106 protein-coding genes (1 of these 106 running past the window's edge) are annotated in these 115343 nt (G+C 44.2%); 58 read left to right on the top strand and 48 right to left on the bottom strand.

The genetic code is table 11. From position 1 onward, the window contains the following. Positions 1-51: 51 nt before the first annotated feature. The 3 genes from dnaA to ABIE26_RS25405 all read right to left on the bottom strand — a co-directional run bounded on the left by dnaA (position 52) and on the right by ABIE26_RS25405 (position 3757). Positions 52-1482 (bottom strand): chromosomal replication initiator protein DnaA, encoded by a 1431-nt coding sequence (dnaA, locus tag ABIE26_RS25415; RefSeq protein WP_310146723.1) that lies wholly within the window; start codon positions 1480-1482, stop codon positions 52-54. Between the two features lie 194 nt (positions 1483-1676). After that, the gene (locus tag ABIE26_RS25410; RefSeq protein ID WP_310146721.1) at positions 1677-3224 is read right to left on the bottom strand and encodes an acyl-CoA mutase large subunit family protein; all 1548 of its coding nucleotides are present in this window, start codon (positions 3222-3224) and stop codon (positions 1677-1679) included. 2 nt (positions 3225-3226) lie between these two features. After that, positions 3227-3757, bottom strand: a complete 531-nt coding sequence (locus ABIE26_RS25405) for a hypothetical protein (RefSeq protein WP_310146720.1) — start codon at positions 3755-3757, stop codon at positions 3227-3229. Between the two features lie 129 nt (positions 3758-3886). Between ABIE26_RS25405 and ABIE26_RS25400 the strand changes: the two genes are divergently transcribed. Together ABIE26_RS25400 and ABIE26_RS25395 are read left to right on the top strand one after the other, a co-directional pair. Further along, positions 3887-4240 carry a HesB/IscA family protein gene (locus tag ABIE26_RS25400; protein WP_310146718.1) on the top strand — a complete coding sequence of 118 codons (354 nt, stop codon included), beginning with the start codon at positions 3887-3889 and terminating at the stop codon, positions 4238-4240. A gap of 99 nt (positions 4241-4339) precedes the next feature. Further along, positions 4340-5572 (top strand): ABC transporter permease, encoded by a 1233-nt coding sequence (locus ABIE26_RS25395; RefSeq protein ID WP_310146715.1) that lies wholly within the window; start codon positions 4340-4342, stop codon positions 5570-5572. Between the two features lie 28 nt (positions 5573-5600). Here ABIE26_RS25395 and rfbB read toward each other — a convergent pair whose 3' ends face one another. From rfbB to ABIE26_RS25370, 5 genes are read right to left on the bottom strand one after another with little or no spacing between them, the layout of a single operon-like run. Next, positions 5601-6653 carry a dTDP-glucose 4,6-dehydratase gene (gene rfbB, locus ABIE26_RS25390; RefSeq protein WP_310146713.1) on the bottom strand — a complete coding sequence of 351 codons (1053 nt, stop codon included), beginning with the start codon at positions 6651-6653 and terminating at the stop codon, positions 5601-5603. A gap of 24 nt (positions 6654-6677) precedes the next feature. After that, entirely contained in the window at positions 6678-7244 is a 567-nt protein-coding gene (locus ABIE26_RS25385; RefSeq protein WP_310146712.1) for a hypothetical protein, read from the bottom strand. Next, positions 7245-8267 (bottom strand): UDP-glucose 4-epimerase GalE, encoded by a 1023-nt coding sequence (gene galE / locus ABIE26_RS25380; RefSeq protein ID WP_310146710.1) that lies wholly within the window; start codon positions 8265-8267, stop codon positions 7245-7247. It lies immediately after the preceding gene. 8 nt (positions 8268-8275) lie between these two features. Continuing rightward, positions 8276-9265, bottom strand: coding sequence for a UDP-glucuronic acid decarboxylase family protein (locus ABIE26_RS25375; protein ID WP_310146708.1), 990 nt, complete (start codon positions 9263-9265; stop codon positions 8276-8278). Beyond that, complete coding sequence (locus ABIE26_RS25370) at positions 9265-10578, bottom strand: UDP-glucose dehydrogenase family protein (RefSeq protein ID WP_310146706.1); 1314 nt, start codon at positions 10576-10578, stop codon at positions 9265-9267. The genes ABIE26_RS25375 and ABIE26_RS25370 overlap by 1 nt, the downstream gene beginning before the upstream one ends. A gap of 145 nt (positions 10579-10723) precedes the next feature. On the opposite strand from ABIE26_RS25370, the gene ABIE26_RS25365 reads away from it, so the two are divergent. After that, positions 10724-11956, top strand: a complete 1233-nt coding sequence (locus ABIE26_RS25365) for a 3-deoxy-D-manno-octulosonic acid transferase (RefSeq protein WP_310146704.1) — start codon at positions 10724-10726, stop codon at positions 11954-11956. Here ABIE26_RS25365 and hemH read toward each other — a convergent pair. The 12 genes from hemH to kbl all read right to left on the bottom strand — a co-directional run bounded on the left by hemH (position 11946) and on the right by kbl (position 21671). Beyond that, positions 11946-12959, bottom strand: coding sequence for a ferrochelatase (gene hemH, locus ABIE26_RS25360; RefSeq protein ID WP_310146703.1), 1014 nt, complete (start codon positions 12957-12959; stop codon positions 11946-11948). The genes ABIE26_RS25365 and hemH overlap by 11 nt on opposite strands. 73 nt (positions 12960-13032) lie before the next feature. Next, complete coding sequence (locus ABIE26_RS25355) at positions 13033-13881, bottom strand: 4-hydroxy-3-methylbut-2-enyl diphosphate reductase (protein ID WP_310146702.1); 849 nt, start codon at positions 13879-13881, stop codon at positions 13033-13035. 51 nt (positions 13882-13932) lie between these two features. Next, positions 13933-14895: a glycosyltransferase family 2 protein gene (locus ABIE26_RS25350; protein ID WP_310146701.1), complete on the bottom strand. Its 963-nt coding sequence runs from the start codon at positions 14893-14895 to the stop codon at positions 13933-13935. Then, on the bottom strand, positions 14892-15512 hold the full coding sequence (locus tag ABIE26_RS25345) for a 1-acyl-sn-glycerol-3-phosphate acyltransferase (protein WP_310146699.1): 621 nt from the start codon (positions 15510-15512) through the stop codon (positions 14892-14894). The genes ABIE26_RS25350 and ABIE26_RS25345 overlap by 4 nt, the downstream gene beginning before the upstream one ends. A 39-nt stretch (positions 15513-15551) precedes the next feature. Then, the gene (locus ABIE26_RS25340) at positions 15552-16061 is read right to left on the bottom strand and encodes a phosphoribosyltransferase family protein (protein WP_310146698.1); all 510 of its coding nucleotides are present in this window, start codon (positions 16059-16061) and stop codon (positions 15552-15554) included. A 175-nt stretch (positions 16062-16236) separates the two neighbouring features. Continuing rightward, positions 16237-16641, bottom strand: coding sequence for a hypothetical protein (locus ABIE26_RS25335; RefSeq protein ID WP_310146696.1), 405 nt, complete (start codon positions 16639-16641; stop codon positions 16237-16239). A gap of 14 nt (positions 16642-16655) precedes the next feature. After that, the gene (gene rlmD, locus ABIE26_RS25330) at positions 16656-18107 is read right to left on the bottom strand and encodes a 23S rRNA (uracil(1939)-C(5))-methyltransferase RlmD (protein WP_310146694.1); all 1452 of its coding nucleotides are present in this window, start codon (positions 18105-18107) and stop codon (positions 16656-16658) included. Between the two features lie 91 nt (positions 18108-18198). Beyond that, positions 18199-18330 (bottom strand): phenylalanyl-tRNA synthetase subunit alpha, encoded by a 132-nt coding sequence (locus tag ABIE26_RS25325; RefSeq protein ID WP_354376262.1) that lies wholly within the window; start codon positions 18328-18330, stop codon positions 18199-18201. Between the two features lie 94 nt (positions 18331-18424). Then, complete coding sequence (locus ABIE26_RS25320) at positions 18425-19000, bottom strand: TetR/AcrR family transcriptional regulator (protein WP_310146690.1); 576 nt, start codon at positions 18998-19000, stop codon at positions 18425-18427. Then, complete coding sequence (locus tag ABIE26_RS25315) at positions 19000-19416, bottom strand: hypothetical protein (protein ID WP_310146688.1); 417 nt, start codon at positions 19414-19416, stop codon at positions 19000-19002. The genes ABIE26_RS25320 and ABIE26_RS25315 overlap by 1 nt, the downstream gene beginning before the upstream one ends. Next, positions 19416-20462, bottom strand: coding sequence for a phenylalanine--tRNA ligase subunit alpha (pheS, locus tag ABIE26_RS25310; RefSeq protein WP_310146687.1), 1047 nt, complete (start codon positions 20460-20462; stop codon positions 19416-19418). The genes ABIE26_RS25315 and pheS overlap by 1 nt, the downstream gene beginning before the upstream one ends. Before the next feature lie 21 nt (positions 20463-20483). Beyond that, positions 20484-21671, bottom strand: a complete 1188-nt coding sequence (gene kbl / locus ABIE26_RS25305) for a glycine C-acetyltransferase (RefSeq protein WP_310146685.1) — start codon at positions 21669-21671, stop codon at positions 20484-20486. Between the two features lie 138 nt (positions 21672-21809). On the opposite strand from kbl, the gene ABIE26_RS25300 reads away from it, so the two are divergent. Next, positions 21810-24260 (top strand): DUF5686 and carboxypeptidase regulatory-like domain-containing protein, encoded by a 2451-nt coding sequence (locus tag ABIE26_RS25300; protein ID WP_310146683.1) that lies wholly within the window; start codon positions 21810-21812, stop codon positions 24258-24260. Positions 24261-24321: 61 nt separating this feature from the next. On the opposite strand, the gene ABIE26_RS25295 is transcribed toward ABIE26_RS25300, so the two are convergent. Further along, positions 24322-25494 (bottom strand): aminopeptidase C, encoded by a 1173-nt coding sequence (locus ABIE26_RS25295; RefSeq protein ID WP_310146680.1) that lies wholly within the window; start codon positions 25492-25494, stop codon positions 24322-24324. 198 nt (positions 25495-25692) lie between these two features. Beyond that, positions 25693-26193 (bottom strand): hypothetical protein, encoded by a 501-nt coding sequence (locus ABIE26_RS25290; protein ID WP_310146678.1) that lies wholly within the window; start codon positions 26191-26193, stop codon positions 25693-25695. Positions 26194-26407: 214 nt separating this feature from the next. On the opposite strand from ABIE26_RS25290, the gene trhO reads away from it, so the two are divergent. The 9 genes from trhO to bglX all read left to right on the top strand — a co-directional run bounded on the left by trhO (position 26408) and on the right by bglX (position 43158). Continuing rightward, the gene (trhO, locus tag ABIE26_RS25285) at positions 26408-27346 is read left to right on the top strand and encodes an oxygen-dependent tRNA uridine(34) hydroxylase TrhO (protein WP_310146676.1); all 939 of its coding nucleotides are present in this window, start codon (positions 26408-26410) and stop codon (positions 27344-27346) included. A 15-nt stretch (positions 27347-27361) separates the two neighbouring features. After that, positions 27362-30262: a ligand-binding sensor domain-containing protein gene (locus tag ABIE26_RS25280; RefSeq protein WP_310146674.1), complete on the top strand. Its 2901-nt coding sequence runs from the start codon at positions 27362-27364 to the stop codon at positions 30260-30262. A gap of 261 nt (positions 30263-30523) precedes the next feature. After that, positions 30524-33568 (top strand): SusC/RagA family TonB-linked outer membrane protein, encoded by a 3045-nt coding sequence (locus ABIE26_RS25275; RefSeq protein WP_310146672.1) that lies wholly within the window; start codon positions 30524-30526, stop codon positions 33566-33568. Positions 33569-33578: 10 nt separating this feature from the next. Next, positions 33579-35120 (top strand): RagB/SusD family nutrient uptake outer membrane protein, encoded by a 1542-nt coding sequence (locus tag ABIE26_RS25270; RefSeq protein WP_310146670.1) that lies wholly within the window; start codon positions 33579-33581, stop codon positions 35118-35120. Between the two features lie 21 nt (positions 35121-35141). Next, positions 35142-35996: a LamG domain-containing protein gene (locus tag ABIE26_RS25265; protein ID WP_310146669.1), complete on the top strand. Its 855-nt coding sequence runs from the start codon at positions 35142-35144 to the stop codon at positions 35994-35996. Positions 35997-36059: 63 nt separating this feature from the next. Next, a complete protein-coding gene (locus tag ABIE26_RS25260) occupies positions 36060-37709 on the top strand; it encodes a glucoamylase family protein (protein WP_310146668.1) in 1650 nt (549 codons plus the stop codon). Positions 37710-37748: 39 nt separating this feature from the next. Beyond that, positions 37749-39110, top strand: coding sequence for a glucoamylase family protein (locus ABIE26_RS25255; protein WP_310146666.1), 1362 nt, complete (start codon positions 37749-37751; stop codon positions 39108-39110). A gap of 20 nt (positions 39111-39130) precedes the next feature. Further along, positions 39131-40837 carry a family 43 glycosylhydrolase gene (locus ABIE26_RS25250; protein ID WP_310146664.1) on the top strand — a complete coding sequence of 569 codons (1707 nt, stop codon included), beginning with the start codon at positions 39131-39133 and terminating at the stop codon, positions 40835-40837. A gap of 23 nt (positions 40838-40860) precedes the next feature. After that, the gene (bglX, locus tag ABIE26_RS25245; RefSeq protein WP_354376261.1) at positions 40861-43158 is read left to right on the top strand and encodes a beta-glucosidase BglX; all 2298 of its coding nucleotides are present in this window, start codon (positions 40861-40863) and stop codon (positions 43156-43158) included. An 86-nt stretch (positions 43159-43244) separates the two neighbouring features. Here bglX and ABIE26_RS25240 read toward each other — a convergent pair whose 3' ends face one another. The 8 genes from ABIE26_RS25240 to ABIE26_RS25205 all read right to left on the bottom strand — a co-directional run bounded on the left by ABIE26_RS25240 (position 43245) and on the right by ABIE26_RS25205 (position 53376). After that, entirely contained in the window at positions 43245-44471 is a 1227-nt protein-coding gene (locus tag ABIE26_RS25240; RefSeq protein WP_310146660.1) for a thioredoxin family protein, read from the bottom strand. Between the two features lie 14 nt (positions 44472-44485). Beyond that, entirely contained in the window at positions 44486-45886 is a 1401-nt protein-coding gene (locus tag ABIE26_RS25235) for a RagB/SusD family nutrient uptake outer membrane protein (RefSeq protein WP_310146659.1), read from the bottom strand. A gap of 21 nt (positions 45887-45907) precedes the next feature. Continuing rightward, positions 45908-49240 carry a TonB-dependent receptor gene (locus tag ABIE26_RS25230; protein WP_310146656.1) on the bottom strand — a complete coding sequence of 1111 codons (3333 nt, stop codon included), beginning with the start codon at positions 49238-49240 and terminating at the stop codon, positions 45908-45910. Positions 49241-49451: 211 nt separating this feature from the next. Then, entirely contained in the window at positions 49452-50549 is a 1098-nt protein-coding gene (locus ABIE26_RS25225) for a FecR family protein (RefSeq protein ID WP_310146654.1), read from the bottom strand. Positions 50550-50601: 52 nt separating this feature from the next. Continuing rightward, positions 50602-51171, bottom strand: a complete 570-nt coding sequence (locus ABIE26_RS25220) for an RNA polymerase sigma factor (RefSeq protein ID WP_310146652.1) — start codon at positions 51169-51171, stop codon at positions 50602-50604. A gap of 117 nt (positions 51172-51288) precedes the next feature. Beyond that, a complete protein-coding gene (locus ABIE26_RS25215) occupies positions 51289-51687 on the bottom strand; it encodes a VOC family protein (protein WP_310146651.1) in 399 nt (132 codons plus the stop codon). Positions 51688-51742: 55 nt separating this feature from the next. Further along, positions 51743-52384 (bottom strand): DUF6266 family protein, encoded by a 642-nt coding sequence (locus ABIE26_RS25210; RefSeq protein ID WP_310146649.1) that lies wholly within the window; start codon positions 52382-52384, stop codon positions 51743-51745. A 626-nt stretch (positions 52385-53010) separates the two neighbouring features. Continuing rightward, positions 53011-53376, bottom strand: a complete 366-nt coding sequence (locus ABIE26_RS25205) for a hypothetical protein (RefSeq protein WP_310146647.1) — start codon at positions 53374-53376, stop codon at positions 53011-53013. Between the two features lie 136 nt (positions 53377-53512). On the opposite strand from ABIE26_RS25205, the gene ABIE26_RS25200 reads away from it, so the two are divergent. From ABIE26_RS25200 to ABIE26_RS25155, 10 genes are all read left to right on the top strand, one after another. Continuing rightward, a complete protein-coding gene (locus ABIE26_RS25200; protein ID WP_310146645.1) occupies positions 53513-53980 on the top strand; it encodes a JAB domain-containing protein in 468 nt (155 codons plus the stop codon). Positions 53981-54119: 139 nt separating this feature from the next. Continuing rightward, complete coding sequence (locus ABIE26_RS25195; protein ID WP_310146643.1) at positions 54120-54311, top strand: cold-shock protein; 192 nt, start codon at positions 54120-54122, stop codon at positions 54309-54311. 93 nt (positions 54312-54404) lie between these two features. Then, the gene (locus ABIE26_RS25190) at positions 54405-54683 is read left to right on the top strand and encodes a hypothetical protein (protein WP_310146642.1); all 279 of its coding nucleotides are present in this window, start codon (positions 54405-54407) and stop codon (positions 54681-54683) included. 15 nt (positions 54684-54698) lie between these two features. Next, the gene (locus tag ABIE26_RS25185; RefSeq protein ID WP_310146641.1) at positions 54699-55370 is read left to right on the top strand and encodes a DUF6766 family protein; all 672 of its coding nucleotides are present in this window, start codon (positions 54699-54701) and stop codon (positions 55368-55370) included. Between the two features lie 31 nt (positions 55371-55401). Continuing rightward, the gene (locus ABIE26_RS25180; RefSeq protein WP_310146640.1) at positions 55402-55902 is read left to right on the top strand and encodes a CinA family protein; all 501 of its coding nucleotides are present in this window, start codon (positions 55402-55404) and stop codon (positions 55900-55902) included. 175 nt (positions 55903-56077) lie between these two features. After that, entirely contained in the window at positions 56078-56320 is a 243-nt protein-coding gene (locus tag ABIE26_RS25175) for a hypothetical protein (RefSeq protein WP_310146638.1), read from the top strand. A 114-nt stretch (positions 56321-56434) separates the two neighbouring features. Continuing rightward, a complete protein-coding gene (locus ABIE26_RS25170; protein WP_310146637.1) occupies positions 56435-56653 on the top strand; it encodes a hypothetical protein in 219 nt (72 codons plus the stop codon). 39 nt (positions 56654-56692) lie between these two features. Then, positions 56693-56875 carry a hypothetical protein gene (locus ABIE26_RS25165; RefSeq protein ID WP_310146635.1) on the top strand — a complete coding sequence of 61 codons (183 nt, stop codon included), beginning with the start codon at positions 56693-56695 and terminating at the stop codon, positions 56873-56875. Positions 56876-56921: 46 nt separating this feature from the next. Beyond that, entirely contained in the window at positions 56922-57473 is a 552-nt protein-coding gene (locus ABIE26_RS25160) for a PD-(D/E)XK nuclease family transposase (RefSeq protein ID WP_310146743.1), read from the top strand. 72 nt (positions 57474-57545) lie between these two features. Then, complete coding sequence (locus tag ABIE26_RS25155) at positions 57546-57668, top strand: hypothetical protein (RefSeq protein WP_310146633.1); 123 nt, start codon at positions 57546-57548, stop codon at positions 57666-57668. 10 nt (positions 57669-57678) lie between these two features. Here the strand turns inward: ABIE26_RS25155 and ABIE26_RS25150 are convergent, their stop codons facing one another. Then, positions 57679-57852: a DUF2158 domain-containing protein gene (locus tag ABIE26_RS25150; RefSeq protein WP_310146631.1), complete on the bottom strand. Its 174-nt coding sequence runs from the start codon at positions 57850-57852 to the stop codon at positions 57679-57681. A gap of 26 nt (positions 57853-57878) precedes the next feature. Continuing rightward, positions 57879-61358 (bottom strand): hypothetical protein, encoded by a 3480-nt coding sequence (locus ABIE26_RS25145; protein ID WP_310146629.1) that lies wholly within the window; start codon positions 61356-61358, stop codon positions 57879-57881. Between the two features lie 283 nt (positions 61359-61641). On the opposite strand from ABIE26_RS25145, the gene ABIE26_RS25140 reads away from it, so the two are divergent. Further along, complete coding sequence (locus tag ABIE26_RS25140; RefSeq protein ID WP_310146627.1) at positions 61642-61815, top strand: hypothetical protein; 174 nt, start codon at positions 61642-61644, stop codon at positions 61813-61815. Positions 61816-62214: 399 nt separating this feature from the next. After that, positions 62215-63000, top strand: a complete 786-nt coding sequence (locus ABIE26_RS25135) for a prolyl oligopeptidase family serine peptidase (protein WP_310146623.1) — start codon at positions 62215-62217, stop codon at positions 62998-63000. A gap of 12 nt (positions 63001-63012) precedes the next feature. Here the strand turns inward: ABIE26_RS25135 and ABIE26_RS25130 are convergent, their stop codons facing one another. Next, positions 63013-63741, bottom strand: a complete 729-nt coding sequence (locus ABIE26_RS25130) for a YebC/PmpR family DNA-binding transcriptional regulator (RefSeq protein ID WP_310146621.1) — start codon at positions 63739-63741, stop codon at positions 63013-63015. Positions 63742-63829: 88 nt separating this feature from the next. Beyond that, positions 63830-64774, bottom strand: coding sequence for an NAD-dependent epimerase/dehydratase family protein (locus tag ABIE26_RS25125; protein WP_310146619.1), 945 nt, complete (start codon positions 64772-64774; stop codon positions 63830-63832). 234 nt (positions 64775-65008) lie between these two features. On the opposite strand from ABIE26_RS25125, the gene ABIE26_RS25120 reads away from it, so the two are divergent. From ABIE26_RS25120 to ABIE26_RS25050, 15 genes are all read left to right on the top strand, one after another. After that, on the top strand, positions 65009-65698 hold the full coding sequence (locus ABIE26_RS25120; protein ID WP_310146618.1) for a gluconate 2-dehydrogenase subunit 3 family protein: 690 nt from the start codon (positions 65009-65011) through the stop codon (positions 65696-65698). Positions 65699-65718: 20 nt separating this feature from the next. Beyond that, the gene (locus tag ABIE26_RS25115; RefSeq protein ID WP_310146617.1) at positions 65719-67422 is read left to right on the top strand and encodes a GMC family oxidoreductase; all 1704 of its coding nucleotides are present in this window, start codon (positions 65719-65721) and stop codon (positions 67420-67422) included. Beyond that, positions 67422-68582 (top strand): Gfo/Idh/MocA family protein, encoded by a 1161-nt coding sequence (locus ABIE26_RS25110; protein WP_310146615.1) that lies wholly within the window; start codon positions 67422-67424, stop codon positions 68580-68582. Before ABIE26_RS25115 ends, ABIE26_RS25110 begins: the two co-directional genes overlap by 1 nt. 13 nt (positions 68583-68595) lie before the next feature. Beyond that, positions 68596-69651, top strand: a complete 1056-nt coding sequence (locus ABIE26_RS25105) for a sugar phosphate isomerase/epimerase family protein (RefSeq protein WP_310146613.1) — start codon at positions 68596-68598, stop codon at positions 69649-69651. A 10-nt stretch (positions 69652-69661) separates the two neighbouring features. After that, positions 69662-70063 carry a c-type cytochrome gene (locus ABIE26_RS25100; protein WP_310146611.1) on the top strand — a complete coding sequence of 134 codons (402 nt, stop codon included), beginning with the start codon at positions 69662-69664 and terminating at the stop codon, positions 70061-70063. Positions 70064-70078: 15 nt separating this feature from the next. Beyond that, positions 70079-71536 carry a Gfo/Idh/MocA family protein gene (locus tag ABIE26_RS25095; RefSeq protein ID WP_310146610.1) on the top strand — a complete coding sequence of 486 codons (1458 nt, stop codon included), beginning with the start codon at positions 70079-70081 and terminating at the stop codon, positions 71534-71536. Positions 71537-71569: 33 nt separating this feature from the next. Beyond that, a complete protein-coding gene (locus ABIE26_RS25090) occupies positions 71570-72265 on the top strand; it encodes a 3-keto-disaccharide hydrolase (protein WP_310146609.1) in 696 nt (231 codons plus the stop codon). A 33-nt stretch (positions 72266-72298) separates the two neighbouring features. Beyond that, positions 72299-73513, top strand: coding sequence for a nucleoside permease (locus ABIE26_RS25085; RefSeq protein ID WP_310146608.1), 1215 nt, complete (start codon positions 72299-72301; stop codon positions 73511-73513). Positions 73514-73524: 11 nt separating this feature from the next. Further along, on the top strand, positions 73525-74406 hold the full coding sequence (locus ABIE26_RS25080; RefSeq protein ID WP_310146607.1) for a hydroxypyruvate isomerase family protein: 882 nt from the start codon (positions 73525-73527) through the stop codon (positions 74404-74406). Between the two features lie 10 nt (positions 74407-74416). Continuing rightward, complete coding sequence (locus tag ABIE26_RS25075) at positions 74417-75298, top strand: sugar phosphate isomerase/epimerase family protein (RefSeq protein WP_310146606.1); 882 nt, start codon at positions 74417-74419, stop codon at positions 75296-75298. Between the two features lie 156 nt (positions 75299-75454). Continuing rightward, entirely contained in the window at positions 75455-76447 is a 993-nt protein-coding gene (locus tag ABIE26_RS25070; protein ID WP_310146604.1) for an aspartate-semialdehyde dehydrogenase, read from the top strand. 4 nt (positions 76448-76451) lie between these two features. After that, positions 76452-77858, top strand: coding sequence for a D-alanyl-D-alanine carboxypeptidase/D-alanyl-D-alanine endopeptidase (gene dacB / locus ABIE26_RS25065; protein WP_310146601.1), 1407 nt, complete (start codon positions 76452-76454; stop codon positions 77856-77858). 5 nt (positions 77859-77863) lie between these two features. Next, a complete protein-coding gene (locus ABIE26_RS25060) occupies positions 77864-79843 on the top strand; it encodes a beta-N-acetylhexosaminidase (RefSeq protein WP_310146599.1) in 1980 nt (659 codons plus the stop codon). A gap of 2 nt (positions 79844-79845) precedes the next feature. Further along, on the top strand, positions 79846-80655 hold the full coding sequence (gene truA, locus ABIE26_RS25055; RefSeq protein WP_310146597.1) for a tRNA pseudouridine(38-40) synthase TruA: 810 nt from the start codon (positions 79846-79848) through the stop codon (positions 80653-80655). 79 nt (positions 80656-80734) lie between these two features. Then, positions 80735-81190, top strand: a complete 456-nt coding sequence (locus ABIE26_RS25050) for a DoxX family protein (protein WP_310146595.1) — start codon at positions 80735-80737, stop codon at positions 81188-81190. Positions 81191-81192: 2 nt separating this feature from the next. Here ABIE26_RS25050 and ABIE26_RS25045 read toward each other — a convergent pair whose 3' ends face one another. Genes ABIE26_RS25045 through ABIE26_RS25030 form a run of 4 tightly spaced genes read right to left on the bottom strand, consistent with a single transcriptional unit; the run spans position 81193 to position 84451 of the window. After that, on the bottom strand, positions 81193-81696 hold the full coding sequence (locus ABIE26_RS25045; RefSeq protein ID WP_310146593.1) for a shikimate kinase: 504 nt from the start codon (positions 81694-81696) through the stop codon (positions 81193-81195). 3 nt (positions 81697-81699) lie between these two features. Beyond that, complete coding sequence (locus ABIE26_RS25040; protein ID WP_310146591.1) at positions 81700-82755, bottom strand: ABC transporter permease; 1056 nt, start codon at positions 82753-82755, stop codon at positions 81700-81702. Between the two features lie 2 nt (positions 82756-82757). Beyond that, positions 82758-83909 (bottom strand): BT_3928 family protein, encoded by a 1152-nt coding sequence (locus tag ABIE26_RS25035; RefSeq protein ID WP_310146590.1) that lies wholly within the window; start codon positions 83907-83909, stop codon positions 82758-82760. Beyond that, positions 83909-84451 (bottom strand): DUF1599 domain-containing protein, encoded by a 543-nt coding sequence (locus tag ABIE26_RS25030; protein ID WP_310146588.1) that lies wholly within the window; start codon positions 84449-84451, stop codon positions 83909-83911. The genes ABIE26_RS25035 and ABIE26_RS25030 overlap by 1 nt, the downstream gene beginning before the upstream one ends. 72 nt (positions 84452-84523) lie before the next feature. Between ABIE26_RS25030 and folP the strand changes: the two genes are divergently transcribed. Both folP and cdaA read left to right on the top strand, forming a co-directional pair. Then, positions 84524-85387 carry a dihydropteroate synthase gene (gene folP / locus ABIE26_RS25025; protein ID WP_310146587.1) on the top strand — a complete coding sequence of 288 codons (864 nt, stop codon included), beginning with the start codon at positions 84524-84526 and terminating at the stop codon, positions 85385-85387. Positions 85388-85397: 10 nt separating this feature from the next. Further along, positions 85398-86189, top strand: coding sequence for a diadenylate cyclase CdaA (cdaA, locus tag ABIE26_RS25020; protein ID WP_084239714.1), 792 nt, complete (start codon positions 85398-85400; stop codon positions 86187-86189). A 55-nt stretch (positions 86190-86244) separates the two neighbouring features. On the opposite strand, the gene ABIE26_RS25015 is transcribed toward cdaA, so the two are convergent. Beyond that, entirely contained in the window at positions 86245-86655 is a 411-nt protein-coding gene (locus ABIE26_RS25015) for a BrxA/BrxB family bacilliredoxin (protein ID WP_310146585.1), read from the bottom strand. A 215-nt stretch (positions 86656-86870) separates the two neighbouring features. Here ABIE26_RS25015 and ahcY point away from each other — a divergent pair, with 215 nt between their 5' ends. Then, positions 86871-88187, top strand: coding sequence for an adenosylhomocysteinase (ahcY, locus tag ABIE26_RS25010; protein ID WP_310146583.1), 1317 nt, complete (start codon positions 86871-86873; stop codon positions 88185-88187). A 65-nt stretch (positions 88188-88252) separates the two neighbouring features. On the opposite strand, the gene ABIE26_RS25005 is transcribed toward ahcY, so the two are convergent. Beyond that, complete coding sequence (locus ABIE26_RS25005) at positions 88253-90271, bottom strand: hypothetical protein (RefSeq protein ID WP_310146581.1); 2019 nt, start codon at positions 90269-90271, stop codon at positions 88253-88255. A 44-nt stretch (positions 90272-90315) separates the two neighbouring features. Further along, positions 90316-91881 carry a mechanosensitive ion channel family protein gene (locus ABIE26_RS25000; RefSeq protein WP_310146579.1) on the bottom strand — a complete coding sequence of 522 codons (1566 nt, stop codon included), beginning with the start codon at positions 91879-91881 and terminating at the stop codon, positions 90316-90318. Positions 91882-91910: 29 nt separating this feature from the next. Between ABIE26_RS25000 and ABIE26_RS24995 the strand changes: the two genes are divergently transcribed. The 5 genes from ABIE26_RS24995 to ABIE26_RS24975 all read left to right on the top strand — a co-directional run bounded on the left by ABIE26_RS24995 (position 91911) and on the right by ABIE26_RS24975 (position 97416). Beyond that, complete coding sequence (locus ABIE26_RS24995; protein ID WP_310146578.1) at positions 91911-92630, top strand: pyridoxine 5'-phosphate synthase; 720 nt, start codon at positions 91911-91913, stop codon at positions 92628-92630. Positions 92631-92640: 10 nt separating this feature from the next. Continuing rightward, positions 92641-93213: a hypothetical protein gene (locus ABIE26_RS24990; protein ID WP_310146576.1), complete on the top strand. Its 573-nt coding sequence runs from the start codon at positions 92641-92643 to the stop codon at positions 93211-93213. A gap of 91 nt (positions 93214-93304) precedes the next feature. Next, positions 93305-96187 (top strand): aminomethyl-transferring glycine dehydrogenase, encoded by a 2883-nt coding sequence (gene gcvP / locus ABIE26_RS24985; protein ID WP_310146575.1) that lies wholly within the window; start codon positions 93305-93307, stop codon positions 96185-96187. An 89-nt stretch (positions 96188-96276) separates the two neighbouring features. Beyond that, positions 96277-96870: a YceI family protein gene (locus ABIE26_RS24980; RefSeq protein ID WP_310146573.1), complete on the top strand. Its 594-nt coding sequence runs from the start codon at positions 96277-96279 to the stop codon at positions 96868-96870. Between the two features lie 147 nt (positions 96871-97017). After that, positions 97018-97416, top strand: coding sequence for a response regulator (locus ABIE26_RS24975; protein WP_310146571.1), 399 nt, complete (start codon positions 97018-97020; stop codon positions 97414-97416). Positions 97417-97419: 3 nt separating this feature from the next. On the opposite strand, the gene ABIE26_RS24970 is transcribed toward ABIE26_RS24975, so the two are convergent. After that, positions 97420-98184 carry an MBL fold metallo-hydrolase gene (locus ABIE26_RS24970; RefSeq protein ID WP_310146569.1) on the bottom strand — a complete coding sequence of 255 codons (765 nt, stop codon included), beginning with the start codon at positions 98182-98184 and terminating at the stop codon, positions 97420-97422. Between the two features lie 133 nt (positions 98185-98317). Here ABIE26_RS24970 and recJ point away from each other — a divergent pair, with 133 nt between their 5' ends. The 4 genes from recJ (at position 98318) to ABIE26_RS24950 (ending at position 102848) form a co-directional block, all read left to right on the top strand. Beyond that, positions 98318-100036, top strand: coding sequence for a single-stranded-DNA-specific exonuclease RecJ (gene recJ / locus ABIE26_RS24965; RefSeq protein WP_310146567.1), 1719 nt, complete (start codon positions 98318-98320; stop codon positions 100034-100036). Further along, positions 100020-100754, top strand: coding sequence for an LPS export ABC transporter ATP-binding protein (lptB, locus tag ABIE26_RS24960; protein ID WP_310146565.1), 735 nt, complete (start codon positions 100020-100022; stop codon positions 100752-100754). The genes recJ and lptB overlap by 17 nt, the downstream gene beginning before the upstream one ends. A gap of 21 nt (positions 100755-100775) precedes the next feature. Next, the gene (locus ABIE26_RS24955) at positions 100776-102284 is read left to right on the top strand and encodes a GH3 auxin-responsive promoter family protein (RefSeq protein WP_310146563.1); all 1509 of its coding nucleotides are present in this window, start codon (positions 100776-100778) and stop codon (positions 102282-102284) included. A gap of 135 nt (positions 102285-102419) precedes the next feature. Next, positions 102420-102848: a CBS domain-containing protein gene (locus ABIE26_RS24950; RefSeq protein ID WP_084239429.1), complete on the top strand. Its 429-nt coding sequence runs from the start codon at positions 102420-102422 to the stop codon at positions 102846-102848. Positions 102849-102928: 80 nt separating this feature from the next. On the opposite strand, the gene ABIE26_RS24945 is transcribed toward ABIE26_RS24950, so the two are convergent. The 4 genes from ABIE26_RS24945 to ABIE26_RS24930 form a co-directional block, all read right to left on the bottom strand. Next, positions 102929-104971: a M13 family metallopeptidase gene (locus ABIE26_RS24945; protein WP_310146561.1), complete on the bottom strand. Its 2043-nt coding sequence runs from the start codon at positions 104969-104971 to the stop codon at positions 102929-102931. Positions 104972-105092: 121 nt separating this feature from the next. Beyond that, positions 105093-105554, bottom strand: coding sequence for a GyrI-like domain-containing protein (locus ABIE26_RS24940; RefSeq protein ID WP_310146559.1), 462 nt, complete (start codon positions 105552-105554; stop codon positions 105093-105095). Between the two features lie 45 nt (positions 105555-105599). Next, positions 105600-106313, bottom strand: coding sequence for a helix-turn-helix transcriptional regulator (locus tag ABIE26_RS24935; protein WP_310146557.1), 714 nt, complete (start codon positions 106311-106313; stop codon positions 105600-105602). Between the two features lie 35 nt (positions 106314-106348). Next, the gene (locus ABIE26_RS24930; RefSeq protein WP_310146555.1) at positions 106349-106534 is read right to left on the bottom strand and encodes a hypothetical protein; all 186 of its coding nucleotides are present in this window, start codon (positions 106532-106534) and stop codon (positions 106349-106351) included. A 200-nt stretch (positions 106535-106734) separates the two neighbouring features. Between ABIE26_RS24930 and ABIE26_RS24925 the strand changes: the two genes are divergently transcribed. The 6 genes from ABIE26_RS24925 (at position 106735) to ABIE26_RS24900 (ending at position 113971) form a co-directional block, all read left to right on the top strand. After that, the gene (locus tag ABIE26_RS24925; protein ID WP_310146554.1) at positions 106735-107847 is read left to right on the top strand and encodes a metallophosphoesterase family protein; all 1113 of its coding nucleotides are present in this window, start codon (positions 106735-106737) and stop codon (positions 107845-107847) included. Positions 107848-107919: 72 nt separating this feature from the next. Beyond that, a complete protein-coding gene (locus tag ABIE26_RS24920; RefSeq protein WP_310146552.1) occupies positions 107920-108528 on the top strand; it encodes an RNA polymerase sigma factor in 609 nt (202 codons plus the stop codon). 71 nt (positions 108529-108599) lie between these two features. Further along, the gene (locus ABIE26_RS24915) at positions 108600-109565 is read left to right on the top strand and encodes a FecR family protein (protein ID WP_310146550.1); all 966 of its coding nucleotides are present in this window, start codon (positions 108600-108602) and stop codon (positions 109563-109565) included. A gap of 43 nt (positions 109566-109608) precedes the next feature. Next, positions 109609-112254, top strand: a complete 2646-nt coding sequence (locus tag ABIE26_RS24910) for a TonB-dependent receptor (protein ID WP_310146548.1) — start codon at positions 109609-109611, stop codon at positions 112252-112254. Positions 112255-112258: 4 nt separating this feature from the next. Continuing rightward, positions 112259-113059, top strand: a complete 801-nt coding sequence (locus tag ABIE26_RS24905; RefSeq protein WP_310146546.1) for a DUF4249 family protein — start codon at positions 112259-112261, stop codon at positions 113057-113059. Positions 113060-113071: 12 nt separating this feature from the next. Further along, the gene (locus ABIE26_RS24900; protein WP_310146544.1) at positions 113072-113971 is read left to right on the top strand and encodes a sterol desaturase family protein; all 900 of its coding nucleotides are present in this window, start codon (positions 113072-113074) and stop codon (positions 113969-113971) included. On the opposite strand, the gene ABIE26_RS24895 is transcribed toward ABIE26_RS24900, so the two are convergent. Together ABIE26_RS24895 and ABIE26_RS24890 are read right to left on the bottom strand one after the other, a co-directional pair. Then, complete coding sequence (locus ABIE26_RS24895) at positions 113968-114876, bottom strand: pirin family protein (RefSeq protein ID WP_310146542.1); 909 nt, start codon at positions 114874-114876, stop codon at positions 113968-113970. The two genes, ABIE26_RS24900 and ABIE26_RS24895, sit on opposite strands and share 4 nt — an antisense overlap. Before the next feature lie 43 nt (positions 114877-114919). Continuing rightward, positions 114920-115343: the 3' end of a hypothetical protein gene (locus ABIE26_RS24890; protein WP_354376260.1), read on the bottom strand. It continues 872 nt past the right edge of the window; 424 of the gene's 1296 nt are visible here — the last part of the coding sequence; the start codon falls outside the window, past its right edge; the stop codon is at positions 114920-114922.

The raw sequence follows: 115343 nt of genomic DNA, 5'->3' as shown, positions 1-115343 counted from the left end.
TAAAAAGCCCTGTAAGTTTTGCTTACAGGGCTTTTTAGTAAACGAACCCACTTAGCTCATTTTCAATTTCTTTTGGATATCGTGCACATAACCTTTGAATTTTTTATCTGTATCTATCAGATCTTCTACCGTCTGGCAGGCATAGATTACTGTAGAGTGGTCCCTTCCACCAAAAAAAGCACCTATTGTTTTTAATGACGACTTGGTATGGCTTTTTGACAGATACATGGAAATCTGCCTTGCCTGAACGATCTCGCGCTTTCGGGTTTGTGACTTTACCATATCAACCGGCACTTCGAAATACTCGCATACCAGTTTCTGAATGTACTCCATTGAGATCTCCTTAGAAGTATTCTTAATGAAGTTCTTTAACATCTGCTTGGCCAGAGCCAGGTCGATGTCTTTTTTGTTTAATGTAGACTGCGCCAGTAAGGATACCATTGCGCCTTCAAGTTCCCGAACGTTATTGTCTATATTATGTGCAACATACTCTATTACTTCGGTTGGCAGTTCTATCCCATCTGCATACATTTTTTTTCTAAGGATGGCGATCCTGGTTTCCAGATCCGGCACCTGCAGATCTGCTGAAAGCCCCCATTTAAAACGACTCAGCAAGCGTTCTTCCAAACCGGCCAGGTCTTTTGGCGCTTTATCAGACGATAAAATTACCTGCTTGCCCGATTGGTGCAGATGGTTAAAAATATGGAAAAATATGTCCTGTGTTTTTTCCTTACCTGCAAAATTGTGTACATCATCCATAATGATCACATCCATTGCCTGGTAAAAATTAACAAAGTCGTTAATGGTATTGTTCTTAAGTGAATCTACAAATTGCTGGCAAAATTTTTCACAGGAGACATAGATCACCAGTTTATCCGGCATGTTTCTCTTGATCTCGTTACCTATAGCCTGAGCCAGGTGTGTTTTTCCCAGTCCTACTCCTCCATAGATCATCAGGGGGTTAAAAGATGTGCCACCTGGTTTGGCAGCAACAGCATAACCTGCAGAGCGGGCCAAACGGTTACAATCTCCCTCTATATAGTTCTCAAAAGTATAATTCGCATTTAGCTGAGGATCTACATTCAGCTTTTTTAAACCCGGAATAATGAAAGGATTTTTAATGTCCTTATTTATAGAAACCGGAATCGGCATCGACTGCTTTTTGGCATCGGCACCGTTACCGTTACTTGGCATATTGGTAGTATAAGGAGAACCCGAGTTAGACGACTTGTCTACCACAATGTTATACTCCAACCGACCTTCATCTCCAAGCTGCTTTTTTACCGTTTTTCTGAGCAATCCAACATAATGTTCTTCCAACCACTCGTAGAAGAATAAACTTGGCACCTGTATAGTTAAAACATTGCCTTCCAACTTCAATGCGGATATAGGTTCGAACCAGGTTTTAAAACTTTGGGTCGGAATATTATCTTTTATGATTTGGAGACAGTTTTTCCATACTTCGATGCAAGTTTTTTCCATAGTCCTTCTATAATTTGTTGGTTTACAGTAACGATTTGAGCACATTAAATGAACCCGTTCGAGAGATCGAATATTCAAAAAATTATCAACAAAAAAAACTTAATTTTCATTTATTTGGTAAGTACTTAAACAGCAATACCATACCCTGGTTAACCTCAATTTTTTATGTTGATAACTATTTATTAACATAATTTTTAATATTCTCCAAAAACATTGCGCATCACATCTGCGATCTCTCCAAGTGTAGCATAGGCCTCTACCGCACAAAGAATAAACGGCATCAGATTGTCAGTATTTCTGGCAGCCCTTTCAAGCTCCTGTAAAGCATTTTTAACCGCGTCATTATCCCGTTCGGCCTTAAGCCTATCCAGCTTCTCCGTTTGTATCGTTCGGATAGATTCATCAATCGTAAATACATCGTTGATCCCCTCCTTTTCCTGAACAAACTTATTGACTCCTACAATCACCCTGCTTGCGTCTTCGACTTCCACCTGGTACTGGTAAGCAGCATCAGCAATTTCATTTTGGATGTAACCATTTTCAATTGCATTTACTGAACCGCCCATTGCATCAATTTTGTCGATATACCGTTGCGCGGCTGTCTCAATTTCATCTGTAAGACTTTCTACAAAATAAGAACCTGCTAAAGGATCAACTGTGTCGGTTACCCCACTTTCAAAAGCAATAACCTGCTGTGTGCGCAGGGCGATCTTTGCCGCAGCTTCCGTAGGTAAGGAAAGTGCTTCGTCATAACCATTGGTATGCAGCGATTGTGTACCCCCCAAAACCGCTGCCATAGCCTGGTTCGTCACCCTGATCACATTGTTCAAAGGCTGCTGGGCAGTTAAAGTCGATCCTCCTGTTTGTGTATGGAACCGCAGCATCTGTGCCTTCTCATCCGTAGCACCCAGGCTTTTGGTAATGTTGGCCCACATTCTTCTGGCAGCCCTGAATTTGGCAATCTCTTCAAAGAAATTGTTATGGCAATTAAAGAAAAACGACAAGCGTTTTGCAAAAACATTAATGTCAAGCCCCTTTTCAAGCGCAGCATTCAGATAAGCCTTTCCATTAGCAAGGGTAAAGGCCAGTTCCTGAACAGCTGTCGATCCGGCTTCACGAATATGATATCCCGAAATAGAGATGGTATTCCATTTGGGCACTTCCTTACTGCAGTATTCAAAAATATCTGTAATGATCCGCATCGACGGTTTAGGCGGATAAATATAAGTGCCGCGGGCGGCATATTCTTTCAGGATATCGTTTTGTACGGTACCGGAGATTTGTTTAATATCAGCCCCCTGCTTTTTGGCAAGTGCGATATACATGGCCAGCAAAATTGAGGCAGTGGCATTGATGGTCATCGAAGTGGTGATCTTCTGAAGTTCAATGCCATCAAACAATATCTCAATGTCTTTTAAGGAGTCTATCGCAACACCAACCTTCCCCACCTCTCCTTCAGACATCTCATGATCCGAATCGTAACCAATTTGCGTAGGCAGGTCAAAAGCAACAGAGAGCCCCATCGTTCCCTGTTTCAAAAGGTAATGATAGCGCTTATTGGATTCTTCGGCAGTCGAGAAACCCGCATATTGACGCATGGTCCATAGCCGCCCCCTGTACATATCCTTTTGTATTCCCCGGGTATATGGAAATGCTCCAGGCAGTTCCATCTCTGTCCTGGCTTCAGTATATACTTCTCTTATAGTTATACCCGATGTGGTGGTAAATTTTTTATCGCTCATATTTAAAACAGCTGATGTATGTCTTTTTTAAGAAGATCCAATGTCAGATCGTACGGATTATTTCCAAGCTCCGCCATGTGCTGGAGTACTTTTTTGCTCAGGTCTACTCCCATCGCATCAGCAGGTAAGCTTTTAACACCATTGTTCACCATGGCAAGAGTATCATCTTTCAGTTGCTTAACTACATTCCAGGTAGCAGCGCTGATGTACAACTGTTGACTAACATTGTGCTGAAACTCCGACCGGATTTCATTCAGCACCATAGCCTGAAGTTCAGGAAGCGATATCCCCTGATGGTGAAGCCGGATAAACAGGTTTGCCGGATTTATTCTTTCAATAAACACGATCAAACGTTCATGCGCCTGCAGGCGTAGTGACAGCAGTTGTTGGTTTTCCTCCTTTTTCTGAGTTGCAAACCTTAGCCTTAAATAATTACGGATATCGCCTTTAATTAAATAATAACCTGCAGAAACCGTAGCAACACCTCCTATTATCAATACACCCGCATCGGTTAAAAATTTTTCTATATCCATCCTGCTTTGTTTAAATACCGTAATAATTAATCTGAGTACCGACAAAAATGTACATTTTGATTTATATTTGCTCTATTAAACGTTTTTTTTAACGCCGCAAAAGAGGGCATAAAATTAATTTTGGATACGATGAGTAATACTGTAGATACAGCGTTTGCACCGGTAACCTTTACAGAAGGTGCTGTAAAGGAACTGAATAAATTGAAAAACCAGCAGGAAATTACAGAAGATTTCGGCTTGCGTGTAGGTGTTGAGGGTGGAGGGTGCTCGGGAATGAATTATGTGCTTGGTTTTGACCAGAAAAAAGATGGGGATCAGGAATTTATCATTGACGGGATAAAGGTTTTTATGCATAAAGCACACCAAATGTATCTGTTGGGTATGCAGGTAGACTGGCAGGATGGATTGAATTCGAGAGGTTTTACCTTCAGTAACCCAAATGCAGCCAGCACATGTGGTTGCGGCACCAGTTTTTCAGTGTAGTCCTGCAATTATTTGCATGCTATTGTAACATTATAGGAAGTCCTGTTGTCTTAACAACAGGACTTTTATTTTAGCATCCCAATTTATCTATTCTTCTGCATGACCTATACCGAAAACGTAAAACTAGCGATACAATCCATCACCGGAAACCGATTGCGTACTATGCTTACCGCATTAATTATTGCAATAGGCCTTTCTGCACTTGTGGGGATTTTAACGACACTGGATGCAGTTAAAAAAAGTATGACGGAAGCATTTTCCAGTATGGGCGCAAATTCTTTCACCATCAGGAACCGGGGTACCGGAATCAGGATCGGCGGATCCGGACAACGGCAGAAACCTTTCAAGTCTATCCGCTATGAAGATGCATTGACCTTTAAAGAGCGCTTAAATACACCAGCCAAAGTTGCAGTAAGCGTTTTTGCCAGCAGGGCAATCACTGTTAAATTTGGCACTCAAAAAACCAATCCGAACATTACCATGCAGGGTGTAGATGAGAATGGATTGAGTTCGCAGGGACTCGAACTGGCCCAGGGACGCAATTTTAGTTTATCAGAATCCCTGTCTGCAAACAATGTCTGTATCATTGGCAGCGAAGTTGCCGAAAAGCTCTTTAAAAAACAGTCTCCTCTTGATCAGATCATTAATGCCGGCAACACCCGGTTAAAAGTTATTGGCGTATTGGTATCCAAAGGACAGAGTATGGGCTTTAGCGGCGACCGCGCTGTATATATACCGCTCAAAAAAGCTAAACTGGTTAACTCCAATTCAAACCCATCCTATACCATTACAGTTATTGTTCCAGGCAATGACATTATAGATAACGTGATTGGCGAGGCTACAGCCCTGTTCAGGAACATTAGAAAAATAAGGGTTACCGATCCGAACAATTTTGAAATTACCAAGAGTGATGCCATGGCACAAACCTTGTTTGAAAACCTGCGCTATATTGTTTGGGGCGGTATAGCTATCGGTGTCATTACACTGATCGGTGCTTCTATCGGTCTAATGAATATTATGCTGGTATCTGTAACAGAGAGAACACGCGAAATAGGCATCAGAAAAGCAATCGGGGCAAACCCTGCGATAATACGCAAACAATTTCTGATTGAAGCAGTAATGATTTGCCTAATGGGTGGTGCCTTCGGAATATTCCTGGGTATCGCTATAGGAAATGTCATATCACTGGCCATGGGCGGTTCATTTATCGTACCCTGGGGCTGGATATTCGGTGGCTTTGCACTCTGTGTTCTGGTAGGAATTGTCTCAGGTTACTATCCGGCAAAAAAAGCTTCCAAGCTAGATCCGGTAGAAGCATTAAGATACGAATAAAAAAGGGCCTTAAAGGCCCCTTTTTTATTTATCTTCCGTGGTACTGTGTTTCATAATAAGCCTGATAATTTCCTGATGTAACATCAGAAAGCCACTTTTCATTCTCCAGGTACCAGTCTACTGTTTTCTCCAATCCTTCCTCAAATTGTAAACTTGGAACCCAGTTTAGTTTCTCCTGCAGTTTAGTAGAGTCTATGGCATAGCGCAGGTCGTGCCCCGCCCTGTCGGTCACAAAGGTGATCAATTTAGCAGAGGTTCCCGATTCGCGGGCCAGTTTCTTATCCATAATTTTACACAACAGCTCAATCAGGTCTATGTTTTTCCATTCATTATGGCCTCCGATGTTATAGGTCTCTCCGGTTTTTGCCTGATGAAATATCACATCGATTGCCCTGGCATGATCTACCACCCAAAGCCAGTCGCGTACGTTCTCGCCCTTACCATACACCGGTACTGGCCGGTTATTTTTGATGTTGTTGATCGCCAGTGGGATCAGCTTTTCCGGAAAATGATGCGATCCGTAATTATTAGAGCAATTCGAGATCACCACATCCAGTCCATAAGTATCGTGGTATGCCCTTACAAAATGATCGGAAGAAGCCTTGGATGCCGAATACGGACTATGCGGATCATAGGCGGTAGTTTCGGTAAACATGCCGGTTTCGCCCAGTGCACCATAAACCTCATCAGTAGACACATGGTAAAAACGCCTGCTGTCATAATTACCCTTCCAGTATTCCCTCGCTGCATTCAGCAGGTTTACCGTACCAATCACATTGGTCATCACAAAGGCCGTCGGGTCTGCAATAGAGCGGTCTACATGAGATTCCGCAGCCAGGTGGATTACCGCATCAAAAGCTTCACGCTGAAACAGCTCATTGATCTCGGCAGCATCAGTAATATCAGCCTTAATAAAACGGTAATTTGGTTTATTTTCTATGTCCGTTAAATTGGCCAGGTTACCTGCATAAGTTAATTTGTCCAGGTTTATTATCTCATACTGAGGGTAGCTGTTCACAAACCGACGTACAACATGGGAGCCAATAAAGCCTGCCCCACCTGTTATTAATATTTTCTTCATTGGTATCAATCGTTTCTATTCATTTTATAATTCATCAGGCAAGCCAAGCTCTTTGGCTATAGCTGCTGTTTTATTGCTATAAATCTTATTTAACAGTTCATTTACAGAGGCCTTTAAGTCAAATTGCAGATCTTCATGCACCTTGCGGTATTTATTCAGCAAAGAAACAGTTGCTTTCACAAAGTAAACGTTTAGTTTCTCGCTGAACTTATAAAGTGCAGAAAAAATACTTTCATCAAATTCAACAGGAATCTGGTTTAGCAAATGGAGCCTGAGTTCCAGTTCACTGGCAATGTCTTTTGTTACTTTAAAATGGTGGTTTATGCTGCCATTTAGCTTCCGCATCCGGAGTAAAGTTTCCTTGGAATTCGGTTTTTTACTGTTCAGTAGCTCCCCTATACCCTCGTCTATAATTGCCGTTAGCTTTTCCTGGCGCAATACCAGATCCTGCTGGTCCTCCAGCAATTTAAAGTGCAGGTGTTCGGTTAAGACTTTATCTTTGGCTATTAGCCTGAGCAACAGCTTATCCTTTTCCTTTACAGGAAGGGATTTGATTTCCAGTTTCAGGGCTGCATGCTCGCTCAGCAACATTTAAAAAGGATTTTCCTGTAAATATTTTTCCCACTTCCAGGCAGATGACATCATTTCCGGCAGATTCAGTTCAGCTTTCCATTCCAGGTCCCTCGACGATTTGCTTACATCTCCCCAAACCTTTTCTATATCGCCCTCTCTTCTTGCACCAATGGTGTAATTCAGTTTCACACCTGTTGATTGCTCAAAAGCCTTAATGATCTCTAACACAGAAGAGCCCTTGCCTGTACCGAGGTTAAACACTTCATAGTTGGATGTAGCTTTGCCGCTTTCCAGGCGCCTGATTGCAGCCACGTGGGCTTTGGCCAGATCTACTACATGGATGTAATCCCTGATGGCACTGCCGTCGGGTGTGTTGTAATCATCTCCATACACGGTAATCGGCCCGCGTTTACCTATAGCCGATTGTGTAATGAAAGGAACCAGGTTTTGCGGAACACCAATAGGCAATTCACCAATCAATGCCGTATGGTGCGCACCAACCGGGTTAAAATAACGCAACGAAGTCACCTTTAAGCCAGGTGTTACTGCGCAGGTCTCCTGCAAAATCTCTTCTGCAATCTGTTTGGTATTGCCATAAGGCGATTCTGCTTTTTTTGTTGGTGCATCCTCAGTTACAGGCAAAACATCCGGCTGTCCATATACGGTGCAGGAAGATGAGAATACCAGGTTAACTTTGCTGTCAAATGCAAGGATCAGATTGATCAGCGAGTAAAAGTTGTTCCGGTAATATTTTAAAGGCTGCTGAACGGATTCCCCTACTGCCTTAAAGGCAGCAAAATGAATCACTCCGCTAATGTCGCTGTTTTTCGCAACAAAATCTTTCACCTTGGCATCGTCGCAAAGGTCTAACTGCACAAACTCAGGCTTGTTGCCGGTTATTGTTTCTATCTGCTGTAATATTTTAGGATTGGAATTGGAAAAATCATCAACGATGATCACTTCATAGCCTGCATTATACAACTCAACTACAGTATGAGAACCAATAAACCCGGTTCCGCCGGTTACTAATATTTTTGACATGCTTTTATTTAACGGTTATATCCAGTAAAATCTTTATGTTCCTTATTTGTCAATGCCTCCTGTGGCAGCGACTTAAAATACTCATAGGTAATTTTTAAACCCTCGGCCCGGCTTACTTTAGGTTCCCAGCCCAATATAGACCTGGCCTTGGTAATATCCGGTCTGCGTTGTTTAGGATCATCAACAGGCAAATCTTTCAGCACCAGTTTCTGGTTGGTGCCGGTTAATTTTATAATCTCTTCACCAAACTGCTTAATGGTAATCTCGTCAGGGTTCCCTATGTTAACCGGCAGCGCATAATCGCTCAGCAGCAAACGATAAATCCCTTCTATCAGGTCATCCACATAGCAGAATGACCGGGTCTGAGAGCCATCTCCAAATACGGTTAGATCTTCTCCGCGCAAAGCCTGGCCAATAAAAGCAGGCAACACCCGACCATCATTAAGGCGCATCCTTGGTCCGTAGGTATTAAATATCCTTACAATACGTGTTTCCAGGCCATGAAAAGTATGGTAGGCCATGGTCATTGCCTCCTGAAAACGTTTGGCTTCATCGTAGACACCTCTCGGTCCAACCGGATTCACATTGCCCCAGTATTCTTCAGGCTGCGGATTTACACTTGGGTCGCCATAAACTTCCGATGTAGAAGCAATCAGCATTCTCGCATTTTTATTTTTTGCCAGTCCAAGCAGGTTATGCGTACCCAACGACCCAACTTTCAGGGTCTGTATTGGGATTTTTAAATAATCGATAGGACTTGCGGGCGAGGCAAAGTGAAGGATATAATCCAGTTCTCCAGCAACATATACATATTTAGAAACGTCGTGATGGGCAAATTCAAAATTTTCCAATCCAAACAGGTGCTGAATATTCTGCAGGTCGCCGGTAATCAGGTTATCCATTCCAATTACATGGTAATCTTCTTTGATAAATCTATCGCACAAATGTGAACCTAAAAAACCTGCTGCACCGGTAATTAAAACTCTTTTCCTCTTCATTAGTTATTTATAAGCTTACGGCCAACACTATTGTAATAATATCCCAGATCGATCATTTTTTGCAGATCGTATAAATTACGGCCATCAAAAATCACTTTATTGCTCAGGCTCTCTTCCATCTTTTCAAAATCAGGGTTCCTGAAAACAGACCATTCTGTAGCAATCAGCAGCGCATCCGCACCAATCAATGCTTCGTACTGGTTCTGTGCATATTTTATTTTATCGCCGATAAGGCCTTTTACATTGGCCATACCTTCAGGGTCAAAAGCAGTAACCGTGGCTCCGTGTTTTATCAGTTCATCGATAATGTACAATGCCGGTGCCTCACGGATGTCATCTGTTTCTGGTTTAAAGGCCAGTCCCCATAAAGCAAAATGTTTACCTTTTAAATCACCCTTATAATATTTAAGCAATTTATCAACAATAATGGTCTTCTGCTTTTCATTCACCTGCATCACAGACCGCAGGATCTGGAAGTCATAATTGTGCTCATCAGCAGATTTGGCCAGGGCCTGAACATCTTTAGGAAAACAGCTGCCACCGTATCCTATTCCAGGGAACAGGAAACGTTTGCCGATCCTGGCATCCGAGCCAATGCCTTTACGCACCGCGTCCACATCTGCATCCACTATCTCGCAAAGATTGGCCACTTCATTCATAAAAGTGATTTTGGTAGCCAGGAAAGAGTTGGCTGCATATTTTGTCAGCTCAGATGAACGTTCGTCCATAAACAGGATCGGGTTCCCCTGTCTTACATAAGGTCCGTACAATTCATTCATCAGCTTTTGTGCTTTATCACTCCTTGTACCGATAACCACCCTATCAGGCTTCATGAAATCCTCTACAGCAACGCCTTCACGCAAGAACTCAGGGTTAGAAACCACATCAATTTCCACATCGGTGTTGGCAGCAAAAACTGCCTGCACCTTATCGGCCGTACCTACAGGAACGGTAGATTTGTTTACAATAACCTTGTAACTGGTTACCAGTTTGGAGATATCTTTTGCTGCACCAAGAATGTAGGAAAGGTCGGCAGCACCATCCCCTCCCGGCGGCGTAGGCAGCGCCATAAAGATGATCTGTGCATCTTTAACTGCATGGGCAAGGTCGGTTGTAAAAGTAAGTCGTCCCTGGGCAATGTTCCGGTGGAAAAGCACATCCAGTCCCGGTTCATAGATCGGCACCACACCCGCCTGCATCTGCTGCACTTTTGCTTCGTTGATATCTACACAGATTACATTGTTCCCTGTTTCCGACAAACAGGTACCTGTAACTAGACCTACATACCCGGTTCCAATAACGGCTATTTTCATATATTATATTTTTGTTTTTAGGTGAGGAGTGATCATGTGGCAGAAACCTTATTTTTGCGCCTGCGACAGCACGATAAACTCATATATTATCCTGTTTTAGTTATATTAAAGTATCTTCGGCTAAGATAATAAATAAACATACAAAATGCTTTGGCTTTATAACATCGGTATTCAACTTTATGCACTATTAATCAGGATCTTTTCTACTTTTAATACCAAAGCATCGCTTTTTATCAAAGGAAGGCGAAATATTTTTGCCCGGATAGCGCAAAAAATCAATACCAGTCAAAAACACATCTGGTTTCATTTTGCCTCTCTTGGCGAGTTTGAGCAGGGCCGGCCTGTCCTGGAAAAAATAAAGGAGCAGTACCCTGAAAAGAAGATTGTCGTTACTTTTTTCTCACCTTCAGGTTATGAGATCAGAAAAAACTACGCCTTGGCCGATGGCATCTTTTATCTTCCCCTGGATACGCCTTCCAATGCAAAAAAATTAATTGCAGCCATTAACCCCGAACTGGCCATTTTTACCAAATACGAATACTGGTACCACTACTTCAGAGAATTAAATAAAAACGGTATCCCACTGCTGATCATTTCCGGCATCTTCAGGCCAGGTCAAATCTTTTTCAAACCCTACGGCAGTTTTCATCGGAAGATGCTGGCCTGTGTAAGCCATTTCTTCGTTCAAAATGAAGAAAGCATTGCCTTACTCAAAACCATAAATATTCAGAACGTCACCCAAAGCGGCGACACCAGGTTTGATCGTGTGGCAGAGAATGCACACACAACAAAAAAACTAAATCTTGTTCAATCTTTCTGCCGAACAAAACCTGTCTTTATTGCTGGAAGTACCTGGCCTCAGGATGAGCAGCAGCTCGCAAACCTCTGTAAAGCGCATCCCGATTGGAAATTTATCATCGCGCCCCACGAAATCGGCACAAGCCACGTTAGCGAGATAGAAAAGTTATTTCCTGATGCGGTAAAATATTCTGCACTGCAAACAACAGCTGATCCAACTGCCCTGAATCACCAGGTGCTTATTATCGACAATATAGGAATGTTGTCCGCACTTTATGCCTATGGTAAAGTTGCTTATATCGGCGGTGGGTTTGGAGCAGGCATCCACAATACACTCGAAGCTGCAGCATTTGGCCTTCCGGTCATTTTCGGCCCCCGATATGATAAGTTCCAGGAAGCAAAAGACCTGATCGAACTCGGGGCAGCAAAAAGCATCAGCAATGGGTCTGAACTGTCTGCAGCTTTCGATGAACTCAGCAAGAATGAAGAGGCCGGCCTTACTGCTAAAGATTATGTAAATACAAAAACCGGTGCAACCGGTCAAATTGTAGGATATCTATCCCGTTACTTTAAGCCTTAGCCATATTTACCAGGGCTTCAATAAACTTAGAGTCATCATTCAGGCTTTCTACCAGCTGAACGTGCTCCCCGCCAAGCGCCTTAAATTCTTCGTGATACTCTACAGTAATCTCATAAATGGTTTCCAGGCAATCGGCAACAAAAGCCGGACTAAAAACCAGCAGGCGTTTCTTCCCTTCCGCAGCCAGTTTCTTTAAAACATCTGTGGTATATGGCTGAACCCATGGTTCCTTGCCTAAACGGGATTGAAAACAAACGGTATAATTTTCCCTGGCAATATTCAACTTGGCTGCTATCAACCTTGCGGTATCGTGCCCCTGTGCCGAATAGCAGAATTTATTGGTATCATTCAGTGTATCGCAGCAGCCCTTCTTTTTCAGACAGTAACTACCCGTATGGTCACATTTCAGCAATTGTCGTTCAGGCAATCCGTGAAAGCTGAACAGAATATGATCAAAGGTTTCCGGCTGATATTTCCTTGCATTCTCTGCAAAGGTTTCGATCATCAGCTCATTGTCGTGAAAAGAGTTTACAAAGGTCACAGGAGGAATAGTTGCCCATTTACTAACGATCTCCATTACCAACTGAATTACAGAACCCGTACTGGCCGACGCGTACTGCGGAAACAAGGGGATCACCCTGATGCTTTCCACCAAAGCCGTTTTCATTTTATCCAATGCCGATAAAATGGAGGGGTTCTGGTAGCGCATGGCCAGTTCAACATGATAGCCATCTCCTAACTGCTCCTGAACCATGGCCGCCTGGATCTTGCTGAAATACAACAAGGGCGAGCCGTTTTCATCCCAGATCTCTTTGTATAATTTAGAAGTTTTCGGACTGCGAAAAGGAACAATAATTCCTTTAACCAGTAAGGTCCTATTAACGATATTTACATCAATTACCCGCTCATCCATCAAAAACTGATCAAGATACTTTCGTACATCACCAACTTCCGGACTGTCCGGAGTTCCTAAATTCACTAGCAGTACACCCTTTTTTCCCATAATTATACGGCAAAATTAACTAATACATCCATTAATAGGTTCTCTCATTGATCAGAAAAGGAATAATTACTTTTTAATGATGAAGCAGATAGGCCTTAACTTCCTCCATCAGCCACATAGGCGTAGATGTTGCCCCGCAAATCCCAACTTTATCGTTCGGTGCAAACCAGCTCATGTCAATTTCCTCGACGTTGGAAATGAAATAGGACTGGTCATTGAATTTTTTGCAGACATCATACAGCACTTTGCCATTTGATGATTTTTTCCCCGAAACAAACAGGATCTTATCGTAATTGGCCACAAACTTCTCCAGATCGCTGTAACGGTTAGACACCTGCCTGCAAATGGTATCGTTTGCCTTTACCTCATATCCCCTGCTGATCAGTTCATCCTTGATGCTGTAAAACTTATCTGTACTTTTTGTAGTCTGGCTGTACAAGGTAAAACTGGAAGGCAATTCTACATCGTCAAGCTCCGCAATATCCTGAAAAACTATGGCTTTCCCATCAGTTTGCCCTTGCAAACCAATCACCTCAGCATGACCATGTTTTCCAAATATCAGGATCTGCTCGTCTTCATCATGAGAATTCTTGATCCTGTTTTGCAATTTCAGCACAACCGGACAGGAAGCATCGATCAGGGTCAGCTCGTTTTCGAGCGCCAGCTGATAAGTGGCCGGGGCTTCGCCATGCGCACGGATGAGTACTTTCTCTCCATGCAGTTTTTTGAGCTGTTCATGGTCTATAATACGCAGTCCTTTATCGGTCAAACGCTTAACCTCTTCATCATTGTGTACGATATCCCCCAGGCAATACAGGTGATCCTCATGGTCCAGTATATCTTCTGCCATATCTATCGCATAAACAACCCCAAAGCAAAAGCCTGAGGCCTTATCTATAGTTACAGCTAAATCGTATTTCATTGACATCCTTTTTGAGCTGCAGCAAAATTACGTAAAAACTGTTTGATATTCCTATTTCTTCCTTTTAATTGACCCCAACATGCGCATCCAGATTCCTTTTAACAACAACACAAACAGCAAAAGCATTTGCAGCGGATGCAGCAACACATTAAAAACTGGTTTCTGGGCTGTTAAGAAAGCAATCATAATCCTCGACAAAAAGATCAGTCCAACCGGCAGCGCCGCAAGTGTGGGATCAAAATTGACCAGCACAAACACCGGCCCTGCAATCACCAATGCCAGGTAAATCAGTGTCACAAAACCACTGTTACCAAAGTTTGCCAGCAAATGCGTAGCCAGCCCTCCTGTATCATTTACACCCGGATTACTGTAAACAAACTTATTCCCAAGTAATACTTCTGCTTTCTGCTGTTGCTGTTTCACCAGCTTTATGATATCTGTGCCACTCCGGGCGGCTTTGCCTAGCTGCCTGTGCCAGCGATGTGCTTTATAAACTACGGCATCAAAAAATAAACAGTCCGTGTTCCCGGCCGCAAAGGAAGGCAAATTACTCAATCTGATCAGCCTTAACGGCAGGAGGTTCAACAGTATAAAATAATTCAGGGGGTAAACGCAGTGTTCCAGAAAACCGGAGGGTTTTAGGGTCGGAAGCAATCCAAGCACTGCCAGGTTAAAGACCTTTGTTCTGTAGATCAAGCTATTGATTAAACCATGATGGACAGTCGTAGCTGCATTCAGAAACAACAGGTAGCGACCGTCGGCCTGGGCAGCCAGTTCATCTTCACTTTCATTGTCCTGAACCAGTACTTCAACAGCGGCATAATCCTGCTGTTCAATGGAGTCCAGCAACTGTTTTGTATCAGTACCCAACGGGCCGGTTAAAACAATAATGGAAACCTTGTCGGTAAAGTGTTTTCCGTAATAGCCCAACTTTGGGTTAGACAGAAAATTAAATAAAGTAACGGAAAACCTCAGCACCAGAAAAATCAGTACCGCGTAGATAAATACCATCATAACGCAACCTTATTTTGGGTTTTTATGGCTTCGGTATAATGTTTATTGTACTCGCTTTTGAGCAACTGCAGACTCATGTATTCTTCTGCTTCCCAGCTGTTCAGGCAGGTATGCACCGTAGGTTTTCTGCTAGAAAAGTCGACCAGATTGGCTGCAAAAATAATCTGAAATTTCTTCTTTGAGGCATTTACAACCTGCATCACCCCCTTCTCAAAAGCGATATTGTTATGGTAAACAGAATACAGTTTACCCTGCGGGAACACCAGTACCAGGCTATCCGGATCATTCAGCAGTTCTCCCGCATACAACAGGGTTTCTACCACATCCTTGCCTTTGCCCTCGGCGGCAAAAGCACCGACGTATTTCAGGAACCAATGCTTTTTATAATCTTCTTCGGTTACCAGCACATGAAACTCCTTTTTAAAGAGCAGCCTGTTCAACTGAAACATTAAAAAACCGTCCCACCAGCTGAAATGGTTAGCCAGCAGCAATACAGCTTCATCTTTGTTGATTTTAAAGTTGTTGAAAGTATAAGCAGAGAAGTCCCTTTTTATGATATACCTGATATACCAGGAAAAGAAGCCAAAAACAAAACTGTTTTTATGGGACTTGTGCATCCCTCTAAAATGAGAAAATTTTGCTTTAAATGCAAACCATTAGCTCAAATAAACCCGGTCTTCCTCACCCTCCACATCCATCACTACATCAACATGCTCTTTCAGCACTGTGGCCAGTTCCAAACCAACATAGTCGGTAGCAATCGGGAATATCTTGTGGCTTCTGTCTACCAGCACCACTGTCCTGATCTTTTTGTGTGGCGTATTCAGGAAAACGCCCAGGCCATAGGCAAGTGTTTTACCACTGTTCAGCACATCATCTACCAAAATGATGACCTTATTTTTCCAGTGCGTCTCGTCCAGATCTGTATTGGCCACCAGTTTACTGTTTTGCCTGTCCAGTTCAATCTTGAGCATCGTGATCTTGAGGTCAGAGATTTTCAACAATACTTTTTTCAAGCGCAAAGCCAGTTTATATCCCCTGTCCCATATCCCTGCCAGTACCACTTCCTTTTCAGAAAGGTTATCTTCCAGTATCTGGTAAGCAATCCTGTTAATTTTTTGCTGTATCTGCTTTTTATCAAGAATAAGTAATTGAGATCCTGCCATTTTTACACCTTGTTTTATACTGCAAAAAGAACGATTTTAAGGTTCATATTCAAATAATAAAAAATATTTTCCAAATGTTGAAACCTTTCGGACTTCGCGGCGTCTAATCAATAGTTTTTTAGTAATCCTTATCCAAGTTTGCCCGGATAGGGATTTCTTTTTTAGCAACAGCCGGTTACTGTTTGGTCTTATAAGGGTAATAAATAAAGTTGGCCCCTTCCGGTACAATTACAAATACGCACATAAAATCCTCTGGCCGTTTGTAACTCTTTAAAAACAGGGCTTTTTTTTCCGGATTGATAATGCCTTTTTCTATAAACTCTTCCAGTGTGGAAGCCTGAATGGTCCATTCCGTATTCAACTCACTACGGTCTAAAATCATTTCACCTATACTTACTGTGTGTTGGTGTGCCACAAAGATCGGATTGGCAGAAATGCCTTCCACCATAATTTCAACGGCCACCTCTTTTATCGATTCGGCGTAGAGTCCCAGATCTTTTTCCAGACTGATGAGCGGGCTCTTTCTTTGTGCGGCCTTATCTTCTTCCGGCTGTTGTGGCATCAATTCTTCAATATCCATCTCAGTACTTATAATTAATTCACTTTATTAAACTTTAGCAATACCACGTTTTCTACATGTTGGGTATGCGGAAACATGTCTACCGGTTTGATCCTTACCACTTCATATTTTTCTTTCAGCAGGGCCAGATCACGCGCCTGTGTAGCAGCATTACAACTTACATAAACAATCTTCTGTGCTTCCATTTCCAGCAGACGCTCCACTACATCGGCATGCATTCCTGCTCTTGGCGGGTCAGTGATCACCACATCCGGCTTACCATGTGCGGCTATAAATTCCCGTGTCAGGATGTCCTTCATATCTCCCGCATAAAAAATGGTGTTGTTGATGCCGTTCAGTTCAGAATTGAATTTAGCATCTTCAATGGCTGTAGGCACATACTCGATGCCTACTACCTGTTTTACACTTCCTGCCACAAAGTTCGCAATGGTGCCTGCACCGGTATACAGGTCGTAAACCAGCTCCTCGCCGGTAAAGCCAGCAAATTCGCGGGTAATTTTATACAGTTCATGCGCCTGATCAGAATTGGTCTGGTAGAAAGATTTCGCGCCGATCTTAAACTTCAGCCCATCCATCTCCTCAAAAATATGGTCGCGACCAGCATAGGTAATTACCTCCTGATCAAAAATGGTATCGTTCTTTTTCTGGTTAACGATGTACAACAACGAGCTGATCTGCGGAAAGTTTAACTTCAGGTATTCCATCAGGCCATCGATCTGTTCCTGCTCAGCATAGGCAAAAACCACTACCACCATCACTTCACCGGTCGACGAAGTACGGATAATCAGGTTACGCAGGTTTCCTTCGTGGTTACGCAAATCATAGAATGAAAGACCTTCCCTTAGTGCATATTCCCTAACCTGGTTTCTGATGCTGTTGGATGGTTCGGCCTGCAAATAACAATGTTGTACGTCCAGGATCTTATCAAAACGCAAAGGTACGTGAAATCCCAGGGCATTCATTTCCAGATCAGGATTGGGACTTTCAGATGCCAGCCCATCAGGCCGTTCAGCCATATCGCTCTTATCCAGCCATCGTTTATTAGAGAAAGTATATTCCAGTTTGTTCCTGTAATATTTATTTTCGGCAGAACCCAGGATAGGCTCCATTCCGGTAGTATCTATTTTTGCCAGACGCTGTAAAGCGGCTTCTACGTTTTTATGTTTAAACTTCAGTTGGGCATCGTATTGCATATGCTGCCACTTACAGCCCCCACAGGTGCCAAAATGCTGACAAAAAGGATCGGTCCTTAACTCAGATTTTTTTTGCAGGTTTTCTATGACCGCTTCGGCAAAGTTCTTCTTTTTTCGCACTATCCTGACATCCGCCACATCGCCCGGCACTGCCTTTTCCACAAAAACTACCAGTTCATCGGCCTTACCCACACCTTTACCTTCTTCGGCAATATCAATAATGCTTAAATCAGGAATGATCGTTACCACTCCGGCTTTTCTATTTCTACTCATTATGGCGCAAAAGTAAGTTTTTTTTCAGACATAAGAATCTCCGTCAGGCCAACAAAGGCCTTTCCGCGAAAAGAAAATGGGACGTCAATTGTTAGTTGCCAAAGATCCTGAACAGAAAACCCAAAAAACCTTCAGCAAGATCAAATTTCACATCGAACTTCTCATCTACCAATACAGAAATCTCTAAAACCTCTTTACTCATGGCATTACATCTTGCTAACAAAGCAAATATAAGAGGTTTTATACCAAATACCCAATTGGTATACGTTAAGATATTGTAAAGAAATCTGATACCGGCCGCGTACAGGCCATGCCGATTACAATGCCGCTTTTACCAGAAAGGGCAGCAGTTCCTTCTGGAAGCTGACGAAGTTTTTGCGGACATCCGAGTCACTTACAGAAGTAAAGGCAAAAGAGAATACGATGTTTTTACTGGCCTTCAACAAAAAGGCAAGGCCTTCCCTGCGGGAGGGATGGTTTTTAAAATGATCCAGTTCCAGGTAGGCAGAAAGCAGTAAGGATTCCAGCTGGTCAGACAGGTGTTTTAAAAACTCCTGGGAGTTGGCATTTTCCCTTACAAAGTCCCAGCCAATAAACTCATTGCAAACCGTATAGGTAAGCCTGCAGGTTTTCATTACCAGAGCTTTAAGGTGTTCTTCTTCGTTAGCGAACTGGGCTTTATTCTTCAGGATCTCATGCAGGTTCAGATCCAGGTAATCCATTAAAATGGCATCCAGAATCTGCTCTTTGCTCTCAAAATACTTGTATATGGTAGCCTTGGCAATACGTGCTCTCCTGGCGATCTCATTTACACTTGTTTTATGATAACCGTACTTCCTGAACAACTCCTTGGCCGCCTTAACTATGCTTTCTTTTATTTTTTCTGGTTCCATCAATTGGTTACGCGTAATGTGTTTCCTCCCGATACGGAAGTATTGTACTTTTTGAGCGATAATTCTGCCGGAGCTTTAGCCGGACTGCCATCTTCCAGCAGGTACTTTGCACCTGAACATTTGTCTGTAACTGTAAAACTCGGATCGTCCAGTTCAACCGCACACCTTTTTTCAGGGTTCACCGTACTGCAGCGATCGTAAGCTACATAACCACCACTCGTGGTACGGTAAATCACTATTCCGGCCACACCATAGTTATCAAATGCTACAGCACCACCCGGACTGCTTAGTCTGATCATTCTCGGGTCGGTAAGCTGAACACTAAAATTGACCGGCACATTGGGGATTACCAGGTTTTCCTTACCGCAGCCTGCCAACAGCAAAACCAACAATATGCCCGGTACTACCCCTTTCATCAGATCAATGAAGTTTTATATTGTTTCAGGAACCTCACATCGTTCTCAGAGAACAAACGCAGGTCCTTTATTTCGAATTTCAAATTGGCAATACGCTCTATCCCCATTCCAAAGGCGAAACCACTATATTTTTTACTGTCGATACTACAGTTTTCCAAAACATTAGGATCTACCATCCCGCAGCCTAATATTTCTACCCATCCACTGTATTTACACATCTGGCAGCCTGCTCCCTTACAAATGGTGCAGGAAATATCCATTTCTGCCGATGGTTCGGTAAAAGGGAAATAAGACGGGCGGAACCTTACTTTTGTACCTTCGCCATAAAGCTCCTGAACAAAATAGAATAAGGTCTGTTTCAGATCAGCAAAAGACACATTTTCATCTACGTACAAGCCTTCTACCTGGTGAAAAAAGCAATGCGCTCTTGCCGATATCGCTTCATTCCGATATACACGCCCTGGCATAATGGCCCTGAACGGCGGTTTCCCGGCCTCCATCATCCGTACCTGAACGGAAGAGGTATGCGTACGTAAAGCAATATCACCACTTTCATCTTGCGCAGTTGCCTTTTTGATGAAAAAGGTATCCTGCATATCACGCGCCGGATGTTCCTCCGGAAAGTTCAATGCAGAGAAGTTATGCCAGTCGTCTTCAATCTCAGGTCCTTCCGCAACCACAAAGCCCAGCTTATTGAAGATCTCGATGATCTCCCTTCTTACCAGGGCCAAAGGATGGCGCGAACCAACTTCAAAACCCTCGCCCGGCAGGGTAAGGTCCATATCCGAACCTTTTGCGGTATCAGCAACTGTAGTCTGCTCCTTCAATTCCTGGTATTTACCCTCTGCAAGTTGCTTAAATTCATTTAAAACTTTCCCCAGTGTTCTTTTCTCGTCTGGCGAAACAGCTTTAAACTCATCAAATATATCCTTAATGATCCCTTTCGTTCCAAGGAATTTTATACGGAACTGCTCTAACTCATCGGCATTGCTTGTCGAAAACGCATTGATTTCTGCGGAATACTGTGTTATCTTATCTTGTAACATGGGGTCAAATATACGGCTAATTTATATTACTCCCAATGCCTTCCCTACCTTGGTAAACGCTGCGATTGCTTTATCTAAATGATGCTGGTCGTGGGCGGCCGACAACTGCACGCGGATCCTTGCTTTACCCTGCCCTACAACCGGGTAATAAAATCCGATCACGTAGATTCCTTCTTCCAGCATTTTGGCGGCAAACTCCTGTGCCAGTTTGGCATCATACAGCATAACGGGCACTATCGGATGCACACCTGGTTTAATGTCAAACCCTGCCTCTGTCATTTTTTCACGGAAGTAGCGGGTGTTGTTTTCCAGCTTGTCCCTTAAATTGGTCGTTTGGCTCAGCAGGTCCAGCACCGCTACAGAAGCACCTGCAATAGCCGGGGCCAGTGTATTCGAGAACAGGTAAGGGCGCGAACGCTGGCGCAGCATATCAATAATTTCTTTCTTACCCGAAGTAAAGCCCCCCGAAGCGCCGCCTAAAGCCTTACCCAAGGTACCGGTAATGATGTCAATCCTATCCATTACATTAAAATGTTCATGCGTTCCCCGTCCGGTTTTGCCAATAAACCCGGTACAGTGCGACTCGTCGATCATCACCAGGGCTTCATATTTATCCGCCAGGTCACAGATCTTATCCAAAGGCGCAACAACACCATCCATAGAAAAAGCCCCGTCGGTTACAATAATACGGTGTCTGGAATCCTTTGCAGCAATCAGCTGCTGCTCCAGGTCATCCATATCTGCATTTTTATACCTGAAACGTTTTGCTTTACACAAACGGACACCATCTATAATGGATGCATGATTCAGTTCATCAGAAATGATGGCATCCTGATCGTTAAACAAAGGCTCAAAAACACCCCCATTGGCATCAAAAGCAGCGGCATATAAGATGGTATCTTCTGTACCTAAAAATCTGGAGATCTTTTCTTCCAGCTCTTTATGGATATCCTGTGTGCCGCAAATAAAGCGGACCGACGACATACCATAACCATATTTGTCAATCGCCTTTTTGGCTGCTTCAGTTACACGGGGATCAGACGAAAGGCCCAGGTAATTGTTCGCACAGAAATTAATCACTTCCTGTCCTGTATTTACTTTTATATCTGCACCCTGTGGGGTTACAATAATGCGCTCACGCTTGTAAAGGCCATCTTTTTCTATCTGGTCTAGTTCTTGTTGAAGAACAGGTTGTAATGTTTTATACATAATGCTATTGTTTAATGAGGTCAAAGTTATGCAATTCCGGCTTTTGGGTGGTAACCAAATTAGCTTAGCCTGGCAAACTTTAACAGAATAACTATATTTACCTGTAACTAATCACATCATTTAAGGTCTATCCACTGCATGAAGAAACCATTTTTAGCGCTAATACTGCTTGTAACTACTTTTACTACAGCACTGGCACAGCAATTTAAACTCAGTGGATCGATAAAAGACACAGATGGCCAGCCTGTATCCTTTGCCTCTGTCTATATTAAGAACACCACAAAAGGTACTTCCGCAAACATCGACGGTTTTTACCGGCTCACTATTGAGACCGGGTCTTTCACCATTGTTTACAAAGCCATTGGCTACAAGGCCGTAGAAAGGAACATCAGCATTGCTGAAGATGCTTCAGAAAATATAATACTTAGCCCCGAAGCCTATACCCTTTCGGGTGTTACCATCAATGCAAATGCAGAAGATCCAGCCTATGCCATCATCCGGCAAACCATTAAGCAAAGAAAGACACACTTAACCGAGGTCAACGCCTATACCACCAATGTCTATATCAAAGGTGTACAGAAGCTTGTCGGGGCACCAAAAAAAATATTTGGCCGTGACATTCAGAAAATGCTCGATCTGGATACCAATCGCAAGGGGATCATCTATCTGTCGGAATCTACCTCTACATTTGCATTTCAGCGGCCAGACAAAATCCATGAAGAAATGATCTCTTCCAAAACCTCTGGCCGCAACAACGCGTTCAGCTTTAACAAGGCCTCCGATCTGATCATTAATTTTTATGAGAACATCCTCCTCGAAGACAAACTAAGTACACGTGGGTTTGTATCGCCTATTTCAGACAATGCCTTTTTATACTACCGTTATAAATTACTGGGCGTAAGTTCAGAAAACGGGATTACCGTCAATAAGATCCAGGTCATCCCACGCAGGGAGCATGATCCGGTATTCAGAGGGGTGATCTATATTGCCGACGACAGCTGGCACCTGGTGAATGCCGAAGTCTACCTCACCAAAAATACGGGCATTAACCTGCTCGATACATTAGGCATCAAACAGCAGTTCCTCAAGGTCGAAAACACGTATATGCCCTCCAATATTAATTTCCAGTTTAACGGAAATGTGCTCGGCTTTAAGTTTGAAGGTTATTATGTTGGGGTATACAGCAACTACAACATCCAGCCCAATTTCCCAAAAAACTACTTTAACGGAGAAATCTTAAAGATCAGCAAAGCGGTAAACAAAAAAGATTCCCTGTTCTGGCTCAACAACAGGCCTATCCCGCTAACAAAGGAAGAAGGCCGCGATTACATCAGAAAAGACAGTATTGCTGCTTTAAAGACTTCTAAACGTTACCTGGACTCAATGGAACGGGAGAACAACAAATTCGGAATTGTAAAACTGGCTGCAACAGGCTATACCATCAACAACCGTTATGCAGGTAAGCATTATACCTTCGACCCGTTGTACCGCTCCATTCTTTACAATACCGTGGAAGGCTTTGCCCTTAAATATGGTGTAACCTATAAAAAAGACCTGGAAGACCGGCGTTATTACAGCATCCGGCCAGAAGCTAGGTATGGTTTTTCCAATAAAACCTTAACGGGAAGCTTAACCGCCAACTACTATTACAATCCGGTAAAACGTGGCAACATCAGTATCAGTGGCGGTTCGGGCATCTATGACCTCAACAATTTCGGCTCCATGAGCCTGCTGGGCAACTCTATCAACTCCCTGTTTTTTGAGACCAATTTTTCCAAGTTCTACAAAAAGGAATTTATCAATGTCGGCACAAGCCGGGAGCTGAGCAATGGGCTGCTGGCCAACCTGTCTGTAGATTATTCGCGCAATACCCACCTGGTGAACACCACTCATTTTAAGATCAAAGACCTGAAAGGCGAGCAGTTCAGTTCCAACAACCCCTTTACACCAGAAATGGAAACACCACTGTTTCCTACTTACAAAGCCTTAACAGTTACGGCTTCCTTAAATTACACTATAGGACAAAGCTACATTACAAGGCCCGACGGAAAATTTTATCAGCCTTCCAAGTACCCGACCATTGATCTTTCCTACCGCAAGGGCATTAAGGAAGTACTCAATAGCGATGTGGATTACGACCTGGTAGCACTGGAAATCTCTCAGAACAGAATGAGCTCCGGCCTGTGGGGCTATTCGTCTTTTGTGCTGGGAGCCGGAAAATTCCTGAACCACAACCAGGTCTTTTATCCGGATGCAAGACATTTCAGGGGCAACAACTCTTTGTTTTCGGTTCCCAGCCTGCGTAAATTCCTGTTCCTGGATTTCTACCTGTTCAGTACCGACCGCGAATACCTGGAAGGGCATTTTGAACATAACTTTTCGGGGCTGCTCACCAATAAAGTCCCTTTACTGCGCAAGCTAAAACTGGAAGAAGTTGTTGGTGTAAGCTACCTGAGCCAGCCCGTAAAAAGAAATTATACCGAGTTCTATTTTGGCTTGCAACGCCTCATATTCAGGGTAGCCTATGGCTATGCCTACGATGGCAACAAAAGGGTACAGCATGGCTTCCGGATGTCGTACGGATTCTAAAAAGAACAATAAAAAAGGGGAATGAAAAATCATTCCCCTTTTTTATTGCAGCAAGGCCCGCTTATTTAATGCTCATTTTCTTGCGCAGATCAGATGGGATTCCGTTTTTATGCAATAAGAATGCAGTAGTTTTATACTTCACGAAATTCTTCGTTACGTACAAATAACCCTTGTAATCGTTGCTGGCGCCCCAAGAGTTTTTAACGATATAGTATTCTTTGCCGTTCTGGTCTTTTGCAATACCAGTGATCTGCATACCATGGTCATCTGTAGTTTCGTAATCGTCAAAAGCAGCCTGACGCATAGTTACAGTAATTTCCTTTTCAGCTTTAGGGCCATTGAACATGGCTTTCTTTTCGTCGGCCGACATGCTGTCGAAATCCTTTTCAGGAACATAAGCCACCCCATTTTTCCAGCTGAAACCTTTTTCACTCACATCAGTAGCCCAGGCAACAGTAAAACCTTTTTTAACGGCATTGTCGATGATCGTGATGATATCGTCCATCTGTACATTGTATACCTGATCATACGACCAGTTATCAGGAACCATTAAAACAGCCTTTTCATAGTAAGGGCTGGTATTGAATGAAGAAAGCTCCACGTAATCAGCAGGATTGATACCTACTACTTCTTTAGCGAAAGTCTTAGGTGTATATTCCTTACCCTCATAAGTAAATTTTTCAGGTACAGCACCCATGCAGGAATCAATAGTAGCGATATATTTTGCTTTCCAGCTCGGATCGAACTTACCAGCTACGGCTTTTTTCAAAATGGCCTCGGTAAGTTTGTTCATCCTATCAGACGAACCCGGACTACCATAGTCGTTCCCGCTATAAGCCTCCTGAGGTAAAGCGCCATATTTGGCAAACATGTTAATTACATCATGGCACGCACCGCCATCGCCTAGCGTCAAAGCACCGTGCATGCGCACATAATTGATCCCCTTTTCGATATAGGCATTACGGGCGGTAAACAGATCGGCCAGGTCTACAGGTTTTTTACCCATACGGATCATTTCAGACTCCAGAAAAGAATTCGTGCTATAGCTCCAGCAGGTACCTGACGATTTCTGGTTTTTAACAGAAGTTGCCTCTGTGCTGATTACCGGTGTAAAAGTAAAGCTTCCTGCACTGTTTGCACTCTGGTTGTTTTTTAGGGAATTAACCAGGTTGTCCTGTGCAAAGCCAATTGTAGAACCCAACAAAAGCGTGGCGGTTAACCACAATGGTTTCATTGAAATTTTAGTCATTTTATGTTTAAAATTAGTTAGTATACTTATATTCAATTGTAAGTAAGGGAGGCAAACTTAATAATTATCCAACACAAATTATTGCCCGGAAAACCAGCCATGCAGAAATTCCCCCCTGAAGGGTTAAAAAAAACGGGATTTTAGGCTTCAGCCATTGTATTTGTTACAAAAGATGCAGGATCATTATTTGCGTTGCTGTTTTTCTATCTCTTTATTCAGCTTTTCGAGCTCTTTTTTCGCTTCCCTGCTTTCAAAATAAAAGTAGATGGCAAAGCCTAAAAATATTTTGCCCAGTATAAAGATAATGAACAATATCCAGCGCCACATTTTATGGATACGCATATGACTGGATGAACTCTGAACTTCAATAAACTGTCCACCTTTAGGAGGCTCAGGCGGTTCTTCACCGATTCTTTTGGAATGTATCTTTAGCGGAACAGGCCCTTCGCTGATTTTAATCAGTTGCTTTAGTTCAGCCTCAATTCTTATCCATACTGCAGGAGGCGGTGTAATAGACATGTATTGCGCCAGATTTTCGAGATCAACCTCCAATCTGTACAAAGCATCATCTATTTCCGGGTGTTTCGATTTTAGCAGCAATAATTCCTCCACTTCAGCTGCCGTTGCCGTACCAGAAATATAGGCTTCCAGCACGCCTTTTTTTAAATACTCATTTACGTCCACGAGAATCGCGTTAAATGAGGGTTTTTCATCAGTTTATAATTTTGTTCTGTAGTCATGAGTCGTATTGAACTATTAAATATAAATTAATTACTTATTGCTAAAATAATAAAAGTTTACAAGACCACCAATATACATTTACCAGTTTATCAAAAACACAATATTTTTATACCTTTGCAAAAGCATTAAACGCCGTTTGCATCGGTATCAATGAATTATGACAAAATTTCAGACATTACTTTACTATTGCTATAGCCCCATAGCAGAGGCAGCACAGTTTGCCGACGATCACCTTAAATTCTGTAAATCACTGGGCCTGGTAGGCCGGATCATCGTAGCCGATGAGGGTTTAAACGGAACCGTATCCGGAACTGCAGCAGCCTGTGAAGCCTATATGGCAGCTATCAAAGCTGATGAGCGCTTTGCAAAAACAGATTTCAAGATCGACGATGTTGCTGAACCTTCATTCATCAAAATGCATTGCCGCTACAAAGCGGAAATTGTGCATTCCGGACTCAGGGACCCAAACATCATCGACCCTAACAAAGAAACCGGAAAACACCTCGAGCCTGCCGAATTTCAGAAAATGATCGATCAGGAAGACGTAGTCATCCTTGACGTCCGCTCCAACTATGAGCATAACCTGGGCAAATTTAAAAATGCTGTAACGCTCGACATTGAGAATTTCCGGGACTTCCCGGAGAAGATCAACGAGCTGGCCCAGTATAAAGACAAAAAAGTACTGACCTACTGCACCGGCGGCATCAAATGCGAAAAAGCTTCGGCCCTGCTGCTGCACCACGGTTTCAGCGATGTGTACCAGCTCCATGGCGGTATCATTAAATATGGCAAGGAAGCAGGCGGACAGGATTTTGAAGGCAAGTGCTATGTATTTGACAACCGTATCGCTGTAGATGTAAATACCGTAAACCCTACTGTAGTTTCCAAATGCTTCAATTGTGGTAAAACAACACCTAAGATGATCAACTGCGCCAATCCGGAATGCAACGAGCACATTACCCAGTGCGACGACTGCGGAAATGAGTTGCAAGGTTGTTGTTCTGTAGCCTGTACTACCAATCCGCGCAAGCGTAAGTATGATGGAACAGGATATTATGTAAAAGTACCGCAACCCATAAACGTAACTGCGAAATAGCTATCTTAGCTACTAATGAAACACAGACACCTCCAATACTGTCTATTTTATCTCGCTTTATTATTGCCGTTATTTTCGGCAGCAGATAATATAAAGAGTATTGGGGTTCCTTATGTTCAAAATTACCCCAAATCGGTTTATCTTTCGGGCAACCAGAACTGGTCTATAGCAAAAGATAAGTCCGGCGTACTGTATTTTGGGAATGCCCAGGGACTGCTCAGTTTTGATGGCAGGTACTGGCAGCAGTATAAAATGCCCAACAGGCAGATCGTGCGCTCTGTGGCTACAGCTGCAAATGGCATCATATACACCGGGGGCTTTGGCGAATTCGGCTACTGGTCTAATAAAAACAGGCTTTTGTCCTATACCTCCCTCACCAGCCTTATCCCTGCTCCGCATGGCATCAAAGATGAGATCTGGAAAATATACACCAGCGGAAAAAAGGTCATATTCCAGTCTTTCTCCGCCATATACATCTACGAAAACAAAAAGATCAGTGTGGTTACGGCGCAGCAGTCGCTGCTGTTCCTGCACCAGGTTGGTCAGCATTTTTATGTAGAGGTCATCGGCCAGGGACTTTTTGAACTTAGCGGCAATAAACTTGTGCCATTGAAAAATGCAGGCCTCATAGTTCCCAGAGGGATACTGTCTGTACTTCCCTATAAGAATGGCCGCCTTTTGATCGGCACCAGCAAAGATGGTCTGTTTGTTTACAATGGCGAAAGCTTCAGCCCGCTGAACACCCCCGCCAATGTCTTCCTGAAAACCTACCAGCTCAACAACGGTACCCGTATCCAGGACAGGTATTACGCCTATGGCACCATCCTCAACGGACTGATCATCATGGACGAAGATGGTAATATCGTGCAACGCATCAACAAATCAAGTGGCCTGCAGAACAATACCGTGCTGAGCCTGTACGCAGACCAGGACCAGAACTTATGGGCCGGGCTCGATAATGGGATCGACCGCATCGAACTCAATTCGCCGCTTTATTTCTATTTCGACAAAACCGGCCAGTTCGGTACTGTTTATTCCAGCCTGATCTATAAAAACAACATTTACCTGGGCACCAATCAGGGCCTGTTTTACAGTGCATGGGCATCAGGGACAGGAAACCTATTCAATTCATTCGATTTTAAACTCATCCCCAACTCGCAGGGGCAAGTATGGGACCTTACCCTGATAGATGATCAGCTATTTTGTGGCCATAACGACGGCACCTTTAAAGTATCCGGTAACCAGCTTCAAAGCATCTCCTCCATAAAGGGGGGCTGGACCATCAAAAAGTTGAATTCCAATCCCGATTTTCTCATCCAGGGTACTTATAATGGACTTGTGCTGTTCAAAAAAGACGCTTCCGGAAACTGGAAATTCTCGCACAGAATAGAGAACTTTGGCGAGCCTTCGCGCTATGTAGAACAGGATGCCAGGGGCGATGTATGGGTAAGTCATGCTTATCGTGGACTGTACAAACTTACACTAAGCCCCGATCTGAGGAGGGTAACCACCATCAAAACCTATACTGAAAAGAACGGCCTCCCAAGCGATTATGGCGTTAACATCTTTACGCTCGAAAACAAGCTGGTCTTTTCATCCGACAAAGGCTTCCTGATCTATGATGAGATCAGCAACCGCTTCAGCCCTTATACCACCTTGAACAAGGAACTGGGCAGCTTTGCTGGTTCCAATAAGATCATCGATGCCGGTGCAAAAAAATACTGGTTCATCAATCATGGTAAAATGGGGCTTGTCCACCTGCTCGAACCCGGCAAGGTAAGCGTAGACTCCAGCACCTTTAGCATATTGGACGGACGCATGGTGCAGTACTACGAGAACATCAGTAAAATCAGCAGCAACATCTACCTGTTGAGTGTAGATGATGGCTTCGTGATCTATAATGCCACCGAACCTTCCGCACAAAAAAGGAATGTTGAGCTGCCTGCGGTACTCATCAGAAAACTGGAAGACATTACCGACACCTACAGCACCATTACCGAATTTGGTAGCGATGGCACTGAAATCGAAATCCCTTTTAACCGTAACAGCATCCGGATTTCTTTCGCCCTGCCTTATTACCGGCAGGCCAAAATCAGGTTTCAGTACTACCTTGAAGGGTATTCCAAACAATGGTCTGACTGGAGTGCAGCTTCCCAGAAAGATTTTACCAACCTGGCCCCCGGCAGTTATGTGTTTAAGGTAAGGGCCAGGATCAATGAGGGCACCGTAAGCAAAGTCACTATATTTGAGTTTACTGTATTACCACCATTTTATGCCAGCAACTGGGCTCTGGCTTTTTATCTGATCCTGTTTGGTTCCCTGCTTGTTGCCTTTAAGCACCTTTATGAACGCAAGCTGAAGAAAGACCAGCAAATCATTTCCCATCAACTGCAGGCTGAAAAGGAAGCTTTTCTTAAAAAGGAAGCCGAGGCTACAGAAAAGCAGATCATTAAACTGCAGACAGAGAAACTCCATGCCGAACTTGCGGGCAAGAACAGGGAGCTGGCCAATTCGGCCATGAGCCTGGTGTATAAAAATGAACTCTTGCAAAAGCTGAGTCAAGAGATCCTGAAGCTAAAAGACAGCAATGGCAAACCGCTTGCGGAAGATCAGCTCCGGAAAATCCAGAAAGTAATTGATGAAGGGATGAACGATGAGCGCGACTGGAACCTTTTTGAAAGCAGCTTCAATGAAGCCCATGAGAGTTTCTTTAAGAAACTTAAGGCAAACCACCCTGATCTCGTGCCGAATGACCTGAAACTTTGTGCCTATCTAAGGATGAACATGAGCAGCAAAGAAATGGCATCTTTATTGAACATTTCTTTAAGAGGTGTAGAAATACGACGCTACAGGCTACGCAAAAAGCTTGATGTACCCCACGACAAGAACCTGGTAGAATTCCTGATGGAACTTTAACACTACATCATTACCTCTCATAGCCCAATGATCGGCCGTTTTTTTTTGCGTTTATTTTGGCTGCAAAAGACAGTATTGCTGTAGTCTGATTTTTTGATGAGGGAGTCTGAAAACGCTGTTTTCAGACCATATACAAATCTGGAAAGCACATTTGAGATAGTACACACCACACTCATGATGTATTAATGTAGAGGCGTTTTTTTTGTTTTAAACATAATTCTGATGGACATTTATATATCAATTATTAAATAACCAAATAGTATGAAAAGAATCTCTACAAAACTTGTTGTTTTAACTTTTCTCTGTTTTCTTTTTACAAACGTAGCACAGGCACAGGACATCACTGTAAAAGGTGTGGTATCCGATGAAACGGATAAGCTGCCGCTCCCAGGAGTGAGTGTACTTGTGAAAGGAACAAGAACGGGAACTACAACAGATGCTTCTGGAAGATATGCCATAAGCGCTCCGGCAAACGCGACCCTTGTATTCAGCTACCTCGGGTATCTTTCACGTGAAATATCCGTAAACAATCAGGCTGACCTTAACATTTCACTTGCATCGTCTTCACAGGAACTAGAGCAGGTTGTAGTGGTCGGTTATGGCACTCAAAAGAAAAAGGACCTTACGGGTTCCGTAGCTCAGGTTAAAGGAGAAGAACTGACCCGGCAGCCGGTTCAAACAGCAACCCAGGCCCTCCAGGGTAAAATTGCCGGCGTACAGATCATCAGTTCGGGCGAACCCAACACGAGCCCTACCGTTAGGTTAAGAGGTACCGGAACGATGCTTGGGGGTGCAAACCCTCTGTATGTAGTCGATGGCGTATTTACAGAAGATATTAAGAACATTAATAATGCTGACATTCTGAGTGTAGACGTATTAAAGGATGCATCTGCATCGGCCATTTATGGTATGCGGGCAGCAAATGGTGTAATACTCATCACCACAAAAAAAGGTAAGGCTGGAGAAAACGTCTTTACTTACGATGGCAATATCGGTTTCAGGGAAGCCAACAATCTGGTAGACATGGCCGGCTCGAATCAGTATACAGGATATCTTAATGAAGCAAACAAGTATTATGGTAGCGGGAGTGACCTCATCACACCTTCCATGCTTACCGGCGCCAATACCGACTGGTATGACGCCATTCTTCAAAAGGGCTTAATAACTACGCAAAATCTTTCCCTTTCAGGTGGCAGTGACAAGGTCACTTACTTCCTGAGCGCGGGCTTGCTTTCAGATGAGGGTATTCAAAAAGGCAATAAATACGATAGGTTTACTTTAAGGGTGAACAATGAATATACACTCACTAAAAAATTGAAATTTAGTAATATGCTCTCCTATACCAATGGCAAGGCAAAAGGTGCACAGCTGGATGCTTTTGGCAATGCTTATCGGGCAGCCCCTATTATAGCATCAAAAGTAGGTGACCTATATGGGAACACATCGCTTTTTGGCAACGTATCCAACCCCCTGCTGAGCCTTGATAAAGTAAACAATACAGCCAGACAGAACCGCATCCAGGGTAACTTTGCACTAGATTACAAACCAATTGAAGGTTTAACACTACGCTCAGCCATGGGACTAGACCTGGATTATCTGAAATCGACAGATTATGGTTACAGATACCTGCCGGATGGTTCTACCTTCCTGGTACCCGGAGGTAACCAGAGTAGGGCAAACAGCACGTTAAAACTCACTAAAAATGATACCTTCAGATGGATATGGGACAATACTGCTACCTATACCAAAACTATCGAGAAACATAATTTTACGCTCCTTGCGGGTGTCACTGCAGAAGGTTACAAGTTTAACGAATTTGTAGGGAATGCAAGAGACATCCCCGCCAATCAGGATCAATGGTACCTTGATGCAGGATCAGCGGGAACACAGTCGGTAGCAAATACCGGTGATAAGTACAACAGGTATTCCTATCTTACCCGCCTCAATTATGGTTATGACAGCCGATATCTGTTAACCGCAAGCTTCAGGGCTGATGCGACCTCAAAATTTGGCAAAATGAGCCAATGGGAGTATTTTCCTTCATTGGGGCTCGCCTGGAACATCTCTAATGAGTCCTTCATGACCGATCAAAAAGTCTTCAGTAATCTGAAGATCCGGGGAAGCTATGGCCAGATGGGGAATGACAATATCAAATCTTCCCTTTATATTCCCATCGCCATTATAAACAGGCCCTATCCGATCGACGGTGCACCAATTCAGGGAATCAGGTTTGAGGATACTGTAGACAACCTGCTCCGCTGGGAAATAACCACCGGATATGATGCCGGACTGGATTTTGGCTTTTTAAACAACAGGTTGTCCGGTACTATAGATTATTACCATAAAAAAACAGACAATGCGTTGATTTACGTTGGTATTCCTGCTATCCTCGGAGATCCTGATGGCAAAGCGCTAACCAATGCCTCTACTATTTCCAATAAAGGTTTGGAGCTATCTCTGGGCTGGGCAGATGAGCTAAATGAAAGTTTTAAATATGGCATCAGTGGTAACATTGCCTACAATAAAAATACCATAGAAAAACTTAACGGCGGACAGCCTCTTTTTGGAGACAATATCGCCAATTATCAAATCACCAAATCAGACAACGGTCAGGCCATAGGCAGTTATTTTCTGCTGGAAAAAATAGGGATTTTCCAGAACCAGGCTCAGATTGATGCGTCTGCGCAAAAAGATGCAAGGGCTGGCGACATCATTTACAGGGACATCAGCGGACCAAATGGCACACCAGACGGCAAAATAGACAATAATGACAGGGCTTATTTTGGCTCTTACCAGCCTAAATTCACTTATGGCCTTAATGGTAATCTCAGCTATAAAAATTTCGACCTTAACTTTGGCTTCTTTGGCACCCAGGGAGGTAAAATTTATAATGCAAAAAAGGCAGCCCGTGGTGTAAGTCAGCTAACAGACAATGTTGAAGCCTCCGTGGTAAAAAACAGGTGGACGCCAAATAACCCTAACAACAACGTGCCAAGAGCAACAATAGGCGCATTGCCAGCCTCTACCTATTTTGTAGAAAAAGGGGATTATCTGCGTTTAAATAACTTAACTGTTGGCTATACCTTACCCAAAGCCCTGCTTAAGAAGGCACACATCAGTAACGTACGTTTCTTCCTTACGGCCCAAAATCTGTTCACCATAACCTCTTATAGCGGTTTTACACCAGAGTTGCAGCCTTCAATACCTGGCGCAAAAGAAGAGAATGCAAATCTGAACCAGGGTGTAGATTTAAACAGCTACCCTTCAACCCGGACTTTTGCATTTGGTGTTAATGTTGGATTTTAATCATAGAAAGATGAAAAAGATATTTTATATAATTACACTGGCAGTCCTTGTACCTTCATTGTTCATTTCTTCTTGTAAACGCAGCTTTTTAGATGTGCCGGCACAAGGTAAAACAACAGAAGAACAGGCGCTCATTGATCCCGAAGCAGCAAACAAACTGGTTATTGGTGCTTACAACAACCTTTACCTGCCAGGAACAGTTGGCTTAAAACTGGCAGTAGCGGCCGATGTAACTTCAGACGATTCAGACAAAGGCTCTGTGGCAACAGACCCCGGGTTTGATGGCATTTTCATGGATAATTTTACTTATAACCCGAATACAGGAATCTTCAATGACCTTTGGGTAGACAACTACAAAGCTATTGTTTCGGCAAATAAGGCCCTTGGTGTACTGGAAAAAAGTACAATTGACGCAGCCATCAGAGATCGCTTAAGCGGGGAAGCCAGATTTTTAAGGGCTTTGTTCTATTTTAATCTGGTCAGGGAATTTGGCGGGGTAATTAAATTGATCACTGTACCTACTTTGGCAGAGGCAAATAACGATGAATACCAAACACGTGCCTCTAAAGAAGAAATTTACAAGGTCATTACCGATGACCTGCTATATGCAGTCGCCAATCTACCAGTCAAAGGAGAAGCCGGCTCGGCAGTAGGCAGGGCTACCAAAGGGGCCGCGCAGGCTTTGTTATCAAAAGTATACCTGTATCAGCAAAACTACCAAGGAGCCTACGACATGTCAATGGCTGTAATGAATTCTCAAAAATATGACTTGGCGCCTGTTTATGCTGATATCTTCAGAGAAAAAGGCGCCAACAACATAGAGTCTGTATTCGAGGTGCAAACAGGGCCTTTTGCCAATCAAACCTCGGGTGGTTTGGCATGCGATGCGGTAAGTAAAAACTACAGTAACTTTCAGGGTCCTCGCGGCACTTTTACCGTACAAACCATTGCTGGTCAGACCTACAATGCCGGCGACCTTGGCTTTGGCTTAAATACCCCTTCTGCTGATCTGGCAGCTGCTTATGAAGCGAACGATGTAAGAAAAGCGGGTACAATTATCTTTACAAGCGACGTTACTACAACAACGCTTTGGGATGGCTTCGTATTGCCAAAACGTCCTGATGTGGTCAATGAGCGTTACAACTATAAAGGCTATCACAGCCCGTTTCTTGAAACTAAAAGCTGCCTGGGAATTAACGATAAAGACAGTAAGCCTAAAAACATCCGTATTATCAGGTTTGCAGAGGTATTGCTCATCAACGCAGAAGCTGCCGCAAAAATTGGTCAGGACGCAATCACTCCTTTAAGAAAAGTACGTGCGAGGGCCGGACTTCTTACCACATCTGCAAGCATTGCCGACATATGGAAAGAAAGAAGGCTTGAGCTCGCGATGGAAGCCGACAGGTTCTTTGACCTGGTCCGGACAGGACAGGCATCCACCGTTTTAAACGCACTTGGCAAACCTTTTGTAGCCGGTAAACATGAAGTATTTCCGATTCCGCAGCAACAAATCAACTTCAGCAACGGCCGGATAAAACAGAACAATTATTAATCACCTTTAGAAAATCAGAAGATGAAATTTAAAAATTTAAATATAGGCTTTGCGGGTTTGATAATTGGAAGTACACTATTATTATCCTGCGTAAAAAACGACAATAACGACGATTTCCCTGAAGGCGGCGTACCGCCAACTGCTGGAGGCTTTACCGCTTCCAGCCAAATTTCACCGTCAAACCTGGTGGCCTATTGGAATTTTAATGCCGACAGCATCCTGGATTCTGTTTCTAAAACTACAGGAACCAATGCCGGGATGACATTTACAACAGGGCTTAAAGGAAAAGCCCTTACCGGTAATCCCGATGCCACAAAAAAAGCTTATGCGACGGCCATTGCCAGTCCCGCCGTTAAAGCAATGACACAGTATACCGTAAGTATGTGGGTAAATACTCCTCAAAACACGGGTGCGACTGGCATATTTGGATTGGGAGATACCCAGGGATTCTGGGGCAATATTAATGTGTTTTTTGAAAACGGAGGAACTACAACACTGGCCCGCTTTAAAACCATTTATGGCGACAACGGTGTAACACGAGACAACAACATTCAGGATGTGCAAAATGGCTTCAACAACTGGGTGCAATATGTGATCACCTATGACGGAGCCGGAAACTTCAAATCCTATGTAAATGGATCACTGGCCAGAACTACTACCGTAGCTGGTATGACCGGAATACGTTTCATCAACGTTGGCCCAATCGTTTTCGGCACACTCCATTTCATGACCGTTCCAAGCAGCACAACCGGATCTCCGGGCGAAGGCTGGGCGGGCTACCTCGCAGGCAAAATGGATGAAGTCAGAATTTACAATAAAGCGTTGACTTCAATAGAAGTATCTGCCTTATCCATTCTTGAAAGACAGGGCAGATAGCTTTATATCCCAGTTGCTAAAAAACTGCCGGAGAATCTCCGGCAGTTTTTTAAACCTTACCAGATGAAAAAAAAACACCTCTGTTTCGCCGCATTAATCCTGCTTTTCCTTTCCTGTAAAAAAGGGAAAGAAAATCCCCTTGGCCCTACATCTTTTAAAGAAACAGCTATTAGCGTTAATGGTCTGAATACGCCGCCTTTTAATAATATTTCGGTCAATCCCATTATCAAAATCACCTTCTCAACGGCTCTAAACGGGACTAACTTCGCTTCCAACATTATTTTTAAAGATTTAACCAATTCCGCCAATGTTGCGTTTACAGCTAGCCTGGAAAACAACAATACCATCGTAATCAATCCTGCAACAAATTTAACAGGTATAAAGGCTTATAACATTACCATACCAACTACCCTAAAATCAACCTCTGGTGGCAGCCTCCAGACCGAAATCAGTTTCAGCTTCAATACCGGGATTGATGATATTGACAAATTTCCAAGAATAACTGACGAGGAATTGCTCACCAAAGTACAGGAGCAAACATTTAGATATTTTTACGACTTCGGTCATCCTCAAAGCGGGATGGCGAGAGAAAGAAATACTTCAGGCGATATAGTAACCAGTGGTGGCACTGGTTTCGGCGTCATGGCCATTGTAACTGGTGTACACAGAAACTTTATCACCAGGGCTCAGGGTCTGGCCAGAATTCAAAAGATAGTCAGCTTCTTAAAAACGGCCGATCGCTTTCATGGTGCTTATCCGCACTGGATAAACGGAAGCACCGGCACCGTAATTCCTTTCAGCCAGAAAGACAATGGTGGAGATCTGGTCGAAACTTCGTTACTGATGCAGGGATTGCTAACAGCAAGGCAATATTTTAACGGAGCAGACAATGCTGAAAATTCGTTAAGAACAGACATTAATGCCATCTATAACACCGTCGAATGGGATTGGTACAGGAAAAACAACAGCAACACCCTATACTGGCATTGGAGTCCCAATTACAATTGGGAAATGAACATGACCATCACAGGCTGGAATGAAGCACTCATCACCTATGTAATGGCGGCCTCATCGCCCACGCACAGCATTCCAAAATCAGTATATGAAAATGGCTGGGCACAAAATGGGACAATTAGAAACGGCAGCAGCTATTATGGCATCTCCTTGCCTCTCGGTCCTAATCAGGGTGGTCCACTCTTCTTTTCTCATTACTCCTTTCTGGGCATCAATCCCTTCAACCTTAGCGATGCTTATGCCAATTACGAAGTGCAAAACAAAGCGCACGCACTTGTCAATTATAATTACTGCAAAACAAATCCAAAAGGGTATTACGGATACAGTGAAAACTGCTGGGGCTTAACCGCCAGCGACATCAGCAATGGCTATACCGCCAGTTCGCCAACAAATGACGTCGGTGTGATTGCACCCACCGCAGCCCTGTCTTCCATGCCTTATACCCCTGTTGAATCTATGAAAGCCCTCAGGTTTTTTTATTATAAGCTTGGCGACAAGCTGTTCCGGGAATATGGTTTTGTGGATGCCTTTTCTTTACATCAGCAATGGTTTGCCAGCTCAACCCTGGCCATAGATCAAGGACCTATTATCATCATGATTGAAAACCATCGCAGTAAACTATTGTGGAACCTGTTCATGAGCTGTCCCGAAGTAAAAACCGGAATGCAAAAGCTCGGATTTTCCGGCCCTAACATCTAAAATTACACAACACCTTTTACACACAAATGATCTTTTAATATGCGTACTGAAGCTAACCTGTTCCGATCCCTCTTTTCACTTTTTATCCTGTTTTTTGTAATACCTGCCTGCCATGCGCAATCTTCAAAAACCAACGTACTCATCAGGCCCGAAATGGGAATTAAAAAAAACCTTACTGATAACCAGTTGCTCGACCTGGTACAAAAGCAAACCTTCCGTTATTTCTGGGACTTCGGCCACCCCGTTAGCGGTATGGCACGTGAGCGCAGTAATAAATCATTTGATTATGGTCAGGAAGTGGTAACTACCGGTGGCACAGGCTTTGGCGTAATGGCCATTATCGTCGCCGCAGAACGAAAATTTATAACCAGGGAACAGGCTGCAGCGCGCACAAAAAAAATTGTAGATTTTTTATGGAAAGCGGATATGTATCATGGCGCCTTTCCACACTGGCTCAATGGAGAAACAGGAAAAACAATCCGCTTCAGCTTAAAGGATGACGGCGCCGATATTGTTGAAACCTCACTTCTATTCCAGGGCCTGTTAGCGGCAAGCCAGTATTACACAGCCGACAATGTTGTGGAGCGCGATATCAGAAACAAAATACTATGGATGTGGGAGGGCATAGAATGGGACTGGTTTACGCAAAATCAAAACGTACTATACTGGCATTGGAGCCCAAATAACGGCTGGGCAATGAACCACCAGATCAAGGGATGGAACGAATGTCTGATCACTTATGTGCTTGCCGCTGCTGCTCCCAAACATACCATCACCAGTCGTACATATCACGAGGGCTGGGCAAACAGCAATACCTTTTTTAATGGACGAAAGTTCAACAACATTACACTTCCGCTTGGTTTTAACTACGGAGGCCCGCTGTTCTTTTCTCAATACTCTTTCCTGGGCCTAAATCCACGCGGCTTAAAAGACAATTATGCAGATTACTGGGAGCAGAATAAAAACCATGTACTTATCAACAGGGCTTACTGTATTGAAAACCCTAAAAAATACAAAGGTTATAGCGCCGATAGCTGGGGCTTAACGGCCAGCGACAGCTGGGGAGGATACGCGGCTCATTCACCAACGGAAGATTTAGGGGTGATCAGTCCAACTGCAGCGTTGTCTTCTTTTCCCTATACCCCGGAATATTCCATGCAGGCCCTAAAACATTACTACTACAAAATGGGCAACAAATTATGGAGTGAATATGGCTTCATTGATGCCTTTAGTGAAGAAAAAGACTGGTATGCCAAATCTCACCTGGCAATAGATCAGGGCCCCATCATTGTAATGATTGAAAACTATCGGAGTGGTCTGCTATGGAACTTGTTCATGCAAAATAAAGACATTCAGAAGGGGCTCAAAAAACTAGGTTTTACCAGCCCTGAAATTAAATAGATAGGTATAAACTACAGGAAATGAAAGCAATTTACAGCCTCTTTATTTTGCTGCTCTGCCAATCATCAATGAAGGGGCAGCAGCAAACCTGGTGCAATCCCATCAACATCGATTATACTTATGCAACCCGGTTCGATTCGCTTTCCTACCGTTCGGGGGCCGATCCTGCGGTAGTGTCTTTTCGAAATGAATATTACATGTTTGTTACCCGTTCATTGGGCTATTGGCATTCTGCTGATTTATTAAACTGGAATTTTATCAGACCAGAAAAATGGTATTTCCAGGGCTCCAATGCTCCCGCAGCATTTAACTATAAAGACTCCATATTATATGTAGCAGGAGACCCTTCCGGATCGATGAGTATTTTGTATACCGATAACCCTAAAAAAGGAGACTGGAAAGCTACCCCTTCTATCTTGAACGACTTACAGGATCCTGCATTATTTATTGATGATGATGACCAGGCCTATATGTTCTGGGGTTCGTCCAATGTCTATCCTATACGCGTCAAAACCCTTAACCTCAGAAATCGTTTCCTGCCTTCAAAAAAAACCTATGAACTTTTTAAACTGGATGGCGATAAACATGGCTGGGAGCGATTTGGAGAAAATCATTCCGATACCCTGTTAAAAGGCTATATCGAAGGTCCATGGATGACCAAACACAACAATAAGTATTATCTGCAATATGCGGCTCCGGGAACAGAATTTAATGTGTACGGTGATGGTGCCTACATAGCCGACCATCCATTAGGCCCTTACAAATACATGCCGAATAACCCCTTCAGTTATAAACCCGGCGGGTACATGAACGGTGCGGGCCATGGCGCTACATTAAAAGGTCCTGGCAATAGCTACTGGCATTTTGCTACTATGGCATTAGACATCAACATTGGCTGGGAGCGAAGGCTGGCAATGTTTCCAACGTATTTTGATGCCGATGGACTAATGTACAGCAACACCAGGTTCGGCGATTATCCACACTATGCACCAAATCATAAGCAGCGCAAAGGAGAATTTACAAACTGGATGCTCTTGTCTTACAAAAAACCAGTAACAGCATCAGGTTTCGTGCAAAATTTTGAACCTGCAAAAGCACTTGATGAAATTGCAAAAACTTACTGGCTGGCCCCGGAAAACAACGATCAGCAATGGTTACAGGTTGATTTACAAAGTCAATGTACCGTTTACGCATTTCAAGTGCACTATGTAGACCATAAGTCAAGTCATTTTGGGAAACCCGCCGGGCTATTCCACCGTTATGTGATGGAGTATTCGTCAGACAAAGCGCATTGGGAAATCCTTACAGATAAAAGTAAAAACTACACAGATGTGCCCAACGATTATGTTGAACTGGAAAGACCGGTAAAAGCAAGGTACATCAGATTTAAAAATATCCATGCCCCTACCAATAATTTAGCAATAGGCGGGTTACGGATTTTTGGAAAAGGATCTGGCAGCCAGCCAGCTGTGGTCAAAAATTTTTCTGCCAAAAGAAATTCAGATCAACGTAACATCCAGCTTAACTGGACTAAAAACCCGTTGGCTCAAGGCTACAACGTACTTTGGGGAATTGCTCCCGATAAATTATACAGCAGCTGGTTGGTTTACGACAACAATCAGCTCGAGATCAAAAGTTTGGGGACCGGACAAGTGTATTATTTTTCAATTGAAGCTTTTAACGAGAATGGCGTATCAAAGAAAAGTGAAATAATGAAAATTGAATAGTGGATTAAGATAAAAAGTGTGACATGAAAACAAGAATATATGCATCGATAACAATCGTATTGCTCAGTCTGAACACCCAGGCGCAATTAAAAAAAGTGCCTGCTGCTGATCAAAAAATGAACAGCTTCATCACCAACCTGATGTCGAAAATGACACTCGATGAAAAAATAGGTCAGCTTAACCTCCTTACCGGCGGTGAAGCTACTACGGGTTCGGTAGTAAGCACAGGTGTAGAGGCCAAGATCAAAAACGGACAGGTGGGCGGTATTTTCAGCTTAACCACGCCGGCACGCATCCGCAAGGCACAGGAAATTGCTGTAAACCATACCCGGCTTAAAATCCCGATCATCTTTGGGCAGGATGTAATCCATGGCTATAAAACCACTTTCCCTATCCCTCTGGCCTTATCCAGTACCTGGGATATGGAGCTGATCCGGAAAACTGCCCGTATTGCCGCCATCGAAGCTACGGCCGATGGACTGAACTGGACTTTCTCCCCTATGGTCGACATTTCCCGTGATCCACGCTGGGGCAGAATCTCCGAAGGTTCTGGTGAAGACACCTACCTGGGCAGCCAGATTGCCAAAGCCATGGTTAAAGGTTACCAGGGAGATGACCTCAGTAAGTATAACACCATGATGGCCTGTGTAAAACACTTCGCCCTGTACGGAGCGGCAGAATCGGGCAGAGATTACAATACGACCGACATGAGCCTTGATCGCATGTATAACGAGTACCTGCCGCCCTACAAAGCTGCCCTTGATGCAGGTGCCGGGAGCATCATGACTTCCTTTAACGACATCAATGGCCTGCCTGCCACTGCAAACAAATGGCTCATGACCGACCTGTTGCGCAAGGAATGGGGTTTCAAAGGTTTCGTGGTTACCGATTATACCGCCGTAAACGAACTGATAGACCATGGGTTGGGCGATCTGCAAAAGGTTTCTGCCCTCTCTTTAAATGCAGGCGTAGATATGGACATGGTAGGCGAAGGTTTTTTAACCACCTTAAAAAAATCGGTACAGCAAGGCAAGGTAAAGCTGCAAAGGATCAACGAAGCCTGCCGCCTGGTACTGGAAGCCAAGTATAAACTCGGTCTGTTTGATGACCCTTTCCGCTATTGCGATGAAGAACGTGCCAAAACGGAAATCCTGAAGCCCGAGCACTTGCAATTTGCCCGTCAGGTAGCCGCAGAATCTTTTGTGCTGCTGAAAAACGAAAACCATACCCTACCGTTGAAAAAAACAGGTACCATCGCCCTGATCGGCCCGCTGGCCAATACCGGAGCCAATATGCCTGGCACCTGGAGCGTAAACAGCGACCTGGCCAATACCAAATCCCTGCTGGAAGGCATGAAAGCAGCCTCAGGGAATGAGGTTAAAATCCTGCACAGCCTGGGGTCTAACCTGCTGAGCGATGCCGCTTACCAGGAACGTGCCACCATGTTTGGCCGTACCATCCCACGAGACAACCGCCCAGAACAGGAAGTGATTGATGAGGCCCTGAACCTGGCCAAACAGGCCGACGTGGTAGTTGCCGCCTTGGGAGAAAGCTCTGAAATGAGCGGCGAAGCCTCCAGCCGCACCAACCTGGAAATCCCTGAAGTACAAAAACGCCTGCTGCAGGCCCTGCTCAAAACAGGGAAACCCATAGTATTGGTACTGTTTACCGGCAGGCCCCTGGCCCTGAAATGGGAAGACGAGCATGTCCCGGCCATCCTGAACGTCTGGTTTGGCGGCACCGAAACCGCAAATGCCATTCCCGATGTGTTGTTTGGCAAGGTTAACCCTTCGGGTAAACTAAGCGCTACCTTCCCTCAAAATGTTGGTCAGGTGCCCTTATACTACGCCCATAAAAATACCGGAAGGCCACTGGCCGAAGGTAAATGGTTCAGTAAGTTCCGCTCCAACTACCTCGATGTAAGCAACGATCCCCTATATCCTTTTGGCTATGGTCTAAGCTATACCACTTTTACCTACAGCAACTTAAAACTGAGTAAAAACAGCTTTAAGCCAGGCGAAAGTATAATGGCCAGCGTAGAAGTTAAAAACACGGGTACTGTTGCAGGTAAAGAGGTGGTACAATTGTACATCCGCGACCTGGAAGGCAGTTCTACCCGACCTGTTAAGGAGCTTAAAGGTTTCCAGAAGATCAGTTTAAACGCTGGTGAAAGCAAAACAATAAGCTTTAAAATCACAGAAGAAGATTTAAAATTCTACAATACAGCCTTAAAGTTTGTAGCAGAACCCGGCGAATTTAATGTATTTATCGGAGGCAACTCCAGGGATGTGCTGACAGAAAAGTTTACACTGGTAAAATAACCTTGGTCTGCCCATTCAACTGCAGAAAGGCCCGGCAAACGCCAGGCCTTTTTTATAGTATAAATACAATCTTAGCTTCCTCAAAATTAGATGTTCTTATACTTTTCTTTTAGATCTTTCACCATCTGGATTTGTTTGTCAATATCAGCAGTAGAACTGTTTTCCTTTATCGCATTGGCTTTCATCAGCTGGGCAACTTCCATTGCTTTATCAAAGTTAAAATTGCGCCACAGAATGTAAAAATAGGTATTCAGGTAGCGTGGATTATTGTTTCGCTGCAGCAGCTCCTCCATCCATTTTATCCCGGCGGCCCCGCTGTTCTTTCTTCCGGTCCAGTTTCCCAGCATGCTTGTCAGAGATAGGGTATACGAATCGTTTTTCTTCCCATACTTCCTCAGGAATTCTGTGCCTCTTTGCATGTATATATTGATATCGTCCTTTCCGTTGGCGTCTTGTGAATCAAAAACCGCATAAAACTCAGCGTATTCATCGTAAAAAGGATATTTTTCCGCCTTAAACAACTTCATTTTACTATTGAACGCGGTCATGTCCTTATTACTGAAACCGCTGGCTTGCAAACCTTTAAAATACCAGAGATAGGCGTTCGCAATGGTACTGTCGATTTTTGATTTTCCAATCGTTTTATAAAAATCTCCGGTATGCTGCTCCATGTATTCGAATGATGGGGCGAAAGGGCCGGTCTTAACAATCCCCATTAGTTCAAAGGTATTTTTTGCTGCTTTCTGCGCCGGGTTCAATGTACCGAAGTACTTTTCAAAATCGGCATTCGCTTTTTCGCTGCGGTAAGACCGGATCAGGGTTTTAAAGTACCTGGCCGCAAATGCATGGCCCCTGTTGCCCCCATCCCACTCTTTAACCATTGCCAGCTGGTTCTTATTCGGATCTGTAGCTGTTTTTGCCAGTTCAATCAGCGCCTTTACACTCAGGCCGCCTGCAGTAGAATGGACTGTATTCCCATCTTTATCCAGGAAGGCCAATGTAGGATAGGCATTTATTTTATATTTTTTGCCCAATTCCACACCTTCCCCCTTATCATCACATTGTACTTTCAGATTAATAAATTCCTTATTAAAATAATCACCTGCCTCTTTCTGAGGAAAAACCTCGGCAGACATCATTTTACATGGGCCACACCAGGAGGTATAGAAATCTACAAAGATCATTTTGTTTTCCTTCTTTGCCAGGTCCAGGGCTTTGTTAAAATCATGTTCAAAATTGATTCCCTGGGCGCTTACCTGCAAAATGCCTGCTGACAGGCAAATTGCGGTCAGTAATGTTTTTAATGTGCTCATTTTCATTTTTTTTTTTATTTATAAGCTTCATTTTGTTCCAATTTAGGGTTTGCCCTCATTTCAGGTCCCGGAACAGGGTACAAACCTTCGGCATTTACTTTGTTTGTTCTTTTCAGGTCTAACCAGCGATGGCCAAATTCTGCAAAAAACTCTACCCTGCGCTCCTGTGCTATGGCGGTTAAAACAGCAGTCTGGTCGTTGGCCAATGTTGGCAGTAAGCCTGCCCGGCCACGCAGCACATTCAGGTCCTGCTTTGCTGCTGTCAGTTTAGCTGCCCCCTGCATTGCCCGGGCCTCGCTTCTGATCAGAAACTGTTCTGCAAGTCTGAACACCACATAATATTCTGTTAAAGCACCCGTACCGGCCTTATACTTTGCCGGGAAAGCCCAGGTCGGGTTGTTAAGCGGGTCACTGAAGCCTACCCATTCCGTTTTCCGGTTATCGCCCAACTCAAAAGCACTCAGCATTTGCGGGGTAAGTTCGTAGTTTGGCCGTGTAGTGCCAAGCACCAAAAACTGAGCCCCTTCTGTCGTATTGGAGTTTGCACGCACGGGCTGCAATTGCCAGATGGCTTCGGCGCTGCTTTTTTTGAATACCGTATTCAGCGCAGGTAAACCGCTACCATATACCCCCGATTGAATGATGCCATCCGCTTCCTGCTCTGCATCTTGCCATTTCCCGGTATAAAGGTAAGTCCGGGCCAGCAGTGCCGAGGCGGTATAAAGGTTTGGCCGCAGTCTTTCCGCAGTCGGATAAGCTGCTTTTAACATGCCTTTGGCATCCTTCAGGTCTGTGATGATCTGCTCCCATACCTTTTCGGCAGGTGTGCGGGGCAATAGCATGTTCTCCCGGTAATTGGTATTCAAAACCAGGGGTACATCGCCAAACAGGTTTACCAAATAGAAATAACAGAATGCGCGCATAAACCGGGCCTCTCCACCGAGTTGGGTTTTCACCTCTTCGGTCATACCCGTAGCTGTTTTCAATCCTTCCAGTACTGCATTTAACCGGTAAATATACTTGTAGCCATCCCTCCAGAAAGCATACACATAGGTATTTTCAGGGGTCAGCTTACGATCCGAAAACTCCTGAAAGGTAGGGGCAGTGGTATTGTTTTGTGTCCAGGTCAGTTCATTGGCAGACATGCCCGCCAATGAGCTCATAGAAAAACAAACAAAAGAGCCTGAATTGCCAAACTGGTCGTTCATCATAGCGATATAAACAGATACCATGGCAGAGGTCGCAGAATTATCACTGGTAAACACCTTGTCGTCCGTAAGCTGATGCGGTGGGTCTTCCACCTCAACAAATTTCTCACAGGAACTGAGCAGCATTATGGTAGCCAGGCATACAGCAAGCAACCTGCTGCCGGCCTTTGAAAATAAACAATTGATATTCGATAATATACTTTTCATAATTACAGCTTTTTGATCTGATTAAAAAACTACCTGCAGGCCAACAGAGAGCATCCTGATAGGTGGCATGGCCGAGAGCGACATGGTTTCAGGGTCGCTGATCTTGTACGGCGTAAACGTAAGCAGGTTTTGCCCCTGAAAATAAAGCCTTACATCCTGTGCTTTTATTTTCTGCACCATGGCCTTGTCCAAACGATAAGACAGCGATAGGTTCCTTAGCCTCAGATAGGAAGCGTCAACTATACGCGCTTCCGAAAAGTTCGCGTAATAGCTGTAAGTGGTAACCGCTGTTCCGGTAGTAGAAAACTTCTGTACATTGGTTATATCGCCTGCTTTCTGCCAGCGGTCCAGCATTTCAACAGTCTGGTTTACACGGGCACCCGGCGCAGAAAACTGGACGCTGCTCATCCCCTTCTGTTTGGTAAAATGGAAGAAGAAGTCGAGTGTAAAGTTCTTGTATTCAAATGTATTTTGTACCCCGCCGTAGTATTTTGGGGCCATATCGTTTATAGCCGTCTGGTATTTTGGTGTTTCAAGACCTGCCAGCTGGTAAATTCCCGTCTGCGGGTCTACACCCATATAAGGGATGGATTTTCTGATGGTAATGGGCAGTCCAATTTGCCATATGCTTGCAAAAGAAGTGTTTTCAATCCCGGGATAGGCAATCAGCTTATTTTTGGGCAGGGTAATGTTGAAAGATGTTTTCCAGCTCAATCCCTTTTTCTGGATATTGGTGGTATTCAGCATCAGTTCCCAGCCCGAATTCTGAAGCACGGCAGGCCTGTTGGCAGTGATACTTCCGAAACCCACCTGTGTTGGCAGTGTAAGGCCCGTAAGCTGGTTGTCTGTTCTGTTCAGGTAATAATCTGCGCTGAAGAAAATCCTGTCCTGCAGGAACGACAATTCAAGGGCCGCTTCCCATTTCCTGTTCCGCTCCCATGCAAAATCCGGATTATATAACCTGGTAGGTGCCAGTCCTGTGACCCCCTGATAAGGATTATCTGCCGTTACCTGGGCCCAGGTAGAGAGGTATTGGTAGTCGCCTATACGGTCATTACCGGTAACTCCCATACTGGCCCTCAGTTTACCAAAATTAAGGAAGGGAAGGGCTTTTTTCATAAAGCCTTCTTCGCTGAAAACCCAGGCCGCACCAACGGCTCCGAAATTACCAAACTGTTTGCCCGGCCCAAACCTGCTCGACCCATCACGACGGGCAGAAAGGTTGATCAGGTACTTACTTTTCCAGTTGTAATTGATACGTCCAAACAAGGCCGCATAATGATACTTGGTAAAGGAGTTGGAAACAGCTTTAGAAGAAGCCAGTCCCGGAAATTCCAGCAGATCGTCATTACTATAACCCGTGGCACTAATATTGGTGCCTTCATTCAGCTGTTCCTGAAAACTGCTACCCAGCAATACCTGGAGCTGCCCGCCCCCCAGTTGCCTGGTATATTCTGCCTGGGGCTCTACAATCCAGTTCTTATGGGTCTGGTCATAAAACTCTGCCGAACTGGTAACGTTCGTACCAAAAGGGCTTTGCGATTTGATGGGGTTTGCCGTACGCTGGTCAAGTATCATGGCCGTATAACCCGCATCTACTTTCAGCTGCAAGCCGGTCAGCACATTGTACTTCAGGTTCAAACCGGTAATGAGGTTGTCGGTCTTGCCCACGTATGTTTTGTAGAGATAGGCCAGGGGATTGGAGAAATTGATCCCCTTATCCCTCCATATCAGGTCACCTTTTTCATCGTATGGATATGGAGCGTTTGGAATGGTATTGATCAGCTGGAACAAATCTGTTGTAATGATGTTGTTCCTGTCGCTACTGAGCCCAAAATTGAAAGCCGCCTGGAATTTATTGTCTGCAGAACGGTGCTGTAAATTGGCCCTGAAGCTGCCGCGGTCGTCGTTCATATCTCCGGTATAGATCGGTGTTTCCCGGTGGTATCCGGCAGCAAGCGAGAAGGTAGTTTGCTGGCTGCCTCCAGATAACCTTACCTGTGCATCGGTGCTCTTTGCCGTATTGCCCAGCAGCATTTTTTTCCAATCGGTATAACGCGTGGTATCCCAAACCATCAGATCGGTAGCATTTGCGGCCGTTGGGGTGATGTTGTCATTCCTGAATGCCTCTTTCCGCATGGCCACATACTGTTGTGTATTCATGAACTCGGGCATCCGCGTTGGTCTTCCCCAGCCGGTATAAAAATTCGCATCTATGGTGGTTTTGCCCGATTTTGCTCTCCGGGTAGTGATCAACACCACACCATTTGCCCCCCTCGATCCATAAATTGCCGTTGCATCGGCATCTTTCAATACCTCTATGCTTTCAATATCTGCCGGGTTAATGGCCACAAAAGGGTTGGTGCGGAAAGCAGCACTGGTTAAACCACCAAGCGCCTGCGCACTCACTCCACTCGAGAAAGTGATACTCGAAAGTGAGTGTGCAAAAGGAACACCATCAATGATATACAATGGATCTGAGGCTGCTCCCAACGAGCTTTTACCACGAATCAGCACACTTACCGGCGAACCCGCCAAACCATTGGTCTGCGCAATCTGCACACCAGGCATCCTGCCACCAAGTGCCAGCAAAGGATTGTCTACCGGCTGCCGCCTGATGTCCTCGCCCTTCATTTTGGCAACTGTACCCGTGTTCATCCTTACTGTTGTGGTACCATAGGCAATCATCTGCACTTCATCCAGTGTAGAAACAGATCTGTTGATGGTGATGGTCAGTAACGCCCCACTTCCTTTAACGGCAACTTCCCTGGTTTCATAGCCGATAGAAGAAATGCGCAATACTGCATTCTCGTCCACATTCCTCAAAAAGAACTCTCCTTTTGCATTGGTTGTGGTACCTCTGTTTGCACCTTTAACAACAACGGTTATCCCCTCCAGCGCTTCGCCTTTTTCGTTAAGTACCACGCCCCTGATATCGGCCATAAACTTGTTCTGCTCCGAAATGGCGGTAACAAGCTTACTGAGCAAAGAAACTTCCTTTGGCTTGATAATGATGTTCTTGTCCTCTATGCTGTAAACAAATGACTGTTCGGCAGCCAGTTTTTCCAGCACGGTTTTTAAATCTGCATTGCTGAAATTTACATCCAGTTTTTTGCTGGCTGCAATCTTTTCCGGAGCGTACAAAACGTTGTATCCGGTTTGCAGGGTAATCTGCTTAAAAATTTCACGAAGGCTTGCATCTTTCCTGGCGTAGGAAAGCTTTTGGCCAAAGCTTGAGGCAGATACCTGCAAAAAGCAGGCGGTAAGTAAGACTATGATCAGTTTCACAATCAATAATATTTTTGGTGGTACCCAATAGCGTACAACACCCGGTTTAAAAGCAAATTTTTTCATTACTTTTGTTAGGTTTTGAGTTATAACATGAAATAGTGTCGCAATTATTTTATCCCGCTACATGGTAACGGGAACGGGTTAGCTCAAAATTTCGCCGGATAGTGATACGAACACTATCCGGTTTTTTATGGCCGCGCCCAAAGCCTGTGGCTTATGCTGGTCCTTGTAAATTTCTTTTCATCGTTTTGGTTGTTTAAAGTTTGGTAATTGATTATTTGATTACAATAATTTTGCGGTTATCTATTTTAAATCTTGCTGCCCCGGTCTGGCTTATGGCATTCAATATGCCCGAAACGTTTCCATAGCGCGATACCGATCCGTCCAGCAGTTTATTTTTTAAATCTTCGTCCTGATAAGCCACCTCCACATCATACCACCTGGCAATTTGCCGCATAACTACCTGCATAGACGTATTGTTAAATATGAAGCGGCCGCTTTTCCAGGCCAAAGCCTCCGAAGGGTCTACCGGTTTCACGGCAATACTGCCATTCCCTGCCACAGCCGATTGCTGGTTAGGCTTCAGGACAACCGTATTGGTGCTTCCGCGAACTGCAACAGAACCTTCCAAAAGCGTGGTTCTTACCAGTGGTTCCTCATTATAGGCATTAACATTAAAATGTGTTCCCAGCACCTCTACCTGCTGGCCAGAGCTGTTCACAATAAAAGGACGTGCCACATCTTTGGCCACCTCAAAATATGCCTCACCTGTAAGCTTTACCAGCCTCTGGGTTTTGTTTGCATAACTTGAAAAAAACTCCAGCTTACTATCAGCATTTAACCAAGCTTTTGTGCCATCCTGCAAAACAATAAAGTATGTTCCACCCTTCGGTGTTGCGGCGGTTACCAGGCTGCTCTCCGCTCCCTTTGCAGAGATGGCCCGGGCCAGGGCGGGGTCTTGTGTGCCATCGCTGTATTTCAAGTCCTGCCCTACAACTATTCCCGTTTTGTTGTTGCTCAGGCTTATGGTTTTTCCCTGTACGGTAAGGGTAGCCCTGTTGCCGCCCGGGGCAATGTCTTTTACATATTCTACTCCAGGCTTATCCTGCGTTAAAAACCAGATCCCAAAAACCATCGCTGTTACCGCAGCAGCAATGCCCGCAATGCGTAGCCAGAGTTTAGCTTTACTGCTGGTACCGGCAGCAATCCTGCTGTCTATTTCTTTTACGTCTGCAAGTATTTCAGCCGCTGTATATTTTAACCCATCAAACTCACCATACAATATCCAGTTCTGCAGCAAGGCCTTTTCTTCGGCTGTGCAGGTTCCGGCTTTATATCTGGCAATAATTTCCGATGCCTGTTTATGATCCATTCTTTATGCTATTGGCTAATCAGTTATAAGACGGGCAGCCGAGGGGGCAGGGTCAAAAAAATATTAAAAAACTTTTATCGCCCAGTTTTCCCTTCAAAATTTTCAGGGCATTGTGCATTCTGCTTTTCACGGTATCTTCCGGCAGGTCAAGTGCTTCGGCAATTTCTTTCCGGCTCATATTGGTATTCCGGCTCAGTTCAAATACCGCGCGCATTTTTGGCGGCAGTGCTGCAATTTCCTTTTCTATGAGCGCGTTGAGTTCCTTTGTCCTGATCAGGTGATCTGTTGTGCCTTCCGCTGTATCCAGGTAAGACTGGAAGCTGTCCAGGTACCGCGATGCCACGTTCCTGTGCGCAATCACATCCAGCATCCTATTGCGCAGGGCAGTAAAAATATAACTCCTGAAAGAACCGGTAAGCACCAGTTCTTCCCGTTTATGCCACAGTGTTAAAAAAAGCTCCTGTATCAGGTCCTGGGCTTCTGCCCTGTTGTCTATCCTTCTTAAGGCAAACACATACAACAGGGTTTTATACCGGTTATACAATTCAGTATAGCCGCTCTGGTTGCCCTGCTTTAGCAAAGCGATCAGTTCCTGATCGGTATATGTGCTGTATGCACTCATCTGGTTTTTTATTTCCTGCAAGTCTATGCATTTTAAGGTTAAAAACCATAGCGTATCATAAGCAAAACACCTTGGTGTACTGACTGGAAAATTAATTTACACTGGTAAAGTAATTACTTAAACATTTTTCAAACCTGAAAACAATTCGATTAAATTGTTTTCGGGGTCCCTTAGATGTACCACTCTTATACCCCAAACCTGCATATCTTTGGGTTCGTTAAGAAATAACACACCTTTGCTTTTCAGTTTAGCATAAGTATCGTCCACGTCATCAACTTCAATAACTATGGCCATCTTGTCCTGTAAAGTTCCGGCCCTGGCATTTTCCTGGGTGCTGATCGCCACATTCATTAACTCAGCCCTGAATAAAGCAAGTGCGGATGAGGAACCTACATCAAAACTGGCATAATTCTCACCCGGTTTACCCCAGGTAGCCTTTAGTCCAAGTGTTTCGCTGTAAAAACTATAGGATCTATCAAAGTCATTTACAAGCAGTCGTATGTTGTCAAATTTCATTTTTGTTGTATAGCTTTTACAATAATACGCTTATACCCGCTATTGTTTTAAAAATTTATGCAGGCAAAGTAAGCTCACCTAAATATACGGTAGTACTTACCGCATTCCCTTCAACATTCACATAATGCATCCCGGCGTGAACGTTATCCCCGGCAAAATCCCCCGGCAATTGTAAAACCGCTTCCTTATCGCCCCTTAACGCTGCATTCTCAAAAGTCACAAAGCTTTCTTTTGCCGGGTTGTAAATGATAAAACTTGCCTTATCGTTATCACTGCTAAAAGCTGATGCCGGTAAATTGTCCCATTTAATGTTCAGCACCGCATTTACCAAACACAGCACTTCCAATATCCAGGATACCAGCAGCTCTCCCCTGCTAAACACGGCTTTCTTAAAGTCAATGCCATAATCCGGAGCATCTCCTGTTACCGCTTCTTTCAGGTGATAAGACACTGCCCTATTCATAGCAGTCTTATGCCCTGTAAGGATCTGATAGCCTATGTTAATGATGTTTAGCAAAGGCTTTAACCATCCCATTACCAGCGCAAATTTCAGGCGCTGGTTAATCTGTTTTTGTGTAGGTGCAGCATTGCTTTCCGGCATACCCCTCAGGTAAGCCACACCCCGGCAGGTTGCGCCTACCACATTGCCAATTTTGCCGGATACCGGCCCGTTTATTCCGTTTTTATATCTTGCCATTTTGATTGTTTTTATTTGAAATTATTCAGTCAGCATAGTTGCTAACTGTCCGTTTATGCCTAAGCCGTTGATATACAATCCGCGATGCCCATAAAAATATTAGCTTTTGCCATACCATTCAATGTCCCTGTTTTTAACCATCAGGAACAAAACAAAAATAGCTCCTGCCCATCTGGGGCAGAAGCTATTCCTGGCAAATCGCCCTACTATTTTTAGCAACCCGTCTTCCTAAAAACAGCAACAAGCTTACTCATTTCTCGAGTTGGTAAGCGTAGCAACACTTATACCTATAAAACAGCAAATCACGTCGTTGCTCACCCTGCCTTAATAAGACAGTTAGTTGCTGATCGGTATATGTGCTGTAAGCAGCCATGATAAATTTTAAGTTCCTCTACTAAATTATCCCTTAGTTAAATATACGATTTTTTTGCAGGCATAAGCACTACGCGGTTTACTCAATCTTTTTTGTAAACTTATGTAAGTTCAGATTAAAAACCACACCCTCTAATTTTAAGTTTCTGTAGGCAAAATTATAAAACCTATCAAATAACGCGTTAAAGCCGTTTTTTGATAGGTTTTTCACAAAATAAAATATTTAAAAATATTTTTTTGACGGGATATATGGCTTACACATTATACAGATCTATGCTTTTCCACGTAGAAACCGTTTCCATCTTATCGCACACCATATTACCTGCTAAGAAGATCAAATGAAAATTGTAGCTTGTAATCCCTTCATTTTTTAAGAACACGATGAATTGTGGTTTAACCGCCAGAAACAATTGGGTACAGTAAAGGTCAAAATTCTTTAACACAAACTTCTGCTGGTAGGCAACAGATAAATTACCCAGGTTAAAGCGTACTGTTTTCCCTCCTTCATGTAAAGCAATAAGGTCATAGTTTTGCGTTGCTTTCTGTAGGTATTTGTTGTTCATCACCCAGCCGCGCATCAGGTGGTTAAATGATATGATCTGTTCCCTGTTTAGTTCCATAACAAGCACAAAATTAACGCAAAAGCCGCTCGAATGGATGAAATATTTTACTAACTTTATTAGTAAAATATTTGCTTAAAACTATCTGTTTTGGTATATTAGAGGTAACAAATTATTCATTTAAAAAACCTGAAATATGTACCATACTTATCAGCACACCGGCTTTGTTTCCTATGTAAGCGAACCTGAGAATATTCACTACCGCCGCTCAAAGCCCACCACCCGCAGGTATATAACCGGCAATAGCTATAACACTTACCAGATGGCAAAAAATGCTATCCCTGAACGGAAGGGTTACTGGTTAATGCTTTTTGATGGTACAGGAGCCTTGGCACATACAGAGAAAATGGGCGATCAGGCTTCCGGCTTAAGCGAGATTGGTGCCGTTTTACAAACTGCATTAAGGTATGAATGTTTGTCTCTTGTGCTGGTAAGCCATTGTGATGACTATTACCAGGCCAACAGTACAGATATGATGTATAATGTTAAACTGATTACTGCTGCCTGCGGCATCAGCATGGTACTTTTAGATCATCTGGTTATTGAGCCGGATGGGTATTACAGTTACAGGGATAATGGATTGTTGAGTTATATGAATAACTAAATCTGAAATTGCCGCATAAAAAAGCGGCAGATAGCATGAACTACCTACCGCAAATTAACGCTCTCGTTATTAAAACAACTTACCCTCTGGAATTGTTCAAAGAAATTATTTATTAACCTTTACAATTAACCTAAACACAATGCCAGAAGGAACAGTTAAATTTTATCAGGAATCAAAAGGGTTTGGCTTCATCGTACCTGCCAATGGAGAGCCCGAAATCTTTTTCCATGCTACAGCACTAAGCGAACCCGTAAAACAGCACGACCGCGTAACGTACGAAGTAGAAAATGGTAAAAAAGGTCTAAACGCGGCAAAAGTCCGTAAGTCCTGAGCTTTACCATGGAGTCTGAAATACAGACCAGTACTTGAACCGAAAACAGAAGCCTGTTTCCCCTGGGCTTCTGTTTTCAATAAATTGTTTTTTATGCTAAACGTTGATGAAAACCTAAACAACCTTGCCAGCAGCTGGTACTGTTTATTTGAACTTACAAGAAATTCGCTAACCAAACTGGAAGCGGAAGAGGCAAATGCTAAGCTATATGACATCGAACATCAGTTGGTCCCAGTGCTCCAGCAAATGAACGTATCGAAAGGGAATCCTTATGAGACCTACCTGGAAGGTGATACTTTTGTTGACATCTGGCTCAATGAAAAAAACCGAATAGAATGTAATGGCCATTACTGCCGCCCGGCACATCAATAGAAAGACAAAGTGGTGATGAAACCAGGATCAAAAAAACACAGCTATCTTTACAGAAACGGATTAACCATCGTATTCCTGAGCCTGTTTATCGTAACCTTAGCCGCACAAGCAATCACTGGCTGGAAAAAGCACAACCAGGACCTCCAGGAAGACCACGCACCAGAAATAGGTTTAACGACCTACCTGCAAAGCGGACATTTCATTTCTGCCACTTTCGAAAACTTCGAAAGCGAATTCCTGCAAATGGCTTTATACGTTTTGCTGACGGTATCCCTGCGCCAGATTGGTTCGGCGGAATCCAAAAGCCTGGATGAGCCCGAAGAGGTAGACAGGGAACCAAAGCCATCCAAAGATGCCCCCTGGGCAGTACGAAAAGGCGGGTGGATACTAAAGCTGTACAGCAATTCACTTTCCATTTGCTTCGGAATCCTGTTCATGGCGAGCTGGGGCATGCACCTGTATGGCAGCTGGCAAAACCACAACGTAGAACAACTTGCCAAACATCTCCCAAAAGAAAGTGTAACAGCTTACCTGGGACAAGCAGAATTCTGGTTTGAAACCTTTCAAAACTGGCAGAGCGAATTCCTTTCGGTAGCCTCTATTGTGTTTCTAACTATTTATCTGAGACAAAAAGGCTCTCCCGAGTCCAAACCAGTTGATGCCCCGCATATGGAAACCGGAAAATAACCTGTTCAATTGAATACCTCAGTTAAATCCGATGAAAAAAGACATAGACGATACAGACCTGCAACGATGCGGTAAATTACTGATCAAACATCAACTGACCATCGCCTTTGCCGAGAGTGCTACGGCAGGTCGCATTTGCGCTGAATTCGCGATGATACCTGATGCCGGAAAATTTTTAAAAGGCGGCATCGTTTGTTATGATGCCGATATAAAATGTAATGTGTTGGGTGTTCCTAAGCGACAGCTTAAAGAATTTACACCTGAGTCCGAAACAGTAACCCGCTCAATAACCCAAGGAATCCAAAAACTCATTCCGGCTGATATACACATCGGCTGCACCGGGCTCACCGCACCCGGAGGAAGCGAAACGGCAGAAAAACCAGTGGGTACGATGTTCCTTCATTGTATCCGGGGGCAGCAGCAGGTACTCGATGAAAGAATAGTCTTCTGCGGTAATCCAGAAGATATTGTTTCCCAAACGATCACTTTTCTTGCTAAGCATCTGTATCAATACCTTAAAAGCTTAAAATAACTAGCTGACTAAAGGCTACAAAAAGAATAACTGGAAAAAAGGACTAAACGCAGCAGATGTAGGCAAAGTCTGACCTTGCAACGAGACCCAGCAAACAAACTCAGGGGATTATTTGTCTAAATATTCCCTATAGTTACCGTTTACTAACAAGCATTTACTTAATAGCTGGATTTGCATGCAAAGTAAGAATGAAAAACTAAAAGCGTTGGTATCCGAACAGCAGCGGCAGCTCGACACCATGATGCACGACATCAGAAACCTGTTACTGGCGCAAAATATTACAGTTCAAATGCTTAAAAAAGCAGGTGGCAAAGACATGAAAAAGTTCAAGAATTTAATCGAAACCTTAGAAAAAAGTATCCTGGAAATGAAGAAAGTAATTGATGAGGCTGCAAATTCCAAATGGCATACCAATTGAACTTTCAAAGCGCTTAGCCCAGGTATTTATCCCTGGTATTACCTCCTAAAAACAGGTATATATACGGAAAACTGAGCCCAATGCAAAATTGTTGTTATAATAAAACTTACTATCATGAAAAATCAACAAAACACCCTGAAAAATGATAAAGCGCCAAAAAAAACTGTTTATAAAGAAACAGAAGAGCGCATTAACGAAAAGAAATCGGATAGCGGAGAAACCTCTTCAATTGCTGATCTTGGCAGAACAGACCTCATTTCAAGGCCAGAAAGAAAACATAAGCCCTTGGGATCAAGTCATGAGCCTGGCACAACCCCTGGTAGTGATATATAACATAAACTTATACCCCCCTGACCCATAAAACCATTTACTATGAAATCATTTAATGTTAAACAACAGAGAGACGCCAGATTAAAAGCAACTGCCAAACCGGCCAATGGTCCTAAATACTATTTCCATCCCGACGAGGATTTCAAAGTAGACTGGGATTGGGGAAAGAACAAGACCATTGCTTCCAAAGCGATTTCCAAGCCGGCAACTCAGTTTGAAATATAGCTGCCTGAAATTATACAGGTCATCGCCTTTCCAGGCAATGTAACCCATAAGCGAGCAAGCCCCCAAAGGCAAAAGAAAGGACTGGGCATACAACCTGACTGAAGTTTACCTGGTTGCCTTTTTAGAAGATTTTAGCCTGCCAGACAGCCCAAAATCTGAATACATACAGGATATATGCCTGGCCAACAGGCATACCGGCAAAATATTCTACGATAAACTGAATTTTATATTCATTGAGATGCTTAACTTTGTTAAAAGGCCAACAGAGTTATATACTGAACTGGACAAATGGTTGTATGCTTTTAAACACTTAACAGAATTTAAAGAAAGACCTGAATATTTAAGCGGCCCGGAATTTGATCAGTTTTTTAACCTGGCCAAATATGCCAATTTAACAGCGGAGGAAAGAGCAATGTATAACAGAAGTTTAAAATATAAGTGGGACAATAAAAATGTAATGGATTATGCTGTGGCGCAGGCGACTTTGAAAGCTAAGCAAGAAATGGCATTAAAGCTTCTTGCTAAAAAAACTTCTATTGAAGAAATCGCTGAATTAACAGGCCTCACTTTTGACGAAATCGAGGCGCTTAAAAAATAGCCTCAGTACCCCGTTTGTTTTATGCTTTTCTTCATAGCTTAAAACCAATAGGGGTTAAACTGGTACAAGATCATGGACTTTCTTGCTTATTATGTAAATTTTGAAAACCGTGAAATGATGGCTAGACTTGAACAAGAAGTAGAACTGTTAACTGGAAGAACAACACCAATGGGCGTAATGGGTATTGTATTTTAAAACAAAATGATCAGGTTGCAAGTTGCAAAATCTCAGCTGGCAGCTTGATTGCCTCTTTTATTTGCTTCTCTTCTTCCGAATAATAGTAACAATATACCCATTCTTTTGTCGAAGCGTAAACGGTCATTTTAGGACTACCGGATTTAATTATAACAATATCCCCTGCATTAAATTTAATTGCCATCTTGAAAAATATATAAATTAAACTGCCTACTGCTGTTTTAAAGACATGCCGGTAATTGAGTATACCTTGTATGTCAGTTTAAACCCTGCCTTGCCACCTACTTCTGCAGCAACTTTAGTACCTAAGGAAACTTTTGCAATCTCTATCGGAAATTCTACACCTGCATTAAATTCAGCAGATATTTTTCCATTTATATCGGCATAAAGCACAACTTCCACAGGCTCACTTAATGTGATCAATCCGTTTAATGCAATGGATTTCGTACCCTTAAAGTCAAAGTTGCAGCTGGTTTCAAAATAATAAACCCCATTAGGGTTAGAATATCCAGGAAGTTTGCGTATGTATTCTCTTCCCTCGAAACTTGGGACAAGCCCCTCGGCTTTAATGTGAAAAGTACCACTGTTTAATTTGGTTTTAGCCGTAGCCGTACCACCGGTAAATGGCAATTTGCCCTGATACTCCTGGTTAATATCATAGTCGGCAGGTACACGGATGTTAACCACACCGCCACCATCGCTTGTATGTAAGGTAATGTAGATCGGCTTCACATCTTCAACTAAATCCTGTTTTACTTTCTCTCTAACTTCCTGCTGTTGCTTTGGTGTCAGGTGTTGTTTGGCTATATCCAGTTTCTTTTCCGTATTATCCAGTTGCTGATTTTCTTTTTGTTCAGCTGTAGGGATGGGAGGTTTAGCACCAGAATCAGTGCTGCCGGCATTACCCGAATTATTCGGACTACCATTGTTTCCACTGTTCCCATTATTATTGCTGCCACTGTTTTGTTTATCAAGAATTTCCCGCGCCTGATTGGCTGCCTCTGCAAAGCTTACAGAATTGTCTGATAATTTTTTGAGCAGGTCAGTGACTTCAGTTGTCATTGACATGTCGCGGAAAATATCCGATTTGCCCAGTAAAGCCAAAGCACCGGCCATGGCACCAGGATCCGGCGCAGGAGTTGGGTTTACGATGTTGACAATAGGTTGTGGAAAAGGTGTGGGTGTAAGGTTTTGCGTCACATTCCGGCTGGCGGTGCTGATAGCATCAATATCTGGTGCCTTTTCCATAATAGGCGACTGCTGCCAATCCCAGAAACGTGTATTGTCAATCACTTCACTCGCATTGCAATTACCCAGCTTGGCTTCAGCAAATACGCCGCGTGTAGGCAGTGTCATCAGCTTTTCAGATTTTGCCCGGTTATGAAGGTAAAATTCTTTTTCTTCACTGTCCATTTCATGCATTTTCGACTTATAGCCCGATGGAAACACCACGTAATTACCTAACACGTCAATGGGCCGGTTTTCAATTATGTCGATCAGTTTATAATCATCAACATTTATTTGCTCAAACCGCCGTGCCCGATCATTCATGTCTTCACTGAGCCATATTAGCCGGCTGTAATAGTCCGCATTTTGAATCAAATGTGCTTTTAGTTTTTCTCCCAATATTTTTTCTTCATTTGACAATTGATTATAAGCCGACATATTGTCGTCTCGTGCAGGCAACGGTGGTGGCGAAACAGGTTGAATGGCTTTTAGCCTTATTGGATCCCTGTCTCCATAGTCATTGATATTCGCCGCCGGTTGGTTGGGCTCCGACGGATTCATTCTCCTGGCAACAGGAATATCAAGCAAGAGAATTTCTTTTCCAATTTCACCATTCCCACTAATGAACCCGGATATTTTCAGATGTGCAAGATCCCACGCACCGATACCATTTCGGTTACCACGATAGCTAATGATAAATTCATCTATGTCTCCGTACTTTACTGGTATGCTTTGGCCTGAGAAAACACAGCCAAAATAATTATCAGGAGTACCGGGCTCGTGGTCGTTTACGCCTGAAGTATCCAATTTAGTTTTATCGTTGTTATCAGCAGAAAATGGATAACCAACATTAATCAATGTGCCATTTTTTAAAAGACAGTCTATCCGCACATCACCATCTCCACCATCCTGACCGGTCGTAATCGTAATATTCAATGTGCCAAATAAATAATCAACTGGATCAGGAGGAGCTATGGCGTTTGGCTTCTGTACCTCTAAAAGATATAATCCCATAAACCGTTCGATAACATCAAAGCCTGATTTCAGCGATTCATCTTTTAAAAACTGCATTAAAACCTGCTTATTCTTCCAGATATCAAAATAGTAGCCGAAATTTAAAGCCGGATATTCAACTAAAAGCACATTTCTTCTCCTGGTAAACTGCGTTGTTACTTTGTAATGTCGCAATACCTCATAATACAACATAGTAAGTGCATGGGAATGATTATTATTGGCAATAACCCGTGTTTCCGCACGGGCAAACTCCTGTTGGTCTGACTGGATCACCACAGTACTGCGTAGTTCCCTTATCGACGTGCTATGCTGGCTAAAAGCATCATTTACCTGCTGGACCGTGCTCACAGTCAGATCCCTGTCACCCGAGGAAGTAGAATAACCGCCACCAAAACTATGGGCATTACCTGCGGCAGCACCAAAAATGGGAATGCCATAAGAAACTCCGGCACCTCCGGAATTACCGCCCATAACATTTCCGCCCCTTTGCCATTCGCTGATTGCGCCTTTTACCGTTTCCAGAATATTACGGTCCCGGTAGGTGTCATGTGTCAGGTCTTCACTTTCGCTGGTATCTTCAGTTCGCGTATCCTCAGCGTTTCTTTTCCAGTCTATTATTCCAATCTTTATAACTTCGCCTGGAGCCAGTGGTAAACTATAAATGATTTGCCCTAAGGTATGTCCCAGTGGTTGCCATAGTGCATTATATTCATAAGCAAAGCCGCGTCTGATTACTGGTCCGGGTATTTTTTTATCGGATTCATAACTTGTTTCTACCGTATCACCTCTGACAATCTGAAAAAAGCGAAATTCGCTTGTGGCAAAGTTGGCTGGAAACATGCGCTCACAGCCATCTTCACCTATCAGGTATCGTGGATTGACTGAAAAAGAACTTGGAGAAAGGTACCAATCTATGAGGTCGGGCTTTTGCATGGATTGATACGACATGCTGCCCCCTCTGTTTTTAGATGTTTGTATAAAAATACTGTTCCCAAAAACGTACTCCGCAGTGATCCGACCCATTTCAGATACATTAATGCCCGCATTCATATCTCCATTTGGATATAGCCAGTATTGAACATCTACAATCGGATTACCCACCTCCGGCCCCTTATTGTCATTTTGTAACAAAAGTCTTTTGTATTGTTTTATTTGTTCTTCCACATCATACGAGAGGTAACCCACATGATCGGTAGCCAAATACCCAAAGGGACACGCTATGTAAGTTTCATTTTTTTTCGGGTCAACCCAAGGTTCAGCAATTTTTTGCGCTGCGATCAACTCATCCATAAATTCCTTGATCAGGCCGGTTTGTTCTTTGTTGCTCAAATCATCTCCTGCCTTTAAATATGGCGATATTTTATCTACATAAGCATCTATTATTGTGATGTAATCTTTTTCAGAAACCTCGTCATAGTTTGCCGTCAGATATTGTTCTAAAGCAGACATGATTTTATCCAGTTGTTGCTCGCTTAAATCAATATGCAAATTACTTAATTGCCCCCACAGATATTTTGATTGCGCTTCTGTATGTTTGGGGACCGGCATCACCGTCAATAAAAGTTCAGCGTACACAGGCAAATTTTTAATTGGCTGTAAGGTCTCCTTGTCAATAAATACAGCACAAAACCTTTTTTGGCTGAACAGTTCAAGTGTTGTTTGTAATTTATTATTTATCATAGGGCTTATTTTAGTTTAAATATGCAGGTAAAAACGGCTTATTTTTCCAGAGATGAGTGTATGGGTACTATCATTGAGTGAAGTCCTGTTTCTGTTTAGCGGCCGCCATGAAGAAGCTATTGAAATTGCCCGTAAATTAAAAAAGGAAGGTTTGTCTGTTGAGTTTATTGCTAAAACTACCGGCCTTACAATAGAAGAAATAGAATTCAAGGCTAAGACAAGTTAGGGACAATTAAGGGGCAACCAGGCACCTGATTATTACCTGCTCAATACCTTGTTCGTAGCTTGTTCGTAAAAAGTACCCATTTTATGGACGAGGTATGCACCAGGTACGAGCAAAGTATGCAAGAAGCCGAAGATTGGCCTTGATTTAACCTTAATCCTGACACTAAAAACACTATTTATTTTTACTAAGTTCGGATTCAATATGGAAACGAACATATCTTCCACTATCGTAGAAAAGTGGCTGTATAAACCTTTTCATCTCTTGCATGGTACCTTTTGCTGCATGGCATGCAGATTCATTATTACAGAAAACATATCTGGGCTACCCCAGTCGCCTAATCAATACCTCCTGCCTAACTTGTTCGTAAAATTATCACACAAAATTTCCTAAATTAGCAGCATGAACAGGTTCAAAATGATCATCCCACTGATTTTGCTGTTTTACGCTTTCGGCAGCAAAGCCCAGGATCTGGAAAAATACGGAAAAGGCAGTTTTATAAAAAAAACCGACAGCATCAGCTATAGGGTGCTTTTTCCTGAAAATTTTGATGACACCAAAAAATACCCCATCCTGTTCTTTTTGCATGGACGGGGAGAAAGTGGCAACGACAACCAGAAACAGCTGACCCACGGGGCCAAACTTTTTTTAAAAGAAGAGTTCAGGAAGCAGTTTCCAGCCATTGTGGTGTTTCCGCAATGCGGATCCGACAGTTATTGGGCCAATGTGAACATCATCAGCGATTCAACCGGCAAACGCGAATTTCATTTCCGGGAAAAAGGCGAGCCCACAAAAGCCATGAAAGCATTATTAGGTATGGTAGATGATTTTCTAAGCAAATCTTATGTAGATAAAAAACAGGTATATGTAGGCGGTTTGTCTATGGGGGGAATGGGGACTTACGAGTTGTTAAGGCGTAAGCCACGGACTTTTGCTGCCGCTTTTGCCATTTGCGGGGGCGACCACGTGGCCAATGTTCAAAAATACAGAAAGGTGCCTTTATGGATTTTCCATGGGGAAAAAGACAATGTGGTACCGATGACCTGCTCAACCATAATAGCCGACCAGCGGAAGGTACTGGGCAATCCGGCCAAACTTACACTTTACCCGGAGGCCAATCACAACAGCTGGGATTCCGCTTTTGCAGAACCCCAGCTGTTGCCCTGGTTATTTTCCAACCATAAATAGTTTAAAAAAGCCTTACTCGGCCATGTTGTGATAAACGGCCTGAACGTCGTCGTCCTCTTCCAGTTTATCGATCAGTTTCAGCACATCGGCAGCCTGTTCTTCAGTTACTTCGTGGTGCGATAAAGCGATGCGCTCCAGTTTGGAGCTTTTCAGTTCTATACCTTTTTCTTCCAGTGCTTTTTGCAGGGAACCGAAACTTTCAAAAGCCCCTTGTGCAACGGCAATGTCGTTTCCTTCCTCGTCGGCCTCTACATACAGTTCTTCCAGTCCGGCATCGATCAGTTCAAACTCCAGTTCTTCCAGGTCCAGATCTTCGGCAGGTACAAAACGGAAAATAGATTTCCTGTTGAACACAAAATCAAGCGAGCCGGTTTTACCCAGGGTACCGTTTGTTTTGTTGAAATAACTGCGCACATTGGCAACCGTACGGTTAGTGTTATCGGTAGCGGTCTCTATGAGCACAGCTACGCCGTGTGGGGCATATCCTTCATAAACAATCTCTTCGTAGTTGGCCATGCTCTTATCAGAAGCCCTTTTGATGGCTGCATCCACACGGTCTTTAGGCATGTTTACCGCCTTGGCGTTTTGTATGGCCGTGCGCAGGCGCGAGTTGGTTTCCGGATGTGGCCCGGCATCCTTTACTGCGATTACGATATCTTTACCTATCCTGGTAAACTGAACGGCCATTTTGGCCCAACGTTTAAATTTTCTTTCTTTTCTGAATTCAAATGCTCTTCCCATTTTCTTGTTTTAGCTTATTTTTTGGTTTCCTGACTGGCAGTCGCCATTAGCGGAACGTCATTCTAAGTAAACCAGGTTTCAAAACTAATTATTTTTTTAAATTCTTCAGCATGTCTGCTGTGAGTTTAGCGAGGTCAAATTCAGGCTTCCAGCCCCAGTCTGCCGTAGCATAGCTATCGTCAATAGAACGCGGCCAGCTGTTGGCAATCTGCTGGCGCGGATCATTATCGGTATAGCTCAGTTTAAAATCCGGGATATGTTTCCGGATTTCGGCTGCCAGGATCTCTGGTGTAAAACTTACCCCTGCAAAGTTATAGCTGGAGCGGATAGAGATTTTGCTGGCTTCGGCATCCATCAGTTCAATGGTGCCACGGATGGCATCGTCCATATACATCATGGGCAATTCAGTAGCTGCATTTAAAAAAGAGGCATAGCTTCCTTTTTTAAGGGCATCATGAAAAATGTGTACGGCATAGTCGGTAGTACCGCCCCCTGGCGCAGCCTTCCAGCTGATCAGTCCCGGATAACGGATACTGCGCACATCCAGCCCGTATTTCTGGTTGTAATATTCGCACCAGCGCTCGCCGGCCAGTTTACTTACTCCGTATACGGTATTCGGGTCCATCACACAATATTGCGGGGTCTGGTCTTTTGGTGAGTTGGGACCAAACACGGCGATAGAGCTTGGCCAGTATACCTTAGCTGTTTTATAGGCAATGGCAAGGTCCAGGATATTGAGCAGACCGTTCATGTTTAAATCCCATGCCAGCTTAGGGTTCTGTTCTCCCGTGGCCGACAATAAGGCCGCCAGCAGGTACACCTGTGCAGGTCTGTACTTTTCAAAAATATTGTTGAGCGTATCTTTTTCCAGGACGTTCACAAATTCGAAAGGGCCTGAATTCTTAATGTCGTAATCCGGGCGGCGGATGTCGCAGGCAATGACATTGCTTTCACCATAGGTTTTGCGCAGAGCGGTTACCAGTTCTGTACCAATCTGACCGTTTGAACCGAGTACTAATATTTTTTCGTTCATAAATAAATATGATTATAGGCTAATAATTAAACACGCAAACCTATTCAAAATTGTTCATAGCAACCAAAACCTGCAGGCGAATAATTAGCGGAAAAATTGATTTAGTAACAAAAACATTATATATTTACTTTATGGTGTATTTATAACACTAACTATTTTTTTTTACTTAATATTACAAAACAAAAGATACTTAGAATACACTTTAAACACACACAACACCCTTAACAACCAAATATGAACAGAAGAGAAGCGGTGAAAAGTGTTGCCTTTTTAATGGGAGGCGCGCTATCAGCAACTACGATTGGCGTATTTTTAGACAGTTGTAATTCACCATCCGGCAAAGCCACGGGCAGTTTATTTACGGATGAACAGCAGAAGATCATCACTGAAGTTGCAGACATTATTATTCCTACCACCAGTTCGCCTGGTGCCAAGGCCGCAGGCGTTGGGCCATTCATTGCCATGATGGTTAAAGACTGCTATCCGGATGATGCACAAAAGGCTTTTGTAAAAGGCCTGGAAGACCTGGAAAAACGATCGAACGACACCTACAAAAAACCTTTCCTGGAGATCAGTGTAGCACAGCGCCAGGAATTGCTGGGCAAACTCCGCGACGAAACTGTGGCTGCTACCAAGGCCGAAAAGGAACAGCTTGATAAGCAGGAAGCGGCTGAAAAGGATAAACAGACCGCAGATCCGGATGATAAGGCCAAATCGCAGACAGAGAACGCAGGCAATGCCTCTATCTTACCTAAAGACAAGCCTAAAACTGAACCAAGGTTTTTTGCCATTGTGAGGGATCTGACCTTGCTGGGGTATTTCACTTCAGAGATCGGTGCCACACAGGCTTATTCTTTTGTGGAAATACCGGGCAGGTATGATGGCTGTGTAGACCTGAAGCCAGGTCAGAAAGTTTGGGCGTAAATCTTTTATAGCATATTATCATGAGTAATTTAAATACTAAGGCAACAGCACAGAACACCTATGATGCAATTGTTGTAGGATCTGGCATTAGCGGTGGCTGGGCTGCAAAAGAATTAACAGAAAAAGGTTTAAAAGTTTTACTGCTGGAAAGGGGCAGGAACATTGAACACGTAAAAGACTATACCACGGCGATGAAAAAGCCCTGGGAGTTTGAGCATAGGGGCAAATTAACGGAAGCCCAGAAAGAGGCGCACCCCGTACAGAAAAGGGATTATCCTTACTCTGAATTTAATGAAAGTTTCTGGGTAAACGACCACGATTGTCCGTATACCGAAGTAAAGCGGTTCGACTGGTACCGTGGTTTTCATGTGGGCGGTAAATCGCTGATGTGGGGCCGCCAGAGCTACCGTTTCAGCGACCTGAATTTTGAGGACAACCTGAAAGACGGACATGGTGTAGACTGGCCGATCCGTTATAAAGACCTTGCTCCATGGTACGACTATGTAGAGAAATTTGCGGGCATCAGCGGCCAGGCCGAAGGCTGGCCTGCATTGCCAGACGGGCAGTTCCTTCCGCCTATGGAAATGAACTGCGTGGAAAAGGAAGTAAAGAAACGCATTGAGGCCAAATGGAACAAATCGAGGATCATGACCATTGGCCGCACGGCCAATTTAACGGTACCTCACGGTGGTCGTGGCCAATGCCAGTACCGCAACCTCTGCAGCAGGGGCTGTCCTTTTGGTGCTTATTTCAGTACGCAGTCTTCTACCCTTCCCGCAGCTGTAGCTACCGGAAATTTAACACTGCGTCCATTCTCGCTGGTGAACAGCATCATTTATGATAAGGAAACGCAGAAAGCGAAAGGCGTTGTGGTAATTGATTCGGAGACTAAGGAAACCACCGAATTTTTTGCCAAAATTGTATTCGTAAACGGCTCTACATTAGCTTCAACTTTTATATTGCTGAACTCTGTTTCCGATGAACACCCTAACGGACTGGGCAATGGCAGCGGACAGCTGGGCCATAACCTGATGGACCACCATTTCCGTTGTGGTGCCAGTGGCAGAATAGAAGGTTTCGACGATAAATATACCTATGGCAAACGTGCCAATGGGATCTACATTCCAAGGTATAGGAATATGGGCAATGATAAACGCGACTATGTACGTGGCTTTGGGTACCAGGGCGGCGGAAGCAGGGGCAACTGGCATGCCGATGTGGCCGAGATGGCCTTTGGCGCTGAATTTAAAGATCAGATGACTACACCAGGCGCCTGGAATATGGGGCTAGGCGGTTTTGGTGAGGCCCTGCCGTACTTTGAGAACAAAGTCTACATCGATAAGAGCAAGAAAGACAAATGGGGACAGCCGGTATTGGCCATAGACTGTGAGTTTAAGGACAACGAGCGTAAAATGCGTGTGGACATGATGAATGACGCTGCTGAAATGCTGGAGGCTGCCGGAGCAAAAGATGTTAAAACCTATGATAACGGATCTGCACCGGGTATGGCCATCCATGAAATGGGGACGGCACGTATGGGCCACGATCCTAAAACATCAGTTCTGAACAAGTGGAACCAGATGCACGAAGTAAAAAATGTTTTTGTAACCGATGGATCCTGCATGACCTCTGCGGCATGCCAGAACCCATCATTAACTTATATGGCGTTAACGGCCAGGGCATGTGACTTTGCCGTTAGTGAATTAAAAAAAGGAAACCTTTAATGGAGAATAGAAAGATCAGAATGGGCATGGTTGGCGGCGGTAAAGATGCTTTTATCGGAGCCGTTCACCGCATTGCTGCCAATATGGACGGACAGGTTGAGTTCTGTTGCGGAGCCTTAAGTATAAACCCTGATGTGGCCCGTGAATCGGGGAAGATGCTGTTTTTGCCGGAAGACCGGGTTTATCTGAATTACGAAGAGATGATTGTGCAGGAGAGCAAAATGCCTGCCGGTAAACGTATAGATTTTGTAACCATTGTTACACCTAACTTTGCCCATTTTGCACCGGCAATGCTGGCGCTTGAGCATGGCTTTAACGTGGTGATTGAAAAACCAATTGCCCTGTCGCTCGACGAGGCAAAACAGCTGCAGCAGAAGGTTAAAGAAACCGGTTTGATTTTGTGCCTTACGCATACCTACTCGGGCTACCCGATGGTAAAACAGGCCAGGCAGATGGTAAAAGAAGGAAAGCTGGGCGCCATCAGAAAAGTAGTGGTGGAATACCCGCAGGGTTGGTTAAGCACCTTGACGGAAAGAGAAGGCAATGCCCAGGCGGCATGGCGCACTGATCCTTCCAAAAGCGGAAAAAGCGGATGTATGGGCGACATAGGGACCCATGCGGCCCAGCTGGCAGAATACATTTCGGGCTTAAAGATTGCAAAGCTTTGTGCCGACCTGAACATTGTTGTTCCGGGAAGGGCTTTGGATGATGACGGCAATATGCTGCTGAAGTTTGACAATGGTGCAAATGGCATTTTAATGGCCTCACAGATTGCTGCCGGAGAAGAAAATGCCTTAAAAATTAAGATCTACGGAGAAAAAGGCGGTATGGAATGGCACCAGATGGAGCCGAATACCCTAGTGGTAAAATGGCTGAATGAACCGATGCAGGTTTATCGCGTTGGGCAGGCCTATATGTCTGACATCGCCAAACACAATACCCGCGTTCCTGCCGGGCACCCCGAAGGTTACCTGGAGGCTTTCGCCAACATTTACAGAAATTTTGTGCTGACCTTAAGGACCAGACTGGAAGGCGGAACACCAACGGAAGCGATGCTGGACTTCCCTACGGTTGAAGATGGGGTAAGGGGCATGGCTTTTATTGAAAATGCGGTGGCTTCGAGCCAGTCTGACCAAAAATGGTTCGATTTTAAAATATAAGGGAGAGCGGAGCATGACAACACTTAAAGGACCCGGCGTTTTTTTAGCCCAGTTTATTGGAGATGAAGCCCCTTTCAATTCCCTGGATACCATTTGCGAATGGGCAGCAGGATTGGGCTTTAAAGGCATACAGATGCCTACCCTTGATACGCGCTTTATTGACCTGCAGAAAGCAGCAGAAAGCAAGACCTATGCCGACGAACTGAAAGGTAAGGTGGCGGCACACGGACTGGAAATTACCGAGCTATCCACCCATTTACAGGGGCAGCTGGTAGCGGTAAACCCGGCTTATGACCTTGCTTTTGATGCTTTTGCACCAAAGCAATACCACAACAACCCAAAGGCAAGGACCGAATGGGCAGTGCAGCAAATGAAATATGCGGCCAAAGCATCGCAAAACCTGGGCCTGAATGCCCATGCCACTTTTAGCGGCTCGCTGCTCTGGCACATGTTCCACCCCTGGCCGCAGCGCCCGGAAGGGCTGGTAGATGCCGGTTTTACAGAACTTGCCAGGCGCTGGATGCCGATACTGAACGAATTTGATACCTGTGGCGTTGATGTTTGTTACGAGATCCACCCGGGTGAAGACCTTTTTGATGGCATCACCTATGAAATGTTTCTCGAAAAAGTGAATAACCATCCACGTGCATGTCTGTTATATGATCCTTCCCATTTTGTACTGCAGCAGCTGGATTACATCCAGTATATTGATTTTTATCATGAGCGCATCAAGGCCTTCCACGTAAAAGATTCTGAGTTTAATCCTACCGGGAAGCAGGGCACTTTTGGCGGCTACCAGAGTTGGGCCAACCGTGCAGGCAGGTACCGCTCCCCGGGTGATGGGCAGGTAGATTTCAAAACCATTTTCAGCAAACTGGCGCAGTACGATTATAAGGGCTGGGCAGTAATGGAATGGGAATGCTGCATCAAGGACGCCCAGGTGGGTGCCAGAGAAGGTGCGGAGTTCATTAAAAAGAACATCATTAAGGTAACCGACAGGGCGTTTGACGATTTTGCAGCCTCGGGCGGTGACGACGATTTTAACAATAAGATTTTAGGTCTGAAATAAACACACACAAATGAAAAAAACACTATTGATCCTGGGCTGCTATGTATTAGCTATGGCCTCCTGTGCAAGTCCGGAAGAAAGGGCTGCAGATGCAAAAAAAACTACTGAAACTACTGCTACAGCGGAAGGTACATCAGCTGCTGCTCCGGCAGATAACGGCGCTGGTGAGCAGCTGATTGCCAAGTCGGACTGTATTGCCTGCCACAACAAAGACACCAAAATTGTAGGCCCGGCTTATGTAGACATTGCGGCAAAATACCCGCTGACCGATGAAAATGTGGATCATCTTGCAGATAAAGTAATTGCCGGCGGAACGGGTGTATGGGGTGAAGTTCCGATGACACCGCATGCCTCGCTGAGCAAAGACGATGCAAAAACAATGGTCAGATACATTTTATCGCTTAAAAAATAATTAATCCTTAAGGTAATGGAAGAAATGAAAAAAGACCCACAGACCAGTTCAAGGCGCAGTTTTTTAAAAACTACGGCTATTGCTGCTTCCGCATTTATGATCGTTCCCCGCCATGTGCTCGGGGGCAGAGGTTTTCTGGCGCCTAGCGACAGGTTGCTGATTGCAGGTATTGGTGTTGGTGGTAAAGGTGAGTCGGACATTGCTGCTTTTTACAAAAGCGGAAAGGCAGACATCGCTTTCCTTTGCGATGTACACGACAGCAGGGCGGCAAAATCTGTAAAAGCTTTCCCGAAAGCAAAGTATTACAAAGACTACCGTGAAATGCTGGATAAGGAAGCAAAGAATTTTGATGCGGTTTCCATTTCTACACCCGACCATAACCATGCCATACAAGCCGTTGCTGCCATGCAGCTGGGCAAGCACGTGTATGTTCAGAAGCCATTGACCCACGACATTTATGAGGCGCGTATGCTGACTGCTGCGGCCGATAAGTACAAGGTAGTGACCCAGATGGGCAACCAGGGCGCATCTAACGATGGGCCGAGACAGATGAAAGAGTGGTACGAAGCCGGTTTAATTGGCGATGTGCATACCATTTATGCCTGGACAGACAGGCCGGTATGGCCGCAGGGCATTCCATGGTCGGCCAATAAAGCGCAGGTACCTGCCGATCTGGCCTGGGACCTATGGCTGGGAACAGCTCCTTATAAAGATTATGTAGAGAAGCTGGTTCCGTTTAACTGGCGCGGCTGGTGGGATTATGGCACCGGTGCGCTGGGCGATATGGGCTGTCACCTGCTGGAAGCTCCTTTCAGTGTATTGAACTTAAAATATGCCACCGAAGTGCAGGCCAGTGTAGGCTCGGTATATGTAGATGAATTTAAAAGGGGGTATTTCCCGGATAGCTGTCCTCCTTCGAGCCATGTAACCCTGAAATTCCCTAAAACCAATAAAACCAAGGGCGATATTGTAGTACACTGGATGGACGGGGGCATACAGCCGGAAAGACCTGAAGAACTTGGTGCAAATGATGTGTTTGGCGATGGCGGCAACGGAACCCTTTTTGTAGGTACCAAAGGCAAAATGATGTCGAGCACTTACGGCAGGAACCCACGCTTACTGCCGCTGAGCAGGAACGAGAACATCAAAGTGGCCCAAAAATATGCAAGGGTACCTGATGGCGAAAAAGGCCATTACAACCAGTGGGTTGAGGCCTGCATTGCCGGTTATGGTAAAAAAGAACTGAGCTCTCCTTTCTCTATTGCCGGTCCGCTTACAGAATCGCTGTTGATGGCAAACCTGGCCATCAGGGGTACCGATGTTCAGCGCAAAAACCAGGAAGGCAAAATCAGCTACCCGGGCAGGAACATCAAATTGCTGTGGGACAATGCCAATATGAGAATTACCAATTTTGACGATGTGAACCAATTTGTGAAGCGCGAATACCGCAACGGCTGGTCGCTTGGCGTATAACCTTTAACCAACAAATTAATTAGAAAAACATTTATGAAACATTATATTTTCTCTGCCATTATACTTACTGCTGTTATGGCCGGCAGTGCTGCACAGGCCCAGAAGGGTAAAAAAGGCTTTACGAAATTGTTTGACGGTAAAACCACCAAAGGATGGCATACCTATGGAAAGACCACGGTAGGCCAGAAATGGTCTGTTCAGGACGGGGCTTTATATTTTAACCCTAAGGGTGGCGATAAAAGTCAGGGGGGTGATCTGGTTACCGATGAGGAGTACAGCAATTTTCATTTAAAGCTGGACTGGAAAGTGGCACCAAAAGCAAACAGCGGGATTATTTTTTATGTGAAGGAAGATCCGAAGTATGGGCAGACTTACAGCACCGGACTGGAAATGCAGGTGCTGGACAATGATGGCCATCCGGATGGTAAAATTACCAAACACAGGGCAGGCGATTTGTATGACCTGGTAAAAAGCAGTTCTGAACCGGTTAAACCTGTTGGAGAATGGAATACAGCCGAAATTATCTGTAAAGACGGTAAGCTGGAGCAGTACCTGAATGGTGTAAAGGTGGTATCAACTACCTTATGGGACGACAACTGGAAAAGCCTTGTTGCAGGCAGCAAATTTGCAACCTGGCCGGATTGGGGTACCTTTAAGTCGGGCAAAATTGCTTTGCAGGATCATGGAAATGACGTATGGTACCGTAACATCATGATCAAAAAGTTATAACCAACCGACTTAAAAAAGAAATACTAACCAAACATGAACTTAAACAACCGCATCAAACTTTCAACCATGATGTTCCTGGAATTTTTTATCTGGGGCGCATGGTTTGTAACCATGGGTACTTACCTGGGAAAAAATCTTTTATCTGATGGTGTACAAATAGGATCCGCTTACAGTACTCAATCACTAGGTGCCATTATTGCTCCTTTTATCATCGGTTTAATTGCCGACCGCTTTTTTGCAGCGCAAAAAATCCTGGGTTTTTTACACCTTCTGGGCGGCATATTGTTATGGTTTGCATCTACAGCGCTGAATTTCGAAAGTTTCTTTCCGTTTGTTCTGGGCTATATGATTGCCTATATGCCAACACTTGCATTGGTGAACTCAATCTCGTTCAAACAAATGACTGATCCGGGAAAAGAATTTCCATCTATCCGTGTATTTGGTACTATTGGCTGGATCGTTGCAGGGATCCTAATTGGTATGCTAAACTGGGAACAAGGCGGCAACCTGGTAATGACCTTTAAAATGGCTTCAATCGCTTCAATTATACTGGGGCTTTTCAGCTTTGCTTTACCACATACACCACCGGCAAAAAAGGGAGAGAAAACATCTTTCGGCGACATCATCGGACTGGATGCGATTGGCTTGCTAAAAAACAAATCTTATCTGTTATTTTTCCTTGCTTCGGTAGCCATCTGTATTCCACTGGCCTTCTACTACAATTTTACCAATCCATTCCTTAATGAAGTGGGAATGAAATCAGCAGCAGGCATACAGTCGCTTGGTCAGGTTTCTGAAACTCTGTTTATGATCCTTATGCCACTATTTTTTGTGCGCCTGGGTGTGAAAAAAATGCTGGCTATAGGTATGATTGCCTGGGTGATCCGTTACCTCTTCTTTGCCTTTGGCAATGCGGAATCCAATTACTGGATGTTGATTGGTGGTATCGTATTGCATGGGATCTGCTATGATTTTTTCTTTGTAACCGGACAAATTTATACCGACAGGCTTGCGGGTGAACGCTTTAAAAGTGCTGCTCAGGGCTTTATTACCCTGGCTACCTATGGTGTGGGTATGTTATTTGGTTCAATTATTTCGGGAATGGTAGTAGATAAATATGCCGGCCAGGGCGGGCACGACTGGCATAGCATTTGGGTTATCCCGGCAGGTATTGCTGCGCTTGTTACCCTGTTGTTTTTATTGTTTTTTAAAGACAACAATAAACCGGCAAGTGAAACTGCAAATTAACTGACTTAAGCATGAGCAAAGATTTAAGCAGAAGAACTGCATTGAAAAATATTGTTACCGGAACTGCCGCATTAGGCGTTTCCGGAGCTTTACCTGCTTTTGCATTTGAACAACCAGTATCCACTATGTTAAAAGGAAATGTGAACCATTCGGTATGCCGCTGGTGCTTTGGCAACATGGAACTGAATGAGCTGTGTATTGAGGCCAAAAAAATAGGCATTAAAGCCATTGACCTGGTAGGCCCCAAAGATTGGCCTACCTTAAAAAAACATGGACTATACTCATCGATGTGCAATGGTGCTGAGATCAACCTGGTAGATGGCTGGAACGATCCGCAATTTCATGCCACACTGATTAAAAATTACTCGGAAATGATCCCTAAGGTGGCTGAGGCAGGTTATACCCAGCTGATCTGCTTTAGCGGCAACAGAAGAGGCAAAGATGACGAGACCGGCTTGAAAAACTGTGTAGATGGTTTGAAGCAGGTATTGCCCCTGGCCGAAAAACATGGTGTAGTGCTGGTGATGGAGCTGCTGAATAGTAAAGTAGATCATAAAGACTACCAATGCGACCATACCGCCTGGGGCGCCGAGCTTTGCAAAAGGCTGGGCTCTGAAAATTTTAAGCTGCTGTACGACATTTACCACATGCAGATTGACGAAGGCAATGTGATCAGCAATATACAGACCTATCACCAGTACATTTCGCATTACCATACTGCGGGTGTACCCGGAAGGCACGAGCTGGACGACACGCAGGAACTGTTTTATCCGGCCATCATCAAAGCGATTGTGGCAACGGGCTTTAAAGGATACCTGGCACAGGAATTCATTCCGAAATATAAGGACAAGATCAAATCATTAAGAGACGCCGTAAACATTTGCGACGTGTAATTCAAATCATATGAACTCGAGAAGAACTTTTATCAAACAGGCCGGTATGGCCGCTGCAGCAGCAGCCTTACTGCCTTCATTTGCCTGCAGCACAGAGGCGGCAAAGGGAAAAACAGTGGGTATCCAGCTGTATTCTCTCAGGGAACAGATTCCGCATGATGTAAAGGGTGTCGTTGAAAAAGTGGCCAAAGCAGGCTATAAGGAAGTAGAAACTTATGGTTATTCGGCCAAAGATGGTTACTGGGGAATGGATGCCAAAGCCTTTAAAGGTCTGCTGACTGCAAATGGCCTGAAATCGCCCAGCGGACATTTTGGAATTGATGATTTCGTGAGCAGCGGAAATATAGAGCCGTTGAAGCCGCTGATTGAAGGTGCAGCAGCCATCGGCAACCATTATTTTACGATTGCCTACCTGGGCGAACCGATCAGAAAGTCGCTGGAGGACTATAAAAAAGTTACCGCACGCTTAAATGAGGCTGCCGAACTGGTGAAACAATCGGGTTTAAAGCTGGCCTATCATAACCACGATTTCGAGTTCAAACCCTATGAGGGTGGGGCTACCGGCTATGAGCTGATGCTGAACGGAACAGACAAAAACCTGGTTAGCTTTGAAATGGACCTGTATTGGGTAGTACGCTCTGGCAACGATCCTGTGGCGCTGTTCAACAAATACCCGGGCCGTTTTGTGATGTGGCATGTTAAAGACATGGACAAGGCCAACCATTCGCTGAATACAGAGATTGGCACCGGTACCATTGACTTTAAGAACATTTATAAACACGCCAAACAATCGGGACTGGAGCACCTGATCGTAGAGCAGGAAAACTATAAGAAGGATGCATTTGTAAGCATTAAGGAAAGCTTCGACTACGTAAACCGCGAACTGATTTAATAAGAAACAGCTTAATAAATTGAAGGGGATTGGTTAACGAAAAGCCAATCCCTTTTTTTATGTGGAAAAAATGAGCATATTTGGAGCATATTATTCATTTACACAAAAACAAACATTAAATAATTTAAAAACAAGTAACAAACAAGTATTAGAAACATGAAAATTGCAGTAGTTGGTGCTACCGGACTGGTAGGTACCGTGATGTTGAAAGTGTTGGAAGAGCGTAACTTCCCCCTGACTGAGTTGATCCCTGTAGCCTCTGAGAAGAGCGTTGGTAAGGAAATCACCTTCAAGGGTAAGAAGTATGCGATTGTAAGCATGGACACTGCCATTTCGATGAGACCTGATATTGCGTTGTTTTCTGCAGGGGGAAGCACTTCGCTGGCCGATGCCCCTCGTTTTGCTGAAGTAGGTACTACAGTGATCGACAATTCCTCTGCATGGCGCATGGATCCGTCGAAGAAGCTGGTAGTGCCGGAAGTAAATGCCAATGTCTTGTCGGCCGAAGACAAGATCATTGCCAACCCGAACTGTTCGACCATTCAAATGGTGGTGGCCTTAAAACCACTTCATGATAAATATAAGATCAAACGTGTGGTGGTTTCGACTTACCAGTCGGTAACCGGAACCGGTGTGAAAGCTGTAGACCAGCTGATGAACGAGCGTAAAGGCATTACAGATGGGCCAATGGCTTATGCCTACCCTATCGACCTGAATGTGATCCCTCAGATTGATGTTTTCCAGGATAACGGATACACCAAAGAGGAGATGAAAATGATATTGGAAACCCAGAAAATTATGGGCGACAACAGCATTAAAGTTACGGCAACTACGGTACGTATCCCGGTAATGGGTGGCCACTCTGAATCGGTAAACATTGAGTTTGAAAACGACTTTACCGTAGCTGATGTAAAAGCACTGATGGAGCAAACCGACGGCGTGATCCTGGTAGATGACCCGGCAAACCTGAAATACCCGATGCCTAAAGATGCACATGAGCGTGACGAGGTGTTTGTGGGCAGGATCAGACGTGATGATTCTTTGCCAAACACATTGAACATGTGGATTGTAGCTGATAACCTGCGTAAAGGTGCGGCTACCAATGCGGTTCAGATTGCTGAATACCTGGCAAAAGAAGGATTGAGATAAGGCTATGCCTAAACGTATATTCACTTTATTGATGCTGCTTTACAGCAGCTTTACATTTGCACAAACGCCCGCTCAGAAAATAGAGCGGGCGTTTAGTGCTTTCCAGAGCGACCCGCAAGCGCGTTATGCCATAACGGCACTGGTGGTACTGGATGCAGGTACCGGCAAAACGCTGTTTGCCAGGAATGAAAATATAGGGCTGGCTACGGCATCTACCTTAAAGACCATTACTGCAGCAACGGCTTTTAGCCTGCTGGGCAAAGATTTTCAATACCAGACCACATTGGCCTATACAGGCAATATTACGGCCGATGGCACTTTAAAAGGAAATTTAGTGATCATCGGCAGTGGCGATCCGACCTTAGGTTCGGAACGTTACCAGAACAAAGAAATTACGGTACTTAGTGAATGGGCAGCCGCCATACAAAAGGCCGGTATCAAGAGAATTGAAGGGGCCGTGATTGGTGATGACCGTATTTTTGGTACACAAACCACCCCTGAGGGCTGGACCTGGCAGGACATTGGGAATTATTATGGTGCAGGTACCTCGGGCCTGGCCTGGCGCGAGAACCAGTTTGACATCCATTTAAAACCGGGCAGCGGCATAAACGAGGAGGTTAAACTGCTGAGGACGATCCCGGAAATGCCTTACCTGAAGGTGGTAAACGAACTGAAAACGGGTGCATCGGGGAGTGGCGACAATGCTTATGCCTTTTTACCGCCTTACACTACAGTAGCCTATTTGAGGGGCTCCTGGGGTATGGGAATTGGCAAATCAGGCATTTCGGCTGCCCTGCCCGACCCTGCCTATGACCTGGCCTTTCGCTTACAGGACACTTTAAAGAGACTGGGCATTACATCCGGTCAGCCTGCAACGACAGCCAGACTAATGGCACTGGAAAACCGGCCCGTTCCGGTGATTACCCAAAAGCTCAGTACGATCAGCTCGCCCAGCCTGTCGGAAATGAGCTACTGGTTTCTAAAAAAGAGCATCAATTTATACGGAGAGAGTTTTTTAAAGACCATCGCTTTAAAATCTGAGAAAGCAGCCGGTACCGCCAATGGGGCAAAAACGGAAATTGCTTTCTGGGCAGATAAAGGCATCGATAAAAATGCTTTGAACATTATCGACGGCAGCGGCCTGTCACCCGCAAACCGGGTTACGGCTGCGGCTATGGCCAGCATCTTGTTCCAGGTACAGAAAGAGCCCTGGTTTAACGAGTACTACAGGGGCTTTCCGGAATACAATGGCATGAAAATAAAGAGCGGTACCATCAATGATGTCTCTGCCTTTGCAGGCTATCATACCGATAAGGCCGGTAACAAATACATCATCGTGATCAATATCAACAATTATTCAGGTTCAGGCATCAACAGGAAGCTTTTCAGCGTACTGGATGCCCTAAAATAAGTTTTATGCGTAGATTTTTTACCCTGTCGGGTTTAATCCTGTTAATGCTTTCCGTAAATATTCCGGTATTCAGTCAGACCGCTGTTTCAGAAGCAGCACCCGAGGGTCAGTCGGTCGCAGCTGTTGTGAACACCCCTCCTGAAATTGCCATTATACCCGAGCCGGTATCGCTAACCAAAGCGGAAGGGCATTACATCTTACCGGCAAATGTGCTGATCCAATCGCCAGCCCTGCCGGAACTGAAACAGGCACTGGCCTTTTTGCAGGAAAGACTTTCGGCGGCAACGGGCAGTTTTGTATCAACGGTAAGCAGTCCGTCGCCAACTGCAAACATTAAGCTGATCATCAATGAGAAAGCCCATCACCTGCTGGGCAATGAAGGCTACCAGCTTTCTGTTACGCCAAATTTTATTACCATAAAAGCGAATAAACCGGCAGGCTTGTTTTATGGCATTCAAAGTTTACTTCAGTTGTTTCCTGCGGCTATTGAGAGCAGTGAAAAGGTAGAAAACGTAGAATGGACGGCTCCCTGCGTGGAGGTAATGGACTATCCGCGCCTGGCCTGGAGAGGATTGATGTTTGATGTTGCCCGGCATTTTTTCACAAAAGATGAGGTAAAACAATACATCGATGCCATGGTGCGCTACAAGTACAACATACTGCACCTGCACCTTACGGATGATGAGGGCTGGAGGATTGAGATCAAAGGTTTGCCCAAGCTGACCGAAGTAGGTGCCTGGAGTGTGAAGAAAGTCGGAGAGTTCGGGAACTTCATCCCTCCAACCGCAGATGAGCCCCGCAATTATGGTGGTTTTTATACGCAGGAAGACATTAAAGAGCTGGTGCAATATGCACAGGAAAGGTTTGTAAATATTATGCCGGAGATTGACGTGCCAGGGCACAGCCTGGCCACCATTGCAGCTTACCCGGAATTGTCCTGCACAGCCGGCGCGGAGAACTACCGCGTACGTTCAGGTGAGCGGATCATGGACTGGTCCAGAGGCGCCCCTCCTACCGCTTTGGTAGACAATACGCTTTGCCCGGCCAACGAAAAGGTATATGGCTTTCTGGATACGGTAATTACCCAGGTAGCTGCGCTGTTCCCTTTTGAATACATACACATGGGCGGAGACGAGGCCCCATTCAATTTCTGGGAAAAGAATGAGGCCATCAAAGCCCTGATGCAAAGGGAAGGCTTAAAAAACATGCACCAGGTGCAAGGCTATTTTGAAAAACGGGTACAGAAGATCGTGGAATCGAAAGGCAAGAAATTTATGGGCTGGGACGAGATCCTGAATGGGGATATGCCTTCCAGTGCGGCAGTAATGAGCTGGCGCGGGATGAAATACGGCATACAGGCAGCGCAGAAGAAACACGAAGTGGTGATGAGTCCTACGGATTATGCTTACCTGGATTACATGCAGGCCGATGCCATTACCGAGCCAAGGGTATATGCTTCACTGCGCCTGAGCAAATCGTACGAGTTTGACCCCGTACCGGCCGGTGTTGACCCTAAATACATAAAAGGGGGGCAAGCCAATTTATGGACCGAGCAGGTGTACAACATCAGGCAGGCAGAGTACATGACCTGGCCAAGAGGCATGGCTATTGCCGAATCGGTATGGTCGCCCCGGGAGAAAAAAAACTGGCCTAACTTTTTTGGCCGTGTTGAACAGCATTTCAAGCGTTTGGATATAGCGGAGACCAAATATGCACCGAGTGTCTACGATCCGATATTTAAAGTGAGCAGATCGGCCGACCGGCAATTACAGATTGACCTGAGCACGGAAGTTGAAGGACTTGACATTTATTACAGCTTCGACAACTCCTTCCCGGACCGCTTTTATCCAAAATATACAGAGAAACTGACACCACCAAAAGATGCAACCATGCTGAAGGTGATCACCTATCGCGGTAAAACACCGGTAGGCCGTATGATGAATATGCCAATAGAAGAACTGAACAAACGGGCGGGAAGAAAATAGGTATGAGGTATTTTGTTCATATAGCTTATAACGGATTGGTTTACAACGGCTGGCAAAAACAGCCTGGGCTAACAAGCGTACAGGAAGCACTGGAAAAGACATTGAGCGATGTGTTCAAAATGCCGGTGGGCATTATTGGCTGCGGACGAACGGATACCCGTGTACATGCCAGTCAGTTTTTCTTCCATATGGACATTGAGCAGGAATGGGATTTCGACCTGGTCTTCCGCATGAACAAGTTGCTGCCGCACAACATCGCAGTATTTGATGTTATCCCTGTAGCAGCACACCGGCATGCCCGATTTGATGCGGTGCTGCGTTCCTACGACTATTTTCTGCATACCTATAAAGACCCGTTTTTAAGCAACCTGAGCTCATTTTACCTGCTGGACAAACTGGATTTCGACAAGATGAAACAGGCGGTGGCGCTGCTGCCGCAATATAGGGACTACAGGCCTTTCTGTACCAGTCCGGATAAATATGAACATACCCGCTGTAAGGTAATGTCGGCCAGTTTACATGTAAATGAGCGGGGCGACAAGCTGCGTTTCCAGATCTCGGCCAACAGGTTTCTGAGCAGGATGATCCGCATCATTATGGGGCAGCTGCTCAGAATCGGTAAGGGAGAATTGAGTGTAGATGAATTTGAAAACTACCTGATCGAGAAACGGAGGCCTGAAATGCTCAATCCTGCCCATCCCCAGGGCCTTTATTTATCGAAAGTAAGCTATCCATACCTGAACCTGCCGCCAAGACCAGAGTTCTCTTCGCTATTGCAAAATGAAGCCGAACTGAGCTGGCATCAGCTGTAAGTACCTGGTTTTACTATTGTTATTGTCGCTTCTTTTCGTTAACTTTAATAGGGGACTTCGCTAAAATGGAGTATTCTTTATGACAGTTATTCAAAAAATTGAGCGCTGGGGTGATGTGCACCATGCCAAATGGCTGGATGTGATCCGCATTGTGTTGGGCATCCTGATCTTCAGTAAGGGTATCGCTATTGTAAGCAATACCAACTCATTGCAGGATATGCTGCTGCAAAACAACACTTTTGGTTTTTCGGGCATGATGTGGAGCCTGGCCATTCACATTATCGGTTTTGTGCACCTTGTGGGCGGATTGCTGATTGCAATTGGCTTGCTTACCCGCTTTGCTGCGGTGATCCAGATCCCGATCCTGCTGTGCGCTGTGTTCTTTGTGAACCTGGCCCAGGGCTTTTCGGCACTGAACAGTGAATTGTGGTTGTCTATTATTGTACTGCTGTTATTGGTATTGTTCTGGGTAGTAGGCTCTGGTCCTTTTTCTGTGGACCAGGTCATGAAGAAAAGACCCAACATCCACAGGTAACCTTAGTTATTGAGTATAGCAGCCCTCATTGCATCGGCATTGAGGTTGATCCCGTTAATTAGGATGGTGGCGCGTTTATAAAAGCTTTCGCGCTCTGAGAGCTTGCTTTCTATAAAGGCGACCATCTGCGCTTCATTAAGGTCCCTTAACAGGGGTCTTTTTTCTTTACCGCCTTCGAGCCTTTTTGCCAGGGCAGCAGGGGGCATTTCGATATACATGGATGTACCGTTGGCATTCATCCAGTCCATATTGTCGAAAAAGCAGGGTGCGCCGCCGCCAGTGGCAACAACCGCATTTTGGGGATAAGGGAAGTTTTTCAGGCTTTCACTTTCCAGTTTTCGGAAAGCAGCTTCGCCATGACTGGCAAAATAATCGCCTATGGATGTGCCAATTTGTTTTTCGATCTCATGATCCAGATCAACAAAGTCATACCCCAGCTTTGTAGCCAGCTTTTTCCCCATTGTGCTTTTACCGGAACCCATAAACCCGATCAGAAATATCCTCATTAGTTAAGCTAATTTTACCCTTGGATCAACAAAGGCATATAAAACGTCTACCAAAATATTAATAATTACAAATACCAGCGCAATGAAAAGAATGGAACCCATCACTACAGGGAAGTCGGACATCTCGAGGGCGTTGACCGTAGTACGGCCCAATCCGTTGTAACCAAATATGTACTCTACAAAGAAAGAACCTGCCAGCAAGGAAGCAAACCATCCTGAAATAGCCGTAATAACAGGATTTAAAGCATTTTTTAAAGCATGCTTATAAATAATGGCATTGCGCCCCAGCCCTTTGGCCCTTGCCGTGCGGATATAATCCTGCGCCAGCACATCGAGCATGGCACTGCGGGTAAGCTGTACGATAATGGCCAGGGGCCTTAAGCCCAGGGTAAGCATAGGAAGCCAAAGGTTTTTCCAGGTCATGACCTCCCCCTTAAAAGGATCATAACTATAAAGGCTGCCCGACATGTTGAGCCCCGTATAATCGCTCAGGACAAAACCAAAAAACCAGGCAATGATGATGCCCGCAAAAAAAGAAGGGGCAGATATACCAAGGATAGCAAAGGAATTGGCGGCTTTGTCGACCCAGGTATCTTTATGGATGGCAGACAGCACGCCAAGGAACACCCCGATCAGGGTGGCAAATATCATGGCGGTAAGCGCCAGTATAAAGGTATTGGGCACGGTTTCCGACAGGATGGTGGTCACATCCCTTTTGGTTTGATAAGAACGCCGCAGGTAAGGCCATTTGAGCGCCAGTACATCTTCTCCCAAAGGAAGCAGTTTTACATAATGGTATTTTTCTTTGGCCTCGGCTGTATTTTCATGAAAACCTATGGGCAAAAGATCGTTCAGGTACAGAAAGAACTGTTCGGGTTTGGATTTATCGAGGCCAAATTCCTTCCTCACGGCTTCCAGAGAGGAAACGTCTGAGCGTTGTCCCATGGTCATCCTTGCCGGATCTCCGGGCAAAATGTTAAACAGGATGAAAACTACAACTACCACCCCTGCCATCACGGCGAGTCCATACAGGAACTTTTTAAGGGCGTAGCGCAGCATCTTTATTTACTGAAATATTCTTCGGACAGCTTATCGAAGGAAGGGACAGTATGGTAATGCCATTTGTTGACCACTACCCCATTTTTTAACAGCAGCACACCTGGGCTCGACCTTACCATACTTTTCAGTGGTACAGCATCAGCATAAAAAACTTCGGCAAAGAGTTTCATGTTTTTGCTGAAAGCATCGGCACGCTGTGCCGAGCTGGAGGTAAGCAGTACCGTTCTGATGTTGTATTGCTGAGCGGCATTAAGCGCCAGGGCATTGAGTTTGGCCACTGCGTTTTCATTGGTTTCATCAAGGTTATAAGCCACAATGATGAGGTTATAGAAAGGATTCTCTACCAATTCTTTGGTATAATCTGTACCTGAAGCATCATTTATGACCAGGTCTTTGATCTTAGGTTCATAACCCTTTTTTACCAGCACCTTATCTGGGTTACCCACAATCTCCCAGTTCTCATCTTTCCAGATTTCTGTTTTCAGGTAATCTTTGTCGCTCATCACCTTTTTTTCGCCCGTCTTTTTGTTGCTCATTTTATACATGATGGCATACTCATCACCTTTGGCCCCTTCGGGGATCTTCATCAGCTGGGGCAGGTTTGCCCCTATTTTATAAGGCAGGAAATCCAGCACTGGCAAAGTGCTGTAGGTAAAGATGCCGAAAGCCAGAGAAGCCAGTGTTACAACTACAAACAGGCCTTGCTGTACTTTTGGATTGGTGGTAATGGGCTTAATGTTATCCCGGTTGATAAACAGGTAAATAATCAGCACCAGCAGTACCAGGTCCTTTGAAAAGGATTGCCATGGTGTAAGTGGTATAGCATCGCCAAAACATCCGCAGGAAGTAACCACCTTGAAAGCGGCAGATACAAAGGTGAGAAATGTGAAAAAGACGATGATGGCCAGTAGTCCGCCTGTTACTTTCCTGCTCCAAAAGCCGAACAGCAGCAATGCGCCCAGTACGATTTCAAGCACACACAGCAATATGGCTATTCCGGTGGCCATGCCCCCGAGGAAGGACATGTGGAATACATCAAAATACTCCTGTAATTTATAGCCAAAGCCCAAAGGGTCATTGGCTTTGATCAATCCTGAAAATATGAAAAGGACACCTACAAATATCCTTGAAAAGTTTGTGGCGATCTTCCTCATTACTGAACCCCCAATTTAATTAGTGCAAAAACGGAATAATTTAACATGTCCTGGTAGTTGGCATTTACGCCTTCAGAAGCCAGGGTCTGGCCCTGGTTATCTTCAATCTGCTTAACCCGCAGTATTTTCATCAGGATGAGGTCGGTCAGAGAACTGATGCGCATATCCCTCCAGGCCTCACCATAATCGTGGTTTTTATTGAACATAAGTTCTTTGGTTTCCTGTACCTTCTGATCGTATACGGATTCTACCGCCTGCACACCCATTTCCATCGGGTCATTTTCATCCAGCTCCAGCTGCATCATGGCGATTACACAATAATTGATGATGCCGATATATTCTGAGCTGATGTCTTCCCCTACTTTGGAGATTTTTTTCTCTTCGAGGGTGCGGATGCGCTGTGCCTTGATAAAGATCTGGTCGGTAATTGAGGCCGGCCTCAATATTCGCCATGCGGTTCCATAATCTTTTGTTTTCTTTAAAAAAAGCGATCTGCATACCGCTATAACCGAGTCGAATTCCTGAGCTGTATTTGCTGCCAAAACAATTAAAATATTTAGTTTAAAGCTGTTTCAATAGCCAAACATTTTTTTGCCTAAGTTTGCATTGAAACAATGGCTAAAGATACATTTTTAAACCGAAAGACAACATTAAACGTAAAAGGCCGACTGGTTGACCTGAGTGTTCCGGCTGTTATGGGGATACTTAACCTGACTTCGGATTCGTTTTACAGTAAAAGCCGTACGGGTACGGTGGATCAGGCTTTGATCCGTTCAGCGGAGATCATTGAGGGGGGTGGAATGTTTATCGACATCGGGGCCTATTCTTCGCGCCCTGGCGCAGCAGATGTAAGTGCAGCGGAGGAAACCGAAAAGATAGTTACAGCTGTGGAGGCCATCAGTAAAGATTTTCCGGACGCCCTGCTTTCGATTGATACCTTCAGGGCCGGCGTTGCCAGGGCTGCTGTGGAGGCTGGCGCGCATATCATTAACGACATTTCGGCCGGCGAAATGGATGAGACGATGTTTGAAACTGTAGCAAATTTAAATGTTCCTTACCTCATGATGCACATGAGGGGTACACCCCAAACCATGCAACAGCAAACGCGCTACCAGGACATGATGCCAGAGATCGTCTCTTATTTTTCGCAAAAACTATCTGTGTTAAAAAAACTGGGGCTGAAAGACATTATCCTGGATCCTGGCTTCGGCTTTGCCAAAACGCTGGACCAGAATTATGAACTACTGCGGCAGCTGCATGACCTGGATATTTTCGAGCTCCCGGTACTGGCAGGCCTGTCCAGGAAGTCTATGATCTATAAATTTTTAGGTGGCGGACCTGAAGATGCATTAAACGGCACTACCGCGCTGAACACCATTGCGCTCATGAAAGGTACCAACATTTTAAGGGTCCATGATGTAAGGGCCGCAGCGGAGTGCATTGCTTTATTCCGGAAAACGCAGCAAAAAAATTCCTAACTTGGCATCAATGAAAGGCTTTGATTTTGATTTCCTTAGGGTATCTTTTACAGATGTGGCAGACATTATTTTTGTCGCACTCCTGATCTATTATATCTATAACCTGATTAAAAATACGCTTGCGGTAAACCTGCTGCTGGGTATGCTGATTATCCTGATCATTTATTGGGTGGTAGATGCATTGCACATGCGCCTGCTGTCGACCATCATCAACCAGTTCATGAGCGTGGGGATCATTGCACTGATCGTGATCTTCCAGCCCGAGATCCGGCGTTTTTTACTGCTGATTGGCAAGAATACTTTTTTACAGCAGAACAAGGCCTGGTGGGGCTACCTGTTTGGCAGCAAGAACATTGAACAGAACAACCTGATCCGCATAAAGCCCATTATTGATGCCTGCAAGAGCATGAAAAAGTCCAGGACCGGGGCATTGATTGTATTTGTTAAATTTTATGACGACCAGTTGTTTGCCAACAGCTGTGAAATGATAGATTCCAAGATCTCCAAACGTTTGCTCGAAAGTATTTTTCAGAAGTATAGTCCGCTGCACGATGGGGCTGTGGTAATTGCAGAGAACAAGATCAAAAGTGCGAGCTGCATTTTGCCTTTAACAGATAATGACAAGCTTCCACCGCAGTTTGGTCTGCGCCACCGGGCAGGCATTGGGGTTTCGGAAACTACAGATGCTGTTGCAGTGATCATTTCCGAGGAAACCGGTGAAATAGCCTATGCCAAGCAGGGCCGGGTAAGGATGAATGTTTCTTTTGGGGAACTGGAGAAGCTGCTGAATAAAGATTATTAAAATAAAAGGGCTGCAAATTGATTGCAGCCCTTTTTATCTTATACCTTACGTAATTCTAGCAGTACTGGTCAAATGCACCGATAAGGCTATCGGCAATCATCTGTGCCGGACGGCCTTCGATCTGGTGACGCTCGATCATGTGTACCAGTTTTCCATCTTTAAATAATGCCATGGAAGGCGATGATGGTGGGAAAGGCATCATATAACCTCTGGCCCTGTCAACCGCTTCTTTTTCCATGCCAGCAAAAACAGTTACCAGTTTATCTGGGTGCTTTTCATTGGCAGCAGCCAATCTTGCCGCCGGACGTGCATTTGCAGCTGCACAACCACACACGGAGTTTACCACTACAAATACAGTACCTTCACCTTTAAGGACCTGATCTACTTCTTCTGCTGTTTTCAATTCTTCAAAACCTACTTTGGTAAGTTCTGCGCGCATTGGCTCAACTAAATATTCCGGATACATATGTTTAAATATTTTAATTTCTTGTTATTACCCTGCAAAGGTACGGCACTTGCGGCTAGTATCAAAGGGTTAAGGCCCCAGGCGCGCTTTTTTACCCTTAAATTACTTTGCATTCAGCTGATTACCGCACCAGCCCGGGAACCGTTTTATGACAATGCATTTTTGTTATTGATACAGGAATGCTGTAAATTTGCAGTTCATTTAAACAAAAAAATATGTCATCAGTAGAGACAACTTACGTTCCTTACAAAGTTAAGGACATTTCACTGGCAGAATGGGGCCGCAAAGAGATCGGACTGGCAGAGGCAGAAATGCCCGGATTAATGTCATTACGTGAAGAATTCGGACCATCAAAACCTTTAAAAGGTGCCCGCATTGCAGGATGCTTACACATGACCATCCAGACTGCGGTTTTAATTGAAACTTTAGTAGAACTTGGTGCAGAAGTGACCTGGTCGTCTTGCAACATTTTCTCTACCCAGGACCACGCTGCTGCTGCTATTGCTGCTGCAGGTATACAGGTTTATGCATGGAAAGGCCTGGACGAGCAGAGCTTTGACTGGTGTATTGAACAAACCTTACACTTTGGCCCGGAGCGCAAGCCTTTAAACATGATCCTGGATGATGGTGGTGATTTAACCAATATGGTATTCGACAGGTTCCCTGAACTGATTGCCGGCATTAAAGGTTTATCAGAAGAGACCACTACGGGTGTACACCGTTTATATGAGCGCATGAAAAACGGCACTTTGCATTTACCTGCCATCAATGTAAACGATTCAGTTACCAAATCTAAATTTGACAATAAATATGGCTGCCGCGAATCGCTGGTTGATGCGATCCGTCGTGCAACTGATGTGATGATGGCTGGTAAAGTAGCTGTTGTTGCCGGTTATGGCGATGTGGGTAAAGGTTCTGCAGAATCTTTGAGCTCACAAGGTGTGCGTGTGATCGTTTCGGAGATTGACCCGATCTGTGCATTGCAGGCGGCTATGGAAGGTTATGAAGTAAAGAAATTTGCTACTGCTGTTAAAGAAGCTGACATTGTGGTAACCACTACAGGTAACTGCGACATTGTTCGTGCAGAACACTTCAAAGCCATGAAAGACAAAACGATCGTTTGTAACATCGGTCACTTTGACAATGAAATTGATGTTGCCTGGTTGAACAAGAACTATGGTGACACCAAGGTGGAGATCAAACCCCAGGTAGATAAATATACCATCGATGGCAAAGACATTATCTTATTGGCTGAAGGCCGCCTGGTAAACTTAGGCTGTGCAACCGGTCACCCGAGCTTTGTAATGTCTAACTCCTTTACCAACCAGACTTTAGCGCAATTGGAGCTTTGGATGCACCCGGAAAAATATGAGAACAAGGTTTATGTATTGCCTAAGCACCTGGACGAAAAAGTTGCCCGTTTACACCTGGCTAAAATTGGGGTAGAACTGGATGTACTGGATCAGCACCAGGCCGATTATATTGGCGTTCCTGTAGAAGGTCCGTTTAAACCGGAAGCTTACAGGTACTAATCCAAATAGATACATAAAAAAGGCGTTGCAAATTGCAACGCCTTTTTTATTTGCCTTGTACTGGCTTAAAAAGCTGCGTTTATGGCAAGGCCTATTGTTTTGGAAGCCTGGTAATCTTCCAGGTGTTTTTTCTTTTGCAACAGGTTTCTTGCAACAAGGCTTACGTTCAAACTTTTCCAGGTTTTACCAGTAAGCTGTTCTTTAAAGTTATAACCAAAAGACAGGTAGTTCAGGTTAATAAAGTCGGCCTTGTTTGCGCTTACCCTGACCCCAGTATTTGTCCGTTCTGTTTTGAATACAAGACGGTCGAAATAGGCATTACCATTCATGCTCAGGGAGAAATTAGCATAAGAAAAGTTCTGCTGCATTCCTGCCTGTATGGCCGCTGATGCGTTAGGATCGTTTTCCAATTTAATCCCCGCTGATGCCAGGTCAATTTTGGTTTTATTTTTGAATACATTAAGCCCCATATTCCATTTAAACGCGGCACCTCTAAATACATCTGCATTGCTCCATATCCTCCAGCCATCATACTTCACTGGCAAAACTGTATAAATACTTCCCGGGGTAACCGGAATAAACATTGCGAGGTAATTGTTGTTTTGATACCAGTCGCCGCCAATGGTTATCCTATCAAATAATGCAGCCTTGGCACCAAAGCTTTTCATATTGCTTTTGTCCGATCCTGTTCCGAAATTGCCATTCATCATAGCAGTTCCGTTCAGGGTTATTCCGGCAACTGTATTTAAGTCCAGAGGAATTTCAGAACGATACTGCCCGTACGACCCAAAGATCAGAAAATCACTCACTGCTTTTACATCTTTTAGCATAAGCTGCTTTAAACTCAGATCGGCATACACGTAGGGTGCATAAAAAGCTCTCCCAATATTGCCTTGTGTATAGCTATCTCTTCTGACTCCGGTCTTTACTGAAAGCAGGCTATAGAAATCAACAGAAAGATCTCCCACCAGGCTATAGGTCCTGGCGCCCATTTCTATCACCTGGACATTCGTCATTTCAGGATCACTGATTCCGCTCCAGCCTGTATTACTCCTGTAGGACGCCGACCTGAAATCTCCCTTCGATTTCATTTCATTGTACTGAAAGATGGCACTCGCTTTTACTTTAATCTGCTCTTCATGCAAATTAAAACGGTAACTCAGTTCATCCAGGATAGTGAAATTTCTATAATTGGAATTCAAGAGATTTTCATGATAGCTGCGTGTACCTTCACTTAATCCGGTTTCTGACACCGTATAAGTGTCAAAATCAGATACAATGCTATTTTTTTGAAACCGCATCTCATTTGCCAGACCTTTTAGCGGCGCAGCTTTTATGTAAAATGAACCGTTCCAGTTATTCTGCTTGTTTTTGAATTTCGTTTCGAGAGTAGGACCGGTTTGCTTATCGACCGGTGAATCTCCTTTTGCAGGAGCATAGTTTGCATTTACCCCCAGTTCCATCCAGCTCCACGGTGTAAATCTCAGATCAGCGTTCAATTGAAACTGATTCATAAAATCAAACCTGGCCAGGTTCCTGGCATTCCGGTTGTAAGCCGCAGCGGCACGCCAGCCAAACTTATCGGTTCCCTGCGCCAATGCAGCCTGATAGCTTTGTAAAGTAGAATGGTCTTTACCTTCACTCCTTTTCAGACTACTGGTTCCCAGCAAAGCATTAAATGATGCGTTGAGGGGTTGTTTAAAGGTAGCGGTTTTGGTAGTGATGTATATTACGCCTCCGGGGCTTGTGTTTTGAACGCCAAATTTACTATTGAGCCCCCCACGATAATAGGCGATCTCTTCAATATTATGGATGCTGAGGGCATCTATAGCTGGCCATACCACCCCATCAACAATAAAAGTTACAGTTAGTGCCTTAAGATTGAGCTGGTCCAATCCGGGTAAACGACCATACAGCATTTCGGTTAATTCAGCACCTGGAAAATTTTTCAGTTCTTCGCCCTTGATGATGACATCAGGCCGGTCATTCCAAATGTTTTGACTAGAAAATGGTTGTGCGGGGCTTTGCGCAAATGCAATTGCAGTACTTAACATTGCTACTGAGAGCAAGAGCGTTTTTTTCATAAAATACATTTTTTAGCAAAAGTAAAAATATCTTCAGACTTTTCTTACGGATTAATCACCGTGCTTGCATTGCCATCACGGATGGCCTGGTAGTGTGGCGACATGATCTCAACACCTGCTTCATCAAATGCTATATGGATGTGCTTATGAATTTCTGAATAAATAGCGGGCATCCTCTTCGGATTATCGATATAAGCATTGAGCTGGTAAGACACGTACCAATCTTCCAGGCTGGTTTGCAATACGAAAGGTGCTTTTTCTTTGACTACTCCTTCTGATGCCATGGCAGCCTTAATGAGCAGTTCATGCGCGGTTGTCCAGGGTATATCATAGCCCAGGGTTACCGTAGTATGTAATACCAGGCCGTCCTGACTAGCCATACTGCTGTAATTTACCGTATTGCCATTCAGTATGGCACTATTGGGTATGGTAATGACTTCATTTTTGAAAGTGAGGATACGTGTAACCAGTAAAGACTTTTCCTGCACCGCGCCTGTGGTATCGCCGATCTTAACTATGTCGCCGATTTTAAAGGGCCGCATATAAGTAATCACCATTCCGGCTACCCCGTTGCTGATGGCCGATGAAGACCCGAAAGAGATCAGCAAGCCTAAAAATACAGAGACCCCTTTAAATATTTCGGAATTGGAACCGGGGATAAAAGGCCAGATCACGACCAGCATAAAGGCATTCAACACAATCCTTACGATGTTAAAAGTTGGTTTTGCCCAGTCGGGATAAAACCCGGTGATCTTTAATTTCTCGGCTGCAATTTCATCGGACAGGAACTTAATTGCCTTTTTGATATAATGAAATACGATAACAACAACTGCTATGGTGATCAGATCGGGAATAAAATCAATGACCGCCCGAAATATATTTTTAAGCGGGTTCAGCACAAATCCGATCAGGCTATCGCTCCAGGGTTTCGTCCAGGGAAAAAGCCGGAATACAATAGGCAGGGTAAGATAGATCAGGATAATGATCACAATGAGTTTAATGAGGTTCAATAATTTACTTAGCAACAGCAGCTCATTTTTCCGGTTGATCAGTTCATAGTTCTTGATTTTAAACCCGGTTATTTTCTGGTGCAGCTTTACACGGAGCCAGGCATTAAAACGATTGGAATATTTATTGAGAAAATAAATACAAAGTCCAAGCACGATAAGAATGAGCAGCCCCAGTCCTGCCCTTTTCAACAGCTCCGGCAGGTCCGTTTCACTTTTATATTGCTGGATATTGTTAATGATGATTTCCTGATAGGCTTTTGCCATCACTTCCCGATCCATCTTTACAGAGTCTGCATCGGCTTTGGACAGGCTCAACAAAACATCGCCTTTATAAACGATGGCTATCAACGTCGAGTCGTCCTCTGTGATCAGGGAATCGGGCACAAAGAGCAGGTCTTCGGCAAGCGCCTCCACCTTTCCTGAAGTGCGCTGGGCCCTTTCGGATGCGGACAGGGAGCCTAGTTTATTCTTGATGTGGAACAAAGTATCGGAATGGGCAATTACCGGATAGCCCTTAAAGGTAACCGAATCCTTTTGCGCACAGGCAATACCGGAAAAGCTAAGCAGCAATATCAAAACAAAGAGAGATCGTAGCGACATAGGAAAGATTATTTATTTTATATTTGTGCATGGCACATCTATCTGTAAATATCAATAAAATAGCAACGCTTCGCAATAGCCGCGGGGGTAATAATCCTGATCTTGTAAAAGTGGCTTTAGATTGTGAACGTTTTGGTGCAGAAGGGATAACTGTGCATCCCCGCCCGGATGAAAGACATATCCGCTATCAGGATGTTTACGATTTAAAAGCAGTAATTGATACAGAGTTCAATATTGAAGGCAACTGCAGGGAGCAGAAATTTGTTGACCTGGTACTGGCCAACAGACCTGCCCAGGTTACCCTGGTACCAGATGCCGAAGGGCAAATTACTTCCAACCATGGCTGGGATACCATAAAACATGCCGCATACCTGAAAGAGATGGTGACCTTGTTTAAGTCGGAAGGCATCAGGGTATCTATATTTGTTGACCCGGTGGTTGAAATGGTTGAAGCGGCAGTTTTAACCGGTACAGACAGGATTGAGTTGTATACAGAAGCCTATGCCCATAATTATTACGACAACAGGGAAAAAGCTGTTTTGCCTTATGTTGCAGCAGCCCATAAAGCCAATGAACTTGGCCTGGGGATTAATGCCGGGCACGATCTTGACCTGCACAACCTGAAGTATTTTGCAGAAAGCATACCTGGTTTACTGGAAGTCAGCATAGGTCATGCCCTGATCAGCGACGCACTCTATTTGGGCCTGGAGAACACCATACAGCTATACCTGAAACAATTAAAACATTAACAGCATCCCTATGAAAAGCGTAAAGAAAATTTCCGGCTTATACCTTCTGCTACTTGCTTTTATAACCTCTTGTGGCAACAATGCGGTTTTAGACCAGGGCACGGCAGCTGATATTGTTACGGATTACCTGAAAACGAACCCTGTATACGAAACCGAAAAACTGCAGCTTGGAGAATTGAAATTTAAGAGCAAAAGCGACAAAACGGAGCTGGCAAAATATAAGGAACTGGAACAAAAGGGCTTTGTAGACATGGAACTGCAGGAGCAAAAGAAAAAATTCCTGTCGAAAGACAGCGCTTATGTTTACCTGGTGAGCCTGACCGACAAATCAAAGCCTTTTGTGCTGAAACAGGAAGAAAACAAAGCCACGGTTAAAGTAATTGAATACGCGCTTGACGAGGATAAGCCTGTTAATGTGGACAAGAGCAATAACAAGACCGCAAAAGTTACGGTTATGCTCAAAAAAGTCAAAAATGCATTCAGTGTTTTTTACAAGGACAGGAACACAGGCAGTAGTTTTATTACCAAAACGCTTAAACTGAAATTCAAAAAAGAATCTGGCTGGACGGTTTCAGGAGAATAAAACCCAATTTCTTAAAGTTTTATGCAGTCTTTTTAACTGAAGCTAAGGGGATTTTTTATTACCTTTGCGCAACTTTTTATTCATAGACTTCATGAGCTTAAATATTCATTACAAAGAGGACTTTAAAGACCGCCACATTGCACCCAACACACAGGATACCAATGCAATGCTGCACACTATTGGTGTGGGTTCTGTTGACGAACTGATTGAACAAACTGTTCCGCAAAAAATCAGGTTAGCGCAGCCACTGAATTTGCCTAAGGCTAAATCTGAAACAGATTACCTTGCAGCTTTGAAACAAACAGCCTCTTTAAATAAAGTTTTTAAATCTTATATCGGTCAGGGTTATTACGATACCATTACACCAGGGGTTATTTTACGTAACGTAATGGAAAACCCGGGATGGTATACGCAATATACACCTTACCAGGCCGAGATTGCTCAGGGCCGTTTGCAGGCCTTATTAAATTTCCAGACCATGGTAATTGACCTTACCGGAATGGAAATTGCCAATGCCTCTTTACTCGATGAGGGTACCGCAGCGGCAGAAGCTATGTTTATGCAATACAGCTTAAAAAAGAACCAGCAGGCTACAAAGTTCTTTGTATCTGAACTGCTGTTTCCTCAGACTATTGATATTCTAAAAACCCGTGCCAATCCTTATGGCATTGAGCTCGTTATCGGCAACCATCAGTCTTTTGAACTTACTGAAGACTTTTTTGGTGCCATTATCCAGTATCCTGCAGGCAATGGTGAGGTATTTGACTACAGCGGTTTTGCACAAAAAGCGCATGATAAAAATGTGAAAGTAACCGTTGTGGCAGACCTGCTGAGCCTGACCTTACTTACGCCTCCCGGAGAATGGGGTGCTGATGTAGTGGTAGGTACCACTCAGCGGTTCGGTGTTCCAATGGGCTTTGGTGGTCCGCATGCTGCTTATTTTGCAACTAAAGATGAATACAAACGTTCTATACCGGGCCGTATCATCGGTGTAACGATAGACAGCAATAACAATTACGCCCTGCGTATGGCATTACAGACCAGGGAGCAGCACATCCGAAGGGATAAAGCAACTTCCAATATCTGTACCGCACAGGCTCTACTGGCTATTATGGCTGGTTTTTATGCCGTTTATCACGGGCCAAAAGGCTTAAAGCTGATTGCCGAGCGTACACATGGGCTCGCGGTTACTTTGGCCAGGTCGCTAGAAAAAATTGGCTATAAGCAACTGAACAAAGCTTATTTTGACACCATCCAGCTGGACTTGGGCGATCTTGCGGATTCTATCCACAGAGAGTGTATTGATAACGAGATCAACCTGCATTACAATGGCAGCATCGTTACCATTGCCCTGGATGAGACCACTTCATTTGAGGACATTAAATTGCTGGTGAAGCTCTTTTCGAAAGTGAAAGCCATTGCTGCTGATGCAGTTGAACTGGCAGACGATAAAAACGTGGCAACGGTTATTCCTGCTGCATTACAACGTAACTCTGCTTATCTGACCCACCCGATATTTAACGCACACCATTCAGAGCATGAAATGCTGCGTTACATCAAGTCGCTGGAGACCAAAGACCTTTCACTTTGCCATTCGATGATTGCATTGGGTTCGTGTACCATGAAACTGAATGCGACTACGGAAATGATCCCGGTAACCTGGCCTGAATTCGGAAAAATACATCCTTTTGCCCCTGCTGATCAGGTAGCGGGTTACTACACAGTATTTAACGAACTGGACAAATGGTTAAGTGAAATCACTGGCTTTGCAGCGATGAGCCTTCAGCCAAATGCAGGTGCACAGGGTGAGTATGCAGGTTTAATGGTGATCAGGGCCTACCACAATGATCGTGGTGATGCACACCGTAACATTGCGCTGATCCCTTCATCGGCACATGGTACCAATCCGGCTTCTGCTGCAATGGCAGGCATGAAGATCGTGATCGTTAAATCGATGGAGAACGGAAATATCGATGTGGATGACCTGAAAGCAAAAGCTGAAGCACATGCTGCAAATCTTTCCTGCTTAATGGTAACCTATCCTTCTACACATGGGGTATTTGAAGAAAGCATCATAGACATTTGTAACATCATTCATGAGAATGGCGGACAGGTATATATGGACGGTGCAAACATGAACGCCCAGGTTGGATTGACCAGTCCGGGACACATCGGTGCTGACGTTTGTCACTTAAACCTGCACAAAACATTCTGCATCCCTCATGGCGGCGGTGGTCCTGGTATGGGGCCAATTGGCGTAGCCAAGCACCTGGTGCCTTATTTACCTGGTCATGCTGTTGTAGACATCAATAATGAAAAATCTATCCATGCGGTATCTTCTGCACCATGGGGTTCAGCATCTATCCTGGTGATCTCACACGCTTACATCGCAATGATGGGCGCTGACGGTTTAACCAATGCTACCCGTTACGCGATCTTAAATGCCAATTACATGAAAGCGCGTTTAGAGCAGCATTACCCTGTTTTATATTCTGGAGCAAACGGACGTTGTGCGCACGAAATGATCCTGGACTGCAGGGGCTTCAAAAACTTCGGTATTGAAGTGGTTGACATTGCCAAGCGCTTAATGGATTATGGCTTCCATGCACCGACTGTATCTTTCCCGGTTGCAGGCACTTTAATGATTGAACCGACTGAAAGTGAGCCTAAGCATGAGCTTGACCGCTTCTGTGATGCATTAATTGCGATCCGTAAGGAAATTGCAGGAGTTGAAGAGGGTAAACTGGACAAAACGGACAATCCGTTAAAAAATGCGCCACATACCGCTGCAGTAGTAACCGGAGATGAATGGAGCCATACCTACAGCAGACAGACTGCGGCCTTCCCATTGCCTTACGTTGCCGCTTATAAGTTCTGGCCGTCTGTAGGAAGGGTTAACGATTCCTTTGGCGACAGGTCGCTGGTGTGCGCCTGCCCTCCTATTGAAAGCTACATGGAAGAAAGTCTTGCATAAATAGTTTTTATTTCAGCTAAACCTTTTGATATATTTACATTCCAAGTATATCAAAAGGACCATAGCTAACTTAAAAACAAACGTAAAAAATGAAATTGAAACTGACTTCATTCGCATTACTGTTAACGGTAATCGTTTCCTCGGCTTTTATTGCGCCGGTATTGAAACCCGTAACTTACAAGGTTGATCTCGAAAAATCAAGCATCAGCTGGTTGGGCAAAAAATTAACAGGTAGCCATAATGGCTCGATTGACCTGCAATCTGGAAGCCTGTTATTTGACGGCAAAAAACTATCGGGAGGAAACTTTGTAATTAACATGACTACCATTAAGGATGCCGACAAAAGTGCAAGGCTGGAAGGCCACCTGAAAGCCGACGATTTTTTTGGTACCGATAAATTTGCTACCTCTACGTTTGTGATTAAAAAAGTTACTGCTGCAGCTGCGAACCAGGTAAATGTAACGGGCGATCTGACTATTAAAGGTGTAACCAATTCGATTACTTTCCCTGCCAGTGTAGCGTGGAATGCAGATGGTTCAGTTTCGGCGACGGCTGAAAAGGTAATTGTAGACAGGACAAAGTTTGGCATCAAATACAGGTCTAAAGGCATGTTCCCTGATGTTGGCGATAAAATGATCTACGATGATTTTGAACTTTCAGTAAAACTCGTAGCAAAGAAATAGAACTTAAATTAAATTATTAAAAAGCCATTCATCGCAATGGCTTTTTTTATTAATAAAATAAATGTTTAAGAGTTAAAATATTTACAGACATATTTCATAACTTTATATCAGTAGCAAACATTTTTGGCCCGGGGCCAAACAACCCTTATGATGGATAATAGAATTAACCTTCTCGTTATTGATGATGACGACATTAACATCTTCATTATCAAAAAGATTGTGGAAAAAACGGGATACAATGTTAATATGGTATCCAAGGCCAACGGCTTGCTGGCCATTGAGTTTCTAAAAGAGACCTTAGGCCAGGAATCCTTTCCTCAGTTAATTCTGATCGACATTAATATGCCGGTTTTAAACGGATGGGAGTTTCTGGATGCCTATGAAGAATTGCATGTAACACAAAGAGTAGACATGTATATGCTTTCTTCGTCAGTTTATGAAAACGACATAGAAAAAGCAAAAACCTTTGCCAAGGTTAAAGGATTCATATCCAAACCCCTTTCTATTGAAAGATTAATAGAGCTTTTTAAACTGCTGGAACAATAAGTTTTAGCTGATCTTAAATTGTCCCTCTGTTTTGCTCACATATCCTGTTGCCCGGCTTTTGCCATGATAAAACAGGCAATTCCAGTTTTCTACAGCGGCCCTGTCCCCAAACTCTTCCCTTAGTTCCATCGCTTTACGGCCATCAAAATCATATTTGGCAATAAACTTTCTGAGCAATTCTTCCGGTTCAGGTAAAACATCGCCCCCAAAAAAGACTTTATCTACACCATCATCCAGCAGAAAAACCTGGTGAAAGGGCGTGTGCGCTCCCGTCAACTCGTAACTGATCCCCTCGCTAAGCTGCCCGGAACCATCTATAAAAGTCAGCTGTGCATTACGCTGTAAAAAATCAAAGATCTCCGTTTTATAGGAAGAGGATGGATTGGTAAATGCCGCCTCCCATTCACCGCGCTGAACCACATAATTTGCATGGGGGAAACTCAGCTCAATTTTGTTATCCAGTTTATGGATCATGCCCCCGGAATGGTCGAAATGCAGGTGTGACATGAGTACCATAGTTACATCTTCGGGATCAAATCCGGCTTTCCTGATGTTTTCATGTAAAATAAGCTGTCCCTCGTCGTTACTGTAACCCAGACCGGTATCCAGCAACAACAATTGATCTTTCAGTTGTACCAGGAATGGCTGTACATGAATAAACAAAGAGGCTGGGCGACTTTTAGGATCGTCTGTTTCCGGGTTAAAAGGGATGAACTTTTTGCTTGCGTCTACAGAATAGGAACCCTCGTATAAAGTGAAAACTTGCAATGGCGTAGTTGTTAGTAAGAAGAAATATTAATGATATATTTACGAATCATTGCAAAGATATGGAACCTGCAGGAAATCGTACGGATAAAAGCTGCCGGATCGTCCGTAACTACTGATAACCAAAGATATAATAATGAAGAAAAGATGGGTGCAGGCTGTACAAGGCAATATAGAAGTGACAGATTCGCTTGCACAGGAATTAAATATAGACAAAAGTTTAGCCCAGATTCTGGTTGAAAGGGGCATTTCATCTTTTGATGAAGCGCGTAGTTTCTTCAGACCGGAAATGGCATCCCTGCACGATCCCTTTTTAATGAAGGATATGGACAGGGCCATTGAACGGATAGACCAAGCCCTGGCAAAAGGAGAGAAAATACTGGTTTATGGTGATTACGATGTGGATGGAACGACATCGGTAGCCCTTACCTATAGTTTTTTCAGCAGACTTACAAAGGAAATCGACTACTATATACCCGACAGGCATAAAGAGGGCTATGGTATCTCTACGGTCGGAATTGACTATGCCAAAGCGCATGGCTTCAGCCTGATCATTGCGCTCGATTGTGGGATCAAATCTATTGATAAGGTAGCATATGCCAGTTCTTTAGGTATAGATTTTATCATTTGCGACCATCACCTGCCTGGTGATACACTACCAGCGGCCAGGGCCATACTTGATCCGAAACGCGAAGATTGCAGTTACCCTTTCAAGGAGTTGGCGGGTTGTGGCATAGGCTTTAAACTGGCTCAGGCCTATTGCCTGCAGCATGGTTTGCCGGCGGCGCAATATGAACAGTATATTGACCTGGTCATGGTAAGCATTGCTGCCGACATTGTGCCGGTTAATGATGAGAACAGGGTGTTAGCCTATCACGGTCTGATTAAGTTAAATACCAATCCCTCTATAGGGCTGAAAGCCCTGATGGATATTGCCGGAAAGACTAAAGATTACACACTTACCGATGTGGTATTTTCGCTTGCACCGAGGATCAATGCTGCCGGTCGGATGGATCATGCCAAACAGGCTGTAAAAATGCTGCTGTGTACGGAGAATGACCTGGCACAGGAACAAAGCCTGCTGATCAACCTGCAAAATACAGAACGTAAAACATCTGATCAGAACATCACGGCAGAAGCCCTGGCCCTGATTGGCGAATGTGAGATTTTGGTCAATAAAAAAACCACTGTAGTTTACCATGAAAACTGGAACAAAGGGGTTATTGGCATCGTGGCGTCGCGACTGACAGAAAAATACTACCGGCCTACTGTGGTACTGACCAAATCGAACGGTTTGCTTACAGGATCGGCCCGTTCGGTTGCTGGCTTTGATCTTTATGAAGCACTGCTGGGTTGCGAAGACCTGATGGTGCAGTTTGGCGGGCATAAGTTTGCGGCAGGTCTTACCCTGCAGCCTGAGCATATTGATGCTTTCAGCGAACGGTTCGAAAACATCGTAGCTGCTACCATTACAGAAGACCTGTTATGCCCTGAAATCAGGATAGACAATGAAATCATGTTATCCCAGATAGATGGCAAATTTCAACGGATCATTGCCCAGATGGCACCGTTTGGACCGCATAATATGGCACCGGTTTTTGTGAGCCATAATGTAACAATTATAGGCCGACCCTATGTTGTGGGCACAAAACATTTAAAGTTGACGATAAAACAACAAAATTCACCTATTTTTGAATGCATCGGATTTGGTATGGCAGAAGAATACGAGCATGTGCTGCAACCAAACCAGCCTTTTTCTGTTTGTTATACTATAGAAGAAAATGTATGGAAGGAACAAAGGCGTTTACAGTTGAATATAAAAGGAATAAAAGCGGATAATGATATTAAGGGCTGAGCATCTCATAAAAAAATATAAACAGCGTACTGTTGTTAACGACGTCTCTTTTAGTGTGAGTCAGGGTGAAATTGTGGGGCTGTTGGGTCCAAACGGGGCTGGTAAAACCACATCATTTTACATGATCGTGGGCTTGATCAAACCAAATGAAGGCACCATATTTTTAGATGAACACGACATTACCAAAGATCCTATGTACCGCAGGGCCCAAAAGGGTATCGGGTACCTGGCGCAGGAAGCCTCGGTATTCAGAAAACTTTCGGTAGAGGACAACATCATGGCCATTTTGGAAATGACGGAGATGAACCGTGAGGAACGCCATGAAAAACTGGAGGAACTGATTACAGAATTCAGCTTACATAAAGTCCGCAAAAACAGGGGCGACCTGCTTTCAGGTGGAGAAAGGAGAAGAACAGAAATTGCTCGTGCACTTGCCGCAAACCCCAATTTTATATTACTGGATGAACCTTTTGCAGGGGTTGACCCGATTGCGGTAGAGGAAATCCAGACCATAGTACATAAGCTAAAAAATAAAAATATCGGGATATTGATTACAGACCATAACGTGCAGGAGACTTTGTCCATTACCGACAGGGCTTACCTGCTTTTTGAAGGCAAGATATTGGAATCGGGCACACCTGAAGTGCTTGCTGCCAATGAAATGGTGAGAAGGGTTTACCTCGGATCGAACTTCGTACTGCGCAAAAAACAACTTTAGTCTTTATTCAAATTCCAACACATGGCAATTGTAAATTCGATTTTTACCTGGTATATGAAAAAGCGCGTTCATCAGATCGAGCTTTTTATGAAATATCCCCATGAAGTACAGGAAGAATGGTTTCACAAACTGATAACCAGTGCTGAGTACACGGAATGGGGCATAAAATATGACTATCAGTCAATCCTCTCTACCCATCAGTTTAAAGAGCGGGTGCCTATTCAAAATTACGATACTTTAAAACCTTATATAGAGCGGATGCTGAAGGGGGAGCAGAATATCCTCTGGCCTTCGGAGATCAAGTGGTTTGCCAAATCATCGGGCACGACGAGCGACAGGAGCAAATTTATTCCGGTTTCGGAGGAATCGCTGCAGGAATGCCATTTCAAAGGGGGGAAGGATATGCTTTCTATCTTTTGCAACAATCGCCCGGACAACCAGATCCTGACCGGCAAAGGCCTGGTACTTGGCGGAAGCCACCAGATCAACCAGCTGAATGAGGATTCTTTTTACGGGGATCTTTCGGCCGTACTGATCAAGAACCTGCCTGTATGGGCAGAATACTACCGCACGCCTAACATTTCTATTGCCCTTATGGACAACTATGAGGAAAAAATGGAAAGAATGGCCGAGGCTACCATCAAAGAAAATGTAACCAATATAGCCGGTGTGCCTACCTGGACCATTGTACTGGCCAAAAAGGTCCTTGAAATTACCGGGAAAAGGCATTTGCTTGAGGTATGGCCAAACCTGGAACTTTATATTCATGGCGCGGTGAATTTTAAACCCTACAGGGAACAGTTCAGGGAGTTGATCCCATCGCCGGACATGTATTATCTGGAGACTTACAATGCATCGGAAGGCTTCTTTGGCATACAGGACGAGGTAAACTCAGATGAGATGCTCCTGATGCTGGATTATGGCATATACTATGAATTTCTGCCTCTGGAACATATAGAAGATGAACACCCGAAGACACTATCGCTGGAAGATGTTGAGTTGAACAGGAACTACGCCATCATCATCTCTACCAATGGGGGCCTGTGGCGGTACATGATTGGTGATACCGTTCAGTTTACCAGTCTTTTTCCTTACCGGATAAAAATTACAGGCCGGACCAAACATTTCATCAATGCTTTTGGTGAAGAGGTGATCATTGACAATGCAGAACAGGCCATTTGTAAAGCTTGTACGGAAACAGGTGCGGTATTTAAAGACTATACGGCCTGCCCTATTTATTTTAAGGGGGAAGAAGTGGGCGGACATGAATGGATCATCGAGTTTGACCAGCAGCCCAATGACTTCGAGCGTTTTATAGACGTTCTGGACCAGACTTTAAGGGAAGTAAATTCTGATTATGATGCCAAGCGCTTTAAAGATCTTGCACTGCGCAGACCGAAAGTACACAATGCACCTTCCAATACATTTTACAACTGGTTAAAATCGAAAGGTAAACTGGGCGGGCAGCATAAGGTTCCGCGACTGGCAAATGACAGGAAATACGTAGAAGAGATTTTGTCAATTCTTTAACTGAGCCGTGAGGTTAATTATTTTTTGCTGACAATTCATTGATATTCAATTTTTTTTAATTAAATTCATGTACACTTATATTTCTTTTAAAGGAAGAAAGAAAGTGGGCAAATTTAGTTTAAATGTGAATTTCTTATGAAAACGGTTCAGCAGTTACTCAGCACCAAATCAGCCCAGATCTTCTCCATATCAGAGAATTCATCAGTTTTAGATGCATTAAAATTAATGATGGAGAAAAACATCAGCGCCCTGCTTATCCTGGAAGACAAGCAGTTGCTGGGAATTTTTACAGAGCGCGACTATGCAAGAAAGATCATATTACATGGCAAGTCTTCGGCAGAGACCCCGATCCGGGAGGTAATGACGGCAGAGCCAATTACTGTACTTCCTTCAGACACCATTGAATTTTGTATGGGATTGATGACGGATAAACACATCCGGCATTTACCTGTGATGCAGGATAACCTGCTTTACGGCATGGTATCCATTGGTGATGTGGTAAAATTCATCATTGAAGATCAGAGACAGACCATTTCCCAATTGGAGAACTACATCAGCAGCTAATATCATCTAAAATACCTCGTCTCATAAAAAAGGCCGCTTCACCAGGTGTGAAGCGGCCTTATTATTTAGCGGATCGCAATTTACCAGATTTTCACCCTTTTTTCCGGGGCCAGGTATAAAGAGTCCGAAGGTTTTACTTTAAATGCGGTATAAAATTCAGGAATATTCCTGACAATACCGTTTACCCTGAACCGGGCAGGCGAGTGCGGATCAGTAGCGATCTGGTTTCGCAGCGCTTCATCGGTAGATTTCTCTAACCAAACCTGTCCCCAGCCAATAAATACCCTTTGCTCACCTGTAAAACCATCCATAACCGGAGCGGGTTTACCGTTTAAGCTGGCCTTGTAGGCTTTAAGGGCAATGCTTAGCCCACCCAGATCACCAATGTTCTCTCCAAGCGTAAAATTGCCGTTCACATTCAAATCAGGGAATACTTTGAAGGCGCCATATTGTGCCACAAGTGCACCTGTTCTTTTTTTGAACTCCTCATTGTCTTTTTTGGTCCACCAGTTACGCATTACACCATCCCCATCAAAGGTACTGCCCTGGTCATCAAAACCATGCCCTACTTCATGACCGATTACTGCACCTATACCCCCATAATTTACGGCATCATCTGCATTCATGTCAAAGAAAGGAGGCTGCAATATGGCGGCCGGGAATACAATCTCGTTCATGGTAGGGTTATAGTAGGCATTCACTGTTTGCGGTGTCATGCCCCATTCCGTACGGTCAACCGGTTTCCCCAGTTTATTGATGGTACGGTTGTATTCAAACTCATCGGCCCTTTGATTATTGCCATAAAGATCGCCTCTTACCACTTTTAAAGCACTGTAGTCTCTCCATTTATCCGGATAGCCAATTTTCGGTGTGAATTTACTGATCTTTACCAGGGCCTGCTTTTTAGTCTCCGGACTCATCCAGTCCAGCTCCTTGATGCTGCTTTCATAAGCTTTTAACAAATTGCCCACCAGTTTCAACATCCGCTCTTTGGCTTCAGGGGAGAAGTGTTTTTCTACATATAGTTTACCCACCATTTCACCAAGGCTGCCATTTACGGCGTCAACAGCCCTGCGCCATTGCGGTTTCTGCTCCTTAATGCCATTCAGGGTTTTACCATAGAATTCGAAGTTCTCTTTATCCAGCGCACTGTTCAGCGAAGACGCTGCCCCTGTGATCACACCCCATTTCAGGTAAGTTTTCCAGGTGTCAATCGGGGTATTCTTCAATATCGCATTCAGGTCTTTGGTGTAGGCAACCTGGGTAACTACCAGGCTATCCTGATTTTTTACACCAGCTTCTTTCAATAAGGTATTCCAGTCAAAATCGGGCAGCAGGTTATTCAGGTCTTTCACTGCGTATTTGTTGTAAAGCCCGGCCATATTCCTGGTTTCCTCTTTTTTCATTTGTTTGAGGGCCATTGCTGTTTCCAGGGCCATGATCTGGGCAGCTTTGGCTTTCGCATCCGTTAAGCCTGCCAGGTTCAGCATATTTTCGACATGCTGCAGGTATTTGGCCCTGATTTCTTTTGATTTTGCATCCTGCAGCGAATAGAAATCGCGGTCGGGTAAGCCCAGGCCACCCTGCCAGGTGTACAGCATGTATTTTTTAGGATCTTTAAAATCTTCTATTACCCCTATACTGAAAGGGATTTTAACCCCTGTTTTGTTGGCATAGGCAAAATAACCGGCCAGATCTTTAGTTCCGGTCAAAGCATCAATCCTTTTAAATTCTGCGGTCAAAGGGCTTAATCCGATAGAATCCCGTACTTTCATGTTCATGTACGACTCATAGTAGTCACCTATCTTTTGCTCTTCAGATCCATCTTTTGCTTTTGCCTTTGCTGCATTTTCTATAATGGCCTTTACATCTTCCTGGGCCTTGTCATTGACCATCGATCCGACTCCATAAGCAGCCTTATCAGAAGGGATTTTTGTGTTTTTCATCCAGGTACCATTTACATAGGCTGTAAAGTCGTTACCCGGTACAACTGTCGTATCCATATTTTTGAGGATAACACCAGATTGCAGTTCTTTTTTTGTTTCTGAACTGTTGCAGGCGGCCATAAAAAGGACAGTTCCGGCAAGCACAGACACTCCAATTGATCTATTGATTTTCTTCATAAAAAATGAGTTAGTTATTCAAACTTAGTAAAAGATATTTAACCATCTGCTATTTGAGATGCAGCAAATGATTTTGTTACAAGTTTGTGTGCCTATGCCTGCCGAAAAAATGTGCCTGTCTTCAGGGTCTGATGGAAATGTAGATTTCGACAGTTGCATCCTCCGGATTTTGGGCCGCTGCTCCGTAAACTTCAAAGTCAGCAGTATAGGCCCTTTGCAGATCAGAATTCCAGATTTCTATCCAGGCATCGTATACCAGTCCTTTATGCAGGTTGCCTTTTACCGTACGTTTCTCATAACTCCCCCCTCCTATCATGATGCCCGTCAGGCCTTCTGGTATATGGTCAAGGTTCTCTACTTTGTACCCGATCAGCGTGGTGTAAGGCTGGGTATAATCACCCTCATAATCGGTATAAATGCTATAAATTTCCGGACCGGCTAAATTGTTCAGCTTAGCGGTAATATTGGCGGCCATGAATCTGTTCCAGAGTTCAGGAATATCCCTGGCGGCGCTTCCGTCTGCATTACATGTGCGGACTGTAATTCCTATTACAGGGAATGAATTGAGTGTTTGTTTTTCCATTTTAATACATTTTAGGGGCAAATATATTCCGGGCTTGTGACAGCCCTATGTCAGGGGTTGGGATTTGGTTCTGCAAATCTCAAAATACTCGGCGAGCGACATTTTATGGGGCTCAAATTTTTCGCTGAGGGTCTGGAGCTGTAGGATGCGGTCTAACCGGAAGGTCCGGTAATCGTTCCTGAGCCTGCAAAAAGCAATCAGTATCCAATTTTCCTGGGTGCTATACAGGGCAAAAGGCTCTAAAACCCTTATTGTTTCCTGTGCCTGTTCATCGCGATAAGCAATTTCGATGAGATTGAATCCTGTAAGTGCAAGCTGTACTACAGAAAGGTTATTGCTGGTACTGCTGTTCTGAAGGTTGTTTCTGATGGCAATCCTTTTCGACAGCAAATCAGCTTTATCCTTTGTATTTTCTTTTAATACTGCTTTTATTTTGGTGATGGCCTCGGTATACTCCTTAACGAAAGAGGCGTCCTTATTTCTCAGCACGAGTTGTTCGGCAGTAATGAGTGCATTCGCCTGGCTTTCGGTAAAACTAACCGGCGGCAGTCTGTAGCCATCAACCAGGGAGTAGCCTTTTCCTTCTTCAGTAAAAATGGGGATGCCTGCGGCTTCCAGGGCCCTGATGTCACGGTAAATGGTCCTGACACTCACTTCAAATTTTTCTGCCAGTTCTGTAGCTGTAGAAAGCCGTTTGGTTTGGAGACAGGTCAGTATGGCGGTAAGCCTGGGTAATCTTGATATTCCGCTGTGTTCCATTGGCATAAAGGCAAATATACACAGCAAAACAGTTTTTAGTGTTTTACGGCTACTGCTTTTACCGTATCCAGTTTAATGGTGTCTGCTTTACTGGTGTCTGTTTTTGCAGTGGATGCCATTTCACTGGCTTTGCCGGGCTCAGGCGCTCTTAGCTGTAATTTAGTGTTGTCACAAGCGCTAAGGCTCATTACCACAGCAGCTAAAAAAATGAAAGGTTTCATAAAGATCTTTAATTTGATTTTCAAAATTAGAGAATAAAATAATGTAAATGTTACAAGATCAACCGAATGCCCTCCCTAACGGCATTTAATTACACCAGGATTACAGTTTAGGTTAAATCCGCAAAATTGGTTGTTATTCTTTTCTTAACAATAGTTTAATACAACGGCATTAATTTTATTGTAGTCAAAAACATATGGTTATGATCAGCACAAAAACCCTGTATAGCGCTGTTTTAAAAACAGAACAGCTGGATGATTCGCATAAGTTCCAGGCACTGCCTGCGGCAACCGGCAATTATCCCTATCGCCTGAGTATCGATATCCCTGCCGGTAAGGAGAAGCTGATATTTCATATGGTTGGCGATACTGGCGGCTTAAATACTCTGGGTAACCAGCAAATGGTCGCAAAACAAATGGCGGCCCAGTATGCTGAAAAAGAAGCGCCGTCTTTTTTATACCATTTGGGGGATATTGTATACCATTATGGAGAGGCAGAACAATATGGGCCACAGTTTCTTGAGCCTTTTGAAGCCTACCCTGGCCCGCTCTACGCCATCGCCGGAAACCACGACGGTGATATTAACCCGGAAAGCGAGTTCCATTGCGATAGCCTGGAAGCCTTCTATACGACTTTTTGCAACACCAGTCCTAAAACCATTTACTTTAGTCCGGACAGCAAAAGAAAAAGCCAGGTACAGCCGCATGTTTATTGGACTATGGAAGCCCCCCTCGCTACGATTATAGGTCTTTATACGAATGTCCCGAAATATGGCTGCATCAAAAAAGAGCAGCGAAGCTGGTTCATCGGAGAGTTACAACACGCGGCCAAACACAGCGCAGAGAAAGCAATTATCGTCTGTCTGCACCACGCCCCCTATTCGGCAGATGTTAACCATGGATCGAGCCTGGCGATGATCGAATTTTTAGAAAGTGCATTCGAGGAGGCCGGCGTAAAGCCCGATATTGTTTTCAGTGGCCATGTACACAATTACCAGCGGTTCAGTAAGCAGTACGCCGATGGAAAAACTGTCCCTTTTATTGTGGCAGGTGCCGGGGGATTTGATGCATTGCACACACTTGCCGATCCGTATAATCCGGCATATGAGTTACATAACCCAGCTCTTGATCAGGTGCATCTGGAAAAGTACTGCGATAACAAACACGGTTTCCTGAAGATTATTCTTGAAAAAACGCCTTTCGATTTCAGCATCAAAGGGGAGTATTATACCCTGATATCAGATCCTATGCTGGCATCAGCAGCGTTACAGGCAAGTCTTTTCGACAGTTTCCGTATTGATCTCACCGGAAGGTAAAAAAAGCTGTACGGTTGGTCCCGATTTCTTAGTATTGAAAAATTTATTTAACATTGGGCGCAATAGTTTTTCATGCATACAGATCAACCGGAAACAACAGAAGACATTGAGCTGCTCATCAAACTCAGGAAGGGAGATCAGCTGGCATTTGCCGATGTATACAACCTATACCGCGCAAAAATGTATGCTTATGCCTGTAATTTATGCAAATCACCGGAAACGGCAGAGGAAATTGTACAGGAAGTGTTTATCCGGATCTGGCAAAAAAAGGAGCAGATCAATACCGAACTGAATTTTGGGGCTTATCTGAAAAAGATTACCCTTAACCATGTACTGAACCACCTGAAAAAAGCCGCCCGCGACAGGGTCCTGCAGGAAGAAATATTCAATTACATAGACACCATCCGCAATACCACGGAGGACAATTTACTGGAAAAGGAATTGCTGAAGACTTACGATGAGGCCATTGAGCTTTTACCGCCCCAAAAGAAACTGATCTACCAAATGAGCCGGAATGAAGAAATGACACATGACCAGATTGCTGAAAAACTGAACATTTCTAAAAATACGGTAAAAAACCATATGGTTGAGGCGACTAAATTTATCCGCAGTTATGTGAGTAAACATGGCAGCATCATCTGTTTTCTTATTGCCTCTTCAAATTATTTTCGGCCCAACTAGTCCTCTTCTCTTTTTCAATTGTATTGTAATAAACGGGCAGCACAAAAGCGCTTTGTTTAAATGACTAAACTGTGAACGAAAAAGAACAATTCAAACACTTATATCAGCTTTACTTAAGCAATTCCTGCACAGCAGAAGAACTTAAGCATTTTTTCGATCTGCTGGAAAAAAGGAGGGACGATCAGGAGCTTATGGCCATGCTGTCCGACACCTGGGATCAGACCGCTTTATCTCCTGAAAAGGGGCTTACCCCTCCTTTCCTTCCGCAGGAAAGAAAAACAGTGCAGCTATGGCGACGATTGGTCAGTGCCGCAGCAGTATTACTGATTTTGTCTGGCCTGTACCTGTATAGGTCGGACCTCAGCAGACTGGTTGCGCCTGCCCCGGCGCACCAGTTATTTACTGCAACTGCTGAGCGAAAACTGGTAAGTCTACCCGACGGGACAAGGGTTTGGCTTAGCCCGAATAGTAAACTCGGATACCCGGAAAAATTTGAAGGAACGGAGCGAAACGTAACCCTTGAAGGTGAGGCTTTTTTTGAAGTCACTCACGATGCCAGGCATCCATTTATCATTAAAAGCGGTCAATTGAGCACTACGGTGCTGGGAACCAGCTTTAATGTTACGGCTTACACACAACAAAACACCATAAATGTTACCCTGGTTACCGGTAAGGTGGCCGTGGCCCTGCAAGGCCAAAACACTACCCAAAGGGATACGATAGTGGCCAATCAGCGCATTATTGTTGATAAAGCTGCAGCAAGTATCAGTAAGGTAGACTATCCTGATGCTGCTGCTTTCCTGAATAAAAGGTTAGGCTTATATGAATACAGGGGAGCAGCGCTTGGGGAGGTTATCCGTGACCTGGAAAATCAGTATGGTATTCAGATCAAAACGGATAGCAGCCTGACAGAAAGTGCGTTTTATGGCAACCTCAAAATGACCGATCCATTGGCCGAGACCTTAAACAAATTCTCTACAGTCATGGAAGCCCGGTGGAAAAAAGAGGGCACACAATATATCATCCTTAAATATTGAACTGAAACACGCTCTTTCAAGCGACACACACAAATACACACATATGAAATCAATTGAACCTGTCAGACTCCTGACACTCATTAGCTTGATATTGCTCCTGCTGGCCCTGGCCCAAGTCCAGGCCCGGGCGCAGGATCAGCTGGCTAAGAAAGTAACCATTACCCTCAAAGATGAACCGCTGAAAACGGCCCTGGATAAGATCACCAGCGTAAGCGGGGTAAAATTTACTTATAATGAACAGATTGCACTCAGTAAGATCAGGATCAGCGTGAGTGCAAAGGATAAGCCCCTGGCTGCTCTGCTTGAGTCCGCATTTACGAACGAACCCCTCCGGTTCAGTGCGTTAGACAAAGAGGTTTTTATACGATTAGACCCTGCCAAGGAAAAAAAGCCGGTGGCCGACCCGGCGGCCAATCCGGGGCAAAATCAGGAAAAACATACTTTAAGTGGTACTATTAAATCTTCATCTAGTGGAGAAACACTGATTGCTGCTACGATAAGGGTAAGCGGCACCAAGTATGCCACATCCAGCAACGAATATGGTTTTTATTCCATCACGCTGCCCAAAGGGAATTATACCATCGAAGTAAAGGCAGTAGGCTCAAAAAGCCATAAGGCACAAGTGGAGCTGGATAAAAACCTGGTTTTGAATATGGCACTTGACGATGACCTGAATGAGCTTGAAACAGTAACCATAAGTGCAAATGCCGGCAAAAGAAATATTGAGAACCCGCAAATGGGGATGGAGCGACTGAGCATCAGTGAAACGAAAAATGTACCTGTGCTGCTTGGCGAACGTGATGTGATCAAAACATTGCAGCTTTTACCCGGCGTAAAAACTTCAGGGGAAGGGAGTGGTGGTTTCTTTGTACGGGGCGGTAGTGCAGACCAGAACATGATCTTGCTGGACGAGGCACCGGTTTACAATGCTACACACCTGCTCGGGTTCTTTTCGACCTTTAACTCTGATGCCATAAAAAATGTAACGCTCTATAAAAGCGGAATGCCGGCACAATATGGCGGCGGGTTGTCTTCGGTACTGGACGTTAAAATGAATGAGGGCAATAACCAGAAATTTGGTGTAAGCGGAGGTATTGGTCTTATCGCCGCCCGGGTAAACGTAGAAGGGCCAATCCAGAAAGATAAATCTTCTTTCCTGATCTCGGCCAGGAGGACCTATGCCGACATGTTTCTGAAACTTTCGGGCGATTCGGCAACTAAAAATACCCAGCTTTATTTTTATGACCTTAACCTTAAGGCCAATTATTACTTAGGGGAAAAAGACCGCCTGTTCATTTCAGGCTATTTTGGAAAAGATGTACTGAGGAGTGATAACCTTTCGGGGATCAACTGGGGCAATGCCACCTCCACCCTGCGCTGGAACCACATTTTTAGCAGCAAGCTATTTTCCAATACGTCCCTGATCTTTAGCAATTTCAATTATAAGATCCAGTCGAACGGAGATGAAAGTTCGGTACGGCTATTTTCGCAGATCAGGGACTGGAACTTTAAGGAAGACCTGCAATGGTATGCCAATGATAAGAATACCCTTAGTTTTGGTTTCAACTCCATTTTTCATACCATTAAGCCCGGAGAGGTTCAGGCCAACGGGGATTCTGGGTTTATCTCGCAGAAGCTTCAGGACAGGTATTCCCTTGAAAATGCAGTTTACATCAGCAATACCTGGAAAGCCAGCCCTGTACTTAGTTTCACCTATGGCTTGCGTGTTTCTGCCTTCAGTATCCTTGGAAAAGGCGAGTATTATACTTTAGATCCGGAAGGCAAAGTGACGGGCGCAACAAGTTATGAACCAGGCGAGCTGGTAAAGACCTATGTGAACCTGGAGCCCAGGTTCGCAGCAGCTTTGCAGTTAAATGAATCGAGCTCCATTAAGGCTTCCTATGTAAGGAACGCCCAGAACCTGCACCTCATTTCCAACTCCAACTCCTCCTCTCCAACAGACAGGTGGGTGGCCAGTACCAATATCATTAAGCCTGAACTGAGCGACCAGGTGTCTTTAGGTTATTATAAAAACCTTGGCGGCAATGCCTATGAGCTTACTGTAGAGACCTATTACAAGACGCTTCAGAACCAGATAGATTACCGTAACGGGGCCGACATCTATACCAACCAGCCCATTGAAACCCAATTGCTTTATGGTAAAGGAAGGGCATACGGAGCCGAATTTCTGATTAAAAAGAAAACAGGGAAATTAACCGGATGGCTGGCTTACACCCTGTCAAAAACCGAACGGCAGATCGATGGCATTAACAATAACAACTGGTACAACGCCAGACAGGACAGAACGCATGATATTTCTATTGTAAGCATGTACCAGCTCAGTAAAAAATGGTCGCTATCGGCCAACTGGGTATTTGCCACCGGCAATGCGGTAACTTTTCCAAACGGAAAATACAAGATGCTGGGCCATAGCTATTTCTTTTTCTCAGAGCGCAATGCCGATCGTATGCCAAGTTACCATCGCTTAGATATAGGGGCAACAAAGCTCCTGAAGCAAACCAAAAAATTCTCATCAGAACTTAATTTCAGTCTGTACAATGCCTATGGGCGTGAGAATGCCTACCGCATTACTTTTAAAGACAAAGAAGCAGACCCTAACAGAACGGAAGCCATCAGAACAACCCTTTTCAGGTTCGTTCCGTCAATTTCGTATAATTTTAAATTTTAACACTATGAAAACAATAGTTCGTTTTATAATTTTGGCATCAATTTCAATGCTCTGGTCGTGCGAAAAAGCCATTGATCTTAAACTGAAGGACAACGATTCGCCAAAATATGTAATTGAAGGAACAGTTACCAACCAGCCAAATGGCTGTAAGGTTGCAGTTAGTGAAACCAAGAACTTTGGCGATGACAATCAGTTTAACGGAATAAGCGGGGCAAGTGTAAAAATTGAAAATAACGGCAATACATTTATGTTAACAGAAACGTCAAAAGGCATTTATGAAAGTACGGCAGTTACGGGAACACCCGGACAAAGCTATCGCCTTACTGTTAACATCAAGGGAGAGGTTTTTACCGCCTCCAGTACCATGCCTGCTGTTGTTGAGTTTTTGGATTTTACACTTAAGCCCAATGATGTTGATACAACCAGGGCAACGCCCAGGGTAAAATTTAAAGATCCTTTGGCGCCTGGCAATAGGTACTGGTTTCAACAATACATCAACGACCAGCTGCAGATTGGATACAAAGTCCTTAATGATGAATATACCCCCGGGCAGGAAGTTAATGAGTACCTGGTGTTTGAGAACAGAACAAAAAACCGGGCGCTTAACCTGAAAAAAGGTGACAGGTTAACCGCAGAAATGCATTGTATAGATGAACCGGTATTTACTTATCTGTTCAGCCTGTTTGGTGCCAACGGAAGCGATAACGGCGCTGCACCTACCAACCCTTTGAGTAACATCAGTGGTGGTGCTTTAGGCTTTTTCAGTGCACATACTTCCGAACGTAAAACGATAGTAATACCCTAATAAATAATAAAAATGAACCAATTGGATAAAAGTATAACTGTTGGCGCGCTATTTGGCTTCGTCATACTGCTTACCTTATTCGAGATGTATTTTAGTTACGCTCATGACAGGAAACACTATCATGGGCGTGACACCCTTACCAATGTTTACCTTATGGCTGCTGCATTTTTCATCAATGTGGCTACCAAAGCGGGAACGTTTATGCTGCTGGATTACGTTTACAGCCATTACAGTCTGTTCCATATTTCCAACATTTACATCTATTGGCTTGTGCTGATCCTGGCACAGGACCTGCTGTACTGGTTGCTGCATTATACCGGCCATTACGTACGCTTTTTCTGGGCCATGCATGTCACCCATCATTCCTCTCCTTATTTTAACCTTACTACCGGGTTTCGCTCCACAGTTTTTGAGCCGCTATACCGGGTGTTCTTCTACCTGCCACTTGCCTTTATGGGCTTTAGTGCATTCGACATCCTGTTTGCATACCTGGTAACACAAATTTATGGCAACCTGGTGCATACCCAAACCATAGGTAAACTGCACCCCATATTTGAGTACATTTTTGTAACCCCTTCTCACCACAGGGTACACCATGCCAGCAACCTGCGTTATCTGGACAAGAACATGGGCATGGTACTGATCTTATGGGACCGGATGTTCGGCACTTTCCAGGAAGAAGTGCCTGAAGAAGACATCGTATACGGACTTACCAAACAACCGGAAGATACGGGTGCGGTGAACATCATTTTTCATGAGTTCAAAGCTTTAATTGCCGATGCCAGAAAGGCCCCTAACTTTAAAGATAAGGTAAAGTATTTTCTCTATCCTCCGGGCTGGAGCCACGATGGCAGCACGCAAACAGCCAAAGTAATGCAGCGGGAGCTGGAAAAAGAACGAAGTGTAGCTTAATCAGCCGCCGGGTTGTGCGGTTTAATGTGATTGCTTTGCGGCGGTAAGGGCACAAAATCCGTTTCCCCGGGTACAGGTTTAAACGACTGTTCCAGCCACATCTTTTTCGCCTCTTCTATCCTTTCGGCAGTAGAAGCCACAAAATTCCAGTAAATGATACGGCCCTCTGGAAAGGGTTCGCCTCCAAAAATGTAGATGGTGCTGTTTTCCTGCATATCGAATTCACAAAGTTTACTGTCTTTTGCCACCAAAAGCTGTTTAGGTCCGAAGGTATTCCCTTCACTTTCTACTGCCCCTTCTAAAATGTAGAGGGCACTTTCACCAAAAAGGTCCTTGCCTATTTTTATGGTCTGGCGACTGCTGGTTTTAAGCTCCAGAAAATAAAGCGGGCTGTAAACAGGAACTTCCGATTTTCTTCCAAAAACTTCTCCGGCAATCAGTTTGATATTTACACCTTGTTCTATCCACTCCGGTAAGCCTTTCCCCTCAACATGGAAAAACTCAGGTTCCATCTGCTCCAGGTGTTTAGGCAATGCCACCCAGATCTGCAATCCATGCATCATTTTATCCGAATTGCGCAGATACTGTGGTGTCCTTTCAGAATGTACTATCCCCCTTCCGGCGGTCATCCAGTTTACCTGCCCGGGTTTGATTTCAACCTCGGTACCCAGACTATCCCTGTGCATAATGCTGCCTTCAAAGAGGTATGTCAGGGTAGACAGTCCAATATGCGGATGCGGTGGCACGTCAACATTTTCTGTATTGCTCATACATACCGGCCCCATATGGTCTATAAAGGCAAAAGGCCCCACCATCCTCTTTTCCCGAAAAGGCAGGAGGCGCCCCACCATAAAGCTGCCTATACTTGCAGGTCGTTCTTCGATAATCAGATTGATATTTGACATAAGATCTTAACTATACCCCTAATATACCAAAAAAAGGCAATTTTTAGAACAACTGTGCAAGTGCATTGACCTGTTTTAACCTGAAGTAAAGATCCATTTCAAAATGCTGAAGGCCTGGCTTTACATTCAAAGCGCTAACTTCCAGCTTACGGAGTGTTTTGATATAGGTTTCAAGTAATGGAAACTGTTCCTGCTCGCTAAGCTTCCTGAAATCAGTTTCCAGGTAAAAGAAATAAGGCGTTTGTGTTTTCAAACCTGAAAAAGCAGCATGTTCATTGGTGCTGAACAGCAGTGCTGATGGGCGGTATTTGGTATAAACGGAATAAAGCGGAAACAAATGCGGGTTTACCTTACCACCTTTCAAGATACCTTGCGCTACCAACTGATTCACTAAAGCTGTCGGCCTTGCGCTCAGCATGCTGTTTATTCCGGGTACCCGGACCATACGCGGCGTAGTTACGGCTACC

It is taken from the genome of Pedobacter africanus, from assembly GCF_040548825.1.
GTDB lineage: Bacteria > Bacteroidota > Bacteroidia > Sphingobacteriales > Sphingobacteriaceae > Pedobacter > Pedobacter africanus_A.
This window is presented reverse-complemented; position numbering and strand designations above follow the sequence as displayed.

Coding starts and splice junctions, on each gene's coding strand:
- pheS (WP_310146687.1), bottom strand. CDS start 20,462: ATGTTACAAGATAAGATAACACAGTATTCCGCAGAAATCAATGCGTTT.
- ABIE26_RS25215 (WP_310146651.1), bottom strand. CDS start 51,687: ATGAAATTTGACAACATACGACTGCTTGTAAATGACTTTGATAGATCC.
- ABIE26_RS25230 (WP_310146656.1), bottom strand. CDS start 49,240: ATGAAAAAATTTGCTTTTAAACCGGGTGTTGTACGCTATTGGGTACCA.
- ABIE26_RS25235 (WP_310146659.1), bottom strand. CDS start 45,886: ATGAAAAGTATATTATCGAATATCAATTGTTTATTTTCAAAGGCCGGC.
- ABIE26_RS24925 (WP_310146554.1), top strand. CDS start 106,735: ATGATCAGCACAAAAACCCTGTATAGCGCTGTTTTAAAAACAGAACAG.
- ABIE26_RS25275 (WP_310146672.1), top strand. CDS start 30,524: ATGAAAAGAATCTCTACAAAACTTGTTGTTTTAACTTTTCTCTGTTTT.
- ABIE26_RS25365 (WP_310146704.1), top strand. CDS start 10,724: ATGCTTTGGCTTTATAACATCGGTATTCAACTTTATGCACTATTAATC.
- gcvP (WP_310146575.1), top strand. CDS start 93,305: ATGAGCTTAAATATTCATTACAAAGAGGACTTTAAAGACCGCCACATT.
- ABIE26_RS24905 (WP_310146546.1), top strand. CDS start 112,259: ATGAAAACAATAGTTCGTTTTATAATTTTGGCATCAATTTCAATGCTC.
- ABIE26_RS25265 (WP_310146669.1), top strand. CDS start 35,142: ATGAAATTTAAAAATTTAAATATAGGCTTTGCGGGTTTGATAATTGGA.
- ABIE26_RS24950 (WP_084239429.1), top strand. CDS start 102,420: ATGAAAACGGTTCAGCAGTTACTCAGCACCAAATCAGCCCAGATCTTC.
- ABIE26_RS24990 (WP_310146576.1), top strand. CDS start 92,641: ATGAAAAGCGTAAAGAAAATTTCCGGCTTATACCTTCTGCTACTTGCT.
- trhO (WP_310146676.1), top strand. CDS start 26,408: ATGACAAAATTTCAGACATTACTTTACTATTGCTATAGCCCCATAGCA.
- kbl (WP_310146685.1), bottom strand. CDS start 21,671: ATGTATAAAACATTACAACCTGTTCTTCAACAAGAACTAGACCAGATA.
- ABIE26_RS25105 (WP_310146613.1), top strand. CDS start 68,596: ATGACAACACTTAAAGGACCCGGCGTTTTTTTAGCCCAGTTTATTGGA.
- ABIE26_RS24980 (WP_310146573.1), top strand. CDS start 96,277: ATGAAATTGAAACTGACTTCATTCGCATTACTGTTAACGGTAATCGTT.
- ABIE26_RS25190 (WP_310146642.1), top strand. CDS start 54,405: ATGCTAAACGTTGATGAAAACCTAAACAACCTTGCCAGCAGCTGGTAC.
- ABIE26_RS25335 (WP_310146696.1), bottom strand. CDS start 16,641: ATGGATATTGAAGAATTGATGCCACAACAGCCGGAAGAAGATAAGGCC.
- ABIE26_RS25045 (WP_310146593.1), bottom strand. CDS start 81,696: ATGAGGATATTTCTGATCGGGTTTATGGGTTCCGGTAAAAGCACAATG.
- ABIE26_RS25195 (WP_310146643.1), top strand. CDS start 54,120: ATGCCAGAAGGAACAGTTAAATTTTATCAGGAATCAAAAGGGTTTGGC.
- ABIE26_RS25410 (WP_310146721.1), bottom strand. CDS start 3,224: ATGAGCGATAAAAAATTTACCACCACATCGGGTATAACTATAAGAGAA.
- ABIE26_RS25340 (WP_310146698.1), bottom strand. CDS start 16,061: ATGGCAGGATCTCAATTACTTATTCTTGATAAAAAGCAGATACAGCAA.
- ABIE26_RS25150 (WP_310146631.1), bottom strand. CDS start 57,852: ATGGCAATTAAATTTAATGCAGGGGATATTGTTATAATTAAATCCGGT.
- ABIE26_RS25145 (WP_310146629.1), bottom strand. CDS start 61,358: ATGTCTGCTTTAGAACAATATCTGACGGCAAACTATGACGAGGTTTCT.
- dacB (WP_310146601.1), top strand. CDS start 76,452: ATGCCTAAACGTATATTCACTTTATTGATGCTGCTTTACAGCAGCTTT.
- ABIE26_RS25085 (WP_310146608.1), top strand. CDS start 72,299: ATGAACTTAAACAACCGCATCAAACTTTCAACCATGATGTTCCTGGAA.
- ABIE26_RS25080 (WP_310146607.1), top strand. CDS start 73,525: ATGAGCAAAGATTTAAGCAGAAGAACTGCATTGAAAAATATTGTTACC.
- ABIE26_RS24995 (WP_310146578.1), top strand. CDS start 91,911: ATGGCACATCTATCTGTAAATATCAATAAAATAGCAACGCTTCGCAAT.
- ABIE26_RS25000 (WP_310146579.1), bottom strand. CDS start 91,881: ATGTCGCTACGATCTCTCTTTGTTTTGATATTGCTGCTTAGCTTTTCC.
- ABIE26_RS25395 (WP_310146715.1), top strand. CDS start 4,340: ATGACCTATACCGAAAACGTAAAACTAGCGATACAATCCATCACCGGA.
- ABIE26_RS25070 (WP_310146604.1), top strand. CDS start 75,455: ATGAAAATTGCAGTAGTTGGTGCTACCGGACTGGTAGGTACCGTGATG.
- ABIE26_RS25180 (WP_310146640.1), top strand. CDS start 55,402: ATGAAAAAAGACATAGACGATACAGACCTGCAACGATGCGGTAAATTA.
- ABIE26_RS25345 (WP_310146699.1), bottom strand. CDS start 15,512: ATGCACAAGTCCCATAAAAACAGTTTTGTTTTTGGCTTCTTTTCCTGG.
- ABIE26_RS24940 (WP_310146559.1), bottom strand. CDS start 105,554: ATGGAAAAACAAACACTCAATTCATTCCCTGTAATAGGAATTACAGTC.
- ABIE26_RS25095 (WP_310146610.1), top strand. CDS start 70,079: ATGGAAGAAATGAAAAAAGACCCACAGACCAGTTCAAGGCGCAGTTTT.
- hemH (WP_310146703.1), bottom strand. CDS start 12,959: ATGGGAAAAAAGGGTGTACTGCTAGTGAATTTAGGAACTCCGGACAGT.
- ABIE26_RS25175 (WP_310146638.1), top strand. CDS start 56,078: ATGCAAAGTAAGAATGAAAAACTAAAAGCGTTGGTATCCGAACAGCAG.
- ABIE26_RS25255 (WP_310146666.1), top strand. CDS start 37,749: ATGCGTACTGAAGCTAACCTGTTCCGATCCCTCTTTTCACTTTTTATC.
- ABIE26_RS24930 (WP_310146555.1), bottom strand. CDS start 106,534: ATGAAACCTTTCATTTTTTTAGCTGCTGTGGTAATGAGCCTTAGCGCT.
- ABIE26_RS24955 (WP_310146563.1), top strand. CDS start 100,776: ATGGCAATTGTAAATTCGATTTTTACCTGGTATATGAAAAAGCGCGTT.
- rfbB (WP_310146713.1), bottom strand. CDS start 6,653: ATGAAGAAAATATTAATAACAGGTGGGGCAGGCTTTATTGGCTCCCAT.
- ABIE26_RS25090 (WP_310146609.1), top strand. CDS start 71,570: ATGAAACATTATATTTTCTCTGCCATTATACTTACTGCTGTTATGGCC.
- ABIE26_RS25210 (WP_310146649.1), bottom strand. CDS start 52,384: ATGGCAAGATATAAAAACGGAATAAACGGGCCGGTATCCGGCAAAATT.
- ABIE26_RS25260 (WP_310146668.1), top strand. CDS start 36,060: ATGAAAAAAAAACACCTCTGTTTCGCCGCATTAATCCTGCTTTTCCTT.
- ABIE26_RS24945 (WP_310146561.1), bottom strand. CDS start 104,971: ATGAAGAAAATCAATAGATCAATTGGAGTGTCTGTGCTTGCCGGAACT.
- ABIE26_RS25200 (WP_310146645.1), top strand. CDS start 53,513: ATGTACCATACTTATCAGCACACCGGCTTTGTTTCCTATGTAAGCGAA.
- ABIE26_RS25140 (WP_310146627.1), top strand. CDS start 61,642: ATGAGTGTATGGGTACTATCATTGAGTGAAGTCCTGTTTCTGTTTAGC.
- truA (WP_310146597.1), top strand. CDS start 79,846: ATGAGGTATTTTGTTCATATAGCTTATAACGGATTGGTTTACAACGGC.
- ABIE26_RS25170 (WP_310146637.1), top strand. CDS start 56,435: ATGAAAAATCAACAAAACACCCTGAAAAATGATAAAGCGCCAAAAAAA.
- ABIE26_RS25375 (WP_310146708.1), bottom strand. CDS start 9,265: ATGAAGAGGAAAAGAGTTTTAATTACCGGTGCAGCAGGTTTTTTAGGT.
- ABIE26_RS24910 (WP_310146548.1), top strand. CDS start 109,609: ATGAAATCAATTGAACCTGTCAGACTCCTGACACTCATTAGCTTGATA.
- ABIE26_RS25350 (WP_310146701.1), bottom strand. CDS start 14,895: ATGATGGTATTTATCTACGCGGTACTGATTTTTCTGGTGCTGAGGTTT.
- ABIE26_RS25300 (WP_310146683.1), top strand. CDS start 21,810: ATGAAGAAACCATTTTTAGCGCTAATACTGCTTGTAACTACTTTTACT.
- ABIE26_RS25250 (WP_310146664.1), top strand. CDS start 39,131: ATGAAAGCAATTTACAGCCTCTTTATTTTGCTGCTCTGCCAATCATCA.
- ABIE26_RS25205 (WP_310146647.1), bottom strand. CDS start 53,376: ATGGAACTAAACAGGGAACAGATCATATCATTTAACCACCTGATGCGC.
- ABIE26_RS25155 (WP_310146633.1), top strand. CDS start 57,546: ATGGACTTTCTTGCTTATTATGTAAATTTTGAAAACCGTGAAATGATG.
- ABIE26_RS25110 (WP_310146615.1), top strand. CDS start 67,422: ATGGAGAATAGAAAGATCAGAATGGGCATGGTTGGCGGCGGTAAAGAT.
- ABIE26_RS25115 (WP_310146617.1), top strand. CDS start 65,719: ATGAGTAATTTAAATACTAAGGCAACAGCACAGAACACCTATGATGCA.
- ABIE26_RS25370 (WP_310146706.1), bottom strand. CDS start 10,578: ATGAAAATAGCCGTTATTGGAACCGGGTATGTAGGTCTAGTTACAGGT.
- ABIE26_RS25040 (WP_310146591.1), bottom strand. CDS start 82,755: ATGCTGCGCTACGCCCTTAAAAAGTTCCTGTATGGACTCGCCGTGATG.
- ABIE26_RS24920 (WP_310146552.1), top strand. CDS start 107,920: ATGCATACAGATCAACCGGAAACAACAGAAGACATTGAGCTGCTCATC.
- ABIE26_RS25135 (WP_310146623.1), top strand. CDS start 62,215: ATGAACAGGTTCAAAATGATCATCCCACTGATTTTGCTGTTTTACGCT.
- ABIE26_RS25405 (WP_310146720.1), bottom strand. CDS start 3,757: ATGGATATAGAAAAATTTTTAACCGATGCGGGTGTATTGATAATAGGA.
- ABIE26_RS25165 (WP_310146635.1), top strand. CDS start 56,693: ATGAAATCATTTAATGTTAAACAACAGAGAGACGCCAGATTAAAAGCA.
- ABIE26_RS25400 (WP_310146718.1), top strand. CDS start 3,887: ATGAGTAATACTGTAGATACAGCGTTTGCACCGGTAACCTTTACAGAA.
- ABIE26_RS25295 (WP_310146680.1), bottom strand. CDS start 25,494: ATGAAACCATTGTGGTTAACCGCCACGCTTTTGTTGGGTTCTACAATT.
- ABIE26_RS25225 (WP_310146654.1), bottom strand. CDS start 50,549: ATGGATCATAAACAGGCATCGGAAATTATTGCCAGATATAAAGCCGGA.
- ABIE26_RS24895 (WP_310146542.1), bottom strand. CDS start 114,876: ATGTCAAATATCAATCTGATTATCGAAGAACGACCTGCAAGTATAGGC.
- cdaA (WP_084239714.1), top strand. CDS start 85,398: ATGAAAGGCTTTGATTTTGATTTCCTTAGGGTATCTTTTACAGATGTG.
- ABIE26_RS24900 (WP_310146544.1), top strand. CDS start 113,072: ATGAACCAATTGGATAAAAGTATAACTGTTGGCGCGCTATTTGGCTTC.
- ABIE26_RS25355 (WP_310146702.1), bottom strand. CDS start 13,881: ATGAAATACGATTTAGCTGTAACTATAGATAAGGCCTCAGGCTTTTGC.
- ABIE26_RS25100 (WP_310146611.1), top strand. CDS start 69,662: ATGAAAAAAACACTATTGATCCTGGGCTGCTATGTATTAGCTATGGCC.
- ABIE26_RS25035 (WP_310146590.1), bottom strand. CDS start 83,909: ATGAGGAAGATCGCCACAAACTTTTCAAGGATATTTGTAGGTGTCCTT.
- rlmD (WP_310146694.1), bottom strand. CDS start 18,107: ATGAGTAGAAATAGAAAAGCCGGAGTGGTAACGATCATTCCTGATTTA.
- ABIE26_RS25270 (WP_310146670.1), top strand. CDS start 33,579: ATGAAAAAGATATTTTATATAATTACACTGGCAGTCCTTGTACCTTCA.
- ABIE26_RS25120 (WP_310146618.1), top strand. CDS start 65,009: ATGAACAGAAGAGAAGCGGTGAAAAGTGTTGCCTTTTTAATGGGAGGC.
- ABIE26_RS25005 (WP_310146581.1), bottom strand. CDS start 90,271: ATGAAAAAAACGCTCTTGCTCTCAGTAGCAATGTTAAGTACTGCAATT.
- ABIE26_RS25280 (WP_310146674.1), top strand. CDS start 27,362: ATGAAACACAGACACCTCCAATACTGTCTATTTTATCTCGCTTTATTA.
- ABIE26_RS25050 (WP_310146595.1), top strand. CDS start 80,735: ATGACAGTTATTCAAAAAATTGAGCGCTGGGGTGATGTGCACCATGCC.
- ABIE26_RS25125 (WP_310146619.1), bottom strand. CDS start 64,774: ATGAACGAAAAAATATTAGTACTCGGTTCAAACGGTCAGATTGGTACA.
- ABIE26_RS25130 (WP_310146621.1), bottom strand. CDS start 63,741: ATGGGAAGAGCATTTGAATTCAGAAAAGAAAGAAAATTTAAACGTTGG.
- ABIE26_RS25220 (WP_310146652.1), bottom strand. CDS start 51,171: ATGAGTGCATACAGCACATATACCGATCAGGAACTGATCGCTTTGCTA.
- bglX (WP_354376261.1), top strand. CDS start 40,861: ATGAAAACAAGAATATATGCATCGATAACAATCGTATTGCTCAGTCTG.
- ABIE26_RS25015 (WP_310146585.1), bottom strand. CDS start 86,655: ATGTATCCGGAATATTTAGTTGAGCCAATGCGCGCAGAACTTACCAAA.
- ABIE26_RS25185 (WP_310146641.1), top strand. CDS start 54,699: ATGAAACCAGGATCAAAAAAACACAGCTATCTTTACAGAAACGGATTA.
- ABIE26_RS25075 (WP_310146606.1), top strand. CDS start 74,417: ATGAACTCGAGAAGAACTTTTATCAAACAGGCCGGTATGGCCGCTGCA.
- dnaA (WP_310146723.1), bottom strand. CDS start 1,482: ATGGAAAAAACTTGCATCGAAGTATGGAAAAACTGTCTCCAAATCATA.
- ABIE26_RS24935 (WP_310146557.1), bottom strand. CDS start 106,313: ATGGAACACAGCGGAATATCAAGATTACCCAGGCTTACCGCCATACTG.
- ABIE26_RS25060 (WP_310146599.1), top strand. CDS start 77,864: ATGCGTAGATTTTTTACCCTGTCGGGTTTAATCCTGTTAATGCTTTCC.
- galE (WP_310146710.1), bottom strand. CDS start 8,267: ATGTCAAAAATATTAGTAACCGGCGGAACCGGGTTTATTGGTTCTCAT.
- ahcY (WP_310146583.1), top strand. CDS start 86,871: ATGTCATCAGTAGAGACAACTTACGTTCCTTACAAAGTTAAGGACATT.
- ABIE26_RS25385 (WP_310146712.1), bottom strand. CDS start 7,244: ATGTTGCTGAGCGAGCATGCAGCCCTGAAACTGGAAATCAAATCCCTT.
- ABIE26_RS24975 (WP_310146571.1), top strand. CDS start 97,018: ATGATGGATAATAGAATTAACCTTCTCGTTATTGATGATGACGACATT.
- recJ (WP_310146567.1), top strand. CDS start 98,318: ATGAAGAAAAGATGGGTGCAGGCTGTACAAGGCAATATAGAAGTGACA.
- folP (WP_310146587.1), top strand. CDS start 84,524: ATGGCTAAAGATACATTTTTAAACCGAAAGACAACATTAAACGTAAAA.
- ABIE26_RS25240 (WP_310146660.1), bottom strand. CDS start 44,471: ATGAGCACATTAAAAACATTACTGACCGCAATTTGCCTGTCAGCAGGC.
- ABIE26_RS25320 (WP_310146690.1), bottom strand. CDS start 19,000: ATGGAACCAGAAAAAATAAAAGAAAGCATAGTTAAGGCGGCCAAGGAG.
- ABIE26_RS25315 (WP_310146688.1), bottom strand. CDS start 19,416: ATGAAAGGGGTAGTACCGGGCATATTGTTGGTTTTGCTGTTGGCAGGC.
- lptB (WP_310146565.1), top strand. CDS start 100,020: ATGATATTAAGGGCTGAGCATCTCATAAAAAAATATAAACAGCGTACT.